This is a genomic window from Pseudomonas sp. SF2 (assembly GCF_036858055.1).
In the GTDB taxonomy this organism is placed as follows: Bacteria; Pseudomonadota; Gammaproteobacteria; order Pseudomonadales; family Pseudomonadaceae; genus Aquipseudomonas.
The window spans coordinates 1-113,657 of record NZ_JAMBDI010000005.1 but is presented as its reverse complement, the minus strand read 5'-3'; the positions used below and the strand labels follow the sequence as shown (position 1 = coordinate 113,657).

General features: G+C 63.3%; 105 protein-coding genes and 1 tRNA gene (1 of these 106 running past the window's edge). 62 read left to right on the top strand and 44 right to left on the bottom strand.

The genetic code is table 11. The annotated features are described in order from the left end of the window. A protein-coding gene (locus M2S36_RS03130; protein WP_207830088.1) for an electron transfer flavoprotein-ubiquinone oxidoreductase crosses the window boundary here: on the bottom strand, positions 1-398 show its 5' end (the start). Its footprint begins 1,285 nt before the window's first position; 398 of the gene's 1,683 nt are visible here — the first part of the coding sequence; it begins with the start codon at positions 396-398; its stop codon lies off the left edge, out of view. Positions 399-937: 539 nt separating this feature from the next. On the opposite strand from M2S36_RS03130, the gene M2S36_RS03125 reads away from it, so the two are divergent. The 9 genes from M2S36_RS03125 to M2S36_RS03085 all read left to right on the top strand — a co-directional run bounded on the left by M2S36_RS03125 (position 938) and on the right by M2S36_RS03085 (position 8,021). Next, positions 938-1,687, top strand: coding sequence for an electron transfer flavoprotein subunit beta/FixA family protein (locus M2S36_RS03125; protein WP_207830090.1), 750 nt, complete (start codon positions 938-940; stop codon positions 1,685-1,687). Next, on the top strand, positions 1,688-2,617 hold the full coding sequence (locus M2S36_RS03120; RefSeq protein WP_013973453.1) for an electron transfer flavoprotein subunit alpha/FixB family protein: 930 nt from the start codon (positions 1,688-1,690) through the stop codon (positions 2,615-2,617). Positions 2,618-2,805: 188 nt separating this feature from the next. Continuing rightward, complete coding sequence (locus M2S36_RS03115; RefSeq protein WP_207830092.1) at positions 2,806-3,627, top strand: substrate-binding periplasmic protein; 822 nt, start codon at positions 2,806-2,808, stop codon at positions 3,625-3,627. Between the two features lie 9 nt (positions 3,628-3,636). After that, on the top strand, positions 3,637-3,990 hold the full coding sequence (locus M2S36_RS03110; RefSeq protein WP_063912724.1) for a DUF4398 domain-containing protein: 354 nt from the start codon (positions 3,637-3,639) through the stop codon (positions 3,988-3,990). After that, positions 3,987-4,799, top strand: coding sequence for an OmpA family protein (locus M2S36_RS03105; protein WP_207830094.1), 813 nt, complete (start codon positions 3,987-3,989; stop codon positions 4,797-4,799). The genes M2S36_RS03110 and M2S36_RS03105 overlap by 4 nt, the downstream gene beginning before the upstream one ends. 200 nt (positions 4,800-4,999) lie before the next feature. Beyond that, positions 5,000-6,442, top strand: coding sequence for an aminotransferase-like domain-containing protein (locus M2S36_RS03100; RefSeq protein ID WP_063912722.1), 1,443 nt, complete (start codon positions 5,000-5,002; stop codon positions 6,440-6,442). Positions 6,443-6,505: 63 nt separating this feature from the next. Next, entirely contained in the window at positions 6,506-6,997 is a 492-nt protein-coding gene (locus tag M2S36_RS03095; RefSeq protein WP_333956685.1) for a hypothetical protein, read from the top strand. 130 nt (positions 6,998-7,127) lie between these two features. Further along, positions 7,128-7,382 (top strand): YkgJ family cysteine cluster protein, encoded by a 255-nt coding sequence (locus M2S36_RS03090; protein ID WP_333956684.1) that lies wholly within the window; start codon positions 7,128-7,130, stop codon positions 7,380-7,382. A gap of 33 nt (positions 7,383-7,415) precedes the next feature. Then, positions 7,416-8,021, top strand: coding sequence for an START domain-containing protein (locus tag M2S36_RS03085; protein ID WP_207830098.1), 606 nt, complete (start codon positions 7,416-7,418; stop codon positions 8,019-8,021). Positions 8,022-8,196: 175 nt separating this feature from the next. Here the strand turns inward: M2S36_RS03085 and gltA are convergent, their stop codons facing one another. Further along, positions 8,197-9,486 carry a citrate synthase gene (gene gltA / locus M2S36_RS03080; RefSeq protein WP_013973445.1) on the bottom strand — a complete coding sequence of 430 codons (1,290 nt, stop codon included), beginning with the start codon at positions 9,484-9,486 and terminating at the stop codon, positions 8,197-8,199. A 352-nt stretch (positions 9,487-9,838) separates the two neighbouring features. Between gltA and sdhC the strand changes: the two genes are divergently transcribed. The 11 genes from sdhC to M2S36_RS03025 all read left to right on the top strand — a co-directional run bounded on the left by sdhC (position 9,839) and on the right by M2S36_RS03025 (position 23,980). Beyond that, positions 9,839-10,225 carry a succinate dehydrogenase, cytochrome b556 subunit gene (gene sdhC, locus M2S36_RS03075; protein ID WP_012315350.1) on the top strand — a complete coding sequence of 129 codons (387 nt, stop codon included), beginning with the start codon at positions 9,839-9,841 and terminating at the stop codon, positions 10,223-10,225. Next, the gene (gene sdhD, locus M2S36_RS03070; protein WP_003254214.1) at positions 10,219-10,587 is read left to right on the top strand and encodes a succinate dehydrogenase, hydrophobic membrane anchor protein; all 369 of its coding nucleotides are present in this window, start codon (positions 10,219-10,221) and stop codon (positions 10,585-10,587) included. Before sdhC ends, sdhD begins: the two co-directional genes overlap by 7 nt. Positions 10,588-10,590: 3 nt before the next feature. Continuing rightward, complete coding sequence (gene sdhA, locus M2S36_RS03065) at positions 10,591-12,363, top strand: succinate dehydrogenase flavoprotein subunit (RefSeq protein ID WP_063912719.1); 1,773 nt, start codon at positions 10,591-10,593, stop codon at positions 12,361-12,363. Positions 12,364-12,374: 11 nt separating this feature from the next. After that, on the top strand, positions 12,375-13,079 hold the full coding sequence (locus tag M2S36_RS03060) for a succinate dehydrogenase iron-sulfur subunit (protein WP_063912718.1): 705 nt from the start codon (positions 12,375-12,377) through the stop codon (positions 13,077-13,079). Between the two features lie 245 nt (positions 13,080-13,324). Then, positions 13,325-16,156, top strand: coding sequence for a 2-oxoglutarate dehydrogenase E1 component (locus tag M2S36_RS03055; RefSeq protein ID WP_063912717.1), 2,832 nt, complete (start codon positions 13,325-13,327; stop codon positions 16,154-16,156). Between the two features lie 42 nt (positions 16,157-16,198). Beyond that, a complete protein-coding gene (gene odhB / locus M2S36_RS03050; RefSeq protein WP_063912716.1) occupies positions 16,199-17,419 on the top strand; it encodes a 2-oxoglutarate dehydrogenase complex dihydrolipoyllysine-residue succinyltransferase in 1,221 nt (406 codons plus the stop codon). 93 nt (positions 17,420-17,512) lie between these two features. Next, positions 17,513-18,949 carry a dihydrolipoyl dehydrogenase gene (lpdA, locus tag M2S36_RS03045; protein ID WP_013973439.1) on the top strand — a complete coding sequence of 479 codons (1,437 nt, stop codon included), beginning with the start codon at positions 17,513-17,515 and terminating at the stop codon, positions 18,947-18,949. A 172-nt stretch (positions 18,950-19,121) separates the two neighbouring features. After that, positions 19,122-20,288: an ADP-forming succinate--CoA ligase subunit beta gene (gene sucC / locus M2S36_RS03040; RefSeq protein WP_003254205.1), complete on the top strand. Its 1,167-nt coding sequence runs from the start codon at positions 19,122-19,124 to the stop codon at positions 20,286-20,288. Continuing rightward, positions 20,288-21,172 carry a succinate--CoA ligase subunit alpha gene (sucD, locus tag M2S36_RS03035; protein ID WP_004376004.1) on the top strand — a complete coding sequence of 295 codons (885 nt, stop codon included), beginning with the start codon at positions 20,288-20,290 and terminating at the stop codon, positions 21,170-21,172. Before sucC ends, sucD begins: the two co-directional genes overlap by 1 nt. 480 nt (positions 21,173-21,652) lie before the next feature. After that, positions 21,653-22,966 (top strand): branched-chain amino acid transport system II carrier protein, encoded by a 1,314-nt coding sequence (brnQ, locus tag M2S36_RS03030; RefSeq protein ID WP_015271095.1) that lies wholly within the window; start codon positions 21,653-21,655, stop codon positions 22,964-22,966. 264 nt (positions 22,967-23,230) lie between these two features. Then, positions 23,231-23,980, top strand: coding sequence for a DUF599 domain-containing protein (locus M2S36_RS03025; protein ID WP_207830100.1), 750 nt, complete (start codon positions 23,231-23,233; stop codon positions 23,978-23,980). 68 nt (positions 23,981-24,048) lie between these two features. On the opposite strand, the gene M2S36_RS03020 is transcribed toward M2S36_RS03025, so the two are convergent. After that, a complete protein-coding gene (locus M2S36_RS03020; RefSeq protein ID WP_063912714.1) occupies positions 24,049-24,360 on the bottom strand; it encodes a hypothetical protein in 312 nt (103 codons plus the stop codon). 153 nt (positions 24,361-24,513) lie between these two features. On the opposite strand from M2S36_RS03020, the gene M2S36_RS03015 reads away from it, so the two are divergent. The 4 genes from M2S36_RS03015 to M2S36_RS03000 all read left to right on the top strand — a co-directional run bounded on the left by M2S36_RS03015 (position 24,514) and on the right by M2S36_RS03000 (position 28,248). After that, positions 24,514-24,990 carry a PaaI family thioesterase gene (locus tag M2S36_RS03015; protein ID WP_333956677.1) on the top strand — a complete coding sequence of 159 codons (477 nt, stop codon included), beginning with the start codon at positions 24,514-24,516 and terminating at the stop codon, positions 24,988-24,990. Further along, positions 24,987-25,469 (top strand): PaaI family thioesterase, encoded by a 483-nt coding sequence (locus M2S36_RS03010; RefSeq protein ID WP_207830103.1) that lies wholly within the window; start codon positions 24,987-24,989, stop codon positions 25,467-25,469. Before M2S36_RS03015 ends, M2S36_RS03010 begins: the two co-directional genes overlap by 4 nt. Before the next feature lie 70 nt (positions 25,470-25,539). After that, positions 25,540-27,444, top strand: coding sequence for a molecular chaperone HtpG (gene htpG / locus M2S36_RS03005; protein WP_207830106.1), 1,905 nt, complete (start codon positions 25,540-25,542; stop codon positions 27,442-27,444). A 78-nt stretch (positions 27,445-27,522) separates the two neighbouring features. Next, on the top strand, positions 27,523-28,248 hold the full coding sequence (locus M2S36_RS03000) for a dienelactone hydrolase family protein (protein WP_207830109.1): 726 nt from the start codon (positions 27,523-27,525) through the stop codon (positions 28,246-28,248). Between the two features lie 31 nt (positions 28,249-28,279). Here M2S36_RS03000 and M2S36_RS02995 read toward each other — a convergent pair whose 3' ends face one another. Next, entirely contained in the window at positions 28,280-29,143 is an 864-nt protein-coding gene (locus M2S36_RS02995) for a pirin family protein (RefSeq protein ID WP_207830111.1), read from the bottom strand. 117 nt (positions 29,144-29,260) lie between these two features. On the opposite strand from M2S36_RS02995, the gene M2S36_RS02990 reads away from it, so the two are divergent. Then, the gene (locus tag M2S36_RS02990) at positions 29,261-30,259 is read left to right on the top strand and encodes an amidohydrolase family protein (protein WP_207830113.1); all 999 of its coding nucleotides are present in this window, start codon (positions 29,261-29,263) and stop codon (positions 30,257-30,259) included. A 176-nt stretch (positions 30,260-30,435) separates the two neighbouring features. Here M2S36_RS02990 and fabB read toward each other — a convergent pair whose 3' ends face one another. The 5 genes from fabB to M2S36_RS02965 form a co-directional block, all read right to left on the bottom strand. Beyond that, positions 30,436-31,656, bottom strand: a complete 1,221-nt coding sequence (gene fabB / locus M2S36_RS02985; RefSeq protein WP_013973429.1) for a beta-ketoacyl-ACP synthase I — start codon at positions 31,654-31,656, stop codon at positions 30,436-30,438. 11 nt (positions 31,657-31,667) lie between these two features. Continuing rightward, on the bottom strand, positions 31,668-32,183 hold the full coding sequence (gene fabA / locus M2S36_RS02980; protein ID WP_003251509.1) for a 3-hydroxyacyl-[acyl-carrier-protein] dehydratase FabA: 516 nt from the start codon (positions 32,181-32,183) through the stop codon (positions 31,668-31,670). A gap of 207 nt (positions 32,184-32,390) precedes the next feature. Further along, positions 32,391-34,322, bottom strand: coding sequence for an ATP-binding protein (locus tag M2S36_RS02975; RefSeq protein WP_207830115.1), 1,932 nt, complete (start codon positions 34,320-34,322; stop codon positions 32,391-32,393). Continuing rightward, the gene (locus M2S36_RS02970) at positions 34,319-35,209 is read right to left on the bottom strand and encodes an ABC transporter substrate-binding protein (protein WP_207830116.1); all 891 of its coding nucleotides are present in this window, start codon (positions 35,207-35,209) and stop codon (positions 34,319-34,321) included. The genes M2S36_RS02975 and M2S36_RS02970 overlap by 4 nt, the downstream gene beginning before the upstream one ends. After that, positions 35,209-37,356: a TonB-dependent receptor plug domain-containing protein gene (locus M2S36_RS02965; protein ID WP_333956675.1), complete on the bottom strand. Its 2,148-nt coding sequence runs from the start codon at positions 37,354-37,356 to the stop codon at positions 35,209-35,211. The genes M2S36_RS02970 and M2S36_RS02965 overlap by 1 nt, the downstream gene beginning before the upstream one ends. A 221-nt stretch (positions 37,357-37,577) precedes the next feature. Here M2S36_RS02965 and M2S36_RS02960 point away from each other — a divergent pair, with 221 nt between their 5' ends. The 13 genes from M2S36_RS02960 (at position 37,578) to M2S36_RS02900 (ending at position 51,406) form a co-directional block, all read left to right on the top strand. Beyond that, the gene (locus M2S36_RS02960) at positions 37,578-38,603 is read left to right on the top strand and encodes an NAD(P)H-dependent glycerol-3-phosphate dehydrogenase (protein WP_063912705.1); all 1,026 of its coding nucleotides are present in this window, start codon (positions 37,578-37,580) and stop codon (positions 38,601-38,603) included. 36 nt (positions 38,604-38,639) lie between these two features. Then, positions 38,640-38,987, top strand: a complete 348-nt coding sequence (locus M2S36_RS02955) for a DUF4389 domain-containing protein (RefSeq protein WP_027592856.1) — start codon at positions 38,640-38,642, stop codon at positions 38,985-38,987. Continuing rightward, positions 38,984-39,442, top strand: coding sequence for a phosphohistidine phosphatase SixA (sixA, locus tag M2S36_RS02950; protein ID WP_063912704.1), 459 nt, complete (start codon positions 38,984-38,986; stop codon positions 39,440-39,442). The genes M2S36_RS02955 and sixA overlap by 4 nt, the downstream gene beginning before the upstream one ends. A gap of 256 nt (positions 39,443-39,698) precedes the next feature. After that, positions 39,699-40,487, top strand: a complete 789-nt coding sequence (locus tag M2S36_RS02945) for an alpha/beta fold hydrolase (RefSeq protein ID WP_207830120.1) — start codon at positions 39,699-39,701, stop codon at positions 40,485-40,487. After that, positions 40,484-41,338 (top strand): alpha/beta hydrolase, encoded by an 855-nt coding sequence (locus tag M2S36_RS02940; RefSeq protein WP_207830122.1) that lies wholly within the window; start codon positions 40,484-40,486, stop codon positions 41,336-41,338. Before M2S36_RS02945 ends, M2S36_RS02940 begins: the two co-directional genes overlap by 4 nt. A gap of 109 nt (positions 41,339-41,447) precedes the next feature. After that, entirely contained in the window at positions 41,448-42,242 is a 795-nt protein-coding gene (locus M2S36_RS02935; protein WP_207830125.1) for a DUF4892 domain-containing protein, read from the top strand. Between the two features lie 12 nt (positions 42,243-42,254). Then, on the top strand, positions 42,255-43,307 hold the full coding sequence (locus M2S36_RS02930) for an AI-2E family transporter (RefSeq protein ID WP_207830128.1): 1,053 nt from the start codon (positions 42,255-42,257) through the stop codon (positions 43,305-43,307). 176 nt (positions 43,308-43,483) lie between these two features. Then, entirely contained in the window at positions 43,484-43,573 is a 90-nt protein-coding gene (gene kdpF, locus M2S36_RS02925; RefSeq protein ID WP_003251485.1) for a K(+)-transporting ATPase subunit F, read from the top strand. 9 nt (positions 43,574-43,582) lie between these two features. Further along, positions 43,583-45,277, top strand: a complete 1,695-nt coding sequence (kdpA, locus tag M2S36_RS02920) for a potassium-transporting ATPase subunit KdpA (protein WP_207830981.1) — start codon at positions 43,583-43,585, stop codon at positions 45,275-45,277. 9 nt (positions 45,278-45,286) lie between these two features. Then, complete coding sequence (gene kdpB / locus M2S36_RS02915; protein ID WP_333956672.1) at positions 45,287-47,341, top strand: potassium-transporting ATPase subunit KdpB; 2,055 nt, start codon at positions 45,287-45,289, stop codon at positions 47,339-47,341. Between the two features lie 10 nt (positions 47,342-47,351). Further along, positions 47,352-47,903, top strand: a complete 552-nt coding sequence (gene kdpC, locus M2S36_RS02910) for a potassium-transporting ATPase subunit KdpC (RefSeq protein WP_233686953.1) — start codon at positions 47,352-47,354, stop codon at positions 47,901-47,903. Positions 47,904-48,059: 156 nt separating this feature from the next. After that, positions 48,060-50,714 carry a sensor histidine kinase gene (locus M2S36_RS02905; protein ID WP_207830988.1) on the top strand — a complete coding sequence of 885 codons (2,655 nt, stop codon included), beginning with the start codon at positions 48,060-48,062 and terminating at the stop codon, positions 50,712-50,714. Beyond that, complete coding sequence (locus M2S36_RS02900) at positions 50,711-51,406, top strand: response regulator (RefSeq protein WP_207830990.1); 696 nt, start codon at positions 50,711-50,713, stop codon at positions 51,404-51,406. Before M2S36_RS02905 ends, M2S36_RS02900 begins: the two co-directional genes overlap by 4 nt. A 143-nt stretch (positions 51,407-51,549) precedes the next feature. Here the strand turns inward: M2S36_RS02900 and M2S36_RS02895 are convergent, their stop codons facing one another. Both M2S36_RS02895 and M2S36_RS02890 read right to left on the bottom strand, forming a co-directional pair. Beyond that, positions 51,550-52,455: a LysR family transcriptional regulator gene (locus tag M2S36_RS02895; RefSeq protein WP_333956671.1), complete on the bottom strand. Its 906-nt coding sequence runs from the start codon at positions 52,453-52,455 to the stop codon at positions 51,550-51,552. Positions 52,456-52,529: 74 nt separating this feature from the next. Next, positions 52,530-55,460 (bottom strand): aminotransferase, encoded by a 2,931-nt coding sequence (locus M2S36_RS02890; RefSeq protein ID WP_333956670.1) that lies wholly within the window; start codon positions 55,458-55,460, stop codon positions 52,530-52,532. A gap of 208 nt (positions 55,461-55,668) precedes the next feature. Between M2S36_RS02890 and M2S36_RS02885 the strand changes: the two genes are divergently transcribed. Beyond that, positions 55,669-56,127 carry a hypothetical protein gene (locus M2S36_RS02885; protein WP_207831272.1) on the top strand — a complete coding sequence of 153 codons (459 nt, stop codon included), beginning with the start codon at positions 55,669-55,671 and terminating at the stop codon, positions 56,125-56,127. On the opposite strand, the gene M2S36_RS02880 is transcribed toward M2S36_RS02885, so the two are convergent. From M2S36_RS02880 to gloB, 9 genes are all read right to left on the bottom strand, one after another. Further along, positions 56,124-56,690, bottom strand: coding sequence for an HD domain-containing protein (locus tag M2S36_RS02880; protein ID WP_233686950.1), 567 nt, complete (start codon positions 56,688-56,690; stop codon positions 56,124-56,126). The genes M2S36_RS02885 and M2S36_RS02880 overlap by 4 nt on opposite strands. Positions 56,691-56,754: 64 nt before the next feature. Further along, complete coding sequence (locus M2S36_RS02875) at positions 56,755-57,324, bottom strand: helix-turn-helix domain-containing protein (RefSeq protein ID WP_063912691.1); 570 nt, start codon at positions 57,322-57,324, stop codon at positions 56,755-56,757. A gap of 225 nt (positions 57,325-57,549) precedes the next feature. Beyond that, positions 57,550-59,160, bottom strand: coding sequence for an ABC transporter ATP-binding protein (locus M2S36_RS02870; protein ID WP_063912690.1), 1,611 nt, complete (start codon positions 59,158-59,160; stop codon positions 57,550-57,552). A gap of 1 nt (position 59,161) precedes the next feature. Beyond that, positions 59,162-60,181 carry an ABC transporter permease gene (locus tag M2S36_RS02865; RefSeq protein ID WP_063912689.1) on the bottom strand — a complete coding sequence of 340 codons (1,020 nt, stop codon included), beginning with the start codon at positions 60,179-60,181 and terminating at the stop codon, positions 59,162-59,164. A gap of 1 nt (position 60,182) precedes the next feature. Then, positions 60,183-61,256, bottom strand: a complete 1,074-nt coding sequence (locus M2S36_RS02860; protein WP_207830996.1) for a microcin C ABC transporter permease YejB — start codon at positions 61,254-61,256, stop codon at positions 60,183-60,185. A 1-nt stretch (position 61,257) separates the two neighbouring features. After that, positions 61,258-63,093, bottom strand: coding sequence for an extracellular solute-binding protein (locus tag M2S36_RS02855; RefSeq protein ID WP_233693680.1), 1,836 nt, complete (start codon positions 63,091-63,093; stop codon positions 61,258-61,260). Beyond that, positions 63,090-64,919 carry an extracellular solute-binding protein gene (locus M2S36_RS02850; protein ID WP_233686949.1) on the bottom strand — a complete coding sequence of 610 codons (1,830 nt, stop codon included), beginning with the start codon at positions 64,917-64,919 and terminating at the stop codon, positions 63,090-63,092. The genes M2S36_RS02855 and M2S36_RS02850 overlap by 4 nt, the downstream gene beginning before the upstream one ends. A gap of 278 nt (positions 64,920-65,197) precedes the next feature. Then, positions 65,198-66,628 carry a lytic transglycosylase domain-containing protein gene (locus tag M2S36_RS02845; protein ID WP_207830999.1) on the bottom strand — a complete coding sequence of 477 codons (1,431 nt, stop codon included), beginning with the start codon at positions 66,626-66,628 and terminating at the stop codon, positions 65,198-65,200. 100 nt (positions 66,629-66,728) lie between these two features. Next, a complete protein-coding gene (gene gloB / locus M2S36_RS02840) occupies positions 66,729-67,508 on the bottom strand; it encodes a hydroxyacylglutathione hydrolase (protein ID WP_233686948.1) in 780 nt (259 codons plus the stop codon). Positions 67,509-67,593: 85 nt separating this feature from the next. Between gloB and M2S36_RS02835 the strand changes: the two genes are divergently transcribed. The 4 genes from M2S36_RS02835 to M2S36_RS02820 all read left to right on the top strand — a co-directional run bounded on the left by M2S36_RS02835 (position 67,594) and on the right by M2S36_RS02820 (position 72,062). After that, positions 67,594-68,367, top strand: a complete 774-nt coding sequence (locus M2S36_RS02835) for a class I SAM-dependent methyltransferase (RefSeq protein WP_207831006.1) — start codon at positions 67,594-67,596, stop codon at positions 68,365-68,367. A gap of 13 nt (positions 68,368-68,380) precedes the next feature. Continuing rightward, positions 68,381-68,827, top strand: coding sequence for a ribonuclease HI (rnhA, locus tag M2S36_RS02830; RefSeq protein ID WP_016711609.1), 447 nt, complete (start codon positions 68,381-68,383; stop codon positions 68,825-68,827). Positions 68,828-68,878: 51 nt separating this feature from the next. Then, positions 68,879-69,637, top strand: coding sequence for a DNA polymerase III subunit epsilon (dnaQ, locus tag M2S36_RS02825; protein WP_063912683.1), 759 nt, complete (start codon positions 68,879-68,881; stop codon positions 69,635-69,637). A gap of 175 nt (positions 69,638-69,812) precedes the next feature. Next, positions 69,813-72,062: an Orn/Lys/Arg decarboxylase N-terminal domain-containing protein gene (locus M2S36_RS02820; RefSeq protein ID WP_207831278.1), complete on the top strand. Its 2,250-nt coding sequence runs from the start codon at positions 69,813-69,815 to the stop codon at positions 72,060-72,062. On the opposite strand, the gene M2S36_RS02815 is transcribed toward M2S36_RS02820, so the two are convergent. Next, positions 72,046-72,264: a hypothetical protein gene (locus tag M2S36_RS02815; RefSeq protein WP_207831012.1), complete on the bottom strand. Its 219-nt coding sequence runs from the start codon at positions 72,262-72,264 to the stop codon at positions 72,046-72,048. The two genes, M2S36_RS02820 and M2S36_RS02815, sit on opposite strands and share 17 nt — an antisense overlap. A gap of 157 nt (positions 72,265-72,421) precedes the next feature. On the opposite strand from M2S36_RS02815, the gene M2S36_RS02810 reads away from it, so the two are divergent. After that, positions 72,422-72,979, top strand: a complete 558-nt coding sequence (locus M2S36_RS02810) for an NADPH-dependent FMN reductase (RefSeq protein WP_207831015.1) — start codon at positions 72,422-72,424, stop codon at positions 72,977-72,979. A 56-nt stretch (positions 72,980-73,035) separates the two neighbouring features. Here the strand turns inward: M2S36_RS02810 and M2S36_RS02805 are convergent, their stop codons facing one another. Then, a complete protein-coding gene (locus tag M2S36_RS02805; RefSeq protein ID WP_333956669.1) occupies positions 73,036-75,099 on the bottom strand; it encodes a TonB-dependent receptor family protein in 2,064 nt (687 codons plus the stop codon). Positions 75,100-75,319: 220 nt separating this feature from the next. On the opposite strand from M2S36_RS02805, the gene M2S36_RS02800 reads away from it, so the two are divergent. The 3 genes from M2S36_RS02800 to M2S36_RS02790 are packed head-to-tail and all read left to right on the top strand — an operon-like array spanning position 75,320 to position 76,280. Continuing rightward, a complete protein-coding gene (locus M2S36_RS02800; protein ID WP_063912679.1) occupies positions 75,320-75,568 on the top strand; it encodes a response regulator transcription factor in 249 nt (82 codons plus the stop codon). 9 nt (positions 75,569-75,577) lie between these two features. Beyond that, positions 75,578-75,925, top strand: coding sequence for a head completion/stabilization protein (locus tag M2S36_RS02795; RefSeq protein ID WP_333956668.1), 348 nt, complete (start codon positions 75,578-75,580; stop codon positions 75,923-75,925). Next, on the top strand, positions 75,918-76,280 hold the full coding sequence (locus M2S36_RS02790; RefSeq protein WP_207831020.1) for a hypothetical protein: 363 nt from the start codon (positions 75,918-75,920) through the stop codon (positions 76,278-76,280). The genes M2S36_RS02795 and M2S36_RS02790 overlap by 8 nt, the downstream gene beginning before the upstream one ends. Here M2S36_RS02790 and M2S36_RS02785 read toward each other — a convergent pair. Beyond that, the gene (locus tag M2S36_RS02785; protein WP_207831022.1) at positions 76,277-76,669 is read right to left on the bottom strand and encodes a helix-turn-helix domain-containing protein; all 393 of its coding nucleotides are present in this window, start codon (positions 76,667-76,669) and stop codon (positions 76,277-76,279) included. The two genes, M2S36_RS02790 and M2S36_RS02785, sit on opposite strands and share 4 nt — an antisense overlap. A gap of 200 nt (positions 76,670-76,869) precedes the next feature. Here M2S36_RS02785 and M2S36_RS02780 point away from each other — a divergent pair, with 200 nt between their 5' ends. Continuing rightward, positions 76,870-77,133, top strand: a complete 264-nt coding sequence (locus M2S36_RS02780) for an ogr/Delta-like zinc finger family protein (protein ID WP_207831280.1) — start codon at positions 76,870-76,872, stop codon at positions 77,131-77,133. 79 nt (positions 77,134-77,212) lie between these two features. Here the strand turns inward: M2S36_RS02780 and nuoN are convergent, their stop codons facing one another. From nuoN to M2S36_RS02710, 14 genes are all read right to left on the bottom strand, one after another. Continuing rightward, positions 77,213-78,682, bottom strand: a complete 1,470-nt coding sequence (gene nuoN, locus M2S36_RS02775) for an NADH-quinone oxidoreductase subunit NuoN (protein ID WP_025339926.1) — start codon at positions 78,680-78,682, stop codon at positions 77,213-77,215. Between the two features lie 7 nt (positions 78,683-78,689). Then, positions 78,690-80,222 carry an NADH-quinone oxidoreductase subunit M gene (nuoM, locus tag M2S36_RS02770; protein WP_207831024.1) on the bottom strand — a complete coding sequence of 511 codons (1,533 nt, stop codon included), beginning with the start codon at positions 80,220-80,222 and terminating at the stop codon, positions 78,690-78,692. A 49-nt stretch (positions 80,223-80,271) separates the two neighbouring features. After that, positions 80,272-82,125 (bottom strand): NADH-quinone oxidoreductase subunit L, encoded by a 1,854-nt coding sequence (gene nuoL, locus M2S36_RS02765; RefSeq protein WP_025339925.1) that lies wholly within the window; start codon positions 82,123-82,125, stop codon positions 80,272-80,274. After that, positions 82,122-82,430 carry an NADH-quinone oxidoreductase subunit NuoK gene (gene nuoK / locus M2S36_RS02760; RefSeq protein ID WP_003251446.1) on the bottom strand — a complete coding sequence of 103 codons (309 nt, stop codon included), beginning with the start codon at positions 82,428-82,430 and terminating at the stop codon, positions 82,122-82,124. The genes nuoL and nuoK overlap by 4 nt, the downstream gene beginning before the upstream one ends. 3 nt (positions 82,431-82,433) lie before the next feature. Next, positions 82,434-82,934, bottom strand: coding sequence for an NADH-quinone oxidoreductase subunit J (nuoJ, locus tag M2S36_RS02755; protein WP_063912672.1), 501 nt, complete (start codon positions 82,932-82,934; stop codon positions 82,434-82,436). Positions 82,935-82,944: 10 nt separating this feature from the next. Continuing rightward, entirely contained in the window at positions 82,945-83,493 is a 549-nt protein-coding gene (gene nuoI / locus M2S36_RS02750) for an NADH-quinone oxidoreductase subunit NuoI (RefSeq protein WP_003251442.1), read from the bottom strand. A gap of 11 nt (positions 83,494-83,504) precedes the next feature. Next, positions 83,505-84,512, bottom strand: coding sequence for an NADH-quinone oxidoreductase subunit NuoH (gene nuoH / locus M2S36_RS02745; protein WP_333956665.1), 1,008 nt, complete (start codon positions 84,510-84,512; stop codon positions 83,505-83,507). Next, a complete protein-coding gene (nuoG, locus tag M2S36_RS02740) occupies positions 84,509-87,223 on the bottom strand; it encodes an NADH-quinone oxidoreductase subunit NuoG (RefSeq protein WP_207831026.1) in 2,715 nt (904 codons plus the stop codon). The genes nuoH and nuoG overlap by 4 nt, the downstream gene beginning before the upstream one ends. Positions 87,224-87,355: 132 nt before the next feature. Beyond that, on the bottom strand, positions 87,356-88,720 hold the full coding sequence (gene nuoF / locus M2S36_RS02735; RefSeq protein ID WP_207831027.1) for an NADH-quinone oxidoreductase subunit NuoF: 1,365 nt from the start codon (positions 88,718-88,720) through the stop codon (positions 87,356-87,358). Further along, entirely contained in the window at positions 88,717-89,214 is a 498-nt protein-coding gene (gene nuoE, locus M2S36_RS02730) for an NADH-quinone oxidoreductase subunit NuoE (RefSeq protein WP_003251433.1), read from the bottom strand. Before nuoE ends, nuoF begins: the two co-directional genes overlap by 4 nt. A gap of 2 nt (positions 89,215-89,216) precedes the next feature. Next, positions 89,217-90,998, bottom strand: a complete 1,782-nt coding sequence (gene nuoC / locus M2S36_RS02725) for an NADH-quinone oxidoreductase subunit C/D (RefSeq protein WP_013973384.1) — start codon at positions 90,996-90,998, stop codon at positions 89,217-89,219. 78 nt (positions 90,999-91,076) lie between these two features. Next, complete coding sequence (locus M2S36_RS02720; RefSeq protein ID WP_003251429.1) at positions 91,077-91,754, bottom strand: NuoB/complex I 20 kDa subunit family protein; 678 nt, start codon at positions 91,752-91,754, stop codon at positions 91,077-91,079. 9 nt (positions 91,755-91,763) lie between these two features. Further along, on the bottom strand, positions 91,764-92,177 hold the full coding sequence (locus M2S36_RS02715; RefSeq protein WP_003251427.1) for an NADH-quinone oxidoreductase subunit A: 414 nt from the start codon (positions 92,175-92,177) through the stop codon (positions 91,764-91,766). A gap of 383 nt (positions 92,178-92,560) precedes the next feature. Next, complete coding sequence (locus M2S36_RS02710; RefSeq protein ID WP_233693676.1) at positions 92,561-93,223, bottom strand: lysoplasmalogenase; 663 nt, start codon at positions 93,221-93,223, stop codon at positions 92,561-92,563. A 494-nt stretch (positions 93,224-93,717) separates the two neighbouring features. On the opposite strand from M2S36_RS02710, the gene M2S36_RS02705 reads away from it, so the two are divergent. Further along, a complete protein-coding gene (locus tag M2S36_RS02705; protein ID WP_207831305.1) occupies positions 93,718-93,864 on the top strand; it encodes a hypothetical protein in 147 nt (48 codons plus the stop codon). Between the two features lie 145 nt (positions 93,865-94,009). Beyond that, a complete protein-coding gene (locus M2S36_RS02700; protein WP_233693675.1) occupies positions 94,010-94,273 on the top strand; it encodes a DUF3077 domain-containing protein in 264 nt (87 codons plus the stop codon). 92 nt (positions 94,274-94,365) lie between these two features. Here the strand turns inward: M2S36_RS02700 and aceA are convergent, their stop codons facing one another. Together aceA and M2S36_RS02690 are read right to left on the bottom strand one after the other, a co-directional pair. Beyond that, positions 94,366-95,691, bottom strand: a complete 1,326-nt coding sequence (gene aceA / locus M2S36_RS02695; RefSeq protein ID WP_013973380.1) for an isocitrate lyase — start codon at positions 95,689-95,691, stop codon at positions 94,366-94,368. Positions 95,692-96,180: 489 nt separating this feature from the next. Beyond that, complete coding sequence (locus tag M2S36_RS02690; RefSeq protein ID WP_207831032.1) at positions 96,181-96,945, bottom strand: secretin N-terminal domain-containing protein; 765 nt, start codon at positions 96,943-96,945, stop codon at positions 96,181-96,183. Between the two features lie 134 nt (positions 96,946-97,079). Between M2S36_RS02690 and M2S36_RS02685 the strand changes: the two genes are divergently transcribed. Next, entirely contained in the window at positions 97,080-98,522 is a 1,443-nt protein-coding gene (locus M2S36_RS02685; RefSeq protein WP_207831033.1) for a SulP family inorganic anion transporter, read from the top strand. Positions 98,523-98,634: 112 nt separating this feature from the next. Here the strand turns inward: M2S36_RS02685 and fusA are convergent, their stop codons facing one another. Further along, positions 98,635-100,746, bottom strand: coding sequence for an elongation factor G (gene fusA / locus M2S36_RS02680; RefSeq protein WP_207831036.1), 2,112 nt, complete (start codon positions 100,744-100,746; stop codon positions 98,635-98,637). Positions 100,747-100,819: 73 nt separating this feature from the next. Next, positions 100,820-101,245 (bottom strand): hypothetical protein, encoded by a 426-nt coding sequence (locus M2S36_RS02675; protein ID WP_333956662.1) that lies wholly within the window; start codon positions 101,243-101,245, stop codon positions 100,820-100,822. A 232-nt stretch (positions 101,246-101,477) separates the two neighbouring features. Between M2S36_RS02675 and M2S36_RS02670 the strand changes: the two genes are divergently transcribed. Next, positions 101,478-101,780: a hypothetical protein gene (locus M2S36_RS02670; RefSeq protein WP_085720495.1), complete on the top strand. Its 303-nt coding sequence runs from the start codon at positions 101,478-101,480 to the stop codon at positions 101,778-101,780. A 3-nt stretch (positions 101,781-101,783) separates the two neighbouring features. On the opposite strand, the gene M2S36_RS02665 is transcribed toward M2S36_RS02670, so the two are convergent. Both M2S36_RS02665 and gcvA read right to left on the bottom strand, forming a co-directional pair. Next, on the bottom strand, positions 101,784-103,034 hold the full coding sequence (locus tag M2S36_RS02665) for a 2-aminoadipate transaminase (protein WP_207831038.1): 1,251 nt from the start codon (positions 103,032-103,034) through the stop codon (positions 101,784-101,786). A 235-nt stretch (positions 103,035-103,269) separates the two neighbouring features. Next, the gene (gene gcvA / locus M2S36_RS02660) at positions 103,270-104,166 is read right to left on the bottom strand and encodes a transcriptional regulator GcvA (protein WP_015271044.1); all 897 of its coding nucleotides are present in this window, start codon (positions 104,164-104,166) and stop codon (positions 103,270-103,272) included. Positions 104,167-104,421: 255 nt separating this feature from the next. Here gcvA and M2S36_RS02655 point away from each other — a divergent pair, with 255 nt between their 5' ends. The 3 genes from M2S36_RS02655 (at position 104,422) to M2S36_RS02645 (ending at position 107,142) form a co-directional block, all read left to right on the top strand. Beyond that, complete coding sequence (locus M2S36_RS02655; RefSeq protein WP_207831041.1) at positions 104,422-105,804, top strand: amino acid permease; 1,383 nt, start codon at positions 104,422-104,424, stop codon at positions 105,802-105,804. A 57-nt stretch (positions 105,805-105,861) separates the two neighbouring features. Continuing rightward, positions 105,862-106,359: a PaaI family thioesterase gene (locus M2S36_RS02650; RefSeq protein ID WP_063912661.1), complete on the top strand. Its 498-nt coding sequence runs from the start codon at positions 105,862-105,864 to the stop codon at positions 106,357-106,359. An 87-nt stretch (positions 106,360-106,446) separates the two neighbouring features. Then, positions 106,447-107,142 carry a glutathione S-transferase N-terminal domain-containing protein gene (locus tag M2S36_RS02645; protein WP_182328452.1) on the top strand — a complete coding sequence of 232 codons (696 nt, stop codon included), beginning with the start codon at positions 106,447-106,449 and terminating at the stop codon, positions 107,140-107,142. Between the two features lie 125 nt (positions 107,143-107,267). Here M2S36_RS02645 and M2S36_RS02640 read toward each other — a convergent pair whose 3' ends face one another. Further along, entirely contained in the window at positions 107,268-108,884 is a 1,617-nt protein-coding gene (locus M2S36_RS02640; protein ID WP_241105854.1) for an inorganic phosphate transporter, read from the bottom strand. A 128-nt stretch (positions 108,885-109,012) separates the two neighbouring features. Between M2S36_RS02640 and M2S36_RS02635 the strand changes: the two genes are divergently transcribed. From M2S36_RS02635 to M2S36_RS02605, 7 genes are all read left to right on the top strand, one after another. Continuing rightward, positions 109,013-109,399: a DUF488 domain-containing protein gene (locus tag M2S36_RS02635; RefSeq protein ID WP_063912658.1), complete on the top strand. Its 387-nt coding sequence runs from the start codon at positions 109,013-109,015 to the stop codon at positions 109,397-109,399. Between the two features lie 54 nt (positions 109,400-109,453). After that, entirely contained in the window at positions 109,454-109,885 is a 432-nt protein-coding gene (locus tag M2S36_RS02630; protein WP_207831047.1) for a GNAT family N-acetyltransferase, read from the top strand. A gap of 117 nt (positions 109,886-110,002) precedes the next feature. Further along, a complete protein-coding gene (locus M2S36_RS02625; RefSeq protein ID WP_333956661.1) occupies positions 110,003-110,392 on the top strand; it encodes a helix-turn-helix domain-containing protein in 390 nt (129 codons plus the stop codon). Positions 110,393-110,455: 63 nt separating this feature from the next. Then, positions 110,456-111,094 (top strand): response regulator transcription factor GacA, encoded by a 639-nt coding sequence (gene gacA, locus M2S36_RS02620; RefSeq protein WP_003251380.1) that lies wholly within the window; start codon positions 110,456-110,458, stop codon positions 111,092-111,094. Positions 111,095-111,100: 6 nt separating this feature from the next. Next, entirely contained in the window at positions 111,101-112,924 is a 1,824-nt protein-coding gene (gene uvrC / locus M2S36_RS02615; RefSeq protein ID WP_333956660.1) for an excinuclease ABC subunit UvrC, read from the top strand. Between the two features lie 32 nt (positions 112,925-112,956). Beyond that, a complete protein-coding gene (pgsA, locus tag M2S36_RS02610) occupies positions 112,957-113,517 on the top strand; it encodes a CDP-diacylglycerol--glycerol-3-phosphate 3-phosphatidyltransferase (RefSeq protein WP_039613116.1) in 561 nt (186 codons plus the stop codon). Positions 113,518-113,581: 64 nt separating this feature from the next. Beyond that, positions 113,582-113,657 (top strand) — tRNA-Gly (locus M2S36_RS02605).

Sequence of the window (113,657 nt, the reverse complement as noted above, 5' to 3'; positions counted from 1 at the left end):
TGCTGGGCCAGCCAGCGGCACAGGTTGCCCAGCGAAATGATGTAGTTGCCCTGGTTGTGCATGGTCTTGGGCACGAACAGGTCAGGCACCTTGGTCGAGCTGCCGGCATCCTTGAGCACGTAGATGTCGTCGCGCTTCACTTCGGTGTTCAGCGGCGCGCCGAGCGCTTTCCAGTCGGGGAACAGCTCGTTCAGGGCACGGGGTTCGAACACCGCGCCGGAGAGGATGTGGGCGCCGACTTCAGAGCCTTTTTCCACCACGCAGACGCTGATTTCGCTACCGGCTTCGGCGGCCTTCTGCTTCAGGCGGCAGGCGGCGGACAGGCCCGCCGGGCCGGCGCCGACGATGACCACGTCGAATTCCATGTATTCGCGTTCCACTGGTTCTCTCCTACTCATCAAGGCTCGTGCTGTTGCTTTGTCTTATGGGTGCGCGGGGGCATTCGCAGCGGTTCTACGCAACGGCGGAACTGTAGCTGGGCAAATGACGGACTACACCGTTTTGTCTTGGCCGCGCATTATATCTACACCACTTGGCGGGTCCAATACAAACGTTTGTTTGAATTTGCCGCAGGCCAGTAAAATCACAGGAGCGCGGCTGGAGGGTGACCGATTTGCCGTATTGACCGGATTGGGTGTTACGGTCAAGATACGAGCGGTTTTACGTTCGCCGTAGGCTTGCAGCCGGGCGCAGGTACACCTCTAAAGACCAGGTGTGGAGCAGGGTTTTGCGGCCTTGGGCCGGTTTGTAGTGGAGTTTACACGCCACGACAGAAAATGACCCGTGAGTATTTGTCGCAAGAGTCCGGACACGACTGGTTCGGTCACTGTGAAGTTACCGCCTCCCGGTACGTTTTTAGAGGTGCCCTTGTACCCACGCGCATCGCAGGGCTCAGCCCCAGGCGACTATCTATTCACCGGAGAGTAACGAGGAATCCATGAAGGTTCTTGTAGCTGTCAAACGAGTGGTCGACTACAACGTCAAGGTTCGTGTCAAAGCGGACAACTCCGGCGTCGACCTTGCTAACGTCAAGATGTCCATGAACCCCTTCTGCGAAATCGCCGTGGAAGAAGCCGTACGCCTGAAGGAAAAGGGCGTTGCGACCGAGATCGTCGTCGTTTCCGTCGGCCCGGCCACTGCTCAGGAGCAGCTGCGTACCGCCCTGGCCCTGGGTGCCGACCGCGCCATCCTGGTCGAGGCCGCTGACGAACTGAACTCCCTGGCCGTGGCCAAGGCGCTGAAAGCCGTTGTCGACAAAGAGCAGCCGCAGCTGGTCATCCTCGGCAAGCAGGCCATCGACAGCGACAACAACCAGACTGGCCAGATGCTGGCTGCGCTGACCGGCTACGCTCAAGGCACCTTCGCCTCCAAGGTGGAAGTGGCGGGCGACAAGCTGAACGTCACCCGTGAAATCGATGGCGGCCTGCAGACCGTTGCGCTGAACCTGCCAGCCATCGTCACCACCGACCTGCGCCTGAACGAGCCGCGCTACGCGTCGCTGCCGAACATCATGAAGGCCAAGAAGAAGCCGCTGGAGACCGTCACTCCAGACGCGCTGGGCGTTTCCCTCGCCTCCACCAACAAGACCGTGAAAGTTGAAGCCCCGGCTGCCCGCAGCGCGGGTATCAAGGTCAAATCGGTGGCCGAACTGGTCGAGAAGCTGAAGAACGAAGCGAAGGTAATCTAAATGACTATCCTGGTTGTCGCTGAATACGAGAACGGTGCCGTAGCCCCGGCCACCCTGAACACTGTTGCCGCTGCCGCCAAGATCGGTGGTGATGTGCACGTGCTGGTCGCTGGCCAGAACGTGGGCGGCGTTGCCGAGTCTGCTGCCAAGATCGCTGGCGTGGCCAAGGTGCTGGTTGCCGATAATGCTGCCTACGCCCATGTCCTGCCGGAAAACGTTGCGCCGCTGATCGTCGAGCTGGCCAAGGGCTACAGCCACGTGCTGGCCCCGGCCACCACCAATGGCAAGAACATCCTGCCGCGCGTTGCTGCGCTGCTGGATGTGGACCAGATTTCCGAGATCATCTCGGTCGAGTCCGCCGACACCTTCAAGCGCCCGATCTATGCCGGTAACGCCATTGCCACCGTGCAATCGAGCGCGGCCATCAAGGTCATCACCGTGCGTACCACCGGCTTCGACGCCGTGGCCGCCGAAGGTGGTTCGGCTGCCATCGAGGCCGTCGGCGCTGCCCACAACGCCGGCATCTCGGCCTTCGTTGGCGAAGAGCTGGCCAAGTCCGACCGCCCAGAACTGACCGCTGCCAAGATCGTCGTTTCCGGCGGCCGTGGCATGGGCAACGGTGACAACTTCAAGCACCTGTACAGCCTGGCCGACAAGCTCGGTGCTGCCGTCGGTGCTTCGCGCGCCGCCGTCGACGCCGGCTTCGTGCCGAACGACATGCAGGTCGGCCAGACCGGCAAGATCGTTGCGCCGCAGCTGTACATCGCCGTCGGCATCTCTGGCGCGATCCAGCACCTGGCCGGCATGAAAGACTCCAAGGTGATCGTGGCGATCAACAAGGACGAAGAAGCACCGATCTTCCAGGTAGCCGACTACGGCCTGGTCGCTGACCTGTTCGAAGCGGTTCCGGAGCTGGAAAAGCTGGTCTGATCCGCCTGCTTCACTTATAAAGAACCCGGCCCTCGCACAGGGGGCCGGGTTTTTTTGTGGTCTGTTCCGGCCCAATCACCGGCAAGCCAGCTCCCACAGGTACAGTACAGTTCTCAAGGGCGGCGCTGTGCCTGTGGGAGCTGGCTTGCCGGCGATTGGGCCAGGCCAAGCAATACAAGGAGTGAGCAATGGTGCTGCGTAAAGCAGGCAGGGTGCTGGCATGCACGGCGTTGTTGGTGTCGCCGCTGGTCATGGCGGCAGGCAAGTGCGAACGCCTGGTGGCAACCGGTAGCCCCGATGCGCCGCCCTATTCATGGCAAGACCCGAGCGACCCGAAACACCTGATCGGCGCCAACGTCGACCTGCTGCGCCAGGTGGCTGGCGAGCTGGGCGTGAAGGTGGAGGTGCTGAACGCCGGCCGTCGTGACCAGGCGCTGGAAGAAGTGCGTAGCGGGCGCATGGACCTGCTGCTCGACACCCCCATGCAGGTGGAGCAACTGACCGCGTTGGACTACCTCCACCCACCCCTGCAGCTCAACGAATACCTGGTGTGGACGCGCCACGACGCCACACTGGTCTTCGAAGGCCCGGCGGACCTGGCCCAGTATCAGGGCAGCTTGTCCGAGCGCGCGCGGCTGACCCCGGCCTTTACCGCTTTCGCCAAGGCCCAGCTGAAGCTGGTGCCGGCACAGAACCTGACCCAGGCGTTCCAGAAACTGGTGCTTGGCCAGGTGGATTATGTGCTCGCTGGCCGCTATTCAGGCATGGCCATGGTCCAGAGCCTGGGCATGAGCAATGACCTGATCGCCCGCGGCCTGCCGGTGGATCGGCCGGGCCTGTACCTGGCCCTGTCGCACAACTCGGCCTGCAATGACAGCTGGTTGCGTGGGCAACTGGCAAAAAAACTGACAGAATTGCCGATCTCCGGTGCGTCCGAGGCCGTGCTGCAACGTAATGTCGAGCGCTGGAAAGCACAGCTGCAGGTGCCGTCGGACGCCCCCAAACACTAGGAAGATTGCGTGAGAACCCAACCACTAATCCTTGCCCTGGCCGTGCTCGGCCTGGCTGGCTGCGCCAACGATCCGGCCCCTAACGAGCAGATGCGCATTTCCGAACAGGCACTGGAGCAGGCCAGGGCCGTCGGTGCCACCGAACAGGTCGAAGCGCTCAAGCTGGCCGAAGACAAGCTGGCCCGGGCCAAGACCAATATGCTCACCGAAGACTACCGCGATGCGCGCATGCGTGCCGAGCAGGCCGAGCTGGATGCGCGCCTGGCCGAGGCCCAGGTGCTGAACCAGAAGAGCGAAGAGCAGCTGCAACTGCTGCAGTCGCGGGTCAAGCGCCTGCGCAAGCAGCTGGAGGTGCAGCCATGATCCGTCGCATGCCATTGGCTGCGCTGGCAGTGCTGGCGCTGTCGGCAGGTCTTCAAGGTTGCGCCAGCCAGCGCAGCAGCGCAGCGCTGGATGAAGCCACCGCAGCCTTCCAGAAGGTCAAGGATGATTCCGATGTGCTGCGCAGCGCACCGCGTGACGTGATTCGCGCAGGCGAGTCGCTGGCTCGCGCCGAGCGCCTGTCCAGCTATATCGGCACCGGTGCCGACGTGCGCCATTACGCTTACCTGAGCCAGCGTTACAGCGAGATTGCCAGCGAGCATGCCAAGCTGGCGCTGAATCAGGAACGCCAGGCCAAGCTCGACCTGGAGCGCCAGCGCCTGCAGCTGGCCCTGCGCGAGGCCAAGCTGGCCAGTGTGCAGCAGCAGGGCAAGTGGATCGAGTCGCAGATTGCCGCGCTGGCCTCGGAGCAGACCGACCGTGGCCTGGTGATGACCCTGGGTGACGTGCTGTTCGACACCGGTCGTGCCGACCTGAAGAACTCGGCCAGCCGTACCGTGCTCAAGCTGGTGCAGTTCCTTCAGCTCAACCCGCGCCGGGTAGTGCGGATCGAGGGTTATACCGACAGCACCGGCCCGGCGGAGGACAACCTGAAGCTGTCCCGTGATCGGGCGCAGGCCGTGGCCGACATGCTGGTGGACCTGGGGATCGACGAAAAGCGCCTGCAGGTCGAGGGGTATGGCGACCAGTACCCGATCGAGGCCAATGCCTCGGAGCGGGGCAGGGCGCAGAACCGCCGCGTGGAGATCGTGTTCTCCGATGACAAGGGCAAGCTGGCGCCAGCGCGCTGAATCATGTGAAAAGGGGGCTGCGAAGCAGCCCCGGCTTTTCGTCGGGCTAGCCGGGCTTGATCGTTTCTATAGCTGTCACGCAACTGTATTGTTGACTATCCTGCGATCTGTCCCAGTACACTTTGCAACTGTTACGGTATTCTCTACTGTCAGTGAGCTACACAAGAATAACGAGCCAGTCCGCGCGTCGAGATAAAGCCATGACCAACCTGTTGCTGTACCAGCGTATCGCCCAGCAACTGGCCGATGACATCCGTCGCGGTGTCTACCAGCCAGGCGAGCGGGTACCCTCCGTGCGCAAGATGAGCGCCCAGCTCAATGTCAGCCATGCCACGGTGCTGCAGGCCTATGCCAATCTCGAGGATCAGGGGCTGATCCGTGCGCGGCCGCAGTCCGGCTACTACGTGCACCAGACCCCGGCCCTGACTGCGCAGACCCCGGACATCGCCCGGGTGGAGCGCCCCGGCCTGGTCACCCGTGCCAGTATCATCCAGCAGGTACTGACCGAAGCTCGCCGTGATGGCGTGTTCCCGTTCGGCGCCGCGGTGCCGCACGTCGACTACTTGCCGGTCCGGGCCCTGCACCAGCAGATCGCCAAGGTGACGCGCTTTCACAGCCCGCGCGCCTTCAGCTACATGTTCAGCCCCGGTTTCGAGCCGCTGCGCCGGCAGATCGCCATTCGCATGCGTGATGCCGGCGTGCTGGTCGACCCGCGTGAAGTGATCGTGACCCATGGCTGCGTCGATGCGCTGCAGATGTCACTGCGCGTGCTGACCCGTCCCGGCGACTTGATTGCCGCCGAATCACCCACCTATTACGGGCTGTTGCAGCTGGCCGACCTGCTGGGCCTGAAGGTGATCGAGATCCCCAGTGACCCGTCCACCGGCATCAGCCTCGAAGCCTTGCAGCTGGCGGCCAATCAGTGGTCGATCAAGGCCCTGGTGCTGACTGCGCGCCTTAGCAACCCGCTGGGCGGCACCGTCCCGGAGGAGCGACAGAAGCAGTTGCTGCGCCTGGCGTCGGACTTCGATATCCAGATCGTCGAGGATGACATCTATGGCGAGCTGATGTTCGAGCAGGGCAAGACCAAGGCGCTGAAGGCATTCGACCGGCTGGACCGGGTGATCTATTGCTCGAGTTTTTCCAAGACCCTGTCCCCCGGTGTACGCGTAGGCTGGATGATTGCCGGGCGCTATCGGGACGAAATCCAGCGCCTGCAAACCTTTACCACCCACTCGGCCTGCAGCGTGACGCAGATGGGTGTGGCGGCCTACCTGGAGAATGGCGGCTACGACCGGCACCTGCGTTACATCCGCCAGGAGTACCGCAAGAACCTCAGTGCCTATCAGCTGGCGGTGCAGCAGCACTTCCCCGAGGGTACCCAGATGACCCGGCCGACGGGCGGTTTCATTCTGTGGGTGAGCCTGCCCGGGCGGGTCAACACCCAGGAGCTGCATGTGCGCGCGCTGGAGCAGGGCATCAGTATTGCGCCCGGGCTGATCTTCAGTAACACCGAGCAATTCAACCACTGCATCCGCCTTAATTGCGGTATACCTTGGAACAAGGAAGCCGAGCGCGCGGTGATCACTCTCGGCCTGCTGGCCCAGCAATTGTGCCGGGAGCCAGCGGCCGCGCTTTTGTAGGCTTGCCACGCGCCTGCGGAACAGGGAGCATACGCACTTTTCCTGCCAGTCTGTCCATTTGCCATGAATGCTTTGCGCCGTTTTGCCCTGATCTTGTGCCTTGTACCGCTCTGCAGTCTGGCTGGTGCTGCCCAGGCTGCGCAGCCGGCAGGCCAGGCGCAAGCGGCCAAACCGGTGCAGAAAGCCAAGCCGGTGCAGAAAGCCGCAGCCAAGCCAGCGCACAAGCAGGCGGCCAGGAAAGCCGGCAACAGCAAGGCCAGGCCGGCACGCAAGCCCGTGAGCAAAGAGGTTGCCCAGCCGTTGCCCAAGGCAAAGCTCGACCTCAGCCTGCCTGCCGATATGGTCAATAGCCTGAAGCCGAATGTGGGCAGCCTTGCGCCGATCCAGCGACGTAAACCTTTGCTGCCGCCCATGTTCACTGAAAAGCCAGAGGCCGATGACAGCCCGTTCCAGCTCAATGGTCGGCTGATCAGCAACGAAATGCAGCTGCAACTGCGCAATGACAGCCGTCGCGACGTGGAAGGGGCGGCCATCGATTTCGAGTACCGCCAGTAGTCAGCGAACTGACTGCCGGGTCATGGCAGATTTCATCGTGCCAGCAATTTCAAACGCCTGTTTGAGCGGTTACTATCCAGGGACGTTCGTCCCGTTTTGTTCCAGGGAGTCCTGATTTTGGTGAATAGCCATGAATTGCCGTGAGGGCTGTGGTGCCTGCTGCATTGCCTCGTCCATCACCTCTGCGATGCCGCGCATGCCCAATGGCAAGCCGGCTGGCGAGCGCTGCCTGCACCTGACCGTAGACAACCTCTGCGACCTGTTCGGCAAGCCCGAGCGGCCGGCGGTGTGTGGCGGTTTCAAGGCGGATGTCGAGGTGTGCGGCAATGACCGTGACGAGGCCATCAGGATTCTCGGCTGGTGGGAGCAGATGACGGCGGCGTGACAGGCTGGATCTTCGACAACAAGGATAAACATGATGAGATCGTTCAAGCGTATTGCTCTGCTGTGTGGCATGGGTGTTCTGCTGTCGCCTGCGGCCTGGGCCGAAAACTGGCAGGTGGCCAAGGACGAGGAGGGGATCAAGGTTTCCCTCAGTGAAGTGGCCGGTTCCAAGTACAAGGCCTATCAAGGCGTCACCGTGATCAAGGCGCCGCTGGCCAAGGTGCAGGCGTTGCAGGAAGACGTGGTAGGTGCCTGCAAATGGATTCATGAGTGCAAGTCGCAGAAGCTGCTCAAGCATGAAGGTGACCAGAGCTGGACCTACACCCAGTTCAATACGCCATGGCCGGTGACGCCGCGGGACTCGGTATTGCATGTGACCACGGTGAAGCAGGCTGATGGCAGCCTGGTACGCAACCTGAAGGAAGAGCCGACCTACATCCCGGAAGAGAAGGGCTTTGTGCGGGTGGCGAAGGTCGAAGGCTTCTGGAAACTGGTGCCCAAGGGCGACAGCACGGAGGTGACCTATCAGGTACACACCGAGCCAGGTGGTAGCGTGCCGGCGATGGTGGCCAACAAGTTCGTGGTGGATGCGCCGTTCAATACCCTGAAAGGGTTGCGGGAGCGGGCTGAGAAAAACTGAGGCTTTGTACTGTCTGTACTGGCCTCTTCGCGGGTAAACCCGCTCCCACAGGGCCTTCACAGACCCGGAGGATTGTGAGAACCCTGTGGGAGCGGGTTTACCCGCGAAGAGGTCGGCACAGGAGGAATAAAAAAGGCTGCCCGAGGGCAGCCTTTTTGCGTTCGGCTATGGAAGCTTACTTGCGGTCCTGCAGCGCAACGATGTCGCGCTTCTGCTCGCCGGTGTACAGCTGGCGCGGGCGGCCGATCTTGTACGGGCTGGAGAGCATTTCTTTCCAGTGCGAGATCCAGCCCACGGTACGTGCCAGGGCGAAGATCACGGTGAACATGCTGGTCGGAATGCCGATTGCCTTGAGGATGATCCCCGAGTAGAAGTCGACGTTCGGGTACAGCGAGCGCTCGATGAAGTACGGATCGGTCAGGGCGATCTCTTCCAGGCGCATGGCCAGTTCCAGCTGCGGGTCGTTCTTGATGCCCAGCTCGCGCAGGACTTCGTCGCAGGTCTGCTTCATCACGGTGGCGCGCGGGTCGCGGTTCTTGTACACGCGGTGACCGAAGCCCATGAGCTTGAACGGGTCGTTCTTGTCCTTGGCCTTGGCGATGAACTTGTCGATGTTCGAGACATCGCCGATTTCATCGAGCATGGTCAGGACCGCTTCGTTCGCACCGCCGTGGGCCGGGCCCCACAGTGCGGCGATACCGGCGGCGATACAGGCGAACGGGTTGGCACCCGACGAGCCGGCCAGACGAACGGTGGAGGTGGAGGCGTTCTGCTCGTGGTCGGCGTGGAGGATGAAGATCCGGTCCATCGCCTTGGCCAGCACCGGGCTGATCGGTTTGATCTCGCACGGGGTGTTGAACATCATGTGCAGGAAGTTTTCCGCGTACGACAGGTCGTTGCGCGGGTACATCATCGGCTGGCCCATGGAGTACTTGTAAACCATCGCGGCCAGGGTCGGCATCTTGGCGACCAGGCGCACCGCGGAAATTTCGCGGTGTTGCGGGTTATTGATGTCCAGGGAGTCGTGATAGAACGCCGACAGGGCGCCGACCACGCCGCACATCACCGCCATCGGGTGAGCGTCGCGGCGGAAGCCGTTGAAGAAGGACTTCAGCTGCTCGTGAACCATGGTGTGGTTCTTTACGGTGCTGACGAACTGGGCCTTCTGCTCGGCATTCGGCAGTTCGCCGTTGAGCAGCAGGTAGCAGGTTTCGAGGTAGTCGGATTTTTCAGCGAGCTGCTCGATCGGGTAGCCGCGGTGCAGCAGGATACCTTTGTCGCCGTCAATGTAGGTGATCTTCGACTCGCACGAGGCAGTCGCCATGAAACCAGGGTCGAAGGTGAAGTGACCAGTGGCCCCCAACCCGCGGACGTCGATTACATCAGGACCAACGGTGCCGGTTAAAATGGGCAGCTCGACGGGGGCAGCGCCCTCGATGACCAACTGCGCTTTTTTGTCAGCCATGTGGCCTCCTATTAATGCTTGAAATCATCAGACAGACCCCCCACGCAGGGCCCGCACCACTATAGAGGGATAAATTCAGATGTCAATTTGCCTAAAGGCTTGTTGAAACAGGCATTGAGGCCTGATTTTTCACGAAATTCTCGCCCATTTACGCCTTTTGTCCGTTAAAGGCAATGCGCTATTTGGGCTACCCCCTCACGTTGTCATAAGCAGCCTAACTGTCTATACTCGCAACCCGACCGCCAGGGGCTTGCAAGCCCGAACTGCTGGGGGTCGCCGTTCCCTGGGTGGTGGGTACCTGACCAGTACACTTACCAACAACTTTGCCCTGATTCGCTAGGGGCTCTTCAGTGTGAAAAAAGCCGTGAAAAGCCAACGACCTGTAAACCTAGACCTAAGGACCATCAAGCTCCCCGTCACTGCGTACACGTCCATCCTGCACCGTATCTCCGGCGTCATCCTGTTCCTCGGCCTTGCCATCATGCTTTATGCACTGGGCAAGTCGCTGGGTTCCGAGGAAGGCTTTGGTGAGGTGAAGGCGTGTCTGACCAGCCCGCTGGCCAAATTCGTGACCTGGGGCCTGCTATCCGCCCTGCTTTATCACCTCGTGGCAGGTGTACGTCACCTGATCATGGACATGGGTATCGGTGAGACGCTGGAAGGCGGCAAGCTGGGCTCGAAAATCGTGATCGTCATCTCCGTGGTGCTGATCGTTCTGGTGGGAGTTTGGGTATGGTAACCAATGTCACGAACCTGTCGCGTTCGGGCCTCTATGACTGGATGGCGCAGCGCGTATCTGCGGTCGTTCTCGCGGCTTACTTCCTCTTCCTGATCGGCTACGTGGTCGCCCACCCAGGCATCGACTACACCCAGTGGCATGGTCTGTTCTCCAACAACGCGATGCGGATCTTCAGTCTGCTGGCCCTCGTTGCCCTGGGCGCTCACGCCTGGGTCGGCATGTGGACCATTGCAACCGACTACCTGACGCCAATGTCGTTCGGCAAGTCGGCAACTGCGATTCGTTTCCTGTTCCAGGCGGTATGCGGCGTTGCGATGTTCGCTTACTTCGTCTGGGGTGTGCAGATTCTCTGGGGTATCTGATCCATGGCTAGCATTCCAACCATTTCCTTCGACGCCATCATCATCGGTGGCGGCGGTGCCGGCATGCGCGCTGCGCTGCAGCTGGCTCAAGGCGGTCACAAGACTGCCGTGGTCACCAAGGTCTTCCCGACCCGTTCGCACACTGTATCCGCCCAGGGCGGCATCACCTGCGCCATCGCTTCGGCCGACCCGAACGACGACTGGCGCTGGCACATGTACGATACCGTCAAAGGCTCCGACTACATCGGTGACCAGGACGCTATCGAATACATGTGTCAGGAAGGCCCGGCTGCGGTCTTCGAGCTGGACCACATGGGCCTGCCGTTCTCGCGTACCGAAACCGGCCGCATCTACCAGCGTCCGTTCGGTGGCCAGTCCAAGGACTTCGGTAAAGGTGGCCAGGCCGCCCGTACCTGTGCTGCTTCCGACCGTACCGGTCACGCGCTGCTGCACACCCTGTACCAGGGCAACCTGAAGGCCGGCACTACCTTCCTCAACGAGTACTACGCTGTTGACCTGGTGAAGAACCAGGACGGCGCGTTCGTCGGTGTGATCGCGATCTGCATCGAAACCGGCGAAACCATGTACATCAAGTCCAAGGCCACCGTTCTGGCCACTGGCGGTGCCGGTCGTATCTACGCCTCCACCACCAACGCCCTGATCAACACCGGTGACGGTATCGGCATGGCGCTGCGTGCAGGCGTGCCGGTGCAGGACATCGAGATGTGGCAGTTCCACCCGACCGGCATCGCCGGCGCCGGTGTACTGGTTACCGAAGGTTGCCGCGGTGAAGGTGGCTACCTGATCAACGCCCACGGCGAGCGCTTCATGGAGCGTTACGCGCCGAACGCGAAAGACCTGGCCGGCCGCGACGTGGTTGCCCGTTCCATGGTCAAGGAAATCATCGCCGGCAACGGCGTGGGCCCGAACAAGGACCACGTACTGCTGAAGCTGGACCACCTGGGCGAGGAAGTGCTGCACAGCCGCCTGCCAGGTATCTGCGAACTGTCCAAGACCTTCGCCCACGTCGACCCGGTGGTCGCGCCGGTTCCGGTCGTACCGACCTGCCACTACATGATGGGCGGCGTTGCCACCAACATTCATGGCCAGGCCATCACCATGGACGCCGAAGGCAAGGACCACATCATCCCGGGTCTGTTCGCCGTGGGTGAAGTGGCGTGCGTATCGGTCCACGGTGCCAACCGTCTGGGTGGCAACTCGCTGCTCGACCTGGTGGTATTCGGTCGTGCCGCTGGCCTGCACCTGGAAAAATCGCTGTCCGACGGCGTGGAATACCGCGACGCCAGCGACACCGATATCGATGTTGCCCTGAACCGCCTGAACAAGCTCAACGAGCGTACCACTGGCGAAGACGTTGCCAGCCTCAAGCGCGAACTGCAGAGCTGCATGCAGAACTACTTCGGTGTATTCCGTACTGGCGAATACATGCAGAAGGGTATCGAGCAGCTGGCCGGCCTGCGTGACCGTATTGCCAACGTCAAGATCAACGACAAGTCCCAGGCCTTCAACACTGCGCGTATCGAAGCGCTGGAGCTGCAGAACCTGCTGGAAGTCGCCGAAGCTACCGCCATCGCGGCCGAAGCCCGTAAAGAGTCCCGCGGCGCTCACGCCCGTGAAGACTTCGAAGACCGTGACGACGAAAACTGGCTGTGCCACACCCTGTACTACCCGGGTGAGAAGCGCGTTGCCAAGCGCGGCGTCAACTTTGCGCCGAAGACTGTTCCAGCCTTCGAACCAAAAGTCCGGACTTACTAAGGGTGGCTGCTATGTTGAAAGTCGAAGTTTATCGTTACAACCCGGACACCGACTCGGCGCCAAAAATGGAGTCGTTCGACGTCGATACCGGCGGCAAGGACCTGATGGTTCTCGATGTGTTGGCGCTGATCAAGGAAAAGGACGAAGGTTTCTCGTACCGTCGCTCCTGCCGTGAAGGCGTTTGCGGTTCCGACGGCATGAACATGAACGGCAAGAACGGCCTGGCCTGCATCACCCCGCTGTCGGCAGTGGTGAAGGGCAACAAGCTGGTTCTGCGCCCGCTGCCGGGCCTGCCGGTCATTCGTGACCTGGTCGTCGACATGAGCATCTTCTACAAGCAGTACGAGAAGGTGAAGCCGTACCTGCAGAACGACACCCCGGCGCCGGCCATCGAGCGCCTGCAGTCGCCAGAAGACCGCGACAAGCTGGACGGCCTGTACGAGTGCATCCTGTGCGCTTGCTGCTCGACTTCCTGCCCATCGTTCTGGTGGAACCCGGACAAGTTCCTGGGCCCCGCCGCACTGCTGCAGGCCTATCGCTTCCTGGCCGACAGCCGTGACACCAAGACCCAGGAGCGCCTGGCGTCCCTGGATGACCCGTTCAGCGTATTCCGCTGCCGCGGGATCATGAACTGCGTCAACGTTTGCCCGAAAGGTCTGAACCCGACCAAGGCAATCGGCCACGTACGTAACATGCTGCTGCAAAGCGGTACCTGATACAAAGTGTTGTACCTGCAGTAAGCCGAGGTGCGGGTGGTGAGCCCGCACTGCGGTAAAACCCGAACAAGGGCCCACAAAGCCTGCGTTCATTACCTATGAAGATATGAGACCAGCAGGGGCTTCCGGGCTGGTACCCGGAAAATCAGCAGGATCCAAGTGGCGTGGTTCAGTCGCTGTATTCGGACTTTTCCAGGTTTGCTGTGGCTCTCGCCGATCAGTCCCCTAACCGAGGGTGACCAAGCATGCAAGAAAGCGTGATGCAGCGCATGTGGGAAAGCGCCCACCTTTCAGGTGGTAACGCTGCATATGTGGAAGAGCTTTATGAGCTCTACCTGCACGACCCTAACGCTGTGCCAGAAGAGTGGCGCACCTACTTCCAGAAGTTGCCCGCCGACGGCAGCACCGCTACCGATGTATCGCACTCGACAATCCGCGACCATTTCGTACTGCTGGCAAAGAACCAGCGCCGCGCCCAACCGGTATCCGCCGGGAGCGTGAGCAGTGAACACGAGAAGAAGCAGGTTGAAGTTCTGCGACTGATCCAGGCCTATCGTATGCGCGGCCATCAGGCTGCCAAGCTCGACCCGTTGGGGTTGTGGCAGCGTCCTGCGCCCGTAGACCTGTCGATCAATCACTACGGCTTGACCAATGCCGATCTTGATACGACCTTCCGTGCCGGCGACCTGTTCATCGGCAAAGAGGAGGCGAGCCTACGCGAGATCTTCGAGGCGCTCCAGAAGACATATTGTCGCACCATTGGCGCCGAGTTCACCCACATCGTCGATTCCGAGCAGCGCAGCTGGTTCCAGCAGCGCCTGGAAAGCGTGCGCGGCCGTCCGGAGTTTTCCGCTGACGTGCAGGCCCATTTGCTCGAGCGCGTAACCGCCGGTGAAGGCCTTGAGAAATACCTGGGCACCAAGTACCCGGGCACCAAGCGTTTCGGCCTCGAGGGCGGCGAAAGCCTGATCCCGATGCTGGACGAGATGATCCAGCGTTCCGGTTCCTACGGCACCAAGGAAGTCGTGATCGGCATGGCCCACCGTGGCCGTCTGAACGTTCTGGTCAACACCTTCGGCAAGAACCCGCGCGAGCTGTTCGACGAGTTCGAAGGCAAGAAGATGAACGAGCTGGGCTCCGGTGACGTGAAGTATCACCAGGGCTTCTCCTCGAACGTGATGACCCCGGGCGGCGAAGTGCACCTGGCCATGGCGTTCAACCCGTCCCACCTGGAAATCGTCTCGCCAGTGGTCGAGGGTTCGGTGCGCGCCCGTCAGGACCGCCGCAACGACACCGTTGGCGACAAGGTGCTGCCGATCTCGATCCACGGCGACGCAGCGTTCGCCGGCCAGGGCGTGGTCATGGAAACCTTCCAGATGTCGCAGACCCGCGGTTTCAAGACCGGCGGCACCGTGCACATCGTGATCAACAACCAGGTTGGTTTCACCATCAGCAACCCGCTGGACGCGCGCTCCACCGAGTACGCCACCGACGTCGCCAAGATGATCCAGGCGCCGATCCTGCACGTGAACGGCGACGACCCGGAAGCCGTGCTGTTCGTGACCCAGCTGGCCATCGACTACCGCATGCAGTTCAAGCGTGACGTGGTCATCGACCTGGTCTGCTACCGCCGCCGCGGCCACAACGAGGCCGACGAGCCGAACGGCACCCAGCCTCTGATGTACCAGCAGATCAGCAAGCAGCGCACGACGCGTGAATTGTACGCCGAGGCACTGATCCAGGCCGGCCGCATCGATGCCGAGCGCGCCCAGGCCAAGATCGACGAATACCGCAGCGCGCTGGACAACGGCCTGCACGTGGTGAAGAGCCTGGTCAAGGAGCCGAACCGCGAGCTGTTCGTCGACTGGCGTCCGTACCTGGGCCATGCCTGGACCGCGCGTCACGACACCCGCTTCGACCTCAAGACCCTGCAGGAACTGTCGGCCAAGCTGCTGGAGATCCCGGAAGGCTTCGTCGTCCAGCGCCAGGTCGCCAAGATCTACGAAGATCGCCAGAAGATGCAGGCCGGTGGCTTGCCGATCAACTGGGGTTATGCAGAGACCATGGCCTACGCCACCCTGCAGTTCGAAGGTCACCCGATCCGCATGACCGGTCAGGACATCGGCCGTGGCACCTTCTCGCACCGTCACGCGGTGCTGCACAACCAGAAGGACGCCAGCACCTACGTACCGCTGAAGAACCTGTTCCCGGGCCAGCCGCAATTCGAACTGTACGACTCCTTCCTGTCGGAAGAAGCGGTACTGGCCTTCGAATACGGCTACTCGACCACCACGCCGAACGCGCTGGTGATCTGGGAAGCCCAGTTCGGTGACTTCGCCAACGGTGCGCAAGTGGTGATCGACCAGTTCATCACCAGCGGCGAGCACAAGTGGGGCCGCCTGTGCGGTCTGACCATGCTGCTGCCACACGGTTATGAAGGGCAGGGCCCGGAGCACTCCTCCGCGCGCCTGGAGCGTTACCTGCAGCTGTGCGCCGAGCACAACATCCAGGTCTGCGTACCGACCACCCCGGCCCAGATCTACCACCTGCTGCGTCGCCAGGTCATCCGTCCGCTGCGCAAGCCGCTGATCGTCCTGACGCCGAAGTCGCTGCTGCGCCACAAGCTGGCCATCTCGACCCTGGAAGACCTGGCAGAAGGTTCGTTCCAGACCGTCATCCCGGAAATCGACAGCCTCGATCCGGCCAAGGTCGAGCGCCTGGTCCTGTGCGGCGGCAAGGTTTACTACGACCTGCTGGAAAAACGCCGTGCCGAAGGCCGCGAAGACATCGCCATCGTGCGTATCGAGCAGCTGTATCCGTTCCCTGAGGACGACCTGGTCGAAATCCTGGCGCCTTACACCAACCTCAAGCATGCGGTCTGGTGTCAGGAAGAGCCGATGAACCAGGGCGCCTGGTACAGCAGCCAGCACCACATGCGCCGTATCCTGGGCCGCCTCAACAAGGCACTGGTCCTGGAGTACGCCGGCCGCGACGCTTCCGCCGCGCCAGCCTGTGGTTACGCATCGAAGCACGCCGAGCAGCAGGAAAAACTGCTGCAAGATGCCTTCACTGTTTAATGCCTTCGCGCACCTGAAACCGAATTTAAGGAAACACAGATAATGGCTATCGAGATCAAAGCCCCAACCTTCCCGGAATCGGTTGCCGATGGCACCGTTGCCACCTGGCACAAACAGCCGGGCGATGCCGTCAAGCGTGACGAGCTGATCGTCGACATCGAGACCGACAAGGTCGTCCTGGAAGTGCTGGCCACCGCCGATGGCGTGCTGGGCGCCATCGTCAAGGGCGAGGGCGACACCGTCCTGTCCGACGAAGTGCTGGGTTCGATCGTTGAAGGCGGTGCTGCCGCCGCTGCACCAGCTGCCGCCCCGGCCGCTGCTGCCCCGGCTGCCGCTGCTGCCGACGCTGGCGAAGACGACCCGGTTGCCGCCCCGGCCGCGCGCAAGCTGGCTGAAGAGAACGGCATCGACCTGGCTACCGTTGCCGGCACTGGCAAAGGTGGTCGCATCACCAAGGAAGACGTCGTCGCTGCCGTCGCCAACAAGAAGTCGGCGCCTGCTGCGGCTGCCAAGCCTGCCGCTGCTGCCGCTGCTGCCCCGGTTGTGGTTGCCGCTGGCGACCGCACCGAGAAGCGTGTGCCGATGACCCGCCTGCGTGCCAAGATCGCCGAGCGTCTGGTCGAAGCCCAGTCGAGCATGGCCATGCTGACCACCTTCAACGAAGTCGACATGACCGAAGTCATGGCCCTGCGTTCGAAGTACAAGGACCTGTTCGAGAAGACCCACAACGGCGTACGCCTGGGCTTCATGTCGTTCTTCGTCAAGGCTGCCACCGAAGCCCTGAAGCGCTTCCCGGCTGTCAACGCCTCGATCGACGGCAACGACATCGTCTACCACGGCTACGCCGACGTCGGCGTTGCCGTGTCCAGCGACCGTGGCCTGGTGGTACCGGTACTGCGTAACGCCGAGTCGATGAGCCTGGCTGAAATCGAGAACGGCATCGCCACCTTCGGCAAGAAGGCCCGTGACGGCAAGCTGGCCATTGAAGAGATGACCGGCGGCACCTTCACCATCACCAACGGTGGTACCTTCGGTTCGATGATGTCGACCCCGATCGTCAACCCGCCGCAGGCCGCTATTCTCGGCATGCACAACATCATCCAGCGCCCGATGGCCATCAATGGCCAGGTAGTGATTCGCCCGATGATGTACCTGGCGCTGTCGTACGATCACCGCCTGATCGACGGCAAGGAAGCGGTAACCTTCCTGGTCACCATCAAGAACCTGCTGGAAGATCCGTCTCGCCTGCTGCTGGACATCTAACCCTCTGGCTGCGTACCGTGCCGGCCCTGGCTTCGCAGGAAGCCATGCCGCGCGGTCCGCGGCTTGTAGCTTGTAGCTGATAAGGAATCTTTTATGACCCAGAAATTCGACGTAGTGGTGATTGGTGCAGGTCCTGGCGGCTATGTGGCTGCCATCAAGGCCGCACAACTTGGTCTGAAGACTGCCTGTATCGAGAAGTACACCGACGCCGAGGGCAAACTGGCCCTGGGCGGCACCTGCCTGAACGTAGGTTGCATTCCTTCCAAGGCGCTGCTGGACAGCTCCTGGAAGTACAAGGAAGCCAAAGAGAGCTTCAACGTCCACGGTATCTCCACTGGCGAAGTGAAGATGGACGTCGCCGCGATGGTTGGCCGCAAGGCTGGCATCGTCAAGAACCTGACCGGTGGCGTTGCCACCCTGTTCAAGGCCAACGGCGTAACTTCGATCCAGGGCCACGGCAAGCTGCTGGCAGGCAAGAAAGTCGAAGTGACCAAGGCTGACGGCACCACCGAAGTCATCGAAGCCGAGAACGTGATTCTGGCTTCCGGCTCGCGTCCGATCGACATTCCGCCGGCTCCGGTCGACCAGAACGTCATCGTCGACTCCACCGGCGCCCTGGAATTCCAGGCCGTGCCGAAGCGCCTGGGTGTTATCGGTGCTGGCGTGATCGGCCTGGAACTGGGCTCGGTATGGGCTCGCCTGGGTGCTGAAGTCACCGTTCTGGAAGCCCTGGACACCTTCCTGATGGCTGCCGACACCGCAGTGTCGAAAGAAGCCCAGAAGACCCTGACCAAGCAAGGCCTGGACATCAAGCTGGGCGCGCGCGTCACCGGCTCGAAAGTCAACGGCAACGAAGTCGAAGTGACCTACACCGACGCCAACGGCGAGCAGAAGATCACCTTCGACAAGCTGATCGTCGCGGTCGGCCGTCGCCCGGTGACCACTGACCTGCTGGCTGCCGACAGCGGCGTGACCATCGACGAGCGTGGCTACATCTTCGTCGACGACTACTGCGCTACCAGCGTGCCGGGCGTCTACGCCATCGGTGACGTGGTGCGCGGCATGATGCTGGCCCACAAGGCTTCGGAAGAGGGCATCATGGTGGTCGAGCGCATCAAGGGCCACAAGGCCCAGATGAACTACGACCTGATCCCGTCGGTCATCTACACCCACCCGGAAATCGCGTGGGTCGGCAAGACCGAACAGGCCTTGAAGGCCGAGGGCGTTGAGGTTAACGTGGGCACCTTCCCGTTCGCGGCCAGCGGCCGTGCGATGGCTGCCAACGACACCGGTGGTTTCGTCAAGGTCATCGCCGATGCCAAGACCGACCGCGTCCTGGGTGTACACGTGATTGGCCCATCGGCTGCCGAACTGGTGCAGCAGGGCGCAATCGCAATGGAATTCGGCACCAGTGCCGAGGATCTGGGCATGATGGTCTTCAGCCATCCGACCCTGTCCGAAGCGTTGCATGAAGCAGCGCTGGCAGTGAATGGCGGCGCCATTCACGTGGCCAACCGTAAGAAGCGTTAATTATAAGAAACCACGGCGGGCTGCCCGTCGTGAGTCTTGCGTGCATGACTCACCGCGGAAAGTCCGCCGGACCGGATCACACGGGAAAACCCGGGGTCAACGGTCACAGGTGGTGCGGCGCCAGTGATGGCGCAGCGCCGAAGCGCAGTACCTAACGAAGACGGTAAAAAGCATGAATCTTCACGAGTATCAGGGTAAGCAGCTGTTCGCTGAGTACGGCCTGCCAGTTTCCAAGGGTTTCGCTGTCGATACCCCTGAGCAAGCTGCAGAAGCCTGCGACAAGATCGGCGGGAACGAGTGGGTGGTAAAAGCCCAGGTTCACGCCGGTGGTCGCGGTAAAGCGGGCGGCGTCAAGCTGGTTCGCAGCAAAGAAGACGCCAAGGCGTTCGCTGCACAGTGGTTGGGCAAGAATCTGGTTACCTACCAGACCGATGCCAACGGTCAACCCGTCTCCAAGATTCTGGTCGAATCCTGCACTGACATCGCCAAAGAGCTGTACCTGGGCGCTGTAGTCGATCGTTCGAGCCGCCGTATCGTGTTCATGGCCTCCACCGAAGGTGGCGTGGACATCGAGAAAGTCGCTCACGAAACGCCTGAGAAGATCCTCAAGGCCACCATCGACCCGCTGGTCGGCGCTCAGCCGTTCCAGGGTCGCGAGCTGGCATTCCAGCTGGGCCTGGAAGGCAAGCAAGTTCAACAGTTCGCCAAGATCTTCGTGGGTCTGGCCAAGCTGTTCAAGGATCACGATCTGGCCCTGCTGGAAGTGAACCCGCTGGTGATCAAGGCCGACGGCGACCTGCACTGCCTCGATGCCAAGATCAACATCGACGCCAACGCCATGTACCGTCAGCCGAAGCTGAAAACCTTCCACGACCCGTCGCAGGACGACGCCCGTGAAGCCCACGCTGCCAAGTTCGAACTGAACTACGTTGCCCTCGAAGGCAACATCGGCTGCATGGTCAACGGTGCCGGCCTGGCCATGGGTACCATGGACATCGTCAACCTGCACGGCGGCAAGCCGGCCAACTTCCTCGACGTTGGCGGTGGTGCTACCAAAGAGCGCGTTACCGAAGCGTTCAAGATCATTCTGTCCGACAGCAATGTCGCGGCCGTACTGGTCAACATCTTCGGCGGCATCGTTCGCTGCGACATGATTGCCGAAGGCATCATCGGTGCAGTGAAAGAAGTCGGCGTCAAAGTTCCGGTCGTCGTTCGCCTTGAAGGCAACAACGCCGAACTGGGCGCTAAAGTACTGGCAGAAAGCGGTTTGAACATCATTGCGGCAACCAGCCTGACCGACGCTGCTCAACAAGTTGTCAAAGCTGCGGAGGGCAAGTAATGAGCGTCCTGATCAATAAAGACACCAAAGTCATCTGCCAGGGCTTCACCGGCTCGCAGGGTACTTTCCACTCCGAACAGGCCATCGCCTACGGCACCAAGATGGTCGGCGGTGTAACCCCAGGCAAGGGTGGCACCACCCACCTGGGCCTGCCAGTGTTCAACACTGTGAAAGAAGCTGTAGAAGCTACCGGCGCTGACGCTTCGGTCATCTACGTTCCGGCTCCTTTCTGCAAGGACTCGATCCTGGAAGCTGCCTTCGGCGGCATCAAGCTGATCGTGTGCATCACCGAAGGCATTCCTACCCTGGACATGCTGGATGCCAAGGTCAAGTGCGACGAGCTGGGCGTGACCCTGATCGGCCCTAACTGCCCAGGTGTCATCACCCCGGGCGAGTGCAAGATCGGCATCATGCCAGGCCACATCCACCTGCCAGGCAAAGTCGGTATCGTTTCGCGTTCCGGCACCCTGACCTACGAAGCTGTGAAGCAGACCACCGACGCCGGTTTCGGCCAGTCGACCTGCGTCGGCATCGGCGGTGACCCGATCCCGGGCTCCAACTTCATCGACATCCTGAAGCTGTTCCAGGAAGACCCGAAGACCGAAGCGATCGTCATGATCGGTGAGATCGGCGGTTCGGCTGAAGAAGAAGCCGCGGCCTACATCAAGGCCAACGTCACCAAGCCTGTCGTTTCCTACATCGCTGGTGTTACTGCACCTGCGGGCAAGCGCATGGGCCACGCTGGCGCCATCATCTCCGGCGGCAAGGGCACTGCGGACGAGAAGTTCGCCGCCCTGCAGGACGCTGGTGTGAAGACCGTGCGTTCCCTGGCTGACATCGGCAAGGCCCTGGCCGAGCTGACTGGCTGGGAAGTCAAGAAGTAATACTGCTACACCCCCCACGCGCACAGAGGCCACCTTCGGGTGGCCTTTGTCGTTTCCGGGGTTTGGGTATTCCTGGGCCGGCCCCTTCGCGGGTAAACCCGCTCCCACCGGAAATCACTAACCTTGAGCATTGTGAAGTACCTATGGGAGCGGGTTTACCCGCGAAGAGGCCAGTACAGTCAGCAAGGATTTTTCGATGGGTTTGATAGGGTTTTTCACGCAGACGAAAGTTTCAATGCGAGGATAATCCCCCTGTCCCGGTTGCACAGACGACAAACAGATACGCACATCGGACAAGCAGCACTGTGCCAGTGCGTTTAAGTGACAAAACAGTTACCCTACGCGCTCACTCTGTGCCCGTCCCCCAAAAGGGAACGACACGCTAAACGGGTCTGGCTTATCAAGCCGGGCAGCATTTCCCCCACCCCATGGGGAAATCCCTTCTCGAATCCCGATTTCAGCAGTGTGGTACTACCTTAAATGAAAGTTTTAAAAGGCCAGGACATTCTGGCACTTGGCTTTATGACGTTTGCGCTTTTCGTAGGCGCGGGCAATATCATCTTCCCGCCTATCGTCGGCCTGCAGTCTGGTCCGCACGTGTGGATGGCCGCCCTGGGCTTCCTGGTTACTGCCGTGGGCCTGCCGGTCATCACCGTGGTTGCCCTGGCCAAGGTCGGCGGCGGCATGGATGCCTTGAGCAGCCCCATCGGCAAGTTCTTCGGTGGCCTGCTGGCGGCCGTGTGCTACCTGTCGGTCGGCCCGCTGTTCGCCACCCCGCGTACCGCGACCGTGTCGTTCGAAGTGGGTGTTGCACCGCTGACCGGCGAAAGCCCGCTGGCGCTGTTCATCTACAGCCTCGTGTACTTCCTGGTGGTACTGGCCGTGTCCATGTACCCGGGCAAGCTGCTCGACACTGTGGGCCGCTTCCTGGCGCCGTTGAAGATCATCGCCCTGGCGGTGCTGGGCATCGCTGCCTTCGCGCTGCCTGCCGGCACCATTGGTGAAGCGCAGCCGGCCTATGCTGCCGCGGCGTTCTCCAAGGGCTTCTCCGATGGTTACCTGACCATGGACACCCTGGGTGCCCTGGTGTTCGGTATCGTCATCGTCAACGCCATCCGCTCGCGCGGTGTCGAGTCGCCGAAGCTGATCACCCGCTATGCCATCATTGCCGGCCTGATCGCCGGTGTCGGCCTGGCCCTGGTGTACATCAGCCTGTTCCGCCTGGGCGCCACCAGCCACGAAATCGCGGCTGACGCCACCAACGGTGCGGCGGTACTGCATGCCTACGTGCAGCACACCTTCGGCTCGTTGGGCAGCGGCTTCCTCGCCGTGCTGATTGCGCTGGCCTGCCTGGTGACCGCGGTTGGCCTGACCTGCGCCTGCGCCGAGTACTTCAGCCAGATCCTGCCGCTGTCGTACCGCGCACTGGTGGTGATCCTGGCGGGCTTCTCGCTGCTGATCTCCAACCTCGGTCTGACCAAGCTGATCATGTTCTCGATCCCGGTGCTCACCGCGATCTACCCGCCGTGCATCGTGGTGGTCGGGCTGAGCTTCGTGAAGGACCTGTGGAACTCGCCAACCCGCATCCTGGCGCCAGTGATGCTGGTGTCGCTGCTGTTCGGCATGGTCGATGCGATCAAGGGCAGCAGCATTGCCCACGTGCTGCCGGACTTCATGGCGCACCTGCCGCTGAGCGACCAGGGCCTGGCCTGGCTGGTGCCTTCGGTGGTGACCCTGGTTGGCGCCGTGGCCTGCGACCGCATGCTCGGCAAGCCGCGCGAGGCGCTGGCCTGATAGTCGAAGCCTGAGGGCGGCACCGGCCACAAGCCGAAGGGTGCTCGCCAAGGGTGGAAACTTCAAAGCCCCGTATCCGAGAGGATACGGGGCTTTTTCTTTGCCTGTACCAGAATTGGCGCTGTACCTGTGGGAGCGGGCGTGGCCGCGAAGAGGCCGGGATGAGCAGTGCAAATATCAGGATGGATGTGTGCCTTTTGCCGCTTGCCAGCGTCGAAATCCGGTCCCTATCCTTCAGGTATCTGGCCCTCTCGGGAATCCTGCATGAACTTCATCCAAAGCAACTTCAACAACCTGTTGGCCATCGCCTGGTTCGCCCTGTGCTGGGGCGGGTACACCCGCTATGCCATCTGGAAGGGCCGCGACACCGCGTGCCTGGCCAGCGTGCTGCACCTGTACCGCGAAGACTGGATGCGCCGCATGCTGCTGCGCGACAACCGCATCGCCGATGCCAGCGTGATCGGCAACCTCGAGCGCAACGCCTCGTTCTTCGCCTCCAGCACCCTGATCATCCTCGCAGGCATCCTCACCGTGCTCGGGGCCTCCGACCGGGCGCTGTCGCTGCTGGCCGACCTGCCGCTGGTGCAGCAGACCTCCCAGGGCATGTCGGAGATCAAGCTGCTGTGCCTGGCCATGGTGTTCGTCTACGCCTTTTTCACCTTCAGCTGGTGCATGCGCCAATACAACTTCGCCGCAGTACTGGTGGGCTCGGCGCCGATGATCGGCGAACGGCTGGTCAATGAACTGGAGCGCAAGGCATTCGCCTCGCGGGCGGCTCGGGTGCTGTCACTTGCCGCCAACCAGTTCAACTTGGGCCTGCGTTCCTATTACTTCGGCATGGCCATGTTGAGCTGGTTCATCAGCCCTTGGTTGTTCATGGTCATGAGTGTCGGGGTAGTGCTGATTCTGTATCGCCGCGAGTTCCATTCGGATGTGCTGGATGTGATGGTGTTCACACCGACTGAAAGTATCTCGATCGAACCTGCCAAGGAAACCACCGCAGCGGGCACCTGAAACGTTTAATCCATAAGTTTCAGGCACAAAAAAACCCGACAATTGTCGGGTTTTCTTGTTTTAGCCGATTACTGCTTGGCAGGTTCGGCCGGTGCAGCTGGGGCAGCTTCTGTTGCCGGGGCGGCTGGCGCGGCTTCTGGAGCCGGAGTAGCCGGAGCGGCTTCTTCGGCGGCCTTCTGCTCGGCTTCGGCCTGATCTTTGGCGGCTTCGGCGTTTTCCTTGGCAGCCTCGTTCATCTTATCCTGAGCTTCGCCCGCTTTTTCCTGGGCTTGTTCGGCGTGTTGCTGTGCGTCCTGGGCTTTGTCTTCGCTCGCTTTATCGCAAGCGGCCAGGCCCATGGCTGCGGCCAGCATCAGAGCAAAAGCAAAAGGTTTACGCATGGGGGTGTTTCTCCTTGGTGGAATAAGTGACTTGTTCCTTCGAGTGCAACTACGCGGAATAAGTTCCGCGAAGATTACACATATATAACGCCCCGTTCTATATGGACTTTTTAACGATTTTATGCGCTGCGGCAGTGCGCGTGGAAACAGCCTATGAGCGAATCGACCTTGATGGCCATGGCCGAGCGTTTTCTCTCGGCCCTGAAACATTGTCAGTTGTTGCAAATGCGCGTGGCGCAAACCAATGCCGATGGCATGACCCTGGTCCTGCCCTGGTCGCTGGCCATCGTCGGCAACCCGCAGACCGGCGCCGTGCATGGCGGCGCGCTGACCACGCTGATGGACACCACCTGCGGCATGGCCACGCTGTGCGTGCTGCCGCGCTTCGAGGTATGCCCGACACTGGACCTGCGCATCGACTACATGCACCCGGCCGAGCCCGGCAAGGACATCTACGGCCACGCCCAGTGCTACCGGGTCACCCGCGATGTCATCTTCACCCGTGGCACGGCCTACCAGGACGACCCCGCCCAGCCGATCTGCCAGGTGGTGGGCACGTTCATGCGCCTGGGCCAGGAGATCAAGGGTGGCATCCGCTTCGGCAACAGCCTGAAGGAGGGCGGGGCATGATTCCACGCGAGGTTCGCCAACAGCTCAACGCCGCCCACGCGGTGGGCGACTATCGGCCTTTGCTGGCGCTGATCCCCTATGCCGGCCTGATCGGCATCGAATGCGAGCGCGAAGGCGATGACCTGCTGTTCCGTCTGCCAGCCAGCCAGGACAACATCGGCAACCCGCTGCTGCCGGCCATCCACGGTGGGGTGATCGCGGGCTTCATGGAGCTGTCGGCAGCGCTGTACCTGCTGATCTTCAGCGAGAGCGCGAGCATTCCGAAGATCATCGACTTCTCCATCGATTACCTGCGTGCCGGGCACTTTCGCGATACCTACGCCCAGTGCCAGCTATGGCGCCAGGGGCGGCGGGTGACCAATGTGGCCATCACCGCCTGGCAGGGTGACAGGCAGTCGCCGATTGCCACGGCTCGCGCACATTTCAAGATCGAACCGGAAAAGCCCTTGAAATCATCCGGGCAGCCCCCATCTGCATGACATCCGCCGCTAACGCAGGCCGAACCGGCCGCCAGGCGTCAACTGCCATCAGATCGGAGTTTTGAAGACCATGAGTGTGGAGACTCAAAAAGAAACGCTGGGCTTCCAGACCGAGGTAAAGCAGCTGCTGCACCTCATGATCCATTCCCTGTATTCGAACAAGGAGATCTTCCTGCGTGAATTGATCTCCAACGCCTCCGACGCCGCCGACAAGCTGCGTTTCGAGGCCCTGGCCAAGCCAGAGCTGTTCGAAGGCGACGCCGACCTGAAGATTCGCCTGAGCTTCGACAAGGACGCCGGTACCGTGACCCTCGAGGACAACGGCATCGGCATGAGCCGCGAAGACGTCATCGCCCACCTGGGCACCATCGCCAAGTCCGGCACTGCCGACTTCATGAAGAACCTCACCGGCGACCAGAAGAAGGACTCGCACCTGATCGGTCAGTTCGGTGTGGGCTTCTACTCCGCGTTCATCGTGGCCGACAAGGTTGATGTGTACAGCCGCCGCGCTGGCCAGCCGGCCGCTGAAGGCGTGCACTGGTCGTCGAAAGGCGAAGGCGAGTTCGAAGTCGCCACCATCGACAAGCCACAGCGCGGTACCCGCATCGTTCTGCACCTGAAGAAGGACGAACAGGAGTTTGCCGATGGCTGGCGCCTGCGCAACGTGGTCAAGAAGTATTCCGACCACATCGCCATGCCGATCCAGCTGCCAAAGGAGCAAGCAGCCGCCGAAGGCGAAGAACAGCCGGCCGAAGAGTGGGAAACCGTCAACCGCGCCAGCGCCCTGTGGACCCGTCCGCGTACCGAGATCAAGGACGAGGAGTACCAGGAGTTCTACAAGCACATCGGCCATGATTTCGAAAACCCGCTGACCTGGAGCCACAACAAGGTCGAAGGCAAGCTCGAATACAACTCGCTGCTGTACGTGCCGGCCCGCGCGCCGTTCGACCTGTACCAGCGCGAAGCGCCACGCGGCCTGAAGCTGTACGTGCAGCGCGTGTTCATCATGGACCAGGCCGAGTCGTTCCTGCCGCTGTACCTGCGCTTCATCAAGGGTGTGGTCGATTCCAACGACCTGTCGCTGAACGTGTCGCGTGAAATCCTGCAGAAAGACCCGATCATCGATTCGATGAAGACCGCGCTGACCAAGCGCGTGCTGGACATGCTGGAGAAACTGGCGAAGAACGAGCCCGAGCAGTACAAGGGCTTCTGGAAGAACTTCGGCCAGGTGCTGAAGGAAGGCCCGGCCGAAGACTTCGCCAACAAGGAAAAGATCGCCGGCCTGCTGCGCTTCGCCTCCACCCAGGACGACAGCGGCGAGCAGAGCGTCGCGCTGGCCGACTACCTGGCCCGCGCCAAGGAAGGTCAGGACAAGATCTACTACCTCACCGGCGAGTCGTACGCGCAGGTCAAGAACAGCCCGCACCTGGAAGTCTTCCGCAAGAAAGGCATCGAAGTGCTGCTGCTGACCGACCGTATCGACGAGTGGCTGATGAGCTACCTCAACGAGTTTGACGGCAAGGCCTTCGTCGACGTCGCCCGTGGCGACCTGGACCTGGGCAAGCTGGATTCGGAAGAAGACAAGAAGGCCCAGGAAGAAGTCGCCAAAGACAAGGAAGGCCTGGTCGAGCGCCTGAAAGGCGCGCTGGGTGACAGCGTGGCCGAAGTGCGCGTGTCGCACCGCCTGACCGACTCGCCGGCGATCCTGGCCATCGGTGAGCAGGACCTCGGCCTGCAGATGCGCCAGATCCTCGAAGCCAGCGGGCAGAAGGTACCGGAGTCCAAGCCGATCTTCGAGTTCAACCCGACCCACCCGCTGATCGAGAAGCTGGACAACGAGCAGAGCGAAGACCGCTTCGCCGAACTGTCGCACATCCTGTTCGATCAGGCGGCCCTGGCGGCCGGTGACAGCCTGAAGGACCCGGCGGCTTACGTTCGTCGCCTGAACAAGCTGCTGGTCGAGCTGTCTGCTTGAGTTGATGCATAGGAAAGCCCGCTTCGGCGGGCTTTTTCATGACTGCCTTTTTCATGACGAGTGCCAAAGGAGTGCTTGATGAGCAAAGTAATCGTCGAATCGCTGGTTTATCACCTGTCCGGCAAGACCTACGAAAGCCGTCTGGTCCATGAGCCAGGGGCGCTGGGCCGCCCAGGCCTGGTGATGGCACCGAACTGGATGGGTATTGGCGAAGGGGCAGAGCGCATTGCCAAGGAAGTGGCCGAGAAGGGTTATGTGGTGCTGATTGCCGACCTGTATGGGCAATCGGTGCGCCCGTCCAATGCCGACGAAGCTGGCGCGGCGATGATGCCGTTGAAGAACGACCGGGGCGAATTGCGCAAGCGCATGCAGGAAGCCCTGGCGCAACTGTTGGGGCAGTCGAAGGCGCTGCTGGAGCCGGGCAAGGTGGGCACGTTTGGCTTCTGCTTTGGTGGCTGCTGCGCCCTGGAGTTGGCCCGTACCGGTGCCGATCTGCGTGCGGCGGTGTCGTTCCATGGCACGCTGGACACGCCGAACCCTGAAGATGCCAAGCGCATCAAGGGCTCGGTGCTGGTGCTGCATGGCGCTTCCGATCCGCTGGTGCCGAAGGAGCAGTTGCCGGCGTTCGAGGCGGAGATGAATGCGGCCAAGGTTGACTGGCAATTGCTGAGCTATGGCGGCGCGGTGCACTCGTTTACCGACCCGAGCGCCAACGTGCCGGGCAAGATGCAGTATGACCGGCGTACCTCGGAGCGGGCGTTCCGCTCAATGCACAACCTGCTGACCGAAGTGTTCCAGCGCTGACATTGCAGGGGGCCGCAGAGCGGCCCCCAAATCAGCGCGGCAGCTCGATCCTCGAAGTTTCCCCCGGCACCACCGGCCAATCCCCCGCAGCCCACCTGGCTCGGGCCTGTTCGATCAGTTCCACATCACTGGCGACAAAATTCCAGTTCATCCGCCGCGGCCCATCCAGTGGCGCGCCACCAATCAGCACCAACTGGCACTCACTTTCCGCGTACAGCGTCACCTCTTCGCCCTCCGGTAGCACCACCAGGCTGCACGGCTCCACGTCCTCATCGTTCATCATCAGCTCACCATCGAGCAGGTACAGCGCCCGCTGCGCATGCTCATTCGGCACCAGCAAGGTGGTTGCCGGCTGCATCCGCACATGCGCGTAAAGGGTAGGGGAGAGTACTGGCACCGGCGATTCCAGGCAGAACCCGCTACCGGCAATCATGCAGATGCGCACCCCGAGGCTGTCACTGACCGGCAGGCTCGCCGCCGGGTGATGGCTGTAGCTGGGCGCGCCTTGCTCATGTTCGCGCGGCGAGGCCAGCCATACCTGCAACCCGTGCAGGCGTGAACCATGGGCCAGGGCATCTTCAGGCGTGCGCTCAACGTGGGCCACGCCGCTGCCAGCCGTCATCCAGCTGACATCACCAGGTAGCACCCGCTGGTCCGAGCCAAGGCTGTCCTTGTGCAGGATTGCCCCTTCGAACAGGTAGGTCAGGGTCGACAGGCCGATATGCGGATGCTGGCGGATGTCCATGCCATGCCCCGGGGCATAGTCGGTTTCGAGCATATGGTCGAAAAACACGAACGGGCCGACGCTGCGGCACTGGGCCGATGGCAGCGGGCGCAGGATCGGCTGGCCCTCGACCGATTCGGCGCGTGGGCGGATGACCAGGGGGCTGCTCATGGGTGCGGCTCCAGACGAGGTGGAAGTGCTTCAAGCATAACGGTTTGCCTGTTGTGGCTGAACCGTCTCGTTGGCCTGCCGGTCTACTCTTTTCGTACTCGAAGAAGGAAGCTGCCGATGTTTGCCAGAGCGCTGGCCTGCCTGCTGTTGTCCGGTTGTATGTGCCAGGCCCAGGCACGCGACTACCGCTACAGTGATGCCCACCTGCACTATGTCGACTTTTTCCAGGAAAGCGAGGGCATGCCGGCGTTGATCAAGGCCATGGATGCTGCGGGCATCGAGCAGTCGATGATCTCCGGCATCCCGGTGGCCAAGAAATGGCACGAGGATGAGCCCAAGCGCCCGCGCTATTACGCCGGGGATGACGCCGAAGCCTACTGGTACAGCGCCACCGACACCTACGTGGCCGCGGCGCTGCAGAAATTGCCCGACGAGCAGCGCCGGCGCTTTCATCCGTTCCTGGCCGGCTTCAACCCGGTGGACAAGAACGCTGCCAGCCATATCGAGCGCATGCTCGAACTGTACCCGGGGCTCTGGCAGGGCATTGGCGAGGTGTTCACCCGCCACGATGACCTGACGGCACTGACCAGCGGTGACACGCCGCGCGCCAACAACGAAGCGATGACACGTATCTACCACCTGGCGGCCGAGCGCGACCTGCCGGTGCTGCTGCATTCCAACATCACCTCCAAGCGTGAGCGCAACCCGCTGTACCTGGCGGAGATCGAAGAGCCGCTGCGCAATCACCCGCACACGCGGTTCATCTGGGCGCATGCCGGCAGCAGCATGGAGATACACCGGCACCAGACGCAGATGGATTTTCTGCTGCCGGTGCTGACGCGGTTGCTGGAGGACTACCCGAACCTGTATGTCGATTTGTCGTGGAGTGTGCTGGAGCCTTATCTGCTGGATGACCAGGGGGAGCCGCGCAAGGAGTGGCTGGCACTGGTCGAGAAGTATCCGGAGCGTTTCATGCTGGGTTCGGATGTGGTGGGGCGGTTTGACAGCCTTGGGGAGCAGATGCACGGGTTCAGGCCGTTTCTGGATGCATTGCCGGAACAAGTTGCCAACAAAGTGGCCAGGGAGAATTTTCTGGCTGTGTTGCCTAAGCAATAGTATTTCGCCTGTGCCGGCCCTTTCGCGGGTAAACCCGCTCCCACAGGTACAGCGCCAGTTTCAAGAGCAGCGCGGTCCCTGTGGGAGCGGGTTTACCCGCGAAAGGGCCGGCACAGGCGATACAAATGAAAACGCCCCGAACCAGTCGGGGCGTTTTCGCTTACTGCAGCAGCGTCTTACTTGCCTTCCCAGCGCTTGAGCACCAGGGTGGCGTTGGTGCCGCCGAAGCCGAAGCTGTTGCTCATGACCGTGTCGATCTTGGCGTTTTCTTCGGTCTTGCGCAGGATCGGCAGGTCGGCGACCTCCGGGTCCAGCTCGTCGATGTTGGCGGAGCCGGCGATGAAGTTGTTTTCCATCATCAGCAGGCAGTAGATCGCCTCGTGTACGCCAGCAGCGCCCAGCGAGTGGCCCGACAGGCTCTTGGTCGAGCTGATCTTCGGTGCCTTGTCGCCGAACACGGCGCGAACGCCCTTGATCTCGGCAACGTCACCGACCGGGGTCGAGGTGCCGTGGGTGTTCAGGTAGTCGATCGGGGTGTCGACGGTCGACAGCGCCTGCTGCATGCAGCGGATGGCACCTTCGCCGCTCGGGGCAACCATGTCGTAGCCGTCGGAAGTGGCGCCGTAACCGACGATTTCCGCGTAGATCTTGGCGCCACGGGCCAGGGCGTGCTCCAGCTCCTCGACCACCACCATGCCGCCGCCACCAGCGATGACGAAGCCATCACGGTCGGCGTCGTAGGCGCGCGAGGCCTGTTCCGGGGTTTCGTTGCGCTTGGTCGACAGGGCGCCCATGGCATCGAACAGGAACGACTGGCTCCAGTGCTCTTCTTCACCGCCACCGGCGAAGACGATGTCCTGCTTGCCCCACTGGATCTGCTCCAGGGCGGTGCCGATGCAGTGTGCCGAAGTGGCGCAGGCCGACGAGATCGAGTAGTTGATGCCCTTGATCTTGAACGGGGTGGCCAGGCACGCCGAAACGGTGCTGCCCATGGTGCGGGTAACGCGGTACGGGCCGACGCGCTTGACACCTTTCTCGCGCAGGGTATCCAGCGCTTCCATCTGGTTCAGGGTCGAAGCGCCGCCGGAGCCAGCCACCAGGCCGGTACGCGGGTTGGAAACCTGCTCTTCGGTCAGGCCGGCGTCCTTGATCGCGTCCTGCATCGCCAGGTAGGCGTAGGCGGCAGCGTGGCCGACGAAGCGGTAGACCTTGCGGTCGATCAGTTCTTCGAGGTTGAGGTCGATGGACCCGGAAACCTGGCTACGCAGCCCCATTTCCTTGTATTCCGGGTTGTAACGGATACCCGGACGGCTGTTGCGCAGGTTTTCGGTGACGGTAGCTTTGTCATTGCCCAGGCACGATACGATGCCCAGACCAGTGATAACGACGCGGCGCATGCGAATAACCCTTAGAAATTGTCAGTGGAGGTGAACACGCCGACCCGCAGGCCTTCGGCAGTGTAGATCTCGCGGCCGTCGACGCTGACCGAGCCATCGGCGATGGCCATGTTCAGCTTGCCCTTCAGGACGCGCTTGATGTGAATGTTGTAAGTGACTTTCTTGGCTTCGGGCAGTACCTGGCCGAAGAACTTCACCTCGCCCGACCCCAGGGCGCGACCGCGGCCTGGCAGGCCCTGCCAGCCGAGGAAGAAGCCTACCAGCTGCCACATGGCGTCGAGGCCCAGGCAGCCCGGCATTACCGGGTCGCCTTCGAAGTGACAGGCGAAGAACCACAGGTCCGGATTGATATCCAGCTCGGCGACCAATTCACCTTTGCCGTACTTACCGCCTTCTTCACTGATATGGGTGATGCGATCGACCATCAGCATGTTCGGCGCGGGCAGTTGCGCATTACCTGGGCCGAACAGCTCACCGCGACTGCAGCGCAGCAGGTCTTCCCGAGTAAAGGCGTGTTGTTTGGTCATGCGAGCTCCTCAATAACCCCCTGCGGCAGGGGATGAATCTTCCCGGCCGGCCCGAAACGCATCGCGTCCGGGGCGGCAGCCTACAGGTAGACTATTGCGTTGTGGTGAAAGTCACAGTGCACCTGGTGAAAGAAGTACAGGTGTGCACTGAAACGTCTATTTTCAGGTCCGATGAAGGTCCTGTCCAGTGTTTAAGACTGCCGCACTTTAGCATTTATCGCCAGTCGCGGTTGTCTGACCGGGAAGCCAGCGCTGCAGTACCCGCTGCAGTTCGGTGCGGCGCAAGGGTTTGCTCAGGTAATCGTCCATGCCGGCTGCCATGCAACGCTCACGGTCGCCCTGCAAGGCATTGGCAGTCAGGGCGATGATCGGTAGTCCGGCACCGTTGGGCAGTTGGCGGATACGCCGGGTGGCTTCATAGCCGTCCAGGTGCGGCAGGCGGCAGTCCATCAGCACGGCGGCAAAACGCTGCCGGCTGACCCGGTCGACCGCCTCCAGGCCGTCCTCGGCGGTGCTTACCGCCAGTCCCAGGCTGCGCAGCATGGCCCCGATGACACTTTGGTTGACCGGATTGTCTTCTACCAGCAGCACCTGATCGTTGTCGGTCATCGCCGGTGGCGCAGCGCTTGGCAGCGTCAGCGAGACCGGGGCTGGGCTGGCCAGGGCCAAAGGCATCTCCAGGGTAAACGTGGAACCAAGCCCCTCACGGCTTTCGCCACGCAGCTTGCCGCCCATGCGTTCGGCCAGGGTGCGGGCGATCGACAGCCCCAGCCCGGTGCCGCCATAGCGGCGGGAAATCGAGCTGTCGGCCTGCTGGAAGGCGACGAACATCATTTCCAGGCGGTCGCTGTCGATGCCGATGCCGGTGTCGCGCACGCTGCAGGTCAGCCAGATCAGTTGCCGATCGAGCACCTGCCAGCGTGCCTCGACCTGTACCTGGCCGCGTTCGGTGAACTTCAGCGCGTTGCCGACCAGGTTCAGCAGGATCTGGCGGATGCGTGTGGGGTCGCCGTTTACCTGCAACTGCTCGATACCGGCCGGCAGTTGCAGGTGCAGGGCAAGGCCGCGCTGCTGGGCGCTGTGCTGGAACGACTGGACGCTGCTGGTGATCAGCTCACCCAGGTTGAAGTCGATGTGTTCCAGTTGCAGTGCGGCGCGCTCGATGCGCGAGAAGTCGAGGATGTCGTTGATGACCTTGAGCAGGTGCCCGGTGGACTCGCTGGCCACTGCGGTGTACTCGGCCTGTTCATTGCTCAGCGGCGTGGTTTCCAGCAACTGCAGCATGCCCAGCACGCCATTCATCGGCGTGCGCAGCTCGTGGCTCATCATCGCCAGGAAGTCCGATTTGGCGCGGTTGGCCTGTTCGGCCTCTTCGCGGGCCTGGATCAGCTCGGCAATGGCCTGCTTCTGTTCATCGCTGGCCTGCTCCAGGGCGTGGGCCAGGTTGTTGATGTGGCGCGCCAGGTGGCCCAGCTCGCTGTCGTCGACCACCGGCAACAGGGTGTTGTACTCGCCCTGCTGGATGGCCTTGACCGCATGGCCCATGTCGCTGATCGGCTTGGCCAGGCTCAGGGCCAGGCGCCGCGCCAGCAGGAAGGTGAACAGCAGGGCGAACAGCGCGAGGATGCCGGCCTTGATCACGATTTCCTGCTGGCGCTGGCTGAAGGCGTCATCGGACATGCCGACGATTACCCGGCCCAGATAGTCGTCGCCGATGGCCGGGGTGGTGGCCTTGCCCTGTTGCAGGAAGTCGCTGTCCAGGCGGATTTGCTGCAGGCGGATGGGCGCCTGGAACACTTCGACGCGCTGCGCGCGGTTGGCGCTTTCGTCGGACTGCTCGACGTAGACCAGGATGTGGTTGCGGCTGTCCTGCACCTCGAGGAAGCGCACGTGGGGGATGCTGAGCGTGGCGCGCATCAGGCCCTCGAGCACTTCGTTGTTGCCCGAGATCACCCCATACTCCGAAGCTGGCGCCAGCTGGTTGGCGATCAGTTGCCCGGTGTGGTTCAGTTCCTGGCGCAGGTCCTGGATGCGTACGAAGGTGAAGAAGCTGATAAGCAGCAGGGTCAGCAGCAGGGCAGGGCCGAGGCTGATGATCTGGGTGCGGGTGTGGATGTCCCAGCTCAGGCGCTTGCTCATGGGGTGGGTTCTCCTTCGGCCAGGGCCTTGGCGGCGGCGTTCGGATCGATCGGTTCAAGGCCCAGGGCGCGCGCAACCTGCTGGTTGCCGCTGACGCCGAAGCGTGCCGGGTAGAGGTTGCGCGGCCAGCGTGCCGGTGGCTGGTCGAGCAACTGGTCGAGCACCGCCAGCCAGTCGTCCTGGTCGCTGAAGGTGCTGGCCAGGGCGCCGGCGCGGACGAACCCGGCGTTCGGGCCGATCAGCGCCATCTGTCGGCCATAGCTGCTCAACAGCACGTTCTTTGCGGTCTTGGAGTTGTACAGGTTGGTGTCGTCCAGGCCCAGCAGCACGTCACTGTTGGCCAGCAAATGTTGCAGAGGACGGCTGTCGCGCGGGTCGGGCCAGTCCTGGGCAATGATCTCCAGGCCCAGCTGGTGGGCGGCATGGCGCAACTCTTCAAGCAAAAAGCTGCTGTGCTCACCGTACAGCACACCAATGCGCTGGGCCTGTGGCAGCAGGTAGCGCGCCAGGCGCAGCTGCCGGCCCAGTGGTGGGTCGCTCCACAACAGGGTGAGGAACGCGGGACGCGACTTTCCCAGGCGCTGTTCAGCCTGTACCCGGCTGACCCGCATGGCCAGGGCCGGCGGGCCGGCGGTTTCCCCAAGGCGCCATTCCAGTGCGGCGTTGTCCAGCAGGATCAGGCGCAGGTCAGTCCTGAGCTTGCCCGGGCGTGGCAGGTCGGCGGTGGTCTGGAAATGCACATGATCCTGGGGCCGGCGGCTTTCCAGCGCAGCGACGAAACTGCGAATGCCGGGCTGGTCTTCCGCGCCTACCAACACGATTTCGCTGGCGGACAGCGGCCCCAATGGCCACAGGCACAGCAGCAACAGGCGCAGCAGCAGGGCCATCAGAACTCCAGCTCCGCGCTGACGCTCAGGCGGTGGCGGCTGTCGAAGCGGTTCTGGATTGCCGTGGTCGGCTCATCGTCCAGGCGCTGTTGCCACAGCGCCGCCAGTTCCAGGTTGCTGCCATGCACCCGGAAACGCTTGGCCAGGCGCAGGTCCAGTCGCTCGTAGCGGTACTGGTTGAGCGCATCGTCGCCGTAATAGAACAGTGCGCTGGACCAGCCGTCGCTCCATTCGCGCATCCACCCGGCCGAGCCGCTGTTGCGGGCGCTGAGGCGGCGGTCGTCGGGGTTGCTGGCCCAGGCATCGACATAGGCGTAGGTCAGGCGCAGGCGGTCGCGCAGGGTCGGGCGCCAGTCCAGTTGCGCCTCGCTGCCGCTGAAGCGGGCCTTGTTGGCGTTGCTGGCGATGTACTGGTTGTTCTTCAGGGGCTCGCTGATCATTCCGGTGATCTCGTCGTAGAACAGCTTCACATCCATGTTCAGGTCGATGTCGCTGAAGTAGCCGTTGTAGCCCAGTTCGCGCGAGCGCATGCGTTCCTGGTCGAGGTCGCCCGGGCCGCGGGTCTTGACGAAGTACTCGCCGTTTTGCAGGCCGAATGCGTTGGGGGTCAGGTTCTTGACCGTGTAGCTCCAGTTGATGTTGTTCTCGAACATGTCGGGCGAGCGTACCGCCTCGGAATACACCGCTCGCAGGCCATGGCGCGGGGTGATCAGGTAGTTGACCGCCACCCGCGGGGTCAGCGAGCTGCCGGACAGGCGCGAGTCCTCGAACATGGCGCCGCCCTGCAGGATCCAGTGCTCGTCGGCGCGCCACTCCAGCTGGCCGAACAGGCGCCAGGTCTGGTCGTCGATGCTGCCGTTGAAGTAGGTCTGCGAGTCGGCTCGATCATAGCGGTAGTTCATGCCGCTGAGCAGGCGCAGGCTGTCGGTCAGGCTCAGGGTGTCCTGGATTTCCAGGTCGTAGCGGGTTTCGCGGGTGCTCTGGTCGACGTCGCCGCAAACTTGCTGCTTGCCACCGTTTGCCCATTGCTGCTGGACCTTCTCCAGAAGCCCGCTCATGACGGGATCGTTGGTTGAAAGGGGGGCGCCGGTAGCAATGCCGCGCGCCACCTTTTCGGCGAAGTCAGGGTTCATTTGCCAGAGCTGGGTCAATTCCGGGCTGAACGACTGCAAGGCGTCACAGGCACGCCACACCTGCTGGCGGTCGAAATGCTGGGCCGAGCCCTGGATATAGAGGCTGTGCTCGGAACTGAAGTCCTTTGTCCAGCGCAACGAGCCGGCGTAGTCCTTGGCATTGACGTCAGCATTGTTACCGGCTTCGTATCTGGCGAACACCGGCTGATAGGTATACGGCCGCTGGTTGCTGCCTTCCTTCGCCGCCAGTTGCCATTCCAGTGTCTGGTCGTGCGTCAGGTTGTGGCTGGCATTGAGGGTGAAGCGCGTCAGCCGGCGGCTGTCACGGTAGTCCTGGCCGAACTGGTTTTCGTCGAAGCCATCGTCCTGCTGGCCGGACAGCGACAGGCGCATGTCGCCGCCCTCCCAGCCGAAGCCGTGGCTGGCGTAGAAGTCGTTGATGCCATCCTGGCCGCGGGTCATCTTCAGCCGCGTGCCATGGCTGTCGGCGGGGTTGCGGGTAAGGATGTTGACCACCGCCATCAGCGCGTTGGCGCCGTAGCTGACAGTGTTGGGGCCGCGGAACACCTCGATGCGCTCGATGTCCTCCATGGCCAGGGGGATGTCGCTCCAGTCCACCGTGGCCAGGCCGGCGCGGTATACCGAGCGGCCATCGATCAGCACCTGCATGCGCCGGGCGTCGTTGACGTTGCTGCCATGGTAGTTGACCGTGGGTTGGTTGCCGGCGTTGTAACCCACCATCATGCCCGGCACCAGGCGCAGCAGCTCGGGGATGTCACGGGCGCCGCTGGCGCGGATCAGCTCGCTGTCGAGCACGGTCATGCTGCCTGGCACTGCGGCCGGGGACTGTTTCAGGCGCGTGGCGGTCAGAACCTGCGGCAGGTCCGTGTTGTCGATGAACAGATCATCGGCCATGGCCGGGCCACCGAGCAGGGCGGTCAGTATGAGCAGGCGCGGGTACGGGGGCGTGCCAGGGAACACAAAGCGGCCTTGTATCAGGATTGAAACAGGCATGGTAACTGACCGTGGCGTATTTGCCAGTGATCTGCATTACCCGTGATGGCCCTTTCGCGGGTAAACCCGCTCCCACAAGGACCGCACCGCTACTGAAGGCTTCGTTGTACCTGTGGGAGCGGGTTTACCCGCGAAGAGGCCAGTACTGACACTGGTTCTGTAGCAGGCGAGCCGTATAATGGCTGGGTCGCCACTTAACTTTTGGCTTTAACGGATTGGATATGACTGAACAGCAACCTGTTGCAGTTCTGGGAGGCGGCAGCTTCGGCACCGCCGTGGCGAACCTGCTGGCGGAAAACGGTGTGCCGGTGCGCCAATGGATGCGCGACCCGGATCAGGCCGAGGCCATGCGCGTCAATCGCGAGAATCCGCGCTACCTCAAGGGCATCCGCCTGCACGACGGCGTCGAGCCGGTCAGCGACCTGCTGGCCACCCTGCAGGCCAGCGACCTGGTTTTCGTCGCCCTGCCATCGAGCGCCTTGCGCAGCGTGCTGGCCCCGCATGCCGAGCTGCTGCGTGGCAAGGGCCTGGTCAGCCTGACCAAGGGCATCGAAGCGCAAAGCTTCAAGCTGATGAGCCAGATCCTCGAGGAAATCGCCCCCGAGGCGCGCATCGGCGTGCTGTCCGGCCCCAACCTGGCCCGTGAAATCGCCGAACATGCGCTGACCGCCACGGTGGTCGCCAGCGAGGACGAAAAACTCTGCCAGCAGGTGCAGGCCGTGCTGCATGGGCGTACCTTCCGCGTCTACGCCAGTGCCGACCGCTTTGGCGTCGAACTGGGCGGGGCGCTGAAGAACGTCTATGCCATCATCGCCGGCATGGCAGTGGCCCTGGGCATGGGCGAGAACACCAAGAGCATGCTGATTACCCGCGCCCTGGCCGAGATGACCCGCTTTGCCGTAAGCCAGGGCGCCAACCCCATGACCTTCCTCGGCCTGGCCGGTGTCGGTGACCTGATCGTCACCTGCTCCTCGCCCAAGAGCCGCAACTACCAGGTCGGCCACGCGCTGGGCCAGGGCCTGAGCCTGGAGCAGGCGGTCAACCGCCTGGGCGAAGTGGCCGAAGGCGTCAACACCCTCAAGGTGCTCAAGGCCAAGGCGCAGGAAGTGCAGGTGTACATGCCGCTGGTGGCGGGCCTGCATGCCATCCTGTTCGAAGGCCGCACGCTGAACCAGGTGATCGAGCACCTGATGCGTGCCGAGCCGAAGACCGATGTCGATTTCATTTCCATCAGCGGTTTCAACTGAGCCTTGAGCGGCTCTGACAACAGCAAGGAGCAACACATGAACGATACGCCCGAGCGCGCCCAGCGCGAGTCGATCATCCTGCGGGTCCTGTGGATGCTGGTGTTCCTGGTGGTCTGGCAGTTGGCCGAGCTGCTGCTCGGTGGCCTGGTACTGGTACAACTGATCTACCGTCTGGTGTACGGCGCCCCAAGCGCCAGCCTGATGAACTTCGGCGACAGCCTCAGCCAGTACCTGGCGCAGATCGGCCGCTTTGGCAGCTTCCACAGCGACCAGAAACCGTGGCCGTTCGCCGACTGGCCGGCACCGCGTGCCCCGGAAGGCGAGGCCCCGCACGCCGTGGCCCCGGCCCCGCACCCGGTGCGTGATGAGGAGCCCAAGCTGTGAAACTATGGGTGCTGCGCCACGGCGAAGCGGAGCCGCGGGCCAACAGCGATGCCGAGCGCCGGCTGACCGCCCACGGCCGCGAGCAGGTGCTGCACAGCGCCGCCCGCCTGCTGGGGCAACCGTTGCAGGCGATCATCGCCAGCCCTTACGTACGTGCCCAGCAAACGGCCGCCCTGGTGCATGACACCCTGGGCTTCGCCGAGCCGGTGCGCACCGTGCCCTGGCTGACGCCCGACACGGATGTGCAGCAGGTCATCGGCGAAATCGAGCGCCTGGGCCTGGAGCATGTGCTGCTGGTCAGCCATCAGCCGCTGGTGGGTACCCTGGTCGGGGTGCTGGAGCATGGCCACCAGCAACACCCGGCGGGCATGAGCACGGCAAGCCTGGCGGAGCTGGACGGGGACTGGCCGTTGGCTGGGCTGATGACCCTTCGGGCGATCAACTCGCCGGCGTGAACCCACGGGGCCGCTGCGCGGACAGGTACCGCCCACGCCCTGAACGGTGGGAGCGGCTTTAGCCGCGGCTAAAGCCGCTCCCACAGGGTTCGCGGATTGCTTGCGAACTCAGTTATCTACGCGACAGCGCAGCCCAAAGGGCTGCGATCTCCCACAAGCCTGACCTGATAGCCCTCGCCGATGACCTTTCCGGACGTTGCCGAACCGCCCCGGGATACCGACAATGGGCCATCATCCCCGATCCGGACCCGGTGCCATGTCGCAGCAGATCTTCTTCGCCCATGCCAACGGTTTCCCCTCGGCCACCTACGGCAAGCTGTTCGCTGCCCTGGCACCGGACTATCAGGTGCAGCACCTGGCCCAGCACGGGCACGATCCGCGCTTTCCGGTGGACGACAACTGGCAGAGCCTGGTCGACGAACTGTTGCACCACCTGGCCCGGCAGGACCAGCCGGTATGGGGTGTCGGCCATTCGCTGGGCGGGGTGTTGCACCTGCACGCCGCCTTGCGCTGCCCCGAGTACTACCGTGGCGTGGTGATGCTCGACTCGCCGGTGCTCACCCGCGCCGACCAGTGGCTGCTGCGCACCGCCAAGCGCTTCGGCTTCATCGACCGCATCACCCCGGCTGGCCGCACCCTGGGGCGCCGCGAAACCTTCAATGACCGCGACAGCGCCCGGGACTATTTTGCCGGCAAGTCACTGTTCCGCCATTTCGACCCCGACTGCCTCGATGCCTACATAGAGCACGGCCTGCAGGCGAAGGAGCAGGGGCTGCAGTTGCGCTTCGACCCGGCCACGGAAATCAGCATCTACCGCAGCATCCCGCATACCAGCCCTGCACCTGCGCGGCAGTTGCAGGTGCCACTGGCCATGGTTCGCGGCGAGCGCAGCAACGTCATTCGCCACCACCACACCTTGGCCGTACGCGGCATGCCCAAGGGCGAATTCCACAGCGTGCCGGGTGGACACATGTTCCCGCTGGAGCGGCCAACCGACACCGCCAGCCTGATCAAGGGCCTGTTCGACCGCTGGAGCCAGGCATGAGCGCGCAGGTCGAGGAAATTCGCCTGAGCCTGGGGCATATCGAACTGGCGGCGCACCTGTTCGGCCCTGAGGACGGGTTGCCGGTGATCGCCCTGCATGGCTGGCTGGACAACGCCAACAGCTTCGCCCGCCTGGCGCCGCAGCTCAAAGGCCTGCGCATCGTCGCCCTGGACCTGGCCGGGCATGGTTACTCGGAGCACCGGCCGCTCGGCGCCGGCTATGCCCTGGCCGACTACGCCCATGACGTGCTGCGGGTGGCCGAGCAGCTGGGTTGGCAACGTTTCGCCCTGCTGGGCCATTCGCTGGGGGCAATCATTTCGGTGCAACTGGCTGGTGCGTTGCCGGAGCGGGTCAGCCATCTGGCCCTGATCGACGGCGTCATCCCGCCGACTGGCGCCGAGCAGGACGCCGGTGAGCGGCTGGGCATGGCCCTGCAGGCCCAGTTGCGCCTGGATGGCAAGCGCAAGTCGGTGTACACGACCCTGGAGCAGGGCGTGCAGGCACGCATGAAAGGCATGGTCGCGGTCAGCCGCGAGGCAGCCGAGCTGCTGGCCCAGCGAGGCCTGATGCCGGTGCCTGGTGGTTACAGTTGGCGCAGCGACAGCCGCCTGACCCTGCCTTCGCCAGTGCGCCTGAGCGAGGCCCAGGCCATGGCCTATGTGCGCCGGGTAAGCTGCCCGGCGCGCCTGGTGGTGGCCGCCGATGGCATGCTGGTGCGCCACACCGGGTTGCTGGAGCAGCTACCCTTTGAGCAGGTGACGCTGCCCGGTGGCCATCACCTGCACCTGAACGATGAGCAGGGCGCGGCCCTTGTCGCAGACTGTTTCAATCGCTTCTTTGGCTTTGCTTGACTTGCACCGGACAAGTGTCGAGGCTTGGCGGGTTGAACAGGGAGACAACCATGCAACTGCCAGACATCCTGGAGCTTCACCTCGGCGCTGAGCGCCGCCTGGGTCGCCAATGAGCGCGCCTGTAGCCATCCGTAATGCCTTCGCTGCCTGTCTGGTGTTCGCCAGCCCCGCGCTGTGGGCCGGTAGCCTGCCGGTACCGGTGGACGCCAAGGTGGTCGACCAGCGCCCGGCCGTGGAGCAGGAGCGTGTCTACCCCATGGGCCCGCTGCGCAAGATCAGCGGCCGCCTGCGGGTCGAGGACAAGGTCGAAAGCCGCGGCCAGGTCAGCTCGGTCACCTATGAACTGCCGGTGGAACGTACCGCCCGCGAAGCCTTCACCAGCGCTCGCGAAGCACTGCAGCGCGACGGCGGCTACCCGCTGTTCTGGTGCCAGGGCCGCGATTGCGGCGAGGCCAGCCTGTGGGCCAATGATGTGTTCGGCAATGCCCGCCTCAACGGCGGCGACGAGCAGCAGGCGTTCATCCTGCTGCGCCGCTCGGCGGAGCAGGCCGACACCCTGGTCGCGCTGTACAGCGTCACCCGCGGCAACCGCCGCGCCTACCTGCACGTGGAAGAGTTCGTCGCCGGCAGCCCGCTGGGCGAACTGCTGCCGACCGCCGCCACGGTGCTGCGGGAAATGCGCGATACCGGCAAGCTCGACTACCCTGACCTGGCCGCGCCGCAAGACACCTGGGCGAACCTGCTGGCCCGCAGCCTGAACCTCGACAGCACCCTGCGTGCCAGCCTCAGTGGCGCCCAGGCCGAAGCCTGGCGCGAAGCGCTGGTCAAGGCGGGGGTACGCAGTGGCCGCCTGGAAGTCGGTAGCGCGCCTACCGACGGCCTGCACCTTGAACTGATCCGTTGAACGAGCACCACCATGGCTAACAATGACCGCTTGCTGGTCCAGATTCTGCTGCTGGCGCTGCTGGGGGCCGGCCTGTGGGTAATGGCACCGTTCATTTCAGCGCTGTTGTGGGGGGCCATCCTGGCCTTTGCCAGCTGGCCCTTGATGCGCTTGCTGACGCGTGTGCTGGGCGGTCGCGAAACCCTGGCGGCAAGCCTGCTGACCAGCGCCTGGATCCTGATCGTGGCGTTGCCGCTGGTGTGGTTGGGGTTCAACCTGGCCGATCACATTCGCGATGCGACGGCATTCGTGCGTGACGTGCAGGTGGACGGCCTGCCCGATGCACCGGCCTGGCTGGGTGGTATCCCGTTGGTTGGCGAGCGCCTGGTCAGCTGGTGGCAATCGCTGGACCAGCAGGGCGCAGCCTTGCTGGCCTCGGTCAAACCGCACCTGGGGCAGGTGGGCAACTGGTTGCTGGCGCGCAGCGCGCAGATCGGCAGCGGCGTGCTGGAGCTGACCCTGAGCCTGGTGTTCGTGTTCTTCTTCTACCGCGACGGCCCACGCCTGTCGGCATTCGTCCTGCGCTTGCTGCACCGCTTGATGGGCGACCGCGCCGAGTACTACCTGGAACTGGTGGCCGGTACGGTGCAGCGAGTGGTCAACGGGGTGATCGGTACGGCCGCCGCGCAGGGCGTGCTGGCGTTGATCGGCTTCCTGATCGCCGGTGTGCCCGGGGCCATCGTGCTGGGCCTGGTCACCTTCATGCTCAGCCTGATCCCCATGGGCCCGCCACTGGCCTGGATCCCGGCCACCGGCTGGCTGGTATGGAAGGGCGAGTACGGCATGGCGGTGTTCCTGGGGGTTTGGGGCACCTTCATCATCAGTGGCGTGGACAACGTGCTCAAACCGTACCTGATCAGCCGTGGCGGCAACCTGCCGTTGGTGATCGTGCTGCTGGGCGTGTTCGGCGGTCTGATTGCCTTTGGCTTCATTGGCCTGTTCATCGGGCCGACCTTGCTGGCTGTCGGTTACAGCCTGCTGTTGGACTGGAGCCGCAACGCGGCGCAGCAGCCGCCCCAGCGGTAACCTGTACTGGCCTCTTCGCGTCGAACCGCCGCGAAGAGGCCGGTACCGACAACCGAAAAGCCTGATCTTTACACCTTCTTTATTCCCATCCCCACCCCCCGATCTCGCCCCTTTACGCCCCTCCCTCGGACAATTTCCCCAAAGCGGCCCAAGCCGCACCACGGGGAGAACCACACATGAACATGCTCGACGGGCTGTCACTGCTGCTGGCAGTGGCATTGGCGTTTTATCTGCTGGTGGCGCTGCTGCGCGCCGATCGCAGCTAGGGAGCGGCCATGCACAGTTACGACTTCGCCTTGCTCCTGGCATTTTTCGCCATCGTGCTGCTACCGGCACCCTGGCTCGGGCGGTTCTACTTCAAGGTCATGGAAGGCCAGCGCACCTGGCTGTCGCCCGTGCTGGGCCCGGTCGAGCAGGCCTGCTACCGGCTGGCAGGCGTGCGCGCCGGCCAGGAACAGAACTGGCAGCAGTACACCCTGGCCCTGCTGGCCTTCAACCTGGCCGGGTTCCTGCTGCTGTTCACGGTGCTGCTGTTACAGGGCTACCTGCCATTCAACCCGCAGCATCTGCCCGGCCAGGAATGGTCGCTGGCGTTCAACACCGCGGTCAGCTTCGTCACCAACACCAACTGGCAGGCCTACAGCGGTGAGGCGTCGGTCAGCTACCTGAGCCAGATGCTCGGCCTGACCGTGCAGAACTTCGTCAGCGCTGCCACCGGCCTGGCCGTGCTGGTCGCGCTGTGCCGTGGCATTGCCCGGCGCAGCGCGACGACACTGGGCAACTTCTGGGTCGACATGACCCGCGCCACCCTCTACGGCCTGCTGCCGCTGTGCCTGCTGCTGGCATTGTTGCTGGTGTGGCAAGGTGTGCCGCAAACCCTGGCCGACTACGCCCATGCGGTCACTCTGCAAGGCACCGAACAGACCATCCCGCTGGGCCCGGCCGCCAGCCAGATCGCCATCAAGCAACTGGGCACCAATGGCGGTGGCTTCTTCGGCGTCAACTCGGCGCACCCGTTCGAAAACCCCACGGCCTGGAGCAACCTGTTCGAGGTGGCTTCGATCATCCTCATTCCGGTGGCGCTGGTGTTCACCTTTGGCCACTACGTGAAGGACCTGCGCCAGAGCCGCGCCATCCTCGCCTGCATGCTTGCCCTGTTCCTGATCGGCGGCAGCACGGCGTTGTGGTCCGAGCACCAGCCCAACCCGGCCCTCGAGAGCGCGCAGGTACAGCAAAGCGCCCCCATGGAGGGCAAGGAAAGCCGCTTCGGCACCACCGGTTCGGTGCTGTGGACGGTGACTACCACTTCCGCTTCCAACGGCTCGGTCAATGCCATGCACGACAGCCTCAACCCGCTGACCGGCATGGTGGCAATGGTCAACATGATGGTCGGTGAGGTGATCTTTGGCGGCGTTGGCGCCGGGCTGTACGGCATGCTGCTGTTCGTGCTCATCGCAGTGTTCCTGGCAGGGCTGATGATCGGCCGCACCCCGGAATACCTCGGCAAGAAACTGCAGGCACGCGAGGTGCAGTTGCTGGTGGCGACCCTGCTGGTGATGCCGGTCGGCGTGTTGGTGCTCGGCGCCATCGCCGCCAGCCTGCCAGGCCCGGCGGGTGCGGTCAGCAACCCGGGTGCGCATGGCTTCAGCCAGCTGCTGTACGCCTACACCTCCGGTACGGCCAACAACGGCTCGGCCTTCGCCGGCTTTGGTGCCAACACGGTGTTCCACAACCTGATGATCGGCCTGGCCATGCTGGTCGGCCGCTTCGGCTACATCCTGCCGGTGCTGGCCTTGGCCGGCAGCCTGGCGGCGAAGAAAAGCGCGCCCCAGGGCCTGAACAGCTTCCCCACCCATGGCCCGCTGTTCACCGGCCTGCTGCTGGTCACCATCCTGCTGGTCGGTGGCCTGACTTTCCTGCCAACCCTGGCCCTTGGGCCGATCGCCGAACACTTGAGTCTGGGTTTTTGAGGACCGACCATGAACATGCCCATTCCTGAAGTACAAGCCCGGCACAGTGCCAAGGACCAGACCCGCTTCGCCGCGTTGTGGCGCCCGGCGCTGGTACAGGCCTTCGTCAAGCTCGACCCGCGGCAACTCAAGCGCTCGCCGGTGATGCTGGTAGTCGCCCTGACTGCTGTGCTGACCACTGTCCTGTGCTTTGCCCCTGACAGCGGTGTGAGCACCGGCGTGGCCGTGCAGATCGCCCTGTGGCTGTGGTTCACCGTGCTGTTCGCCAACTTCGCCGAGGCCCTGGCCGAAGGCCGTGGCAAGGCCCGCGCCGACAGCCTCAAGGCTGGCAGCCAGGGCCTGACTGCCCAGCGTCGCAAGCGCGATGGCAGCTACGAGACCGTCGCCGCCAGCGCGCTGCGCAAGGACGATGTGGTGCGCGTGGTGGCCGGCGAAATGATCCCCGGTGACGGTGAGGTGCTTGAAGGCATCGCTGCGGTCAACGAGGCCGCCATTACCGGCGAGTCCGCGCCGGTGATCCGCGAATCCGGCGGCGACCGCTCGGCGGTGACCGGCAATACCCGGCTGGTCTCCGACTGGCTGTTGATCCGCATCACCAGCAACCCGGGCGAATCGACCCTCGACCGCATGATTGCCCTGGTCGAAGGCGCCAAGCGGCAGAAGACCCCGAACGAGATCGCCCTCGACATCCTGCTGATTGGCCTGACCCTGATCTTCCTGATCGTGGTGGTGACCTTGCAGCCGTTCGCCCACTTCGTGGGTGGCAGCTTGCCGCTGATCTTTCTCGCTGCGCTGCTGGTGACGCTGATCCCCACCACCATCGGCGGCCTGCTGTCGGCCATCGGTATCGCCGGCATGGACCGGCTGGTGCGGTTGAACGTTATCGCCCGCTCGGGCCGCGCGGTGGAAGCGGCCGGTGACGTGCATACACTGATGCTCGACAAGACCGGCACCATCACCTTCGGCAACCGCCGTTGCAGCGCGCTGCACGCCGCACCGGGCATCACCCCCCGCGAGCTGGGGGAGGGCGCCTTGCTGGCCTCGCTGGCGGACGACACCGCCGAGGGCAAGTCGATCGTCGAGTACCTGCGTCAGTTGCACGACTTCGTCGAACCGTCCACCGGGCAGTTCGAGGCCGTGGCCTTCAGCGCCGAGACGCGCCTGTCGGGCATCGACTTGCAGCAGCACCGCTACCGCAAGGGCGCCGTGGATGCCGTGTTGGCGTTTGTCGGCATGCAACGCCTGGAAATGCCTCAGGCACTGGCCCGTGAAGTGGAGCGCATCGCCCAGAGCGGCGGTACACCATTGCTGGTGTGCCTCGACAAGCGCCTGCTCGGCGTGATCCACCTCAAGGACGTGGTCAAGCCCGGCATCCGCGAGCGCTTTGCCGAGCTGCGCAAACTGGGCATCCGCACGGTGATGGTGACCGGCGACAACCCGCTGACCGCCGCCGCCATCGCCGCCGAGGCCGGCGTGGATGACGTGCTGGCCGAGGCCACGCCAGAGAAGAAGCTGGCACGCATCCGCCATGAGCAGAACGACGGCCGCCTGGTGGCCATGTGCGGCGACGGTGCCAACGACGCCCCGGCACTGGCCCAGGCTGACGTGGGCATGGCCATGAACGACGGCACCCAGGCCGCGCGCGAGGCGGCCAACATGGTCGACCTGGACAGCGACCCGACCAAGCTGCTGGACGTGGTGCAGGTCGGCAAGGAGTTGCTGGTGACTCGCGGCGCGCTGACCACCTTCTCCATCGCCAACGATGTGGCCAAGTACTTCGCCATCCTGCCGGCGCTGTTCGCTGCCATCTACCCGCAGTTGGGCGTGCTCAACCTGATGCACCTGGCCAGCCCGCAGAGTGCGATTTTGTCGGCCATCGTGTTCAACGCGCTGATCATCATCGTGCTGATCCCGCTGGCGCTGCGCGGTGTGCGGGTGCAGGCGGCCAGCGCGGCGCACCTGCTGCGGCGCAACCTGTTGATCTACGGGCTGGGCGGCATTGTCGTGCCGTTTGCCGGGATCAAGCTGATCGATCTGCTGCTCAATGCCCTGCACCTGGTCTGAGGAGGCCACCATGAATGCTTATGTACGCCCGGCGCTGAGCCTGGCCTTGTTGATGACCCTGGTGACTGGCGCGCTGTATCCGCTGGCAGTGACCGGCATTGCCCAGGTCGCTTTCCCGAGCCAGGCCAACGGCAGCCTGGTGCGCGACGACCAGGGCCAGGTGCGCGGTTCGGCGCTGATCGCCCAGGACTTCCAGGGTGATGGCTGGTTCCACCCGCGCCCGTCGGCGGGCGCCTACGCCACCGTGGCCAGCAGCGCCAGCAACCTGTCGCCGAGCAACCCGGCGCTGGCCGAGCGGGTCAAGGGCGATGCGGCTGCGTTGTACCAGGCGCAGCAGGGGCCGGTGCCCCAGGCGCTGCTGACCACCTCGGGCAGCGGCCTCGACCCGCACCTGCCGCCGGAGGCCGTGGCCTACCAGATCCCTCGGGTGGCGGCGGCACGGCAATTGCCGGCGGAGCGCTTGCAAGGCTTGCTGGAAGAGGCCACCCTCCACCCATTGATCGGCCCGCCGGTGGTCAATGTGCTGGCCTTGAACCAGGCCTTGGAAAACCTCAGCCATTGATAGATGGCTTGAGGGGCTGGCAGGGACCCTGTGGGAGCGGGTTTACCCGCGAATGCGTCGGTGGCGCTACTACTGCATTCGCGGGTGAACCCGCTCCCACAGGTACGGTGATGGTCCCTGGATTTGCTGCTTGCTGGAAATGGCAAAGGATGAAAGATGAGTGACTCCGCCCGCGCAGATGCGCTGTTGGCTACCCTCCCGCGATCCGGCCGGGGCCGGTTGAAGGTATTCCTTGGCGCCGCCCCCGGCGTCGGCAAGACCTTCGCCATGCTCCAGGCCGCCCACGCCCAGCAACGCCAGGGTGTGCAGGTGCTGGCCGGGGTGGTGGAAACCCATGGCCGCGCCGAAACCGAAGCCCTGCTTGGCGGCCTTCACCAGCAGCCCCTGCTGCGCAGCCAGTACCGCGGCGTCACCCTCGAAGAAATGGACCTCGACGGCCTGCTCAAGGCCGCCCCGGCCTTGGTGCTGGTCGACGAACTGGCCCACACCAATGCCCCTGGCAGCCGCCACGCCAAACGCTGGCAAGACGTACAGGAACTGCTCGCCGCCGGCATCGATGTGTACACCACGGTCAACGTCCAGCACCTGGAAAGCCTCAACGACAAGGTCCGCGACATTACCGGCGTGCAGGTGCGCGAAACCCTGCCGGACTGGGTGCTGCAGGAAGCCTTCGAGCTGGTGCTGATCGACCTGCCACCCCGTGAACTGCTCGAACGCCTGCGCGAAGGCAAGGTGTACGTGCCCGAGCAGGCGCGGGCCGCCATCGATGCGTTCTTCTCGCAAACCAACCTTACCGCCCTGCGCGAGCTGGCCATGCAGACCGCTGCGGCCCAGGTGGATGCCGACCTGGCCCACGGCTATCGCCAACGCGGCCAGGAAGCCCCGGCCCTGCGAGGGCGCTTGCTGGTGGGCGTGGATGGCGACGACCAGGCAGAGCGCCTGGTGCGTCATGCCAGCCGTGTGGCCCAGCGCCGCCACCTGCCTTGGAGCCTGGTGCATGTGGACAACGGCCGCCTGCGCGACGAAGCTGCGCGCCAGCGCCTGCAAGCTGCCCAGCAACTGGCCGAACGCCTGGGCGGGGAGGTGGTGCTGCTGCGCGCCGGCGAAGTGGTACGCACGCTGATCCAGCACGCCGCCGAGCGGCGGGCCAGTCTGGTGCTGGTCGGGCAGTCTCGCGACCGCCTGCGCCGGCGCCTGTTCGGTGCCGGTGTGGCCACGCGGCTGCTGCGCGAAAGCCACGGCCTGGAAATCAACGTGCTGGACCGCGACGTGCAGCCGCAAGCGCCACGTTCGGCCGTGCGGCGGGTGTGGGTCTGGCGCCATTACCTGCTGGCGCTGCTGGCCACGGTCATGGCCGCGGGCCTGGCCTGGGCGGTGTCGAGTGTGCTGGCCTTGCCCAACATCTCGCTGGTGTTCCTGGCCGCGGTGTTGCTGGTGGCGGTGCGCAGCAGCCTGGGGCCTGCGCTGGCCTGTGCGGTGCTGTCGTTCCTGACCTACGATTTTCTGTTCATCCCACCCAACCTTTCGTTCAGGATCCAGCGCGAAGAAGACGTGCTGACCCTGGTGTTCTTCCTGTTGATGGCCGCGCTCACCGGCAACCTGGCCGCCCGCCAGCGCCGCCAGTTGCAGGCACTGCGCGAGACCCAGGCGCAGACCAGCCAGCTGCTCGACCTTTCGCGCCGGCTGACCGTGGCCACCGACCGCCAGGCGGTGTTCAACGCCGCCGGCCAGCATCTGGACGGCTGGCAGGACATGCAGGTGTGCCTGCTGGAGCGCAATGTCGAAGGCCAGTTGCAGGTGGTCAGCGGCGAAGCCCATGCCTTTAGCGATAATGAGCGCGCGGCCGCAGAGTGGGCCTGGCAGCATGTCCAGGCCGCCGGGCATGGCAGCGACACCCTGCCCAATGGCCGCTGGTGGTGGTGGCCGCTGGCGGTGGATGAACAGCCTCTGGCATTGCTCGGTGTGCGCCCACGCTCCGGCCAGCCGCTCAGCGACCCGCGCCGGCGCCTGCTCACCGCCCTCGGTCAGCCACTGGCCCAGGCCCTGGCCCGCGCCCGGCTGGCTGAACAGCTGGAGGCCGCGCGCCTGCATGGCGAAACCGAGCAACTGCGCAGCGCCTTGCTCGCGTCCGTTTCCCACGACTTGCGTACCCCGCTGACCGCCATGCGTGGCAGCATCGACAGCCTGTTGGCGTTGGGCGAGGCGATTCCCGCTGCAGACCGTCGCGAACTGTTGGAGGGCACCCGCAACGAGGCCGAACGCCTCGACCGCTACATCCAGAACCTGCTCGACATGACCCGCCTGGGCCACGGCGGCCTCAAGCTGGCCCGCGACTGGGTGGCCCCGGCCGACATCGTCGGCAGCGCGCTCAACCGCCTGCGCGTGGTGCTGGCACCGCTGCGCGTGCACACCGACGTGCCGGCCGAGCTGCCGTTGCTGTTCGTGCATGCGGCGTTGATCGAGCAGGCACTGGTCAACGTGCTGGAAAATGCCGCGCGTTTCTCGCCAGACAATGGCCGGCTGGAGTTGCAGGTGTCGGTGCAGGACGCCCAGTTGCGCTTCGCCGTCAGCGACCAGGGCCCCGGCATTCCCGTGGCCGACCGCGAGAAGATCTTCGACATGTTCTACACCGCCGCCCGCGGCGACCGCGGTGGGCAGGGCACCGGCCTGGGCCTGGCGATCTGCCAGGGCATGATCGGCGCCCATGGCGGGCAGATCCTGGTGGGCGAAGGCATCGATGGCCAGGGCACCAGCATCACTTTATGCTTGCCGCTGCCCCCTCAACCTGAAGCCGAAAGCGAAACCCCATGAGTCAGTCCGCCACCCTCCTGGTCATCGACGATGAACCGCAGATCCGCAAGTTCCTGCGCATCAGCTTGGCCTCCCAAGGCTACAAGGTGCTCGAGGCCGCCACAGGTGCGCAAGGGCTGGCCCAGGCCGCTTTGGGCAAGCCGGACCTGGTGGTGCTCGACCTTGGCCTGCCGGATATGGACGGCCAGCAGGTGTTGCGTGACCTGCGCGAATGGAGCGCGGTGCCGGTAATGGTGTTGTCGGTGCGTGCCAGTGAGCTGCAGAAGGTCGATGCGCTGGATGGCGGTGCCAACGACTATGTAACCAAGCCGTTTGGCATTCAGGAGTTTCTGGCGCGGGTGCGTGCCTTGCTGCGCCAGGTGCCGCAGGCGGGTGGCTCGGAAGTGGCGGCCAGTTTTGGGCCGCTGACCGTGGACTTTGCCTTTCGCCGGGTGACCCTGGATGGCGTGGAAGTGGCGTTGACGCGCAAGGAGTATGCGCTGCTGGCGCAGCTGGCCGGGCACCCGGGGCGGGTGATTACCCAGCAGCAGCTGCTCAAGGATATCTGGGGGCCTACCCATGTGGATGACACCCATTACCTGCGGATCGTGGTCGGGCACCTGCGACAGAAGCTGGGCGATGACCCGACGGCGCCGCGGTTCATCATCACCGAGGCAGGGGTGGGGTACAGGCTGGTGGCACCTGCTGCATAGTCCGGGTTCACGCCCACCTTGTGGGAGCGGGTTTACCCGCGAAGAATGTGACACGGTGCATGGCACCGGCTNNGAACCCGCTCCCACAGGGAGGGTGCAAACCCAGGAAGCCTGAGCAGTACAGTTACTCCCGCGAGGGGGCATCAGGCCCTCGGTGGTTCCTTCTCGAACAGCTGGCGCATGACTTCCAGGTAACGCCGTGCACCCAGCCCCAGCGGGCGCGGCTTGACCCAGATGATGTCGACCCACAAGCGCAACCGGCTGGCCATGTTGTCGAAGCGCACCTCCGCCAGCGCGCCCGAAGCAATCAAAGGCTCGACCAACGGCTGCGGCAGGTAGGCCCAACCGAGCCCCGATTGCACCAGGTCCAGCGTAGCCAGGTAGCTGTCGGTCAGCCAGATGCGCCGCGACAGCACCATGCGCGGGTCCGACCCGGTGGCCTTGCCCGAAGCCACGATGATTTGCCGCTGTTCGGCGAACGCCTCTTCCGGCAACGGCGTGCCGCTGTTCTGACCGGCCGGATGGCGGGGCGAGGCAACGGCCACCAGCAACTGGCTGCCGGCCTCCAGGAACGACTCGCGCTCGTCGATACCGGGCCGTTCGAAGACCAGCGCCAATTGCACACTGCCGTCATGCAGCAGGCGGATGGCTTCGGCCTGGGTGGCCGAGCGCACCTCGATTTCCAGGCTGGGAAATTCCTGGGCGAGGGTTTCCAGTGGCTGGCTCCAGGGGCCTGTCTGCAGCTCGGGGGCCATGGCGATGGTCAGGCGCTTTTCCAGGCCCTTGTGCAGTTGCAGGGCCTGGGCGTCGAGCAGGTTGAGCTGGCAGATCACCTGCCTGGCCTGGGGCTCCAGCGCCAGGGCGGCACTGGTGGGCAAGGCTTTGCGCGTGGCCCGGTCGAACAGCGGTAGGTCCAGCTCCGCTTCCAGTTGGGCGATGGCCATGCTCACGGCCGAAGGTACACGGCCCAGCTTGCGGGCGGCAGCGGAGAACGAGCCTGCCTCCAGCACCGCGAGGAAGATTGCCAGGGAGTCGCTGGTAAAGGCCATTGTCAGAAAACCTGATGACGAGGAAGCGTTGTGGCCGAAAAGTATGAACACTCCTCGGCCAGCTGCGCAATTCCTTACAGGCCCTCGGAGAGCACCCGGTCGATGCTGTCGACAAAGTAGTCCACGCTCGCCCGGCTGGTGCACATCGGAGGCTTGATCTTGAGGATGTTCAGGTAGTCACCGGTCGGCTGCATGAAGATGCCCAGGTCACGCAGGCGGTTGCACAGGGCCATGGTTTCCTCGGTGGCCGGCTCCAGGGTTGTGCGGTCGCGCACCATTTCCAGCCCCAGGTAAAAGCCCGAACCATGCGCCGCGCCGGCCAGCGGGTGCTTGTCGACCAGTGCCTGCAGGCGTGCCTTGAAATAGCGCCCGGTGTCGCGGGCGTTGTCCCACAGGCCTTCTTCCTGCATTACATCCAGCACCGCCATGCCGATGCGGCAACTGACCGGGCTGCCACCGGCCGAGGAGAAGAAGTAGCCCTCGGCTTCCAGTGCTTCGGCGATCTCGCGGCGGGTGATGACTACGCCCAGCGGTTGGCCGTTGCCCATGCCCTTGGCCATGGTGATGATGTCGGGCACCACACCCTGTTCCTCGAAGCCCCAGAAGTACTCGCCCAGGCGGCCATAACCGACCTGTACCTCGTCGGCGATGCACACGCCGCCCCGCGCACGGACTTTGGCATAGGCTTCGCGCAGGTAACCGGCCGGCAACGAAATACCACCGGCATTGCCGTACACCGGCTCGCAGATGATGCCCGCCAACTGGCGGCCACGGGCGTCAAGGTCGGCCAGCTTGGTGTCGACGTCGCGCAGGTAGTCGGTGGCGCTGTCGGCGCCACGGAAGCGGCCGCGGAAGGTGTTCGGCGCCTCGACCGGGTGCACCCAGTCCGGGCGGGTTTCCAGGGCCTGCGGGTTGTCGGCGATGGAAGTGGAAATGGCATCGGTGGCCACCGACCAGCCGTGGTAGGCCTCCAGCACGCTGAGCAGGTCGCGCCCGCCGCTGTAGGCCCAGGCCAGGCGAATCGCCAGGTCGTTGGCTTCGGTACCGCTGTTGACCATGAACACCCGGTCGAAACCTTCGGGCGCCAACGCCAGCAGGCGTTCGGAGAACTCGCTGATGGCCGCGTAATGGAAGCGCGAGTTGGTGTTCAGCAGCGACCATTGCCGCGCCGACTCGGCGACCATGCGCGGGTGGCCGTGGCCCAGTACCGCGACGTTGTTGAGCATGTCCAGGTACGAGCGGCCCTGCATGTCGATCAGGTAGTTGCGCCAGCCGCGTTCGATGTGTGGTGGTTGGGCGTAGTAGTGCTTCTGTGAGCGAGCGAAGCTGGCGTCGCGGCGGGCCAGCAGGGCCTGCGGGTCAGGGAGCGGCTCGGCGTTGCAGTCGAAGCCCAGCAGCGCATCTGGCGACGGGCACAGGGCCAGCCAGGCGGTCGCCTGGGACGGGGTGGCGAAGAACGGCGGCTGGATGCCGTTATCCAGGCACAGCTGCACACTGAGGAAGCCACAACTGCTGCCCAGCGACTGGCCTTTTTCCACGGTCTGGCCATCTGCCGGCGCGTCTTCCAGGCCCTGTAGCCACAAGGCCCAGTGCGCGCTGCGCAGGCAGCCACGGCCGTCGCCATGGCGCTGCCAGGTGCCGGTATCTGGCGCTTGCACCAGGCTGCCGTTGGGCACGTGCAGCTCGACGCCCAGGGCGCAGGTGGCGGGCTCTTCAGGGCGGTCGATATGGGTTTGCGACAGGCGATACTGCCCATGCAGGCTGCAGGCCGGGGCCGGTTGCGTGGTCAGCAGGTGCTGGTCGAAGCCCGGTTGTTCCCAGTTGCCCGCCTCGCAATGCACGCTGAGTACGCCCAGGTCGACCCGTGTCACTGGCTGCCCTTTCAGTTCAGGGAGCAGGGGGGCGCAGCCGCTCAGGTCCGGCGTGGCGGGGTGCAGGCCCGCAGCTTGCAGGATGGCCGCTTCCATCAACGCGAAAGGTACGGCGGTGGCCGTGTCGAAGATTTCCCATTCATGGGCGATGTTGTCGCGGGTGTACTGGTTGCCGGGGTCGACGGCGAGCTGCTGCTCGCTGCTCAGCACCAGTACGGCGGCGCGGTTGAGCACCAGTGGCCACAGCGCCCGCAGTTCGGCTTCGCTCAGTGGGTTGAGCGCCTGGTAGGCCTGCACTGCAGGCAGGATGCGCAGTGGGTCACCCTCGGCGTGGTGCAGCAGCGCAGCGCAGGTCACCGACAGGTCGGCGATGCGCCAGGTGCGCAGCAGGTCACCGAAATCGATCACCCCTTGCAGTTGCCACTGGCGCTGGGCATCACGGGCCCACACGGTGTTGTCGTCGGTGATGTCCAGATGCACGGCCTGGCTTGGCAGTTGATCAACCAGCGGCATCAGACGCTCGCAGGCCTGGCGGGTGGCGTGTTCGATGCGGGCGCGCTGCCCGCTGTCCTGCAGCACCGGCAGCAGGTGATCGATCAGTGCCTGGGCATGCTGCGGGTCCCATTGCAGGGTGCGCGCCAGGCCTGGGTGATCGAAATCGGCAAGCGCCTTGTCCAGCTTCGCACAGAGCCCGCCCAGTTCAGCCATCAGGCGTGGCTCCATGTGCTTGAGGCGGGTCAACGGTTGGCCTTCGATGTAATCGAGCAGGCGCAGGCGCAGTGGTTGCGCGTCAATGTCCAGGTCCAGCAATCCCGTGCCGTTGTGCGCTGCGCGCACGGCAGGTACCGGCAAACCTTGATCGCGCAGGAAGGCCAGGGCGGCGTGTTGCGCTTCCAGTTCCAGCTGGGCATAGCTGCCGTGGCAGGCCTTCAGCACATAGCCACCCTGCGGTGTGCTCACACGGAAGTTCAGGTCTTGCTGGCTGCCCAGTACCGAAAGGTTACCGGCAAGGCCGTAGTGGGCCTGCAGCACGGTGTGTGCCTGCGCTTCGCTCAGCGTTGGGCTGGGCAGGCCGGAGCGCTGGATCAGAGTGGCCAAGGCAGGGGAGGCGGGCTGGTTCTGTGGGCTGGACATGGGCTCTACCGTTGGTGCTGGGAGTTGACGGTTGAGAATTTATGCCCGATCCGGCTGATGATGGAAGACGATTGTTGTCAAAAAAACTGATAACAAGGCTGAGTTATAGAAAATCCGATACTTGCGTTGATGCTCTTCCTCGGGCTTGACCTTGGAGCGTACTCCAGGCTTTAGGCTGCAGCCTTCGTTGATTGAGAGGGCAGTGGACATGTGGAGTGACACGCAGTATCGCAAGCTGGTGCGGGCCAGTGGTATTTATGATCTGGTGGTTACCATCGGCTTTGCGACACCCTGGAGTTTTGCCCTGTTGCATGGGTGGTTGAGTGGGCTGCATGACACGTTTGGGCTGGCGGGTGAAATTCCGCTGTTTGGAGCGATGCACGTCATGATGGCCAACCTGATGGGGTCGATTGTGTGCGTGTGGGCGTGGTTGCGGATTCGCCACCCTGAGTATCGGTTTGGTCGTTACGATGCGGCGGGGAGGGTGCTGTTTTCGGCGTGGCAGGTGTATGCGTTGGTCAATGGCGCCTCAGCGCTGATCTGGGGTGTCCTGGTGCTGGAAGTGCTGTGGGCTATTGCCCAGTTGGCACCGGTCTCACGAACGCCCGCTATCCCTGTGGGAGGGGCCTTTCGCGACACAAGGCCGCTCCCACAAAGACCGCGCTAGCGGGCCATGCGTTTGCGTGTTTCTTCATCGAGTGTGCGCCTCAAGGAGGCCAGAAACGGTAAGGCATCGGTATAGCGGCGGCCATATTCCAGGTTGAACGCGTAGTCGAAGCCAGGCGGGTTATCGCCTTGGGTGTGCTGCAGGATGGTTTCGATCTTGTCCAGTGCCTTGACCACTTTGGCTTCTGGCGAGTCCGCCGCTTCATACTCGTCGAACAGGGCAACGATGTTGTCCTGCATCGAGGGTTCGAGCATCGAGGTCATGGAGATGAGGTCCTGTCGTTCACTCATGCTCTTGTTTGGCGTTGCCTGCGCTTCAGGCGCAGGAACATCGCCACTCAACGCTTCCCCAAGGTCATGAACCAGGCACAGCTTGAGCACCTTGCAGATATCGACATCACCCAGTTCTTCCTCGAACACCAGCGCCAGCAACGCCAGCCGCCAACTGTGCTCGGCCGTGCTTTCCCGCCGGCCTGTCGACGTGTGGGCACTGCGTGTCACGCTCTTGAGCTTTTCGGCTTGGCGCAGGAATTCGAGTTTTCCATGAAGGTTGTGATTCGGCACGACGGGTGACCTCTTGCTGTTGCAGAGGTAAATCATCGGCTCGCCGTTTGCCGGCGTCCACGCATTAAATATGCGCCAGGGTTTCGACCAGCCTGGCAGTCGACCCATCCGACAGTGTGAATCGGGTCCACCGGCACAGGCTGTGCTGGATGGGCACCACTGCCGAGTCATTTGTGCCGGTGGAGAACTCCAGCGCCGGGGAGGCCAGGTTGTCGCGCCAGCCGATGCCTGCCAAGCGCTGTTCCTGGCTGGCGATTTCCTCTGTTGCGAATGGCCACAGCGAGACACCCAGCAAGTCACTGACGGGCACACTGAACTCAGCCTCGCGGGAAGATGAGCAGGCCAGCAGGCGGTGGGTGAGGTCGCACACCAGGTGCACAGGTTGCGAACTGCCCGACACAAGGCGCGCCAGTGCGTGGTCCGCGGCACTGCTGAGCCTGGCTTTGAGCAAGGCTTCGATACGCGCTCGCTGCTCGGGCTCGGCGTCCTGCACGCCCGACTCCCAGCGAGAAATGGTCGACTGGCACACCCCGAACATCTGCGCGGCATGCAGCTGTTTGACCCGGTTCAGCACGCGCCAGTGTTTTAGCATCGGGCCGATGGGTGTGTTGCGAAGTGAAGGTGAGATGTTCATATCTGTCTTCCATGCTTGCGCCAAAGGTCTACATGCATATAGGCCTTTGGCGCGGTACTTCGAGCGTGTAAGCGGCCATTCTCAGCGCATCATGCCCAGCTCGGCTCATCCATCAGATCCGAAGATTGCTCGCGGGCCTCTTCGCGGGCACGCCCGCTCCCACAGGCGCTGTGCAGGTCTTGAAGTCTGTGGTGACCTTGTGGGAGCTGGCTTGCCGCACAAAAGCTAACTGGCCGCATCCACCTCCAGAAACGCCGCCTCCAGCAACTGCCGGGTATACGGATGCTGCGGTGCATGGAAGATCGCCTGCGCATCCCCTTGTTCCACCACATGCCCGTGCTTGATCACCATCAACTGGTGGCTCAACGCCTTGACCACCGCCAGGTCATGGCTGATGAACAGGTAGGTCAGGTTGTATTTCTGCTGCAGATTGCGCAGCAGCTCCACCACCTGCCGTTGCACCGTGCGGTCCAGCGCTGACGTAGGCTCGTCCAGCAGGATCAGCGCCGGCTTCAACACCAACGCCCGGGCAATCGCAATGCGTTGGCGCTGCCCACCGGAAAACTCATGTGGGTAGCGATGCCGCGTGCGCGGGTCCAGCCCCACTTCCTCCAGGGCCGCAATAATCGCAGCTTCCTGTTCCTGCGCCGTGCCGATGCGGTGAATGCGCAACCCTTCACCGACGATGTCCTCCACGCACATGCGTGGGCTCAGGCTGCCAAACGGGTCCTGAAACACCACCTGCATTTCCCGGCGCAACGGGCGCACGGCCTTCTGGTTCAGCCCTTCCAGGTTCTGCCCATGGAAGCGAATGCCGCCCTGGCTGGAGATCAGCCGCAAGATCGCCAGACCCAAAGTCGACTTGCCCGACCCGGACTCGCCGACAATCCCCAGCGTCTGCCCCTGTGGCAAGCTGAAGTTGACCCCGTCCACCGCCTTCACATGGTCGACCGTGCGCCGCAGCAAGCCCTTCTTGATCGGGAACCACACCTTGAGGTCATCCACCTCCAGCAAGGGCGCGCCCACCGGGTTGTGCGCCGGCAGCCCGCTGGGCTCGGCATTGATCAGCATCTGCGTGTAATGGTGTTGCGGTGCACTGAACAGCCTGGCGCATTCGGCCTGCTCGACAATCTGCCCGCGCTGCATCACGCACACGCGGTGGGCGATGCGCCGCACCAGGTTCAGGTCATGGCTGATCAGCAGCAGGGCCATGCCCAAACGCGCCTGCAGTTCCTTGAGCAGGTCGAGAATCTTCAACTGCACGGTCACATCCAGCGCCGTGGTCGGCTCATCCGCAATCAGCAGCTCCGGCTCGTTGGCCAGGGCCATGGCGATCATCACCCGCTGGCGCTGCCCGCCGGACAGTTCGTGGGGCAGGGCCTTCAGGCGCTTGCGTGGCTCGGGAATGCCGACCATCTCCAGCAGTTCAAGGGTGCGCGCGGTTGCTTCCTTGCCGGTCAGACCTTTGTGCAGCAGGAGGATTTCGTTGATCTGCTTCTCGATGCAGTGCAACGGGTTCAGCGAGGTCATCGGTTCCTGGAAGATCATCGCAATGCGGTTGCCGCGAATGCGCTGCATGGTCTTCTCGTTCTGCTGCAGCAGGTCCTTGCCTTCGTAGCGGATGCTGCCGCTGGGGTGGCGGGCCAGGGGGTAGGGCAGCAGGCGCAGGAGCGAGTGCGCGGTGACCGATTTGCCCGAGCCACTCTCGCCCACCAGTGCCAGCGTCTCACCCTTGCGGATATCGAAGCTGATGCCGTCCACCACGCGGTGGGCCTGGTCACCGGTGACGAACTCCACCGACAGGTCGCGCACTTCGATCAGGTTCTGTTCACTCATGTCACTTCCTCGGGTCGAAGGCATCGCGGGCGGATTCGCCGATGAACACCAGCAGGCTCAGCATCAGCGCCAGCACGGCGAAGGCGCTTATGCCCAGCCATGGGGCCTGCAGGTTGGACTTGCCCTGGGCCACCAGCTCGCCCAGCGACGGTGCGCCCGGCGGCAGGCCGAAGCCGAGGAAGTCCAGGGCGGTGAGGGTGCCGATGGCGCCGGTGAGAATGAACGGCATGAAGGTCATGGTCGAGATCATGGCGTTGGGCAGGATGTGCCGGTACATGATCGCGCCGTTGCGCATCCCTAACGCGCGGGCGGCGCGCACGTATTCCAGGTTGCGCCCGCGCAGGAACTCGGCGCGCACCACGTCCACCAGGCTCATCCACGAGAACAGCAGCATGATGCCCAGCAGCCACCAGAAGTTGGGCTGCACGAAGCTGGCCAGGATGATCAGCAGGTACAGCACCGGCAGGCCTGACCAGACTTCCAGGAAGCGCTGCCCGGCCAGGTCGACCCAGCCGCCATAGAAGCCCTGCAGGGCGCCGGCGATCACGCCGACGATGGAACTGAGCAGGGTCAGCGTCAGGGCGAACAGCACCGATATGCGGAAGCCGTAGATCACCCGTGCCAGCACGTCGCGGCCTTGGTCGTCGGTGCCCAGCCAGTTGTCCGCCGAGGGCGGGGCCGGGGCGGGTACGCGCAGGTCGTAGTTGATGCTCTGGTAGCTGAACGGGATCGGCGCCCAAAGCACGAAGCTGTCTTTCTTCTCAAGCAGTTCGCGGATGTACGGGCTCTTGTAGTTGGCTTCCAGCGGGAATTCGCCGCCGAAGGTGGTTTCCGGGTAGCGCTTGAAGGCCGGGAAGTACCATGCGCCGTCGTAGCGCACGGCAATCGGCTTGTCGTTGGCGATCAGCTCGGCGCCCAGGCTCAGGCCGAACAGGATCAGGAACAGCCACAGCGACCACCAGCCACGGCGGTTGGCCTTGAAACGCTCGAAGCGCCGGCGGTTGAGGGGGGACAAGGCCATGTCAGTGCTCCCGGCTGGCGAAGTCGATGCGTGGATCGACCAGGGTGTAGGTCAGGTCGCCGATCAGTTTCACCACCAGCCCCAGCAGGGTGAAGATGAACAGGGTGCCGAAGACCACCGGGTAGTCGCGGTTGATGGCCGCCTCGAAACTCATCAGGCCGAGGCCGTCGAGGCTGAAGATCACCTCGATCAGCAAGGAGCCGGTGAAGAAGATGCCGATGAACGCCGAAGGGAAACCGGCAATCACCAGCAGCATGGCGTTGCGGAACACATGGCCGTACAGCACCCGTGGCCGGCTCAGGCCCTTGGCCTTGGCGGTGACCACGTACTGCTTGTTGATCTCGTCGAGGAAGCTGTTCTTGGTCAGCAAGGTCATGGTGGCGAAGTTGCCGATGACCAGCGCGGTGATCGGCAGCACCAGGTGCCAGAAGTAGTCCAGCACCTTGCCGGTGGTGCTCAGTTCGTCGAAATTGTTGGAGGTGAGGCCACGCAGCGGGAACCAGTCGAAGTAGCTGCCGCCGGCGAACAGCACGATCAGCAGGATGGCGAACAGGAACGCCGGGATGGCGTAGCCGACGATGATCGCCGAGCTGGTCCACACGTCGAAATGGCTGCCGTGGCGCACGGCCTTGGCGATGCCCAGCGGGATCGACACCAGGTACATGATCAAGGTGCTCCACAGCCCCAGCGAAATCGACACCGGCATCTTCTCGAGGATCAGGTCGATGACCTTGGCATCGCGGAAGAAGCTGTCGCCGAAGTCCAGCCGGGCGTAGTTCTTGATCATGATCCACAGGCGCTCGGGCGGCGACTTGTCGAAGCCGTACATGCGTTCGATCTCGGCGATCAGTGCCGGGTCCAGGCCCTGGGCGCCACGGTAGTTGGAGCCGGCAACGGACACTTCGGCACCGCCGCCGGCAATGCGGCTGGTGGCGCCTTCGAAGCCTTCGAGCTTGGCGATCATCTGCTCGACCGGGCCGCCGGGGGCGGCCTGGACGATGATGAAGTTGATGATCAGGATGCCGAACAGGGTCGGGATGATCAGCAGCAGGCGGCGCAGGATGTAGGCCAGCATCTTAGTTGGCCTCGTCTGCAGGGGCTTCGCTGACGGCCGGGGTTACCCCGGGCTTGATCCACCAGGTGTCGATGCCGATGTCGTACTTGGGCGAGACGTCCGGGTGGCCTATGTGGTTCCAGTAGGCCACGCGCCAGGTCTTGATGTGCCAGTTGGGGATCACGTAATAGCCCCACAGCAGCACCCTGTCGAGGGCGCGGCAGTGGTCGATCAGGCTTTGCCGCGAGTCGGCGTTGATCAGTTGGTCCACCAGCTGGTCGATGGCCGGGTCGCGCAGGCCGATGAAGTTGCGGCTGCCTGGGTTATCGGCAGCGGCACTGGACCAGAATTCGCGTTGCTCGTTGCCTGGCGAGTTGGACTGCGGGTAGCCGCCGACGATCATGTCGTAGTCGCGCGAGCGCAGGCGGGTGATGTATTGCGACACGTCGACCCGGCGGATGTTCAGCTCGATGCCCAGATCGGCGAGGTTGCGCTTGAATGGCAGCAGAATGCGTTCGAATTCGGTCTGCGCGAGCAGGAATTCGATGCTCACCGGCTTGCCCTGGGCGTCGACCATCTTGTCGTCGACGATTTTCCAGCCGGCTTCCTGCAGCAGCTTGTAGGCCTGGCGCTGTTGCTCGCGGATCATGCCGCTGCCGTCGCTGACCGGGTTGTGGAAGGCTTCGCTGAACACCTGGTCGGGGATTTTGCCGCGCAGCGGTTCGAGAATCTTCAGCTCGCCAGGGCCGGGCAGGCCGCGAGCGGCCATTTCCGAGTTGTCGAAGTAGCTGCCGGTACGGGTGTAGGCGCCGTTGAACAGCTGCTTGTTGGTCCATTCGTAGTCCAGCAGCAGGCTAAGTGCCTGACGCACGCGCACATCCTGGAATACCGGGCGGCGGATGTTGAAGATGAAGCCCTGCATGCCGGTGGGGTTGCCGTTGGGCAGCTCTTCCTTGATCAGCCGGCCGTCGCGCACGGCGGGCACGTTGTAGGCGGTGGCCCAGTTTTTTGCGCTGACTTCCAGGCCATAGTCGAAGGCCCCGGCCTTGAGGGCCTCGAGGGCGACGGTGGTGTCACGGTAGGAGTCGAACGTCATGACGTCGAAGTTGTAGAAGCCGCGGTTGATCGGCAGGTCCTTGGCCCAGTAGTCCTTGACCCGTTCGTAGCGCACCGAACGCCCGGCCTTGACTTCGGCGACCTTGTACGGGCCGCTGCCCAGCGGGATTTCCAGGTTGCCGCGGTTGAAATCGCGGTTTTCGTACCAGTGCCTGGGCAGTACCGGCAACTGGCCGAGAATCAGCGGTAGCTCGCGGTTGTTCTTGTGCTTGAACTTGAACAGCACTTTCAGCGGGTCTTCGGCGACCACTTCGGCGACGTCGGCATAATACTGGCGGTACAGCGGCGCACCGTCCTTGATCAGGGCATTGAAGGTGAACACCACGTCGTCGGCACGCATCGGGTGGCCGTCATGGAAGCGGGCTTCCGGGCGCAGGTAGAAGCGTACCCAGCTATTGTCGGGTGCTTTCTCGATCTTGCCGGCAACCAGGCCGTATTCGGTGAATGGCTCGTCCTGGCTCTGACGCATCAGGGTGTCGTAGATGATGCCGATGTTCTCGGCCGGCACGCCCTTGTTGATGAACGGGTTGAGGCTGTCGAAGCCGCCGAAGCTGGACTGGCGGAAGGTGCCGCCCTTGGGCGCATCAGGGTTGACGTAGTCGAAGTGCTTGAAGTCGGCCGGGTACTTGGGCGGCTCGTCGTACAGGGTGAGCGCGTGTTGCGGTGCGGCCAGGGCGGGAAGGCTCAGGCAGGCGAGCAACAGGCTGCCTGCCAGCCGGCGCAGTCGGTGCGTTGGCGTCATTGGGCTTTCTCCGAAGTCTTGATCCACCAGCTGTTCAGCCCGAGGGTGTAGGGCGGCGTGGTGACGAAGGCGAACCGGTTGCGGTAGGCCAGGCGATGATTGTCGAGGTACCAGTTGGGAATCATGTAGTACTGCCATGAGAGCACGCGGTCCAGGGCGCGGGCGGCGGCGACCTGGTCATCGCGGGTGCGGGCGGCGAGCAGGGTGTCGAGCAGATGGTCGACCACCGGGTCCTTCACCCCAGCATAGTTCTTGCTGCCCTTGGTCGCGGCCTGGCTGGAATGGAAATACAGCCACTGTTCGAGGCCCGGGCTCAGGGTCTGGTTCAGGGTCATCAGAATCATGTCGAAATCGAACTGGTCCAGGCGCTGTTTGTACTGGGCGCGGTCCACGGTGCGCAAGCGCGCATCGATGCCGATGCTGGCCAGATTTTCGACATAAGGTTGCAGGATGCGTTCAAGGTTGGGGTTTACCAGCAGCAGCTCCATGTGCAACTGCTGGCCCTTGCTGTCGACCAGGCGCTGGCCGTTCAGCTTCCAGCCGGCCTCGGCGAGCAGGCCTAGGGCCTGGCGCAGGGTCTGACGGCTGATGCCACGGCCATCGGTCTGGCTGACCGTGTAGGGCTCGCTGAACAGCCTGGCTGGCAACTGGTCACGGAACGGCGCCAGCAGCAGCCACTCCTTGCCGGTGGGCAGGCCGGTGGCGGCGAATTCGCTGTTGGGGTAGTAGCTGGTCGAGCGGCGGTAGGCGCCGCTGAACAGCGCGCGGTTGGTCCACTCGAAGTCGAGCATCAGCCCCAGCGCCTGGCGTACCCGTGGGTCGCTGAAGGTGGCCCGGCGGCTGTTCATGAACAGGCCCTGGGTTTGCGTGGGGATGCGGTGCGGGATCTGTACCTTGATTACCTCGCCGCGGCGCACGGCCGGGAAGTTGTAACCGTTGGCCCAGTTCTTCGCCTGGTGCTCTATGTAGATGTCGAACTCGCCGGCCTTGAATGCTTCGAAGGCTACCGTGGCGTCGCGGTAGAACTCGTATTCCACGCGGTTGAAGTTGTACTTGCCACGGTTCACCGCCAGGTCCTTGCCCCAGTAGTTCTTCACCCGCTCGAACACCAGCCGGCGCCCAGGCTGGACCTGGGTGATGCGGTAGGGGCCGCTGCCCAGCGGGGGTTCGAAGGTGGTGGCCTTGAAGTCGCGCTTTTGCCAGTAGTGCTTGGGCAGCACCGGCATTTCGCCCAGGCGCAGGATCAGCAACGGGTTGCCGGCGCGCTTGAACACGAAGCGGATGCGCAGCGGGCCAAGGATGTCCACCCGCTGCACTTCCTGCAGGTTGGTGCGGTAGATCGGGTGGCCATCCTTGAGCAGCGTGCGGTAGGAGAAGGCCACGTCTGCCGAGGTGATCGGCTTGCCGTCATGCCAGTGGGCTTCCGGGCGCAGGTTGAACACCACCCAGCTGCGGTCCTCGCTGTACTCCACCGAGCGGGCGATCAGGCCGTAGCTGGAGGTCGGTTCGTCGCCGGACGGGTCGTACTGGCCGGTGCCGACCATCAGCGGCTCGTTCAGCTCGCTGATGCCGTATTGCTGGAAATTGGGCGTGGTGATCGGGCTCGACCCCTTGAAGGTATAAGGGTTGAGGGTGTCGAAGGTACCGAAAGCCATGGCCCGCAAGGTGCCGCCCTTGGGCGCTTGCGGGTTGACCCAGTCGAAATGGGTGAATGTGGCTGGGTACTTGAGCGTGCCGAACTGCGCGTATCCGTGGCTTTCGCTCACCATCGCGGCTGCGGGAAAGCTCAAGGCCAGGCTGAGAGACAGCAGGAGGGGACGTATCAAGTCGGCATCCGATCCAGAGGCGTTGGGCTTTGATCGGGGTACAGTAACAGCTTGGTGGGGTTGGAAAAAGAGCGGTTTTGAAGGTGGGGCGAGTGGTTCAGCCAGTTGCCGGTCGCTGCGGGTGACGCGGTACCTGTGGGAGCGGCCTTGCATCGCGAAAGGGCTGCAAGCAGCCCTGGCAGTTTACGCGGCGAAGCTGAAATCCTGGGGTCGCTTCGCGCCCCTTTCGCGACACAAGGCCGCTCCCACAGGGCCGCGCAAAGGCCCCGGGCTTCGTATCAATGCGAGAGGTAGACGGTGAGGGTCTGGCCTGGCTTCAGGGCATGGCCGCTGCGTGGGTTCCAGCGCTTGAGGTGCTTCATTTCCACGTTGAAGCGCTTGGCCACCAGGTACAGCGAATCGCCTTTGCGTACCTTGTACTGCGTGGAGCGCTGCCCGGAGGCGGCCACCCGATTGCCAGCAGCGCTCGGGGCGTCGCCACCACGCAGGGCCAGGACCTGGCCTGCGCGCACGCTGTTGCCGGAGAGGCGGTTCCAGCGCTTGATGTCCTTGACCGAAACGCGGTTGGCCTTGGCGATGCTGCCCAGGTTGTCGCCGCGCTTGACCCGGTAGCTGCGCGCCGCCACCGGTGCCTTGGCTTCGGCCACGGCGCGGGCGAACACGGCCTTGTTCGGCTGCAGGCTGACCAGTTGCTCGGGCTTGAGGTTGGACAGGCTGTCGCTCAGCAGCTGCGCCTTGGCGGTCGGTACCAGCAGCTGTTGCGGGCCGTCCACGGTCATGCGCTTCTTGAATGCCGGGTTGAGCTGGATCAGCTCGTCTTCGTCGATGTTGGCGAAGGCCGCTACCCGCGACAGGTCGAGGCGGTCGTTGATGGCCACCGCCTCGAAGTAGGGTTCGTTGGCGATCGGGTTCAGGTTCACGCCATAGGCTTCCGGCGTGAGTACCACTTGCGACAGGGCCAGCAGCTTGGGCACGTAGTCACGGGTTTCCTGCGGTAGCGGCAGGTTCCAGTAATCGGTGGGCAGGCCGAGCCGTTCGTTGCGCTCGATGGCGCGGCTGACGGTGCCTTCGCCGGCATTGTAGGCAGCCAGGGCCAGCAGCCAGTCGCCGTTGAACATGTCGTGCAGGCGGCTGAGGTAGTCCAGTGCGGCGTTGGTCGAGGCGGTCACGTCGCGACGGCCATCGTAGAAGTTGGTCTGGCGCAGGTTGAAGTGGCGGCCGGTGGACGGAATGAACTGCCACATGCCCGCGGCATGCGCGCGCGAGTAGGCCATCGGGTTGTAGGCACTTTCGATGGCTGGCAGCAGCGCCAGCTCCAGCGGCATGTCGCGCTCTTCGAGGCGTTCGACGATGTAGTGCAGGTAGAGGCTGCCACGCTCGCCGGCACTTTCGATGTAGCTTGGGTTGCTGGCGAACCACAGGCGTTGCTGCTCGATGCGCGGGTTGACGTCGATGTTGTCCTGCAGGGCAAAGCCCTGGCGCATGCGTTCCCACACGTCCTGTGGTGCCTGCTCGGCCGGCTTGGCCAGCAGTGGCGAAGGTTTGTGCTTGATCCGCGCCTGGTAGTTGTGCGCGCGAACGCTATCGGATTCGTCGAGCTGACGGGTGCTCTGGCAGCCCACCAGGGTGGCGGCCAGGGCCAGCGCACTGATTTGGGCCAGGCGCGTCAGGGCGACGGAATGAGAGGTTCTGCGGCTACGGGAAGACATCGGCTGACACAGGTTTCCGGGCGAAAAATTTCGGCGATTCTAGAAACCGCTCCGGGCCTGGTCAACCTTTGACCATCGCTTGCGATATATCTTGAGGTTATCAGAAGGTGTCCTTCCAAGACCTCAAGGCAGCAAAAACAGCGACATGCGTGGGGTTTGAATGCCCCTTCCATTCGTCTGCTTTTTGTTTAACTAATGTTTCAGAGGTGCGCAGGAAGGGGTTGGTCAGGCGTTCCAGGCCAATCGTTGATGGTAAGGTGATGCGATTGTCGGCGCGCAAACGGGTAACGTCTTCGAACCGCTGCTGAACATGCGGGTTTCCGGGTTCCACCGCCTTGGCGAAACGCAGGTTGCTCAAGGTGTATTCGTGGGCGCAATACACCTCGGTCTGCTCTGGCAGGGCCGCCAGGCGGGCGAGGGCGGGCTGCATCTGTTCGGGGGTGCCCTCGAACATGCGCCCGCAACCGGCGGCGAACAGGGTATCGCCGCAGAACAGCAGTGGCGTTGCCGGCTGGTCGCTGAACAAGGCGATATGCCCCAGGGTATGGCCGGGCACGGCCAGCACCTGGAAAGTCACGCCCAGCACCGTCACCTGGTCGCCTTCGTCCAGCGCCAGGTCACGGCAGGGGATGCGCTCGTGGGCCGGGCCGCAGACCCGCGCGCCGGTCAGTTGCCGGAGCCGTTCCACCCCGCCGACGTGGTCGTTGTGGTGGTGGGTGACCAGGATGTCGCTCAGTACCCACTCGGGGTTGGCTGACAGCCAGCGTTCCACCGGGCCGGCGTCACCCGGATCGACCACCGCGCAGCGGCGTTTGGCAGTATCCTGTAACAACCAGATGTAGTTGTCGGAGAAAGCGGGGAGAGCATCGATCTGTATCATGGTGCGGATCCGATTCGCCTAGCGTGGCACATGAGGGCATCTTAGCCGCGATGGCGCGGTGCGAGAACCTTCGAGGGAGAGCGCAATGACCGACCAAGCCTTTGCCCAGGCCGACCCGGACTGGGTCGAGCTGATCAGCCTGGCCCGTGAGTGGTTCAATGGCCCACTCGGCCAACTGATGCTCAAGGAGGAGGAAAAACTGCTGGAAGAAGAGCTCGGGCGCTTCTTCGGCGGTTACCTTGTGCACTACGGGCCCTGTGCCGAGCCGCCGCCCAGCGCGCCCCAGGTGCAGCGCAACGTGCGCCTCGGTGCGCCGCTGCCGGGGGTGGAGATTGTCTGCGAGGAGCAGGCCTGGCCGCTGAGCGAGCATGCCGCCGACGTGGTGGTGCTGCAGCATGGCCTGGATTTCTGCCTGTCGCCCCATGGCCTGCTGCGCGAGGCGGCCAGCGCCGTGCGCCCTGGCGGGCACCTGCTGATCGTCGGGATCAACCCGTGGAGCAGTTGGGGCATGCGCCATTTCTTCAGCCACGACGCCCTGCGCAAGGCCCGTTGCATCTCGCCGTCGCGGGTGGGCGACTGGCTCAACCTGCTGGGCTTCGCGCTGGAGAAACGCCGCTTCGGGTGCTATCGTCCGCCGCTTGCCTCCCCGGCCTGGCAGCAACGCCTGGCGGGCTGGGAGCGGTTGGCCGGCGGCTGGCAGAGTTCCGGCGGCGGGGTATACCTGCTGGTGGCGCGCAAGATGGTGGTGGGCCTGCGGCCGTTGCGCCCGGAGCGTCGCGAGCCGATGGGCAAGTTGCTGCCGCTGCCACTGGCCAAGGTCAACCGCACGGCGGTCAACCCGGATACCGAAAAGCACTGAACATGAGTGGTACATGAGCGAAAGCGTCGAGATGTTTACCGATGGTGCCTGCAAGGGCAACCCTGGCCCAGGCGGCTGGGGCGTCCTTATGATCTACAAGGGCGTCGAGAAGGAACTGTGGGGCGGCGAACGCGAAACCACCAACAACCGCATGGAGCTGATGGCGGCGATCCAGGGGCTGATGGCGCTGAAGCGCGAATGCGAGGTGGTGCTGACTACCGACTCGCAGTACGTGATGAAAGGCATCAACGAATGGATGGTCAACTGGAAGAAGCGTGGTTGGAAAACCGCGGCCAAGGAACCGGTGAAGAACGCCGACCTTTGGCAGCAGCTGGACGAGCAGGTCAACCGCCACAAGGTGACCTGGAAGTGGGTGCGTGGCCATATCGGCCACCCCGGCAACGAACGCGCCGACCAGCTGGCCAACCGTGGGGTCGATGAGGTGCGCGCCCAGCGTTGAGCTGGGGTACAATTCCGGCCTTTGTAACTGATGCAAGTTGGAGCGCCCCGCGTGGAGCAGCAGCAAGATAAGCGGTTCGTCATTCTCGATACCGAAACCACGGGTATGCCGGTCAGCGAAGGCCACCGGATCATCGAGATCGGCTGTGTCGAGGTCATCGGCCGGCGCCTGACCGGGCGGCACTTCCACGTATACCTGCAGCCGGACCGCGAGAGTGACGAGGGCGCCATCAACGTCCACGGCATCACCGATGCCTTCCTGGTCGGCAAGCCACGCTTTGGCGATGTCGCCGAGGAGTTCTTCGAGTTCATCCAGGGCGCCACCCTGGTCATCCACAACGCGACGTTCGACGTTGGCTTCATCAACAACGAATTTGCCTTGCTGGGCCAGCAGGACCGCGCGGACATTTCGCAGCACTGCACCATCCTCGACACCCTGCTGCTGGCGCGCTCGCGCCACCCGGGGCAGCGCAACAGCCTGGACGCGCTGTGCAAACGCTACGACATCGACAACTCGGGTCGTGAACTGCACGGCGCATTGCTCGACTCGGAATTGCTGGCTGACGTCTACCTGGCGATGACCGGTGGCCAGACCAGCCTGTCGCTGGCCGGGCATGGGGCCGAAGCCGAGAGTGAAGGGTCGGGTGCTGGTGGCAGCGAGATTCGCCGTATTACCGGGCGGGCGCCCGGGCGGGTGATCATGGCCAGTGCCGAGGAGCTGGAAGCGCATGCCGAGCGTCTGGCGGCCATTGCCAAGTCGGCGGGCGGGCCGTCCATGTGGCAGGCTCTGACCGAGACACCTGCTGGCTGATCTTTCGCCTGTACCGGCTTCTTCGCGGGCGCGCCCGCTCCCACAGGAATTCGACTGGCCTTGAATGCAATGCGGTACCTGTGGGAGCGGGTTCACCCGCGAAGAGGCCAGCACAGGCAATACAAGGCTCAACTACCCTGAAATGGACGACATGTCCTTCGGAGGTAGCCACCTGATGTACAAGGACCTCAAGTTCCCCATCCTCATCGTCCATCGGGCCATCAAGGCCGACAGCGTCGCTGGCGAGCGCGTGCGGGGCATCGCCGAGGAACTGCGCCAGGACGGCTTTGCCATCCTCGCCGCCGCCGACCATGCCGAGGCCTGCCTGGTCGCCGCCACCCACCATGGCCTGGCCTGCATGCTGATTGCCGCCGAGGGCGTCGGCGAGAATACCCACCTGCTGCAGAACATGGCCGAGCTGATCCGCCTGGCTCGCCTGCGCGCCCCCAACCTGCCGATTTTCGCCTTGGGCGAACAGGTGACCCTGGAAAACGCCCCCGCCGAAGCCATGAGCGAGCTCAACCAGCTGCGCGGCATTCTCTACCTGTTCGAAGACACCGTGCCGTTTCTCGCCCGCCAGGTGGCGCGTGCCGCACACGCTTACCTCGACGGCCTGCTGCCACCGTTCTTCAAGGCCCTGGTGCAGCACACCGCGCAGTCCAACTATTCCTGGCACACCCCGGGCCACGGCGGTGGTGTGGCCTACCGTAAAAGCCCGGTGGGCCAGGCCTTTCACCAGTTCTTCGGGGAAAACACCCTGCGCTCGGACCTGTCCGTTTCCGTGCCGGAACTGGGCTCGCTGCTCGATCACACCGGCCCCTTGGCCGAAGCCGAGGCCAGGGCCGCGCGCAACTTCGGTGCCGACCACACCTTCTTCGTCATCAATGGCACCTCCACGGCCAACAAGATCGTCTGGCACGCCATGGTCGGCCGCGACGACCTGGTGCTGGTGGACCGCAACTGCCACAAATCGGTGGTGCACGCGATCATCATGACCGGTGCCATTCCGCTTTACCTGTGCCCCGAGCGCAACGAGCTGGGCATCATCGGCCCTATCCCGCTCAGCGAGTTCAGCCCCGAGGCGATCCAGGCGAAGATCCAGGCCAACCCCCTTGCCCGTGATCGCGGGCAGCGTATCAAGCTGGCAGTGGTGACCAACTCCACCTACGACGGCCTGTGTTACCACGCCGGGCTGATCAAGCAGACCCTGGGCGCGAGTGTCGAGGTGTTGCACTTCGACGAGGCCTGGTTCGCCTATGCGGCGTTCCATGAGTTCTTCACCGGGCGCTATGCCATGGGCACGGCCTGTGCGGCAGACAGCCCGCTGGTGTTCAGCACTCACTCCACCCACAAGCTACTGGCTGCGTTCAGCCAGGCCTCGATGATTCATGTACAGGACGGGGCCAGGCGCCAGCTGGACCGTGACCGCTTCAACGAAGCGTTCATGATGCACATCTCGACATCGCCGCAGTACAGCATCCTCGCCTCGCTGGACGCGGCCTCGGCCATGATGGAAGGGCCGGCCGGGCGTTCGCTGCTGCAAGAAATGTTCGACGAGGCGCTGAGCTTTCGCCGTGCCTTGGCCAACCTGCGCGAGCACATCGCCGCCGACGACTGGTGGTTCAGCATCTGGCAGCCGCCGAACGCCGAGGGCATCCACCGCCTGGCAGCGCAGGACTGGCTGCTGCAGCCGGGGGCGGAGTGGCATGGCTTTGGCGAGGTGGCAGACGACTATGTGTTGCTCGACCCGCTGAAGGTGACCCTGGTAATGCCGGGCCTGAGCGCGGGCGGTGCGCTGGGCGAGCATGGCATCCCGGCGGCGGTGGTCAGCAAGTTCCTCTGGGAGCGGGGGCTGGTGGTGGAGAAAACCGGCCTGTACAGCTTCCTGGTGCTGTTCTCCATGGGTATCACCAAGGGCAAGTGGAGTACCTTGCTTACCGAGTTGCTGGAGTTCAAGCGCCACTATGACGGCAATACCGCCCTGAGCAACTGCCTGCCGAGCGTGGTGGCTGCCGATGCCTCACGCTACCAGGGCATGGGCCTGCGCGACCTGTGCGACCAGTTGCATGGCTGCTACCGCGCCAATGCCACGGCCAAGCAGCTGAAGCGGCTGTTCACGCGCTTGCCGGAGGTGGCCGTGAGCCCGGCACGTGCCTATGACCAGATGGTGCGCGGTGAGGTGGAGGCGGTGCCGATCGAGGCGTTGTCGGGACGGGTGGCTGCGGTGATGCTGGTACCGTACCCGCCGGGTATTCCGTTGATCATGCCGGGGGAGCGGTTCACCGAGGCGACCCGCTCGATACTCGATTACCTGGCATTCGCCCGGGCGTTCAACCAGGGCTTCCCTGGGTTTGTCGCCGACGTGCATGGCCTGCAGAACGAAAGTGGCCGCTACACGGTGGACTGCATCAAGGAATGCGAATGATCTCGACGCCGCTGCGCGCCAGTTCGAAGCGGTTTTCACCCAGGTGGTTGACCTTGTCGCCGATGGCCAGGCGATAGGTGGTGATGGGAACGCCCAGCGTGCTGCCGTCGGATTGCAGGGTCGACTCCTGGAACTCGTGCACGGGGTAGATGCGGCCTTCGGCGTCACGGGCATGGAACTGGCCGACCATTACTGCTGCCATTTGGTTGGAAACCTCTGAATTACGTGGGAAATGTCTGCAGGCATAGACCGTGGAACAGCGTCGGAAGTTTTCGCCCTGCGGAAAAAAAACCAAAGCGACGAGGAACGGTCATCTATAACTACAACGTCCCTTTAGCCAGCAGAGGTTGGAAATTGCCATGAGCCAGGTGTATTCGGTAGCGGTGGTCGTCGGTAGCTTGCGCAAGGACTCCTACAACCGCAAGGTCGCCCGCGCACTATCGGAGCTGGCGCCGTCCAGCCTTGCCCTGAAAATCGTCGAGATAGGTGATTTGCCGTTGTACAACGAGGATGTCGAGGCCGAAGCGCCGGACGCGTGGAAGCGTTTTCGCGAAGAGATCCGCCGCAGTGATGCGGTGCTGTTCGTCACCCCGGAGTACAATCGCTCGGTGCCTGGCGGCCTGAAGAATGCCATTGATGTGGGCTCGCGGCCTTACGGGCAAAGCGCCTGGAGTGGCAAGCCGGCGGCGGTGGTCAGTGTGTCGCCGGGGGCCATTGGTGGCTTTGGCGCCAACCATGCCGTGCGCCAGTCGCTGGTGTTTCTGGACATGCCGTGCATGCAGATGCCAGAGGCCTACATTGGCGGCGCGGCGAGCCTGTTCGAGGATTCGGGCAAGCTCAACGACAAGGCCCGGCCGTTCTTGCAGGCGTTCATTGACAAGTTCGCTTCCTGGGTGAAGTTGAACAGGGCGGTTTGAGGCCTGTTCGTTCAGGCGCCGGTCATCGAAGGGGCTGCGCAGCAGCCCCCAGCGGACTAGCGGAAGCTGTAGGAAACCCCGGCATACACGGCAAAGCCTTCGCCCGGCGTCGAGCGGGCGTTGTCTTTGCCGGCATCGTTGTAGCCAGGTGTCACCGTTGCCGCATAACGCTTGTTGGTCAGGTTGCGCAGGTCCAGCCAGGTCTGCCAGTCCTGCTTCGGTGAATCCCAGCCCAGGCGGGCGCCGAGCAAGGCATATTCATCGGCATGGTAACTGTTGGCGTAGTCAACCTGCACCTTCGACGCCATCTGCGTATTCACCCCCGCGTAGAACCCGTTTGGCCAGTCGTAGCGCAACTCGGCCTGATAGTAGTGCATGGGGATACCGGGCAGGCGATTGTCGCCAAACGTGTCGTCGTCGCGATAGTGGAAGTCACTGAAGGTATAAGCCTGACGCAGGCTCAGCTTGCCAGTGCCGGTGCGCTCCCACAGGGTGCTGTCGAGGCCGGCTTCCACACCCTGGTGCACGGTGGCGCTGGCGTTGAATTCCTTGGCCGGAGCGCCTTGCACGATTTCCACCGCCAGCAATTCATGGCGAACCTGCGAGTAGTACCAAGCCAGGTCCCAATGCCCCAATGCCGATTCGCCGCGTGTGCCCAATTCCAGTGTGGTGGCCGTCTGGTTTTGCATTTCGATCGGTTGGTTGGGTGTTGGCGAACTCCAGATCAGGGACCACGGATGTGGAGGCTCGACCGAGCGACTCAGGTTGCCGTACACCTGCAGGTCCGGGCTGATGTCATAACGCAGCCCAAGGCGTGGCGCGTAGTCCCAGTCATGCATGCTCACCTTGCCGCCCTCGGCAGGGAAAGTGACATCACTTTCACGGCGGGTGTAGATCATCGCCAGGCCTGTGGTCAGCCACAGGTCGGGTACCAGTTCCAGGTCATTGCCCACATGCAGCACCGTGTCCGAGCCCTGGTAGGTGAAGTCACGGGTGCGCTCACCGAACACGTCGCCATTGCGGGTGAACTGCGATGCACCGCTGTTGGGCAGGTGCTTGGTGGTGCGCCAGCCGATGGTGGTCTTGCTCTCGTGGCCGAACAAGGTGTCGCGACGGAAGTAGTTCAAGGTGCCGCTGACATCGGTGTAGGCCACCTTCAGGCGCATCGGGCCTTCGCGCAGGTCCATCGGGTAGTCGTGGTAGACCAGGCCGGCTTCCAGGCGCGCATCGTCGTCGAGGTAGAAGGTGGTCTTGTTGCCTGCCCAGGTACTGCCCGGTTGCGGCCGGCTGTCGTCGCGGGCCAGGTAGGCCGGGTTGGCCGCGCGTGGGTGGTGCTTGATCTGCTCCTTGGTCAGGCGCCCGGCCAGCTGGTTCTCGGTTTCCCGGTAGCGCAGGTAGAAGCGGGTTTCCAGGTTCGGGTTGAAGCGGTAGCCGACATTGGCGGCAACGCCCTTGGCACTACCGCTGCTGTGCGCCTGGTAGCCGTCATATTCCGAATCGGTCAGGGCCACGTAGTAGTCAAGGTTGCCCAGCACCTGCCCCGAGCTGATGTGCCGATGCTGGTAGCCGCGGCTGCCGACTTCGTAGCGCACCTGCAGCGGGGCGGCGTCGTAGCCTGTGTGGGTGACGTAGTTGATCGCACCACCGAGGGCGAGGGCGCCCTGGTCGAAGCCATTGGCGCCGCGCAGCACTTCGGCACGGCTCAGCCACAGCGGCTCGAACAGTTCGTAGGGCGTACCGCCCGGGCCGGTCAGGGGCAGGCCGTCGAACATCGTGTACACCCCGGAACCATGGGCCCCCGGTGCGCGGTTGATGCCCGAACCGCGGATCGACAGCTTGATGCCATCGTTGCCCGCCGACTGGGCGAACACCCCAGGCTGGTAGGCCAGTACGTCCTGGTTGCTGGCCACCCGGCCTTGCCCCACGCGCTGCATGTCCACCAGGTTGCTGGCACCCGGCACTTCGCGCAGGCGTTCGCTGGCTGCACTCAGGTCGTTCTGCTCCTCATCGGTGATCAGCACCTGGCCCAACTCGACCGCAGGTGCCGCCAGGGCGGGCTGGGTGGCCGCAAAAGCAGCCAGCAGGCCGAGGCAGGATGGTAGGGGCAAAACGCAACGCATTGTACGACTCCAGGCGAAAGGCGAATGGACAACGGCGTTGAGACGAGCGAAATGCCGCTTGGAGCACGAAGAAAGTCGGCAAATCTCGTGCAACCTTCGTCAGACGGTTCTGTACGAAAGTTCTTTACAAGCCGCAGCGGTGGAGTAGGGCGGCCCGCGCTTCGTAAGGTGACTGCAGATCGGCAGCGATGCCTCGCTCAATCACCCGTGGAGTTCAAACATGACTGACAACGCACGACACTCGCAGCAACCCCTGGCGGACGCCCCGGTTCGCCTGACGCCACGTGAACGGCAAGTGCTGTTGTGGTGTGCCTACGGCAAGAGCTCGTGGGAGATTGGCCAGATCCTGGCATGCAAGGAATCGACGGTGAATTTCCATGTGTCGAACATCCTGCGCAAGTTTGATGTGCCCACCCGGGTGGCAGCGGTGATCAAGGCCATTCGCTACGGCATGCTAGCCGAGCAGTGAGGGGGGAGCATGGACAACGATCCTCGGTTACCGCGCTTTGCCGATTGCCATGATCCGTTCTGGCCACGGCTGGACCTGGGCAGGCTGCGTGAGCGGCTGAACCTGCGGCGGCCTGTCAGTGAGGCCGCGCTGGAAGTGGCCGCACGCTGCGCCGCCATCGATGCAGCCCGCGAATTCGCGCGCTGGCGCGCGGTGTTGCGAGAACGGGGCTACAAGCGCCTCGAGGATGTGGCCGGGCATGACCAGGGGCGTGCATTGCGGGTGTGCTACATCTGCTTTGTCGAAGCCGCTGTCCTGTATAACCTCGGCTCGACCGCCTACCTGCCCATTGCGCGCCGGAGGGCTGCCCATGGCTGAGGAATCTGTACTCGACAGTTTGACCTCGGCGCTGGTGGTGTTGCTGGGCGTGGATGGCAATGTATTGTTCGCCGCGTTTCTGGGGGCTTTGCTGGTGAGTGCGGCGCGCGATCGGTTGATCACCAACACGGCCAGGCGCCTCACGCTGGGCAAGAAACTGTTGCTGGTGTTCGTGACCGTGGGGGTGGGCCACCTGTTCGAGCCGCTGGTGTCGTCGCTGGCGCCGTTGCTGACCCGTGGCATGGCGGCGTTCGTGGCTGCCGTGGTGGTGATCCCCATCAGCCTCAAGGTGATGGTCTGGCTGGATACGCTCGACCCGCGCGAACTCATCCAGCGCTGGCGCCGCCGGGGCTAGCCGCTGGTGGCGTTGGGCAAGCGACTGGTCAGTGCGCTCAATTGCCGTTCCAGCTGCTGGATGCGTTGTTTGTCCTGAACCAGCAGGAGAACGGCTTGGCGATCGGCAAGCGACAAGGTGCGCAGGCGCGCGAGCATGTCGCATTCCCAGCCTTCTTCGTCCTGGTATGTGCGAGGTCGCTCGGGTTCGCCCAGCAGAAGCCAGTCCAGTGAGCATGCATATTGCCTGGCGACATCTATGCAAAGCGAATACGGAATGCTGTCGCGCACCTTCCAGCTGCTCAACGTTTGCGGGCTGATCGACAGTGCTCTGGACAGCTCGGCATCAGATTCCGTAGCGGTCAGAAGCTTCAGTCTGGCCAAAACCGAAGCAAGTACATTGGTACTCATAACAAATATCCATGACTGGTTTAATGATATTCCATGGGCTTAAACTACTCGTTATGAATACAGCCCTGCGTTTTAAGGAGCATTTCTGCAATGAGAAGCATCAAACTGAAGAATACACCTACATATGCAGCTAATACTGACAAAACTGGACGACCATTCCCACAGAAGGTATGCCTGAACAATGCTTGCAGGTACTTGCCGTGAGTACATACAAGCTGGTTTGCCCGCATTGCCACAGCCGGATGCGTATACGCACCAGTGAAGGGCGTCATATTTTCCTGCGGATCGCTTATTTGCAATGCACCACCGAAGCGTGTGGCTGGTCAGTGCGCGCCGAATTTGAAATGACCCATGAACTCTCGCCCAGCGGCATGCCCAACCCGGAAGTGTACCTGCCTTCGGCCAATGGTGATTTGCGCAAGGCAGCGTTGCCGGGTGCCGGCCAGGACAAGCCCGGTGAATGAGCCTTCATGCTCACGGACAATAAGTGTGCAGATAAAAAAACACCCCGCATGAGCGGGGTGTCTTGTTTTGCCGGGGCAATCAGCCGATCAGTTGCAGGCCCGCTTGCTGGACCATTTCCAGCAGCGGTTGCGGGTACACACCCAGCACGAAGGCGAGAATGGCGATAGCCAGCAGCATGACACCGCCGGTGCGCTGCTCCCACTTCAGCGGGGCGTCGTGGCGACGCAGGTTCGGCTCGACCAGGTACAGGGTGACCATGACGCGCAGGTAGTAGTAAACGCCGATGGCGCTACCGATCACCAGGGCACCGACCAGCCACCACAGGTGCGACTCCACGCCAGTGGCAATGATGTAGAACTTGCCGATGAAGCCGGCGGTCAGCGGGATACCCGCCAGCGACAGCATCATCACGGTCAGTACCGCAGTCAGGTACGGACGGCGCCAGAACAGGCCGCGGTACTCGTACAGCGCATCGGCGTCACGGCCGCCGTAAGGCGAGGACATCAGGGTGATGACGCCGAAGGCGCCCAGGCTGGTGATCACGTAGGTGACCAGGTAAACGCCCATGGCTTCCAGGGCCAGGCCCTTGCTGGCGACCAGGGCGATGACCAGGTAGCCGAAGTGGGCGATGGACGAGTAACCGAGCAGGCGCTTGAGGTTGCTCTGGGTCAGTGCCAGCAGGTTACCGATCAGGATCGAGGCCACGGCAATCACCGCCAGTACGGTGCTCAGCACGCCGCTGCTGGCAGCAGGGGAGAGCATGAACAGGCGCACGACCACGGCGAACACTGCGACCTTGCTGGCAGTGGCCAGGAAGGCGGCGACCGGTGCCGGGGCGCCTTCATACACGTCCGGGGTCCACAGGTGGAACGGTACCAGCGACAGCTTGAAGGCCAGGCCGACCAGCATCATGCCCAGGCCCAGCTGGGCCACCAGGCTTGGCATGCTGGTGGCGGCCAGGGCCTTGCCGATCTGGTCGAAGCTCAGGCTGCCAGCGTCGGCGTACAGCAGGGCCATGCCGAACAACAGGAAGGCCGAGCCTGCGGCCGACAGCACCATGTACTTGATGCCGGCTTCCAGGGAGCGCTTGTTGAAGAAGGCATACGCTACCAGGCCGTAGACCGGTACCGACAGCAGCTCCAGGCCGATGAACAGGCCGGCCAGGTGGTTGGCGCTGACCAGCACCAGGCCACCGAGGGCCGACATCAACAGCAGCAGGTACAGTTCTTCACGGTTGCCCGGGAAGCCCTTGGAGCCTTCGCCGAGGTAGGCGTGGGCGAGGGTGACGCAGGCCAGCGTCGCCACCAGGATGATGGCCATGTACAGGCAGGCGAACTTGTCGATGGTGATCAGCGGGGTGACCGCCAGCGGCGCAACCTTCAGCGCCGGCAGGATCGACAGCAGGGCCAGGTTGAGGCCCACGGTGGACAGCAGGAAGGTCTGCGAGTGGTTGCGCTTCCAGGCGATCGCCAGCATCACCACCACCGTGGTGATGGTGGTGATCAGCATCGGCGCCAATGCGATGAAGTGTTGAGTGGTGAATTCCATAGCGCTCTTACCGGGCCGAAGCGAGTTGAGTGAAAGCGGAACCGAGCCACTGCTGCACACCACTCATGGTGGCGGCAGAGGTGTCGAGGAACGGCTGCGGATACACGCCCAGCAGGATCAGCAGTACCGCCAGACCCAGGACCATGATCAGCTCGCGACCGTCCATGCCGGCCAGCACGGAGTCGGTCTTGGCCGGGCCGAAGTAGGCGCGGTGGATCATGATCAGCGAGTACACCGAACCGAACACCAGGCCAGTGGTGGCGATCACGGTGATCCACGGCACGCTGGCGAAGCTGCCGATTAGGATCAGGAACTCGCCGACGAAGTTGCCGGTACCGGGCAGGCCCAGGGAGGCGGCGGCGAAGAACAGGCTGATGGCCGGCAGGTAGGCGATGCGGTGCCACAGGCCACCCATCTGGCGCATGTCACGGGTGTGCAGGCGCTCGTACAGCTGGCCGGCCAGGATGAACAGCGCGGCAGCCGACAGGCCGTGGGCCAGCATCTGGATCACCGCGCCTTGCAGGGCCTGCTGGCTGCCGGAGTAGATACCGATCAGCACGAAGCCCATGTGCGAGACGCTGGAGAAGGCGACCAGGCGCTTGATGTCGGTTTGCGCGAAGGCCAGGAAGGCACCGTAGAAGATACCGATCAGGCCCAGGGTCATGGCGATTGGTGCAAACTCGGCCGAGGCATTCGGGAACAGCGGCAGGGCAAAGCGCAGCAGGCCATAGGCCGCAGTCTTCAGCAAGATACCGGCCAGGTCCACGGAACCTGCGGTCGGTGCCTGGGCGTGGGCGTCAGGCAGCCAGGAGTGGAACGGCACTACCGGCAGCTTCACCGCGAAGGCGATGAAGAAGCCCAGCATCAGCAGGTACTCGGTACCGGCTGGCAGTTCGGCCTTGAGCAGATCGCTGTAGTTGAAGGTGATCACGCCGGTGTTGGTGTAGTTGACCAGCACCAGGCCGAGGATCGCCACCAGCATGATCAGGCCGCTGGCCTGGGTGAAGATGAAGAACTTGGTAGCGGCGTAGATCCGGGTCTTCTTGCCGTCCGCGGAGCTGTGACCCCAGAGCGCGATGAGGAAATACATCGGCACCAGCATCATTTCCCAGAAGAAGAAGAACAGGAACAGGTCCAGGGCCAGGAACACACCGACCACGCCGCCGAGGATCCACATCAGGTTGAGGTGGAAGAAGCCGACGTGGCGCTGGATCTCTTTCCAGGAGCACAGTACCGACAGCACACCGAGCAGGCCGGTGAGCAGGATCATCAGCAGCGACAGGCCGTCGAGGGCCAGGTGGATGCTGATGCCGAAGCGCTGGATCCACTGGACTTTGTATTCCAGGGCCCAGGCAGGCTCGGCGCCCGGAGCGGGGGCCAGGGTGTAGTCGCCGTTACCCCACAGCCACAGGCCGATGCCGAGCAGCAGGGACATGGTCAGCAGCGCGATCCAGCGCGGCAGGGTGGCGCCGAAGCGCTCACCCAGCCAGCACAGGAAGCCGCCGATGAAGGGGATCAGGATCAGCCAAGGCAAAATCATGACGGGTTCGTTTCCTTTTGCAGGGTCGCAAGGTTCGCAAAGTTCATGGTCATACCGCGGCCACTACCACAGCGCCGAGTACCAGCACTGCGCCAACGGCGATCGAAGCGGTGTACCAGCGCAGCTGGCCGGTCTCGGTCTTGCTCATGGCGACGTGGCCGCCGCGAGCCAGGCGAGGGATCAGGCCGATGCTGCGGTCAACCGGATCCTTGCGCAGGATGTGGCTGATCAGCAGGTAAGGTTTGACGAACAGCTTGTCGTAGATCCAGTCGAAGCCCCAGGCAGCGAACCACCAGGCCGACAGGACACGACCGATACCGCTGTTGGCGACGGCGCTGACGAAACGGCGCTTGCCCAGGAACAGCAGGGCCGACAGCAGGATACCGGCGATGGCGATGGCGCCCGAAGTGAGCTCCAGCGCGTGCTTGGCTTCGCCACCGGCGTGGCCGGCGCTTTCAGGCAGTACACCGGCCAGCGGCGGGGTGATCCAGGCGCCGACGAAGGTCGACAGCACGATCAGCACGCCCAGCGGCAGCCAGTGGCTGATGCCGTGGCCAGCGTGGGCTTCGGTCTTGGCTTCGCCGTGGAAGGCGATGAAGATCAGGCGGAAGGTGTACAGCGAGGTCATGAACGCACCGACCAGGCCGGCGTACAGCAGGCCGGTGTTGCCGCTGGCGAAGGCTTCCCAGAGGATCTCGTCCTTGGAGTAGAAGCCCACGGTCACGATCGGCAGGGCAGCCAGGGCAGCACCACCGACCACGAAGCTGGCGTAGGCCAGCGGCAGTTTCTTCCACAGGCCACCCATCTTGAAGATGTCCTGCTCGTGGTGGCAGGCAACGATTACCGCACCGGAGGCAAGGAACAGCAGGGCCTTGAAGAAGGCGTGGGTCATCAGGTGGAAGATCGCCGCGTCCCAGGCGCCAACGCCCAGGGCCAGGAACATGTAGCCGATCTGGCTCATGGTCGAGTAGGCGAGGATACGCTTGATGTCGGTCTGCACCAGCGCGGCGAAGCCGGCCAGTACCAGGGTCACGCCACCAACCACGCCTACCAGGTGCAGGATGTCCGGTGCCAGCAGGAACAGGCCGTTGGTACGGGCGATCAGGTACACGCCCGCGGTCACCATGGTTGCCGCGTGGATCAGCGCGGAGACCGGAGTCGGGCCGGCCATCGCGTCGGCCAGCCAGGTCTGCAGTGGCAGCTGGGCCGATTTACCGACCGCACCACCCAGCAGCATCAGCGTAGCCAGCACCATCCAGGTGTCGCCAGCCTGGAACTTCTGCGGTGCCAGCACCAGCAGTTCCTGCACGTTCAGGGTACCCAGCTGGACGAACAGGATGAACAGGCCGATGGCCATGAACACGTCGCCGATACGAGTGACGATGAACGCCTTGAGTGCCGCGTTACCGTTGTTGCGGTTGCTGTAGTAGAAACCGATCAACAGGTACGAGCACAGGCCCACGCCTTCCCAGCCGAAGTAGATGAACAGCAGGTTGTCGCCCAGCACCAGGAACAGCATGCTGGCGATGAACAGGTTGGTGTACGCGAAGAAGCGCGAGTAGCCCGCTTCGCCACGCATGTACCAGGACGCGAACAGGTGGATCAGGAAGCCGACACCGGTGACCACGCCGAGCATGGTGACCGACAGGCCGTCCAGGTACAGGGTGAAGTTCGGCGCGAAGCCGTCCACCGACATCCACTGCCACAGCAGCTGGCTGTACGCGCCGCCTTCAGGCGGGGCGACGTTGAATTGCCAGATGACGTAGGCGGCGGTGGCGGCCGAAAGGCCTACCGAGCCGACGCCGATCAGGGCCGACAGGTTCTCCGAGAACCGCCCGCGCGAGAACGACAGCAGCAGGAAGCCGACGAGGGGGAAGACGAAAGTCAGGAAGAGAAGGTTCATCCGCGCATCTCACTGGCAGCATCGATGTCGAGAGTGTGGAAGCGGCGATACAGCTGCAGCAGGATGGCCAGGCCAATACTGGCCTCGGCGGCTGCCAGGCTGATCACCAGAATGAACATCACCTGGCCGTCGGGCTGGACCCAACGGGCACCGGCGACGACGAACGCCAGGGCAGAGGCGTTCATCATGACTTCCAGGCTCATGAGCACGAAGAGGATGTTGCGGCGGACCATCAGGCCAACCAGACCTAAGCAGAACAGGATGCCGGCGACCGCCAGACCATGCTCGAGAGGGATAGCACCCATGATTTACTCCTTCGCCTCGTTGCGGCCCAGGTGGAAGGCGGTGACGGCCGCGGCCAGCAGCAGCATCGACGCCAGTTCGACCACCAGCAGGTACGGGCCGAACAGGCTGATGCCGACTGCTTTCGGGCCCACGGTGGTACCGCTGATGGCGGCGCCGCTCGGGGCGACGAACAGCACGTACAGCAGCTCCAGCAGCAGCAGGGCGGCGAGGATCACAGGCCCGGCCCAGATACCGGGCTTGAGCCAGCCCCGTTCCTGGGCGACCGATGCCGGCCCGAGGTTGAGCATCATCACCACGAACACGAACAGCACCATGATGGCGCCGGCGTAGGCGATCACTTCCAGGGCGCCGGCGAACGGCGCACCCAGGGCGAAGAAGATCATGGCCACGGAAATCAGCGAAATGATCAGGTAAAGCAAGGCGTGCACGGGGTTGGTGCCGGTCACCACCCGAAGGGTGGAGACCACGGCGATCCCGGATGCGAAGTAGAAAGCGAATTCCATCTTTCTGTCCTTATGGGAGCAAGCTCTTCACGTTGATCGGCTCGGCTTCGTTCTGTGCAGAGCCCTTCGGCTTGCCAGCGATCGCCATACCGGCAACACGGTAGAAGTTGTAGTCAGGGTTCTTGCCGGGGCCGGAGATCAGCAGATCTTCTTTCTCGTAAACCAGGTCCTGACGCTTGAACTCGGCCATTTCGAAATCCGGAGTCAGCTGGATCGCGGTGGTCGGGCACGCTTCTTCACACAGGCCGCAGAAGATGCAGCGCGAGAAGTTGATGCGGAAGAACTCCGGGTACCAGCGGCCGTCCTCGGTCTCGGCCTTCTGCAGCGAGATGCAGCCGACCGGGCAGGCCACCGCGCAGAGGTTGCACGCTACGCAGCGCTCCTCGCCATCGGGGTCGCGGGTGAGGACGATGCGGCCGCGGTAGCGCGGCGGCAGGTACACGGGCTCTTCGGGGTACTGCAGGGTGTCGCGCTTGCGGAACCCGTGGGAGAACACCATTGCCAGGCTGCGCAGCTGGGTGCCGGTGCCCTTAACGATGTCGCCGATATACTTGAACATGGGTCAAATCCTCACTGGGCCGCGACGGCTGGCGTGTTGTAGAGCACGATCGCAGCGGTCACCAGCAAATTGATCAGGGTCAGCGGCAGGCAGAACTTCCAGCTGAAGTCCATCACCTGGTCATAGCGTGGGCGCGGGATCGAGGCGCGCAGCAGGATGAACAGCATGATGAAGAACGCGGTCTTCAGTGCGAACCACAGGAACGACAGTTGCGGCAGGATGCCGAACGGGCCGTGCCAGCCGCCGAAGAACAGGGTTACCAGCAGCGCCGAGATGAGGATGATGCCGATGTACTCACCGACGAAGAACATGCCCCATTTCATGCCGGCATACTCGATGTGGTAGCCGTCGGCCAGTTCCTGTTCCGCTTCTGGCTGGTCGAACGGGTGACGGTGAGTCACGGCGACGCCAGCGATGAAGAAGGTGCAGAAGCCGAAGAACTGCGGAATGATGAACCACAGGTTCTGCGCCTGGTATTCAACGATGTCGCGCATGTTGAACGAGCCCACCTGTACCACCACGCCCATCAGCGCCAGGCCCAGGAACACTTCGTACGACACGGTCTGTGCCGAGGCACGCAAGCTGCCCAGCAGGGCGTACTTGTTGTTCGACGACCAGCCGGCGAACAGCACCGCGTAGACCGACAGGCCGGCCATGGCGAAGAAGAACAGCAGGCCGATGTTCAGGTCGGCAACGCCCCAGGTCGGGGTGATCGGGATGACCACGAAGGCGATCAGCAGGGCGCTCATGGCCACTACCGGTGCCAGGGTGAAGATCACACGGTCGACGAAGGGTGGGTTCCAGTCTTCCTTGAAGAACATCTTCAGCATGTCGGCAGCGATCTGGAACATGCCGTAAGGGCCGACGCGGTTCGGACCGTAACGGTCCTGCCACCAGCCCAGCAGGCGACGCTCGACGAAGCTGAGCAGCGCGCCGCAGACCACCACCGCCAGCAGGACCACGATGGCCCGCAGCACGGAGAGGATCACATCGATCACTTCGGGGGTGAACCAGCTCATTGTGCTGCCTCCTGCAGACCTTCGACGGATGCACCGAAGATGGCAGGCGGAATGCCAGCCAGGCCTTTCGGCAACGCGACCAGGCCGGCGCCCAGCTCTTCATTGATACGCAGTGGCAGGCGCAGGGCCACACCGCCCACGTTCAGGCTCAGCAGGGCACCGTCGTTGACGCCCAGGCGGTCGGCTTCGGACTTGGCCAGGGCCACATAGGCTGCCGGGATGCGCTCTTGCACCGGGGCGGCGCGCGAGGAGCTTTCTTCGCTGCCGAACAGGTGGAAGAACGGCACGGCAGTCCAGGTGCCACGGGCCGGGTTGAAGGCGCCCGGAATGGCGTTGAACCAGTGCAGGCGGTCGCCTTGCGATTCGATCAGACGTACGCCTGGGTCACCGGCACGCAGGTGGCCACCGACCTCGTCCTGGAACTTGTTCCAGGCTTGCGGCGAGTTCCAGCCCGGCGACCAGGCGAACGGCACTTGCTGGCGCGGTTCGGCCGAGCCCGAGTAGCCTTCCATGGAGAAGGCGAACGCGGTGTCCTTGTCTTGCGGGGTGCGCGGCTCGTGCACGCTGATGTTGGCGCGCATGGCGGTACGGCCGGAATAGCGCAGCGGCTCACGGGCCAGTTTCAAGCCCTTGATGCGGAACGCGGCGCCTGGCGCAGCGTTGACGATGCCGGCCAGTTGCGGGACGGCTTCGGCGCAGGCGCTGGTGACGTGGTCCAGCTGGGTCCAGTCGACCGGCTTGTTCAGCAGGGTGGCGCGCAGGGCGTGCATCCAGCGCCAGCCTTCGTGGATCTGGATGCTGCTGTCCAGGTACTGCGGGTCGAACACCTGGAAGAAGCGCTGGGCACGGCCTTCCTGGCTGACCAGGGTGCCGTCGCCTTCGGCGAACGAAGCAGCCGGCAGCACCAGGTGGGCGCGGTCGACAGTCGGCGTTTTCGAGTGGTCGGCAACGATCACTACCTTGGCCGCGGCCAGGGCAGCGTCGACCTTGGCGGCCGGTACGCGGGTGTACAGGTCGTTTTCCAGCACGACGATGGCATCGGCCTTGCCGCTGATGACCGCGTCCAGCGCGGCATCGACCGACTCGCCACCGAGCATGGCCATGCCGAGGCTGTTGGCTTCAGGCACCACCAGGCTCAGCGAACCGTTCTTCTCGCGCAGCTTCAGCGCCTTGGCGATGTTGGCGGCGGCTTCGATCAGTGCCGGGTCGGCCAGCGAGGTACCGGCTACGACCAGTGGGCGCTTGGCGGCGACCAGGGCGTCGGCAATGCGCTGGGCCAGGGCTTGCGCTTCGGCGTCCAGGCCTTCGACGGCTGGGGCGCTCGGGTCGATGGCGTGGGCCACGGCGAAACCGATGCGGGCCAGGTCGGCCGGGGCGGCGTGCACGCATTCTTCGGCGACGTCGTCCAGCTTGGTTTCAGCCAGCGAAGCGATGAACAGCGGGTACAGCGCGTGCTGGCCGATGTTCTTCACGGCGGCGTCGAGCCACGGCTGCACTTTCATCGCTTCGGCCATGGCCTCGGCCTTGCCCTTGGTGGCCTGGCGCACGGCCAGGGCGACGCGGGCAGCGGTCTGGGTCAGGTCTTCACCGAGCACGAAGACGGCGTCGTGGTCTTCGATGTCGCGCAGGGTCGGAACCGGCAGCGGGCTGTTGTTCAGCACGTTCAGGGCCAGGCGTACGCGGGCCAGTTCGCCGGCTTCCATACCCGAGTAGAAATACTCGGCACCGACCAGCTCACGCAGGCCGTAGTTGCTTTCCAGGCTGGCGCGTGGCGAACCGATACCAACGATGGTGCGGCCGCGCAGCAGGTCGGCGGCCTTGTCCAGGGCGGCGTCCAGGCCCAGCTTGGTGCCGTCGGCCAGGTGTGGCTGGCGTGGGCGATCCTTGCGATTGACGTAGCCATAGCCGAAGCGGCCGCGGTCGCACAGGAAGTACTGGTTGACCGAACCGTTGAAGCGGTTTTCGACCCGGCGCAGTTCGCCGTAGCGCTCGCCCGGGCTGATGTTGCAGCCGCTGGAGCAGCCGTGGCAGATGCTCGGGGCGAACTGCATGTCCCACTTGCGGTTGTAGCGCTCGGAGTGGGTCTTGTCGGTGAACACGCCGGTCGGGCAGACCTCGGTCAGGTTGCCGGAGAATTCGCTTTCCAGCACGCCGTCTTCGACGCGGCCGAAGTACACGTTGTCGTGGGCGCCGTACACGCCCAGGTCGGTACCACCGGCATAGTCCTTGTAGTAGCGCACGCAGCGGTAGCAGGCGATGCAGCGGTTCATCTCATGGGCGATGAACGGGCCGAGGTCCTGGTTCTGGTGGGTACGCTTGGTGAAACGGTAGCGGCGCTCGTTGTGGCCGGTCATTACCGTCATGTCCTGCAGGTGGCAGTGACCGCCTTCCTCGCACACCGGGCAGTCGTGCGGGTGGTTGGTCATCAGCCATTCGACGACGCTGGCGCGGAACGCCTTGGACTCTTCATCGTCGATGGAGATCCAGGTGCCGTCGGAGGCAGGGGTCATGCAGGACATGACGATACGACCACGGGTGTCGTTCTCGTCGGTGTACTGCTTGACCGCGCACTGCCGGCAGGCACCAACGCTACCAAGCGCCGGGTGCCAGCAGAAATAAGGGATGTCGAGGCCGAGCGACAGACAGGCCTGTAACAGGTTGTCTGCACCGTTGACTTCGAGCGCTTTGCCGTCTACGTGGATAGTGGCCATTGTTCAAAGTTCTTCGTTGGCCCGCGTGAGCGGGCGTGGCTAATGGAAATCGGTGAGCTTGCGACACGCCACGATTTCTCGGGCCTGCCGGCAAGCTGGCGAGTGGCACGGACCACCCGCCTAATCATCTTGTTATGCGCCGACCACGATCGGCTTCGCCAGATTTGGACGCAGTGCATCGCCAGCACTTGCTGGGGCGACACCCGCCTCGAACTCCGAGCGGAAGTATTTGATGGCACTGCCCAGCGGCTCGACGGCACCTGGTGCGTGAGCACAGAAGGTACGGCCAGGGCCGAGGAAGTTGACCAGGCCCAGCAGCGTCTCGATGTCTTCGGCGCGGCCCTGGCCTTTTTCCAGTGCGCGCAGCATCTTCACGCTCCACGGCAGGCCGTCACGGCATGGAGTGCACCAGCCGCACGACTCGCGGGCGAAGAACTCTTCCATGTTGCGCAGCAGCGAAACCATGTTGATGCTGTCGTCCACCGCCATGGCCAGACCAGTACCCATACGGGTGCCGACCTTGGCGATGCCACCGGCGTACATCTGCGCGTCGAGGTGCTCGGGCAGCAGGAAGCCGGTACCGGCGCCGCCTGGCTGCCAGCACTTGAGCTTGAAGCCGTCGCGCATGCCGCCGGCGTAGTCTTCGAACAGTTCACGGGCGGTGACGCCGAATGGCAGTTCCCACAGGCCCGGGTTCTTCACCTTGCCGGAGAAGCCCATCAGCTTGGTGCCGTGGTCTTCACTGCCTTCGCGGGCCAGCGACTTGTACCAGTCGTTGCCGTTGGCGACGATGGCCGGGACGTTGCACAGGGTTTCGACGTTGTTCACGCACGTCGGCTTGCCCCACACACCAACGGCAGCAGGGAAGGGCGGCTTGGAGCGCGGGTTGGCGCGGCGGCCTTCCAGCGAGTTGATCAGTGCGGTTTCTTCACCGCAGATGTAGCGGCCGGCACCGGTGTGCACGAACAGCTCGAAATCGAAACCGCTGCCGAGGATGTTCTTGCCCAGCAGGCCGGCGGCCTTGGCTTCCTCGATGGCGCGGTTGAGGTTCTTCGCTGCGGTGGTGTATTCGCCACGCAGGAAGATGTAGCCACGGTAGGCCTTCAGGGCGCGGGCGCTGATCAGCATGCCCTCGACCAGCAGATGGGGCTGTTGCTCCATCAGCATGCGGTCCTTCCAGGTGTTCGGCTCCATTTCGTCCGCGTTGCACAGCAGGTAGCGGATGTTCATGGATTCGTCTTTGGGCATCAGGCCCCACTTCACGCCAGTGGGGAAGCCTGCGCCACCGCGGCCCTTGAGGCCGGAGTCCTTGACGCTTTGCACGATGTCGTCGGCCGACATCTGCGCCAGTGCCTTGCGCGCGGCAGCGTAGCCGTTCTTCGATTCGTACTCGGCAAGCCATACCGGCTCGCCGTCGTCACGCAGGCGCCAGGTCAGCGGGTGGGTTTCGGCCGTGCGCGCGATGCGGTTGGCCGGGCCGAAGGAAGTAATGGTCATACGTAACCCTCCAGCAGTTTGGAAACGCCAGCCGGCTGCACGTCACCGAAGGTGTCGTCGTCGATCATCAGCGCCGGGGCCTTGTCGCAGTTGCCCAGGCAGCACACCGGCAGCAGGGTGAAACGCCCGTCCGCGGTGGTCTGGCCGAGGCCGATGCCCAGCTCGCTCTGGATCTGGCTGACCACCGACTCATGGCCGCCGATGTAGCAGACCATGCTGTCGCACACACGGATGATGTGGCGGCCGACCGGCTGACGGAAGATCTGGCTGTAGAAAGTGGCAACACCTTCGACGTCGCTGGCCGGGATGCCCAGCACTTCACCGATGGCGTGGATGGCGCCGTCCGGCACCCAGCCACGTTCCTTCTGGACGATCTTCAGGGCTTCGATGGACGCCGCGCGCGGGTCCTCGTAGTGATGCATTTCGTGCTCGATGGCCGAGCGTTCGGTTTCGCTCAGGGCGAAACGGTCTGTCTGGATAAGCGTGCTGTTCATGCTTAGCGGTCCACGTCAGCCATAACGAAGTCGATACTGCCCAGGTACGCAATGAGGTCGGCGACCATGCTGCCTTTGATCACCGAAGGGATCTGCTGCAGGTGCGGGTAGCTCGGGGTACGGATCCGGGTGCGGTAGCTCATGGTGCCGCCATCGCTCGTCAGGTAGTAACTGTTGATGCCCTTGGTCGCCTCGATCATCTGGAACGACTCGTTGGCCGGCATGACCGGGCCCCACGAGACTTGCAGGAAGTGCGTGATCAGGGTCTCGATGTGCTGCAGGGTGCGCTCTTTCGGCGGCGGCGTGGTCAGCGGGTGATCCGCCTTGTACGGGCCTTCCGGCATGTTGCGCAGGCACTGGTCGATGATGCGGATACTCTGGCGCATCTCCTCGACACGGACCATGCAGCGATCGTAGGCATCGCCGTTGTGGGCCAGCGGTACTTCGAACTCGAAGTTCTCGTAGCCGGAGTAGGGGCGGGCTTTACGCAGGTCGAAGTCGCAACCGGTGGCACGCAGGCCGGCACCGGTGGTACCCCAGGCCAGGGCTTCCTTGGTGTTGTACGCGGCAACGCCGATGGTACGGCCCTTGAGGATGCTGTTCTGCAGGGCAGCCTTTTCGTACTCGTCGAGGCGCTTGGGCAGCCATTCGACGAAGTCCTTGACCAGCTTGTCCCAGCCGCGCGGCAGGTCGTGGGCGACGCCACCGATGCGGTACCACGCCGGGTGCAGGCGGAAACCGGTGATCGCTTCGATCACGGTGTAGGCGCGCTGGCGGTCGGTGAAGGTGAAGAACACCGGGGTCATGGCGCCGACGTCCTGGATGTAGGTACCCAGGAACAGCAGGTGGCTGGTGATACGGAAGAACTCGGCCAGCATCACGCGGATGGTGTCGACCTTCTGTGGCACCTTGATGCCGGCCAGCTTCTCGACCGCGAGCACGTACGGCAGGTTGTTCATTACCCCGCCGAGGTAGTCGATACGGTCGGTGTACGGGATGAAGCTGTGCCAGGACTGGCGCTCGGCCATTTTCTCGGCACCACGGTGGTGGTAGCCAATGTCCGGTACGCAGTCGACGATTTCTTCACCGTCCAGCTGCAGGACGATACGGAAGGCACCGTGCGCGGAAGGGTGGTTGGGGCCGAGGTTGAGGAACATGTAGTCCTCGTTGGCGCCCTGACGCTTCATGCCCCAGGCTTCCGGGTTGAAGCGTGCCGACTCCTCTTCAAGCTGCTGCTTGGCCAGGGTCAGGCTGTAGGGATCGAACTCGGTGGCGCGGGCCGGGTAGTCCTTGCGCAGCGGGTGGCCTTCCCAGGTGGGCGGCATCATGATGCGGCTGAGGTGCGGGTGGCCGGCAAAGTCGATGCCGAACATGTCCCAGACTTCGCGCTCGTACCAGTTGGCGTTCGGCCAGATACCGGTCACGGTCGGCAGGTTCAGGTCGCCTTCGCTGAGCGACACCTTGATCATCACATCGCTGTTACGCTCGATCGACAGCAGGTGGTAGAACACGCTGAAGTCGGCGGCGGGCAGGCCGCGGCGCTGGGTGCGCAGGCGTTCGTCGACGCCGTGCAGGTCGTACAGCATGCTGTACGGTTTGGCCACGCCGCGCAGGAAGCTGAGCACTTCCTTGAGTTGCTCGCGCTTGACCCACAGCACGGGCATGCCGGTGCGGGTTTCCTGGGCGACGAATGCTTCGGCGCCAAAACGGTTGTGCAGTTCGACGACCACATCCTGGTCGTCAGCCTTGTAGGGCGGAATGAAAATAGCGTTGTCCGCTGTCATGGTCTCGGTCGCTTTGGGTCAACGTTAAGAATGAAGCCAGGCCGCCGGCTCCAGGGGAGCGGGCGGCAGGTCGCTGGATCAGACTTCGTCGGGGCTGCGCAGGTTGGTTACTGCAATGCGCTGCTCACGACGCAGGTCTTTCTGGGCTGGCATCTCGGCACGGTAAATACCTTGATCACCAACAACCCAGGAAAGCGGGCGTCGTTCTTGGCCGATCGACTCCTGCAGCAGCATCAAGCCTTGCAGGAAAGCCTCAGGGCGTGGCGGGCAGCCAGGCACATAGACGTCCACGGGGAGGAACTTGTCGACCCCCTGAACGACCGAGTAGATGTCGTACATGCCGCCGGAGTTGGCGCACGAACCCATGGAAATGACCCATTTCGGTTCGAGCATCTGCTCGTACAGGCGCTGAATGATCGGCGCCATTTTGACGAAGCAGGTACCGGCGATGACCATGAAGTCGGCCTGACGCGGCGAGGCCCGGATGACTTCGGCGCCGAAGCGGGCGATGTCGTGGGGTGCCGTGAAGGCCGTGGTCATTTCCACGTAGCAGCAGGACAGGCCGAAGTTGTACGGCCAGAGGGAGTTCTTGCGACCCCAGTTGACCGCGCCACGCAGCACATCTTCAAGCTTGCCCATGAAGATGTTCTTGTGGACCTGGTCCTCTAGCAGTTGATCGGTGACGGTTTCCCGTTCACCGACCGGGTACTGCTCGTTGGGCGCATCCGGATCGATTCTGGTGAGATTGTATTGCATGCCAAAGCCTCATTGTTTCAGCTTCGCTTGCCGCTTGCGGCGACCTTCGGGAGCCCAATCAAGTGCCCCGACGCGCCATAGGTAGACAAGACCAGCCAACAGAATTGCTATGAAAACGAGTGCTTCGACGAATCCGGTCCAGCCGCTTTCGCGGACGGACACAGACCATGCAAAGAGGAAGAGGGCTTCGATATCGAAGATCACGAACAGCATCGCGACCAGATAGAATTTGGCGGACAGGCGCAGGCGGGCGCTGCCGACGGGCAGCATGCCGGATTCGAAGGGTTCGTTCTTGGCGCGGCCCCAGGCCTTGCTACCGAGCAGGCTGGACAGGCCGAGCATGAAGGCGCACAGGCCGACGACACCCAGGAGGAAGATGGCAAAGCCCCAGTTGTGGGCGATGAGTCCTGCCGAATCGGACATGCTAGAGATCCTTATACAGAGACCCAGCTCTGCAGTCTGAAATAAGTGTAGAGCGGCGACCTGGTGTCGCACGTGCAGTGACCAAATGTCGCAGCTGAATCAATCGCGCTGATTTTATGGGTAAACCCGGTGCAAGTAAAATTTCTGTCGCAAATTTATTCGTAGGATTAAGTACAAAACCTGCGTGTAACTGGCTGAAAGCCTTGAGATTCGGGCATTGCGTGCGGTTTTGTTAATTATGTTTCTTGCGACGGGTAACGAATTGCAAGTTTCGTAATGATAATTGATATCATTTAACCTGATGCCTGATATTTCCCCTGTTCTGTGCCTTGTAAAGTTCATCTGGCGATTTCCTCTACTTGCAAATGCGAAAAACGCCTGTTCTAGCACCTCCCGACACCGCTCGCACCGCTCTGGGTCAATACTTTATCGATTGAGCGATGACTGGCAGATGAAGTGATCGCCCACTGGCCGAGCCAGTAGGTGAGGATGATCAGGTACGGCGCGGCGGCGAAGGGGCTGACGAAGCGGTCGATGCCGATCAGGCTGTCGGAGAATACGAACAGGCCGGCACCGAGCGCGGCCAGGCTGCCACAGGCCAGTGCGCGCCAGAGCATGGCACTGATGGCCAGGGCGTAAACTGCGACCGGGATCAGCAGCGGGCCGAGACCGTGGCTGGCGAGTACGCCGAACAGGGTGATGCCGGTGAGGGCGCTGAACAGGAGTGCGGGTAGGGCGGGGTGCAATGTTTGGCCGCAATAGGCGCGCAGGTAGGCCAGGTGGGCACAAAGGAATGCGACCAGGCCGAACACGAACAGGTCGGCGGGGATGGCCAGCAGGATGTCGCCGAGTACCGAGAACGCCAGGCCGATCGAGATCCACTTGCGATAGGGCGAGGCTGGGGCGCTGCGCAGCCAGGCGATCAGGGCCAGTACGGGTATCGGTTTGGCCAGCAGGGCGAGCAGGGTGTTGTCGCTGGCCAGTGCATATATATAGAGGGCAGCGGCGGCCAGGGCGATTGTGGTCAGGTGGCTCGGGCGGGGCATGGGCGGTCCTTGCTGCTGGGCTGCCACAAGCATAGACCTGATTGTGGGGTTTGTTGGTGATGCGTCGGGGTTGTGTGAGGGCTGGCATGGGTATGGCGAGAGGAATGTGGCGCTCGATTTGAGCAGCACCGCAAAAACCAAGGCAGGCACCTGGCCGCCCTGACGCAATCGGGCGCAGAACACCTGACATGTCGGATTTAACCCCTTCCATGTAGGCCATTTCCCAAACATACTCTTGCCGCCTTTTTTCCGTTGCGGCTGCTGTGGCAGCGCTCTAGTCTCGGCGAGTCGTTGCACATCAACGACACGGCTTTGACAGGCCGGAATTGAAAGAAGGTGCACTCGCTTTGCCTCAATGGCAGCTGTGCGTGTGGGCACGTTCGCGTGCGCCGGTCTTTCTTTCTTTCCACCGGTCTGTCAACCCGCGCATAGCTGCCACCTAACCGTTTGACAGCGGGCGGATGGCAGCCAAACAGGAAAGAAAGGAGCGAGTCATGCTAAAAGTTGTCCCCGATCCACCCCACAACCCCCATTCCCTCGAAGACACCCTGATCCAGGCCACCGTGGTGCATCAGGCCTTCGGCATTGGTTCAGGCGCAGATGCACACAGGGCCTCGGACTTTGCACTAAGGCTTGATTGATGTGTTGTCTGGGTGTGCCTCTTCGCGGGTAAACCCGCTCCCACAGGTTCATCACAAGCGCCAAGACTTGCACAGCACCTGTGGGAGCGGGTTTACCCGCGAAAGGGCCGGCCCAGGCAGTAGAGAATTTTCAGGGGAATGAACAATGACAACAGAAGACACCCAGTTCACCGTCGGCAAAACCACCTTCTTCCAAGGTGAAAACGGTACTCACCCACTGTTCCGCATCGAGCCCGGCATTCCTTGTCGGGATGCCCGCGAGCAGTCCTCGGAGCTGATGGGCTATGTGCGCGAACTGACCATCACCGGCCTGATGGACGAGAAACCGATGATGATCTGGGCTGCCCATTACCTCAGCGCCATGGCCAAGGCGCTGATGGATGACGCAGAGTTGGGCATGAAGCATTGAGGTTGTTCCAGTCACAGGCTGCTATTTGAACCCATGCAAAAAGGCCCAGGGCTTTCACAAACCCCGGGCCTTTCTTCAACAGCAACCCACTATCAGTGGAACTGCTCTTCCTCGGTCGAACCAGTCAGTGCGGTCACCGACGAAGCCCCGCCCTGAATAACAGTGGTCATGTCGTCGAAGTAGCCAGTGCCCACTTCCTGCTGGTGCGCCACGAAGGTGTAGCCTTTGTTGGCGTCAGCGAATTCCTGCTCCTGCAGCTTCACGTAGGCGGTCATGTCGTTGCGGGCGTAGTCGTGCGCCAGGTTGAACATGCCGTGCCACATGTTGTGGATGCCGGCCAGGGTGATGAACTGGTGCTTGTAGCCCATGGCCGACAGCTCGCGCTGGAACTTGGCGATGGTGGCGTCGTCCAGGTTCTTCTTCCAGTTGAAGGACGGCGAGCAGTTGTACGACAGGATCTGGTCCGGGTACTCCTTCTTGATCGCTTCGGCGAAGCGGCGGGCTTCGTCCAGGTCCGGCTTGGCGGTTTCGCACCAGATCAGGTCGGCGTATGGTGCATAGGCCAGGCCGCGGGCGATGGCCTGGTCGAGGCCGGCGCGTACCTTGTAGAAGCCTTCACGGGTACGCTCGCCGATCACGAACGGCTGGTCGTACGGGTCGCAGTCGCTGGTCAGCAGGTCGGCGGCGTTGGCGTCGGTACGGGCCAGGATGATGGTCGGTACGCCCGAAACGTCAGCGGCCAGGCGCGCGGCCACCAGCTTCTGTACAGCTTCCTGGGTCGGTACCAGTACCTTGCCACCCATGTGGCCGCATTTCTTGACCGAGGCCAGCTGGTCTTCGAAGTGCACGCCGGCGGCGCCTGCTTCGATCATGTTCTTCATCAGCTCGTAGGCGTTCAGTACGCCACCGAAACCGGCTTCGGCGTCGGCCACGATTGGCGCGAAGTAGTCGATGTAGCCGTCGTCGCCCGGGTTCTTGCCGGCTTTCCACTGGATCTGGTCGGCGCGGCGGAAGGCGTTGTTGATACGCTTGACCACGGTCGGTACCGAGTCGACCGGGTACAGCGACTGGTCAGGGTACATGGACTCGGCCGAGTTGTTGTCGGCGGCAACCTGCCAGCCGGACAGGTAGATGGCCTGGATGCCGGCCTTGACCTGCTGCACTGCCTGGCCGCCGGTCAGGGCGCCCATGCAGTTGACGAAATCTTTTTCTGGGCGGAAGGACGGGTGGGCACCTTCGGTGACCAGCTTCCACAGTTTTTCTGCACCCAGGCGCGCCAGGGTGTGCTCCGGCTGCAGGGAGCCACGCAGGCGAACGACATCAGCGGCGGTGTAGGTACGGGTCACGCCTTTCCAGCGCGGGTTCTCGGCCCAGTCTTTCTCGAGGGCTGCAATTTGCTGTTCGCGTGTCAGTGCCATGGAAATAAACCTCGTCGCATCGATCTTGGGGTAATTGTGCTGATGCTCGGAGCAGATCAGGAGCTGGCGGCTGTCCTGTTCGCAGGAGTGCGGCGGCGAACGCGAAGGCTCGAAGGGGAAGGGTGTGCAGGCCAGGCGAAAGGGTGCTCCGGCAGGTTGGCTCGTGGTTGCCTTGCTGCGGTGCTACGCGATTGCCAGTACTGCGGTGATGCGCTTCCGTCCCTCGGGACAACTTCTTCGTTGCAGTCGCAATCCCGTCGAACCGCCTTGTGGGCCGTATAGACACGAGGCGCCTCCAGGGGTGGGAGGAGCACGCCTCGAAGGCCCTTGCCAGGGCCCCTGATTAGCGGGAGCGAGGCCATCATGCCCTTGGGAAAAAGACCCTGTCAAATGTTTTGTAGTGGTTTTTTTCTCTTACTACATCTTTGGTCTAATGCGACTTGGCAGTCAGTTTCAAGGCCTTTGGTCGAGGCCTTGAATTGCCTGGGATCAGTCGAGAAGGTCGACTTTGACACGTAAAGTCATGTTTTCACCGCGCTGGGTGCTGTAACTGAGGCTTGATGTGCTGCGATCGGCTTGGCTCTGCTGATTGTGCCCGGCCAGTGTGATCCATTCGCCGAGCTTGCCGGTGACCGTCGTGTCGGTGCTTTGCACATTCACTACATCTGCACGTTCATGGCTGATGCGGTCATTATTGGTGCTTATTTGCAGACGAACCGTATCGCCACTCAGGCTTGGGGTGACGTAGAAACCCTGGGTCACGTTGCGGTATTCGGTGTTGCTCTGGATGCGCCCGTAGCCGTCGGTGCTGGTGCTGGTGATCGGGATGCTCTGGCCTATCTGGATCAGTGCCGGCTGGCCTTCGCTGGCCTGGATCTGCTGCATGCCGCCGTCACGGTTACTGGTACCGTAGTGGATGACACGCGCATTGCCACGGTTGTCCTGGAAGTTGCTGTCGTTATTGTCGACGCTGATCAGCAGGCGCTTGGGCGCGGTGTCCAGCTGTTGCAGCAAGGCGCGCAGGTCGTCGATGCGCTCGGCACTGGCGTTGACGATCAGCTTGTTCTCGAAGGCGCTGACCGTGCCGTCCTTGCCGATGAACGCCTGGGCGGCGGGCAGCAGTTCGGCGCTGCTGCGGTGTTGTAGCGGTACGACCTCGGTGGCGGCCTGGGCGGTAAGGCTGGCGACCAGCAGCAGGGAGGCGAGAAGGGGGCGTAGCGGCATGTCCATGATCTCCGCAGGTGGAATGTTCATGATGGCAAATTTGCCTGGCTTCTGCTGGTTTCACGTTATAGAACCCCTTGAGCGGTGGCCGCTGTCAGACAAATTCCGTAACATCGCGCCCCTTGTTTTTGTACCGTCCGCCCGGACCGCCTCACAGGATGCTCATGAAACCCGCCCGACTCCGCGCCGACCTGCTCGCCGGCCTGACCACCTCGTTCGCCCTGGTGCCCGAGTGCATCGCCTTTGCCCTGGTGGCTCACCTGAACCCGCTGATGGGTCTGTATGGCGCCTTCATCATCTGCACCCTGACGGCGCTGTTCGGTGGCCGGCCGGGGATGATTTCCGGCGCTGCCGGCTCGATGGCGGTGGTGATCGTCGCGCTGGTGGTGCAGCACGGTGCGCAGTACCTGCTGGCGACGGTGCTGCTGGGGGGCGTGGTGATGATCCTGTTCGGCTTGCTGCGCCTGGGCAAGCTGGTGCGGTTGGTGCCGTACCCGGTAATGCTCGGCTTCGTCAATGGCCTGGCCATTGTCATCGCCCTGGCCCAGCTGGAGCATTTCAAGCAGGGTGAGCACTGGCTCAGCGGTGCGCCGCTGTACCTGATGGTGGGCCTGGTGGCGCTGACCATGCTGGTGGTTTATGTGTTGCCGAAACTGACCCGTGCGGTGCCGCCGGCGTTGGTGGCGATCCTCAGCGTTGGTGTGCTGGTGTACCTGCTGGGCCTGCCCACTCGCACCCTGGGCGATATGGCGAACATCGCCGGTGGCCTGCCGCACCTGGCGCTGCCGGACGTACCGTGGAATCTTGAAACCCTGAAGATCATCGTCCCTTACGCGGTGCTGATGGCCATGGTCGGCCTGCTGGAAACCCTGCTTACGCTCAACCTGACCGATGAAATCACCGAAAGCCGTGGCTACCCGGACCGCGAGTGCGTGGCACTGGGCGCGGCCAATATGGTTTCCGGCCTGTGCGGTGGCATGGGTGGGTGCGCGATGATCGGCCAGACGGTGATCAACCTCAGTTCCAATGGTCGTGGCCGGCTGTCGGGCGTAGTGGCCGGAGTGATGGTCCTGCTGTTCGTGTTGTTCCTTTCGCCGCTGATCGAGCGTATTCCGCTGGCGGCACTGGTCGGGGTGATGTTCGTGGTGGCGCAGCAGACCTTTGCCTGGGCGTCGTTGCGTGTGCTGCACAAGGTGCCGCTGAGCGATGTGCTGGCGATCATTGCCGTGACCGTGGTAACGGTGCTCACCGACTTGGCAGTGGCGGTATTGTTCGGTGTCGTCATCGCGGCGGTGAACTTTGCCTGGCAGCATGCGCGCGAGCTGTATGCCGACAGCCATGAGGACGGGGAAGGGGGCAAGCGTTATCAGGTGCATGGCACGCTGTTCTTTGCCTCGACCACGCCGTTCCTGAACCAGTTCGATCCGGCTAACGACCCGGCCAAGGTGACCCTGGATTGCCAGCATTTGAGCTTTGTCGATTATTCGGCGATTGCCGCGTTGAAGACCTTGCGGGAGCGGTATGCCAGGGCGGGCAAGCAATTGCGGGTGGTGCATCTGTCGGAGCGCTGCAAGAAATTGCTGAAGCGGGCTGGTGAGCAGCACTGAGAGTGGTTGTTGCCTGTACCGGCCTCTTCGCGGCTAAAGCCGCTCCCACAGGGGTTATGCATTCCCTGTGGGAGCGGCTTTAGCCGCGAAGAGGCCGGTACAGGCGAATGAACTATTCCCCGCGGTTCTTCTTGACGATGGCGTCGGCAATACTCGCCGGCGCCTCGGCATAGCGGGTGAACTCCATCGAGAAGCTGGCCCGGCCCTGGGTCATCGAGCGCATCGAGGTGGCGTAGCCGAACATCTCGCCCAGCGGCACCTCGGCACGGATCACCTTGCCGGCCGGCGTTTCGTCACCATCCTGGATCATCCCGCGGCGCCGGCTCAGATCACCGAGGATGTCACCCTGGTACTCCTCCGGGGTCACCACTTCCACCTTCATCACCGGCTCCAGCAACACCGCTCCACCTTTCTGCGACAGCTGCTTGGTGGCCATCGAGGCGGCGATCTTGTAGGCCATTTCGTTGGAGTCGACATCGTGGTACGAGCCGTCGTACACCGCCGCCTTCAGGTTGATCAGTGGGTAGCCGGCGAGCACGCCGTTCTTCATCTGCTCCTCGATGCCCTTCTGGATCGCCGGGATGTACTCGCGCGGTACCACGCCGCCGACGATCTCGTTGATGAACTCCAGGCCTTCCTTGCCCTCGTCGCCGGGGGCAAAGCGGATCCAGCAGTGGCCGTACTGGCCTCGGCCGCCGGACTGGCGGACGAAGCGGCCCTCGATTTCGCAGGTGTTGCGGATTTTCTCGCGGTAGGCCACCTGTGGCTTGCCGATGTTGGCCTCGACGTTGAACTCGCGGCGCATGCGGTCGACGATGATGTCCAGGTGCAACTCGCCCATGCCCGAGATGATGGTCTGGCCAGTCTCTTCATCGGTGCGCACACGGAATGACGGGTCTTCCTGGGCCAGCTTGCCCAGGGCAATGCCCATTTTTTCCTGGTCGGCCTTGGTCTTCGGCTCCACTGCCACGGAAATGACCGGGTCGGGGAAGTCCATGCGTTCGAGGATGATCGGCTTGTCCATGTCGCACAGGGTGTCGCCGGTGGTCACGTCCTTCATGCCGATCAGCGCGGCGATGTCGCCAGCGCACACGTCCTTGATTTCGGCGCGCTGGTTGGCATGCATCTGCACCATGCGGCCGATGCGTTCTTTCTTGCCCTTGACCGAGTTGAGCACCGCGTTGCCGGAGCTGAGCACGCCGGAATAGACCCGGGCGAAGGTCAGGGTGCCGACGAACGGGTCGGTGGCGATCTTGAACGCCAGGGCCGAGAACGGCTCGCTGTCGTCGGCGTGGCGCTCCAGGTGCTTCTCTTCGTCATCCGGGTCGGTGCCCTTGATGGCGGGGATTTCCGAAGGCGCGGGCAGGTAGTCGATGACCGCGTCGAGCATCAGCGGTACGCCCTTGTTCTTGAACGACGAGCCGAGGATGGTCGGCACGATCTCGTTGTTCAGGGTGCGTTTGCGCAGGCCGGCCTTGATCTCTTCGATGCTTAACGCTTCGCCTTCGAGAAACTTGGTGAGCAGTTCGTCATCGGCCTCGGCTGCGGCCTCGACCATGTGCGCGCGCCATTCGTCGGCAAGTGCCTGCAGTTCGGCGGGGATGTCTTCCTCGCGATAGCTGGTGCCCTGATCCGCGTCGTTCCAGTAGATGGCCTTCATCTTCACCAGGTCGATCTGGCCGACAAAGTTTTCTTCGCTGCCGATGGCCAGCTGGATGGGTACCGGGTGGTGGCCCAGGCGTTGGTCGATCTGCCTGACCACGCGCAGGAAGTCAGCGCCCTGGCGGTCCATCTTGTTGATGTAGGCCAGGCGTGGCACGTGGTACTTGTTGGCCTGGCGCCAAACGGTCTCGGACTGTGGTTCGACCCCGTCCGCGCCGCTGAATACCACCACCGCGCCATCGAGCACGCGCAGCGAGCGCTCCACCTCGATGGTGAAGTCGACGTGGCCTGGGGTGTCGATGATGTTGAAGCGATACTTGTGGGCGAACTGCTTGGTCGAGCCCTGCCAGAAGGCGGTGGTCGCCGCCGAGGTAATGGTGATGCCGCGCTCCTGCTCCTGGGCCATCCAGTCCATGGTCGCGGCACCATCGTGCACTTCGCCCATCTTGTGGTTGACCCCGGTGTAGAACAGGATCCGCTCGGTGGTCGTGGTCTTGCCGGCATCCACGTGGGCGACGATGCCGATATTGCGGTACAGCTCGATGGGCGTTGTGCGGGCCATGGCGGACTACCTGTGGATGAGCGGATTCTCCCACGGTAGCAGACCGGGAGAATCCTGCCCTGCCGCCTGACCGTCAGTCGGCCTGGGCTTGCAGCATCCACTGGCCGTCCACTTCGCGGGCCAGGCCGCTGGCGGGCATCAGGGCCAGCAGGCGCGTGTGCAGGGCGGCTTCGGTGAAGGTCTTGAGGGTGGCCAGGTCCAGTGCACCCACCAGGTTGAGATCGGCCTTGGTGTACGACAGCCAGGCTTTTTTCAGGGCCTGGGCGACGTCGCTGCCGGAGGTGCTGGCGAAGCGGCGGTGCCATTGGCGGCCGTCGAAGGTGAAGGTGTGGGCGTGGCTGTAGGTGCTTTGGTCGCCACCTTCGGTGCAGCGGTGGCAACGGCACGGGCCTTCGCCGAAGGCGTTGCGCAGGTAGCTGTTGAAGTCCACCACGGGCTTGAGGGACAGGCGTTTGTCGACTTCGAACAGGTCGGCGATCAGGGGTTCTTCGGCGCTCACTCGGGATCCTCGTGTGGTGTGGCTTGCATCGGCGGGCACCCTAACAGATCGGGCCTTTCAGATCACCTTTTGCAGGCCCGGCCTCTTCGCGGGTAAACCCGCTCCCACAGGTACTGCGCATGCGGTCCCTGTGGGAGCGGGTTTACCCGCGAAGAGGCCAGTAGAGACAATAGAGACCACCTGCCGTACTCTACGCGCCCATACGCCTACACACCCACTGAGGTAACCCCGCTTGAGCACCAAGTACCCGTACATCGCCACCATCACCATCAGCGCCGAAGACCGTGGCGGCGACACCGAGGCCTCGGAAAACCCCAACATGCGCGTTGGCCTGGAAGCGGTGACCGAAACCCTGAAAAAGGTGCATTTCGTCGGTACGCTCGCGGCCCCTGAAAAGAACGCCACGCACATCTGCGTGACCCTGGAAAACGGCCTGACCTACTACGGCCCGATCGTCAACGGCCACGCCGAACTCGAAGGCGGCTGGATTGCCTTCGAGTCCGACATGCTCACTCCCGCAGAACTGGGCTTGTAAGTATCAGTTCAGCTCGGCCAGGCACTGCTCGAGGATATCCAGACCTTCTTCGAGCACCGCGGCCTCGATGGTCAGCGGTGCCAGCAGGCGGATGATGTGCCGTGCCTTGCCGCTAGGCATCAGCAACAGGCCCTTGGCTCGCGCCGCTTCCATCACCTTGGCCAGCTGCGCCGGTGCCGGGCTGCCGTCGGCATTGACGAACTCGATCCCGCGCATGGCGCCGACGCCGGTCAGGCGGCCGATGAACGGGCTCAGCCCAGAAGCCTTCCAGCGCTCGTAGCGGCGCACGATTGCCTGCTCCTGGCGCTCACCCCAGGTAGCGACGTTCTCGTCGGTCATCTGCGCCAGGCTGGCCAGGGCCGCCGCGCAGGCGATCGGGTTGCCCGAATAGGTGCCACCCAGGCCGCCTTTGGGCAGCGCTGCCATCAGTTCCTTGCGCCCGACCACCGCACCCAGTGGCATGCCGCCGGCAATACTCTTGGCCAACAGCAGCAGGTCGGGCTCAAGCCCTAAGCGCGGGAAGGCGAAGCGCTGGCCGGTACGACCGAAACCCGACTGGATCTCGTCGATGATGATCAGGATCCCGCGCTCGTCGCAGAAGCGGCGCAGGGCCTGGGCGAAGCCTGGGTCAAGGGCGAGGAAGCCGCCTTCGCCCTGCACCGGCTCGAAGATGAACGCCGCCACGTCCTCCACGGCCAGCTCGACGCTGAACAGGCGGTCCATGGCCTTGAGGGCCTGTTCGCAGGTTACCCCGGTGTCGGCGCTGGGGTAGGGCAGGTGGTACACCGGCCCTGGCAGTTCACCGACCCGCTGCTTGTACGGGGCGACCTTGCCGTTGAGGTTCAGCGTGGCCAGAGTGCGACCGTGGAAGCCGCCGTCGAAGGCGATGATGGCGCGTTTGCCGGTGGCACCGCGGGCTACTTTCAGAGCGTTTTCCGCAGCTTCCGCGCCGCTGTTGGTGAGCATGCCGGCCAAGGGGTAGCTGACCGGCACGAATTGGCTCAGTTGCTCCATCAGTGCCAGGTATGGCCCGTGGGGGGCTGCGTTGAAGGCGTAGTGGGTCAGGCGAGTGGCCTGGGCCTGGATCGCCTCGACCACGGCCGGGTTGCAGTGGCCCAGGTTGAGCACACCGATACCGCCGACGAAGTCGATGTAACGTTTGCCGTCAGTGTCCCAGACTTCGGCATTACGGCCATGGGAAAGTGTGATCGGGTGAACGATGGCAATGGATTGGCTGATACTTTCCTGGTTCATGGGCACGCGGACCTTTGTTCGAGTTTCTTATTATCCAAGCGTGTTGGCGGGTTATTCCGCAAACGAATTATTCGATTGCGGTCATTCCATGGATTCGTGATCTTGGCTGATTATGTATTGCTAGCACTGGCCTCTTCGCGGGTGAACCCGCTCCCACAGGTACGGCGCCACACTTGAAAGCTGTGCGATCCCTGTGGGAGCGGGTTTACCCGCGAAGAGGCCGGTACAGGTCAAATCAATCCCCCTCGGCCACCCGCTCCCGAATCCACTGCACGAAGGCCCTGACCTTGGGCACTTCGGCCGCATGCTCGGCATGGGCGATGAAGTGCCGGCCATTGCTCGCCACCGGGTGGTCCCAGGCCACCACCAGCTTGCCCTCGCTCAGTTCTTCGGCCACCAGGTAGCGCGGAATCAGGGCGATGCCGCAGCCGGCAATGGCCGCGCGGATGCACAGGTAGAACGTGTCGAAGCGTGGCCCGTGGTAGCTGTTCTGGCTATGCAACCCCAGCCCCAGGAACCATTCGTGCCAGGCCTCCGGGCGCGACACGCACTGCAGCAGGCGGTGTTCGGTCAGCGCCTGGGCGCTGTCGAAACGGTGGTTGGCCAGCAGCTGCGGGCTGCACACCGGCACCACTTCTTCGCTGAACAGCTCGATGCAGGTTGCCCCGGGCCAGGTGCCCTGGCCGAAGAAAAACGCAATGTCGGCCTTGGCCTGCACCAGGTCGAACGGCTCCAGTTCGTTGCGGATATCCAGGTGAATGCGCGGGTAGCGGTCGCCAAAACCCTTCAGCCGGGGCACCAGCCAGCGCGCGCCGAAGGTGGGCTGGGTGGCGATGCGCAGCACTTCGGTCTCGTCGCCGTAGCTGAGGATGTAGCGGCTGGAAATGTCGATCTGGGTGAGGATCTTGTTCACTTCGGTGAGGTACAGCGCGCCGGCGGGGGTCAGGTGCAGGCGCCGGCGAATGCGCTGGAACAGCGAGTGCGACAGCATGTCCTCGAGCTGCGCCACCTGCTTGCTGACGGCGCTCTGGGTCAGGTGCAGTTCCTGGGCCGCGCGGGTGAAGCTGAGGTGGCGGGCGGCCGCTTCGAAGCACTGAAGGGCGGTGGTCGAAGGCATCAGGCGTTTGGACATGACGGGCAAATACCGAGCAAAAAAGGAAGGAGTTCATTCCGTAACGGAATCATGTGTTTCGAAAAGGTCGTTTGTTGACCCCGCCCTATAGATTAATACTGACCTGGATCAACGATTACAACCGGTCGTGCGAAGAGGAGGTCAGTACCCGCTTCCGGCATCTGCAAAACAACAACAACGAACATCAGAAATTTATAAGAATTCTGCTCCAGTCTTCAGCCGCTCCGCCGCGGCCGACCCATTCGAGGGTTCTTCATGGCTTCGCTACACAACAACAAACAGCGCTCCCTGCAGCACGGCCTGACGTCCCGTCAGGTCTCCATGATCTCCATTGCCGGCATCATCGGGGCCGGCCTGTTCATCGGTTCCTCCAACGCCATCGCCACCGCCGGCCCGGCCATCCTCATCTCCTACGCCATGACCGGCCTGCTGGTCTTGCTGGTGATGCGCATGCTGGGCGAAATGGCCATCGCCAACCCCAACAGCGGCTCGTTTTCCACCTATGCCTCCGAAGCCATCGGCCCTTGGGCGGGCTTTACCATCGGCTGGCTGTACTGGTGGTTCTGGGTACTGATCATTCCGGTCGAGGCCATTGCCGGCGCCGATATCCTGCATGCCTACTTCCCCGGTGTGCCGTCGTGGCTGTTCGCCTTCCTGATCATGCTGGTGCTGTCGGGCACCAACCTGATCAGCGTGAAGAACTTCGGGGCCTTCGAGTACTGGTTCGCGCTGGTCAAGGTGGTGGCGATCATTGCCTTCATCGTGGTCTGCAGCCTGGCGGTGTTCGGCGTCTGGCCGCTGGCCGAGGTGTCCGGGGTGAGCCGGCTGTGGGACAACGGTGGCTTCATGCCCAACGGTTTCGGCACCGTGCTCGGTGGCGTGCTGATCACCATCTTCTCGTTCTTCGGCGCCGAAATCGTCACCATTGCCGCTGACGAAACCGCCAACCCGAAAGACAAGATCCGCCGCGCCACCAACCTGGTGGTGTACCGCATCGCCATCTTCTACCTGGCGTCGATCTTCCTGGTGGTGTCGCTGGTGGCCTGGAACGACCCGGGGCTTAAAGCCGTGGGTTCGTTCCAGCGCGTGCTGGAAGTGCTGAACGTGCCGGGTGCCAAGCTGCTGGTGGATATCGTGGTGCTGGTGGCCGTGACCAGCTGCATGAACTCGGGCCTGTACACCGCGTCGCGCATGCTCTATTCGCTGGGCGCCCGTGGCCAGGCGCTGAGCGTTACCAAGCGTATCTCCGGTTCTGGCGTACCGACCGTGGCGGTCATTTTCTCGACCCTGGCCGGCTTTGCCGGGTGCTTCGTCAACTATGTGTTCCCGGGCAAAGTGTTCGGCTTCCTGCTGTCCACCACGGGTGCCATCGCCTTGCTGGTATATCTGGTGATTGCCGTGTCGCAGCTGCGCATGCGTGCCCGTGCCGAGCGTGAAGGGCGGCCGCTGGAGCTGAAGATGTGGCTGTTCCCGTGGCTGACCTGGCTGGTGATCGGCACCATCGTCATGGTGCTGGGCTACATGCTGTTCAGCGATGCCTACCGCTACGAGACGCTGATGACTGCCGGAGTGACTGCATTCATCTTGCTGGTTTCGCTAACCCAGCGGGGCACCAAGGTGGTTGCCCAGACGGCCTGATGATTCTGCTTTAATGGGGGCGTTGCGCGCCCCCATTCGAACAAGCACAGGAAGCGTATGAACGACCACTCACTTTCTCTACAGGCACTCGCTGCACCCGACGGCACTTGCTACGGCTGCGGTTGCTCCCACCCCAGCGGCCTGCACCTGCAAAGCCACTGGGACGCCGACGGCATCCACCTGTTGTGCCGGCACGTGCCCGACAGCACCTTCACCGGCTGGCCCGGCCTGGTTTACGGCGGCCTGCTGGCGATGCTGGTCGACTGCCACTCCAACTGGACGGCGATGGCCTACCACTACCGTAACGAAGGCCGCGAGCCGGGTAGCCTGCCGCGTATCGACTGCGTTACCGGCACGCTCAACCTGACCTACCTGAAACCCACGCCGATGGGCGTCGAGCTGTTGCTCAAGGCGCGTGTGGAAGGCGAAGTAGGGCGTAAGAGCCGGGTGATCTGCGAAGTCTGGGCCGACGATGTGCTGACCGTGACCGCCGACTCGGTGTTCGTCCGTGTCGATACCGAAAAGCTCAAGCTCAAGGCTCACGGCCAAGCCTGACTGCCCGTGCTGACAAGTGGTCGGTGATGGTCAGCGGCCGGGGATGTCTCTAGAGTGAGAGGTTCACTCCCCCAGGCAAGGTTGATCATGACCGATCTCAGTGCGTTCCCTATTACCCGCAAGTGGCCCGCCAGGCACCCCGAGCGCCTGCAGCTGTATTCACTGCCGACGCCCAATGGCGTCAAGGTGTCGATCATGCTCGAAGAGATCGGCCTGGCCTATGAGCCGCACAAGGTCAGCTTCGACAACGATGATCAGCTGAGCCCCGAATTCATCTCGCTCAGCGCCAACAACAAGATCCCCGCCATCCTCGACCCCAATGGTCCGGGCGGCCAGCCGCTGCCGCTGTTCGAGTCCGGGGCCATTCTGCAGTACCTGGCGGAGAAGAGCGGCCAGTTGCTGAGCCAGGATCCGGCCCAGCGTTACCAGACCCTGCAGTGGCTGATGTTCCAGATGGGCGGCATCGGGCCGATGTTCGGCCAGGTGGGCTTCTTCCATTTCTTTGCTGGCAAGGAATACGAGGACAAACGCCCGCGGGACCGTTATGTCAACGAGTCCAAGCGCCTGCTCGGTGTGCTGGACCGGCATCTGAAAGGCCGGGAATGGATGGTCGACGAGTACAGCATTGCCGATATCGCGATCTTCCCGTGGGTGCGTAACCTGGTGGAACGTTACAACGCCCGTGACCTGGTCGGCTTCGATCAGTTCAAGGAAGTGCAGCGGGTGCTGGCGGCGTTCCTCGAGCGGCCGGCGGTGCAGCGTGGTCTGAAAATCCCGGCTTGAACAGTTGGCACTGATCCTGTGGGAGCGGGCGTGTCGAACCGCCGCGAAGCAGGCACCGCGGTGCATGGCACCGGCTTTGCCGGTGTTCGCGGGCATGCCCGCTCCCACAGGGATGGAGTACAGATTCAGAAAATGTGGTGCAGTAGCCAGTACAGGCTGCCGGCCAACAGCATCGCTGCCGGCAAGGTCAGCACCCAGGCCATCAGCAGGTTGACCAGCGTGCGCTTCTGAATCCCCGACCCGTTGGCCACCATGGTCCCGGCCACCCCGGAACTCAGCACATGGGTGGTCGACACCGGCAACCCGAACATGTCCGCCGCACCAATGGTGCACATTGCCACCACCTCGGCCGACGCACCCTGGGCATAGCTGAGATGGGTCTTGCCGATCTTCTCGCCTACCGTCACCACGATGCGCCGCCAGCCGACCATGGTCCCCAGCCCCAGTGCGATGGCCACGGCCACTTTCACCCACAGCGGGATGTAGCGGGTGGCGTCGTCCAGCTGGGTCTTCAGCAGCAGCACATGGCTGCGTGTGTCGGCATCGAAAACCACCAGCTGGTTCTTCTCGATCAGGCGGATGGCTTCGCTGGTCAGGTACATGTCGTTGCGCACGTTGGCCATGGCCTCGGCCGGTACGCGCTTGAGCGAGCCATAACCTTTGACCTCTTCGCCGATCATGCCGGTCAGCGCCGCCAGCGCCGGTACCAGTTGCGGGTTGGCCTTGGGTTCGGCAATGAACGTGGTCAGCACCTGGCGCGGGTCGGCCGGCGCCGCTTGCGGGTCGTTGCGCACCAGTGCTTGGCGGGTTACCTCGGCGACGGCGGAAAACTGCAGGGCCTGCTCATTGGGCATGGTCTTGTTCAGTGCGTAAGCCATCGGCAGGGTGCCGACCAGAATCAGCATGATCAGGCCCATGCCTTTCTGGCCGTCGTTGGAACCGTGGGCAAAGGACACACCGGTGCAGGTCAGGATCAGCACGCCGCGGATCCACCACGGTGGTGGTGTCTGGCCTTCCGGCGCCTGGTACAGCGCCTTGCGCTTGACCAGCGCGCGCAGGGCCAGCAGCAACAGGGCAGCGCAGGCAAAGCCGATCAGTGGCGAGAACAGCAGGGCATAACCGACCTTGCTGGCCTGGGCCCAGTCCACGCCACTGGTACCGTCGCGTCCGTGCATCAGCGCGTTGGCCACGCCCACACCGATGATCGAACCGATCAGGGTGTGCGAGGAGGATGCCGGCAGGCCCAGCCACCAGGTGCCGAGGTTCCAGATGATCGCCGCCAGCAGCAGGGCGAAGACCATGGCGAAGCCGGCCGAGGAGCCGACCTGCAGAATCAGCTCCACCGGCAGCAAAGCGATGATGCCGAACGCTACCGCGCCGCTGGAAAGCAGCACGCCGAGGAAGTTGCACAGCCCGGACCACACCACGGCGACCGGTGCCGGCAAGGAGTGGGTGTAGATCACGGTGGCCACTGCATTGGCAGTGTCATGGAAGCCATTGACGAACTCGAAGCCCAGGGCAATCAGCAACGCCAGGCCCAGCAGCAGGAATGGCGTGACCGTGGTGATTGCCGTGCCGCTGGCCGTCACATCCTGCTTCAGGCTCCAGGCGGAGTAGGCAATGCCGGCCAGCAGCAGGCCGAAGAACAACACCAGGGTGGCACGCCCCGGCTTGTGGGCAAGCTGCGGGCGGGAGTCGCGTTGGGCCAGTTGCGGCTGGCTGGCCAGTGACGGGGTTGCCATGGGGGCTCCGGTTGGCGTGGGGCGAAGGTGCCGAAGGCCTTGAGCATAGAAACAATTCGTAACCCGGCCGTGACCTCGATCAATGATTTATCTAGGCTCAAGACGGACGGTAATGGCAGGAGAAACCGATGATTCGCTGCAAGCGTGTCTACGATGCGGTTGAGCAGGACGACGGCCAGCGTGTGCTGGTCGATCGGCTGTGGCCGCGTAACAAGCGCAAGGAAGACCTGCGCGGACAGTGGTTGCGCGAAGTTGCACCCTCGGATGAATTGCGCAAGGCGTTTCACCAGGGTGAAGTGGATTTCGCCGGTTTCACCCAGCGCTACCAGCAAGAGCTGGCGGCCCACCCAGAGCACTGGTACCCGCTGTTGGACTTGGCGGGGAAGGGCACTTTGACATTGCTTTATGCGGGCAAGGACACTGAACACAACAATGCCCGGGTGCTGGCGCAATGGCTGGAGGACGAACTGGACCGGCGTGGGCCTGGCAGTTCGCCCGTGTGCTACGCCCAATGATTGATATTCGTTTTACCGGCCCTGTCGCCGGCAAACCCAAGAGTTCGATATGTGATGCCCCTGAACCTGACCCCCGCCGACGACACCCACTGCACCTTCGCCCGCGACCTCACGCGCCGCGCCATGCTGCCGTACTACCGTGAATATGACCTGTTGTGGATCGAGCAAGCCTTCGACGAAGCCTGGGGCTGGCGCGAGCAGTGGCTGGTGACTGAAGGTGACACCGTGCTCGGCTTCTGCAGCCTCAGCCAGGACCGTCAGGCGCTGTTCATCCGCGAGTTGCACCTGCTACCCGAGCACCGTGGGCGTGGTGTCGGCAGCTGGGTGCTGGAGCAGTTGGCGCTGTGGGCCCGCCAGCGGCATCTGCCGCTGCTACGGCTGATGGTGTTTCGCAGCAACCCGGCGCGTGTGCTGTACCAGCGCCATGGCTTCGTCGAAATGGGTGAGGACGAATGCTTTGTGCGCATGCAGCGTACGATCGACTAATAGCGCAATGATGGCTTGTCGCGACTGGTGAGCATGGGCATAGTGAACTCAGGCGTTTACGGCTGCCTGCAGGCGGGTAGGCCGTACATGAGTGTGAACAGGGACAAGGAGCCTCCCATGAATGGAATCGGTCCGCGGCTGCGGGAAGAGCGTGAGCGTCTGGGGATGACCCAGCGCGTGTTTGGAGATATCGGCGGTGTCGAACCCAATGCCCAGGGCAAATACGAGAGTGGTGAACGCTCGCCGCGGGTCGATTACCTGGCGGCATTGGCGGCCAGGGGGGTGGATGCGCAATATGTGTTCAGCGGTATCCGCACCCCGCTACCGCTTGAGGGGCTTAACGCCGATGAGTCCGGTTTGCTGAGGGCTTTCCGGCAGTTGTCGTGCGACGATCAGGCGGCACTCTGGCACCTGCTGCGGCGTTTGACCAACAACGACAAATCCCGGCAGACAGTGAGGCCGCTCTCGGTTGAACGTCAGGCGTTTCTTACGGAAGGAATGCGTTAGGCCCGCCGTGAAAAATTTTGTTAAGGTGGCGGGATCCAATCGCCCTGCTGACGAGGTGTGTGCTTGATTAGGGTCTTAGTGGTCGATGATCACGATCTGGTACGAACCGGTATTACCCGCATGCTGGCCGACATCGATGGCCTGCAGGTGGTGGGTGAGGGGGATTCGGGCGAATCGGCACTCAAGCTGGCCCGTGAGCTGAAGCCGGATGTGGTGCTGATGGATGTGAAAATGCCCGGCATCGGTGGCCTGGAGGCCACCCGCAAGCTGCTGCGCAGCCACCCGGACATCAAGGTGGTTGCCGTGACTGTGTGCGAGGAAGACCCATTCCCCACGCGCCTGCTGCAAGCCGGTGCCGCTGGCTACCTGACCAAGGGCGCCGGCCTTGACGAAATGGTCCAGGCCATCCGCCTGGCCTTTGCCGGCCAGCGCTACATCAGCCCGCAGATCGCCCAGCAGCTGGCGCTGAAACCGTTCCAGCCACAGGGCTCGCCGTTCGATGCCTTGTCGGAGCGGGAAATCCAGATTGCCCTGATGATCGTCGGCTGCCAGAAAGTGCAGATCATCTCCGACAAGTTGTGCCTCTCGCCCAAGACCGTCAATACTTACCGTTATCGGATCTTTGAAAAACTCTCGGTCACCAGCGATGTCGAACTGACCTTGCTGGCCGTTCGCCACGGTATGGTCGACGCAAGCCTGTAAAACCTCATGTCCCAAGTTTTCGATGCCAGCGCATTCCTGGCGACCTGCAGTGGTCGCCCGGGCGTCTACCGGATGTTCGACGCCGAAGCCCGGTTGCTTTACGTGGGCAAGGCCAAGAACCTCAAGAAGCGCCTGGCCAGCTATTTCCGCAAGACCGGCCTGGCGCCCAAGACCGCCGCGCTGGTGGCGCGCATCGCCCAGGTCGAAACCACCATCACCGCCAACGAAACCGAGGCGCTGCTGCTGGAGCAGAACCTGATCAAGGAATGGCGGCCGCCGTACAACATCTTGCTGCGCGACGACAAATCCTACCCCTACGTGTTCCTTTCCGATGGCGAGTTCCCGCGGCTGGGTATTCACCGTGGGGCGAAGAAGGCCAAGGGCCGCTACTTTGGCCCGTACCCCAGTGCCGGGGCCATTCGAGAAAGCCTCAGCCTGCTGCAAAAGGCCTTTTCGGTGCGCCAGTGCGAAGACAGCTACTACGCCAACCGCACCCGGCCGTGCCTGCAGTACCAGATCAAGCGCTGCAAAGGGCCCTGCACGGGCCTGGTGACCGCCGAGGAATATGCCGAGGACGTGCGCCACTCGGTGATGTTCCTCGAAGGGCGTAGCCAGCAACTGGGCAACGAGCTCAATGCCGAGATGGAGAAGGCCGCCATGGCCCTCAATTTCGAAAGAGCCGCCGAGTTGCGCGACCAGATCGCCTTGCTGCGGCGGGTCCAGGACCAGCAGTACATCGAAGGCGGCAGCGGCGATGTCGATGTCATCGCCGCCTTCGTCAACCCCGGTGGCGCCTGCGTGCACCTGATCAGCGTGCGCGGCGGGCGGGTGCTGGGCAGCAAGAACTTCTTCCCCCAGGTGGGCATCGAGGAGGAGGTGGCCGAAGTGATGGCCGCGTTCCTCTCCCAGTACTACCTGGGCAATGCCGAGCGCGAACTGCCGGGCGAGCTGATCGTCAACGTGGTGCACGAAGACTTCGAAGCCATCACTGAAGCGCTGCACACGCTGCGCGGCCGCGAGCTGACCATCAGCCACCGGGTACGCGGTACCCGCGCCCGCTGGCAGCAACTGGCGGTAACCAACGCCGAGCAGGCGCTCAATGCCCGCCTGGCCAACCGCCAGCACATGGCCGCACGTTTCGAGGCCCTGGCCGAGGTGCTGAAGCTGGACGAGGTGCCGCAGCGCCTGGAGTGTTACGACATCAGCCATTCCAGCGGCGAGGCCACGGTGGCCAGCTGCGTGGTGTTCGGCCCCGAAGGCCCGCTCAAGTCCGACTACCGCCGCTTCAACATCGAAGGCGTCACTGCCGGCGACGACTACGCCGCCATGCACCAGGCCCTGACCCGCCGCTACGGGCGTATCAAGGACGGCGAGGGCAAGCTGCCAGACGTGCTGCTGGTGGACGGCGGCAAAGGCCAGCTGAACATGGCCCGTGACGTGATGCAGGAGCTGGGCTTCAGCGACCTGACCCTGCTTGGCGTGGCCAAGGGCGTGACGCGCAAGGCCGGTTTCGAAACCCTGTACCTGAACGACGTGCACCACGAGTTCACCCTCAAGGGTGACTCACCGGCCCTGCACCTGATCCAGCAGATCCGCGACGAAGCCCACCGTTTCGCCATCACCGGCCACCGCGCCCGCCGTGGCAAGGCCCGCCGGGTGTCCAGCCTGGAGGATGTGGCCGGGGTAGGGCCCAAGCGCCGGCGCGACCTGCTGAAACATTTCGGCGGCCTGCAGGAGCTCAATCGCGCCAGTATCGATGAAATCGCCAAAGCACCCGGCATCAGTAAAAAGCTTGCCGAGTCGATTTATGCCAGCCTGCATAACGAGTAGAATGCGGGCTCAACTTGCGGCCAGTCGTACCGATGAATATTCCAAACCTGCTCACCGTTCTACGCGTCCTGCTCATCCCGATCTTCATCCTGCTGTTCTATATGCCCTACCACTGGAGCTACATGGCCGCCAGCAGTGTGTTCGCCGTTGCCGCCGCCACCGACTGGCTGGACGGCTACCTGGCGCGTCGCCTGCAGCAGAGCACGCCGTTCGGTGCCTTCCTCGACCCGGTGGCCGACAAGCTGATGGTGGCGGTGGCCCTGGTGCTGCTGGTGCAGACCCACGCCAACTTCTGGCTGACCTTGCCGGCCGCGGTAATCATCGGCCGCGAGATCGTGGTGTCGGCGCTGCGCGAGTGGATGGCCGAGCTGGGCGCCCGGGCGCATGTGGCGGTGTCCAACCTTGGCAAGTGGAAAACCGCGGCGCAGATGCTGGCGCTGGTGATCCTGCTGGGCAACCCGCCAGCGGTGACCTTCTGGGTAATCCTCGGCTACGCGCTGCTGCTGGTGGCGGCGGGGCTGACCCTGTGGTCGATGGTGCACTACCTGCTGGCCGCCTGGCCGCACCTGCGCGAAGGCTCGGAGCAGAAATAAAAGTTTTTTTGAATCAAGGGGTTGACGCTGTTTTAGAAATCGCTAGAATGGCACCCATCACGACGCGGGAATAGCTCAGTTGGTAGAGCACGACCTTGCCAAGGTCGGGGTCGCGAGTTCGAGTCTCGTTTCCCGCTCCA

Bases quoted from the DNA above. Each gene is read 5' to 3' on its own strand.
- M2S36_RS02855 (WP_233693680.1), bottom strand. From the start codon at position 63,093: ATGACGCCAACGCACCGACTGCGCCGGCTGGCAGGCAGCCTGTTGCTC.
- M2S36_RS02990 (WP_207830113.1), top strand. From the start codon at position 29,261: ATGTTTGCCAGAGCGCTGGCCTGCCTGCTGTTGTCCGGTTGTATGTGC.
- M2S36_RS02885 (WP_207831272.1), top strand. From the start codon at position 55,669: ATGTGGAGTGACACGCAGTATCGCAAGCTGGTGCGGGCCAGTGGTATT.
- M2S36_RS02945 (WP_207830120.1), top strand. From the start codon at position 39,699: ATGTCGCAGCAGATCTTCTTCGCCCATGCCAACGGTTTCCCCTCGGCC.
- odhB (WP_063912716.1), top strand. From the start codon at position 16,199: ATGGCTATCGAGATCAAAGCCCCAACCTTCCCGGAATCGGTTGCCGAT.
- htpG (WP_207830106.1), top strand. From the start codon at position 25,540: ATGAGTGTGGAGACTCAAAAAGAAACGCTGGGCTTCCAGACCGAGGTA.
- M2S36_RS03010 (WP_207830103.1), top strand. From the start codon at position 24,987: ATGATTCCACGCGAGGTTCGCCAACAGCTCAACGCCGCCCACGCGGTG.
- nuoF (WP_207831027.1), bottom strand. From the start codon at position 88,720: ATGACCATTACTTCCTTCGGCCCGGCCAACCGCATCGCGCGCACGGCC.
- M2S36_RS03120 (WP_013973453.1), top strand. From the start codon at position 1,688: ATGACTATCCTGGTTGTCGCTGAATACGAGAACGGTGCCGTAGCCCCG.
- kdpA (WP_207830981.1), top strand. From the start codon at position 43,583: ATGCACAGTTACGACTTCGCCTTGCTCCTGGCATTTTTCGCCATCGTG.
- M2S36_RS03085 (WP_207830098.1), top strand. From the start codon at position 7,416: ATGAGATCGTTCAAGCGTATTGCTCTGCTGTGTGGCATGGGTGTTCTG.
- pgsA (WP_039613116.1), top strand. From the start codon at position 112,957: ATGAATATTCCAAACCTGCTCACCGTTCTACGCGTCCTGCTCATCCCG.
- M2S36_RS02970 (WP_207830116.1), bottom strand. From the start codon at position 35,209: ATGGCCCTGCTGCTGCGCCTGTTGCTGCTGTGCCTGTGGCCATTGGGG.
- M2S36_RS03105 (WP_207830094.1), top strand. From the start codon at position 3,987: ATGATCCGTCGCATGCCATTGGCTGCGCTGGCAGTGCTGGCGCTGTCG.
- M2S36_RS03115 (WP_207830092.1), top strand. From the start codon at position 2,806: ATGGTGCTGCGTAAAGCAGGCAGGGTGCTGGCATGCACGGCGTTGTTG.
- nuoJ (WP_063912672.1), bottom strand. From the start codon at position 82,934: ATGGAATTCGCTTTCTACTTCGCATCCGGGATCGCCGTGGTCTCCACC.
- sdhA (WP_063912719.1), top strand. From the start codon at position 10,591: ATGGCTAGCATTCCAACCATTTCCTTCGACGCCATCATCATCGGTGGC.
- rnhA (WP_016711609.1), top strand. From the start codon at position 68,381: ATGAGCGAAAGCGTCGAGATGTTTACCGATGGTGCCTGCAAGGGCAAC.
- M2S36_RS02655 (WP_207831041.1), top strand. From the start codon at position 104,422: ATGGCTTCGCTACACAACAACAAACAGCGCTCCCTGCAGCACGGCCTG.
- M2S36_RS03060 (WP_063912718.1), top strand. From the start codon at position 12,375: ATGTTGAAAGTCGAAGTTTATCGTTACAACCCGGACACCGACTCGGCG.
- M2S36_RS02630 (WP_207831047.1), top strand. From the start codon at position 109,454: ATGCCCCTGAACCTGACCCCCGCCGACGACACCCACTGCACCTTCGCC.
- sucD (WP_004376004.1), top strand. From the start codon at position 20,288: ATGAGCGTCCTGATCAATAAAGACACCAAAGTCATCTGCCAGGGCTTC.
- M2S36_RS03015 (WP_333956677.1), top strand. From the start codon at position 24,514: ATGAGCGAATCGACCTTGATGGCCATGGCCGAGCGTTTTCTCTCGGCC.
- sdhD (WP_003254214.1), top strand. From the start codon at position 10,219: ATGGTAACCAATGTCACGAACCTGTCGCGTTCGGGCCTCTATGACTGG.
- M2S36_RS02805 (WP_333956669.1), bottom strand. From the start codon at position 75,099: ATGCGTTGCGTTTTGCCCCTACCATCCTGCCTCGGCCTGCTGGCTGCT.
- M2S36_RS02650 (WP_063912661.1), top strand. From the start codon at position 105,862: ATGAACGACCACTCACTTTCTCTACAGGCACTCGCTGCACCCGACGGC.
- M2S36_RS02865 (WP_063912689.1), bottom strand. From the start codon at position 60,181: ATGGCCTTGTCCCCCCTCAACCGCCGGCGCTTCGAGCGTTTCAAGGCC.
- M2S36_RS02905 (WP_207830988.1), top strand. From the start codon at position 48,060: ATGAGTGACTCCGCCCGCGCAGATGCGCTGTTGGCTACCCTCCCGCGA.
- gloB (WP_233686948.1), bottom strand. From the start codon at position 67,508: ATGATACAGATCGATGCTCTCCCCGCTTTCTCCGACAACTACATCTGG.
- M2S36_RS03100 (WP_063912722.1), top strand. From the start codon at position 5,000: ATGACCAACCTGTTGCTGTACCAGCGTATCGCCCAGCAACTGGCCGAT.
- kdpF (WP_003251485.1), top strand. From the start codon at position 43,484: ATGAACATGCTCGACGGGCTGTCACTGCTGCTGGCAGTGGCATTGGCG.
- aceA (WP_013973380.1), bottom strand. From the start codon at position 95,691: ATGGCACTGACACGCGAACAGCAAATTGCAGCCCTCGAGAAAGACTGG.
- M2S36_RS02795 (WP_333956668.1), top strand. From the start codon at position 75,578: ATGGACAACGATCCTCGGTTACCGCGCTTTGCCGATTGCCATGATCCG.
- M2S36_RS02700 (WP_233693675.1), top strand. From the start codon at position 94,010: ATGACAACAGAAGACACCCAGTTCACCGTCGGCAAAACCACCTTCTTC.
- nuoN (WP_025339926.1), bottom strand. From the start codon at position 78,682: ATGGAATTCACCACTCAACACTTCATCGCATTGGCGCCGATGCTGATC.
- M2S36_RS02845 (WP_207830999.1), bottom strand. From the start codon at position 66,628: ATGTCTTCCCGTAGCCGCAGAACCTCTCATTCCGTCGCCCTGACGCGC.
- fabA (WP_003251509.1), bottom strand. From the start codon at position 32,183: ATGACCAAACAACACGCCTTTACTCGGGAAGACCTGCTGCGCTGCAGT.
- M2S36_RS02940 (WP_207830122.1), top strand. From the start codon at position 40,484: ATGAGCGCGCAGGTCGAGGAAATTCGCCTGAGCCTGGGGCATATCGAA.
- M2S36_RS03095 (WP_333956685.1), top strand. From the start codon at position 6,506: ATGAATGCTTTGCGCCGTTTTGCCCTGATCTTGTGCCTTGTACCGCTC.
- nuoL (WP_025339925.1), bottom strand. From the start codon at position 82,125: ATGAACCTTCTCTTCCTGACTTTCGTCTTCCCCCTCGTCGGCTTCCTG.
- nuoI (WP_003251442.1), bottom strand. From the start codon at position 83,493: ATGTTCAAGTATATCGGCGACATCGTTAAGGGCACCGGCACCCAGCTG.
- M2S36_RS02640 (WP_241105854.1), bottom strand. From the start codon at position 108,884: ATGGCAACCCCGTCACTGGCCAGCCAGCCGCAACTGGCCCAACGCGAC.
- M2S36_RS02635 (WP_063912658.1), top strand. From the start codon at position 109,013: ATGATTCGCTGCAAGCGTGTCTACGATGCGGTTGAGCAGGACGACGGC.
- M2S36_RS02935 (WP_207830125.1), top strand. From the start codon at position 41,448: ATGAGCGCGCCTGTAGCCATCCGTAATGCCTTCGCTGCCTGTCTGGTG.
- M2S36_RS02875 (WP_063912691.1), bottom strand. From the start codon at position 57,324: ATGAACATCTCACCTTCACTTCGCAACACACCCATCGGCCCGATGCTA.
- M2S36_RS03025 (WP_207830100.1), top strand. From the start codon at position 23,231: ATGAACTTCATCCAAAGCAACTTCAACAACCTGTTGGCCATCGCCTGG.
- nuoC (WP_013973384.1), bottom strand. From the start codon at position 90,998: ATGACAGCGGACAACGCTATTTTCATTCCGCCCTACAAGGCTGACGAC.
- M2S36_RS02895 (WP_333956671.1), bottom strand. From the start codon at position 52,455: ATGGCCTTTACCAGCGACTCCCTGGCAATCTTCCTCGCGGTGCTGGAG.
- M2S36_RS02625 (WP_333956661.1), top strand. From the start codon at position 110,003: ATGAATGGAATCGGTCCGCGGCTGCGGGAAGAGCGTGAGCGTCTGGGG.
- M2S36_RS02720 (WP_003251429.1), bottom strand. From the start codon at position 91,754: ATGCAATACAATCTCACCAGAATCGATCCGGATGCGCCCAACGAGCAG.
- M2S36_RS02860 (WP_207830996.1), bottom strand. From the start codon at position 61,256: ATGCTGGCCTACATCCTGCGCCGCCTGCTGCTGATCATCCCGACCCTG.
- M2S36_RS03090 (WP_333956684.1), top strand. From the start codon at position 7,128: ATGAATTGCCGTGAGGGCTGTGGTGCCTGCTGCATTGCCTCGTCCATC.
- M2S36_RS02960 (WP_063912705.1), top strand. From the start codon at position 37,578: ATGACTGAACAGCAACCTGTTGCAGTTCTGGGAGGCGGCAGCTTCGGC.
- M2S36_RS03055 (WP_063912717.1), top strand. From the start codon at position 13,325: ATGCAAGAAAGCGTGATGCAGCGCATGTGGGAAAGCGCCCACCTTTCA.
- M2S36_RS03000 (WP_207830109.1), top strand. From the start codon at position 27,523: ATGAGCAAAGTAATCGTCGAATCGCTGGTTTATCACCTGTCCGGCAAG.
- M2S36_RS03020 (WP_063912714.1), bottom strand. From the start codon at position 24,360: ATGCGTAAACCTTTTGCTTTTGCTCTGATGCTGGCCGCAGCCATGGGC.
- M2S36_RS02955 (WP_027592856.1), top strand. From the start codon at position 38,640: ATGAACGATACGCCCGAGCGCGCCCAGCGCGAGTCGATCATCCTGCGG.
- M2S36_RS02995 (WP_207830111.1), bottom strand. From the start codon at position 29,143: ATGAGCAGCCCCCTGGTCATCCGCCCACGCGCCGAATCGGTCGAGGGC.
- nuoM (WP_207831024.1), bottom strand. From the start codon at position 80,222: ATGATTTTGCCTTGGCTGATCCTGATCCCCTTCATCGGCGGCTTCCTG.
- M2S36_RS02900 (WP_207830990.1), top strand. From the start codon at position 50,711: ATGAGTCAGTCCGCCACCCTCCTGGTCATCGACGATGAACCGCAGATC.
- fabB (WP_013973429.1), bottom strand. From the start codon at position 31,656: ATGCGCCGCGTCGTTATCACTGGTCTGGGCATCGTATCGTGCCTGGGC.
- M2S36_RS02715 (WP_003251427.1), bottom strand. From the start codon at position 92,177: ATGTCCGATTCGGCAGGACTCATCGCCCACAACTGGGGCTTTGCCATC.
- M2S36_RS02975 (WP_207830115.1), bottom strand. From the start codon at position 34,322: ATGAGCAAGCGCCTGAGCTGGGACATCCACACCCGCACCCAGATCATC.
- lpdA (WP_013973439.1), top strand. From the start codon at position 17,513: ATGACCCAGAAATTCGACGTAGTGGTGATTGGTGCAGGTCCTGGCGGC.
- kdpB (WP_333956672.1), top strand. From the start codon at position 45,287: ATGAACATGCCCATTCCTGAAGTACAAGCCCGGCACAGTGCCAAGGAC.
- M2S36_RS02890 (WP_333956670.1), bottom strand. From the start codon at position 55,460: ATGTCCAGCCCACAGAACCAGCCCGCCTCCCCTGCCTTGGCCACTCTG.
- M2S36_RS03125 (WP_207830090.1), top strand. From the start codon at position 938: ATGAAGGTTCTTGTAGCTGTCAAACGAGTGGTCGACTACAACGTCAAG.
- M2S36_RS02685 (WP_207831033.1), top strand. From the start codon at position 97,080: ATGAAACCCGCCCGACTCCGCGCCGACCTGCTCGCCGGCCTGACCACC.
- sucC (WP_003254205.1), top strand. From the start codon at position 19,122: ATGAATCTTCACGAGTATCAGGGTAAGCAGCTGTTCGCTGAGTACGGC.
- M2S36_RS02800 (WP_063912679.1), top strand. From the start codon at position 75,320: ATGACTGACAACGCACGACACTCGCAGCAACCCCTGGCGGACGCCCCG.
- M2S36_RS02930 (WP_207830128.1), top strand. From the start codon at position 42,255: ATGGCTAACAATGACCGCTTGCTGGTCCAGATTCTGCTGCTGGCGCTG.
- M2S36_RS02815 (WP_207831012.1), bottom strand. From the start codon at position 72,264: ATGGCAGCAGTAATGGTCGGCCAGTTCCATGCCCGTGACGCCGAAGGC.
- M2S36_RS02870 (WP_063912690.1), bottom strand. From the start codon at position 59,160: ATGAGTGAACAGAACCTGATCGAAGTGCGCGACCTGTCGGTGGAGTTC.
- nuoG (WP_207831026.1), bottom strand. From the start codon at position 87,223: ATGGCCACTATCCACGTAGACGGCAAAGCGCTCGAAGTCAACGGTGCA.
- nuoH (WP_333956665.1), bottom strand. From the start codon at position 84,512: ATGAGCTGGTTCACCCCCGAAGTGATCGATGTGATCCTCTCCGTGCTG.
- M2S36_RS02665 (WP_207831038.1), bottom strand. From the start codon at position 103,034: ATGAACCAGGAAAGTATCAGCCAATCCATTGCCATCGTTCACCCGATC.
- M2S36_RS02690 (WP_207831032.1), bottom strand. From the start codon at position 96,945: ATGAACATTCCACCTGCGGAGATCATGGACATGCCGCTACGCCCCCTT.
- M2S36_RS02785 (WP_207831022.1), bottom strand. From the start codon at position 76,669: ATGAGTACCAATGTACTTGCTTCGGTTTTGGCCAGACTGAAGCTTCTG.
- M2S36_RS02810 (WP_207831015.1), top strand. From the start codon at position 72,422: ATGAGCCAGGTGTATTCGGTAGCGGTGGTCGTCGGTAGCTTGCGCAAG.
- nuoE (WP_003251433.1), bottom strand. From the start codon at position 89,214: ATGAACAGCACGCTTATCCAGACAGACCGTTTCGCCCTGAGCGAAACC.
- kdpC (WP_233686953.1), top strand. From the start codon at position 47,352: ATGAATGCTTATGTACGCCCGGCGCTGAGCCTGGCCTTGTTGATGACC.
- M2S36_RS02710 (WP_233693676.1), bottom strand. From the start codon at position 93,223: ATGCCCCGCCCGAGCCACCTGACCACAATCGCCCTGGCCGCCGCTGCC.
- uvrC (WP_333956660.1), top strand. From the start codon at position 111,101: ATGTCCCAAGTTTTCGATGCCAGCGCATTCCTGGCGACCTGCAGTGGT.
- M2S36_RS02835 (WP_207831006.1), top strand. From the start codon at position 67,594: ATGACCGACCAAGCCTTTGCCCAGGCCGACCCGGACTGGGTCGAGCTG.
- M2S36_RS02705 (WP_207831305.1), top strand. From the start codon at position 93,718: ATGCTAAAAGTTGTCCCCGATCCACCCCACAACCCCCATTCCCTCGAA.
- nuoK (WP_003251446.1), bottom strand. From the start codon at position 82,430: ATGGGTGCTATCCCTCTCGAGCATGGTCTGGCGGTCGCCGGCATCCTG.
- M2S36_RS02790 (WP_207831020.1), top strand. From the start codon at position 75,918: ATGGCTGAGGAATCTGTACTCGACAGTTTGACCTCGGCGCTGGTGGTG.
- fusA (WP_207831036.1), bottom strand. From the start codon at position 100,746: ATGGCCCGCACAACGCCCATCGAGCTGTACCGCAATATCGGCATCGTC.
- M2S36_RS02820 (WP_207831278.1), top strand. From the start codon at position 69,813: ATGTACAAGGACCTCAAGTTCCCCATCCTCATCGTCCATCGGGCCATC.
- brnQ (WP_015271095.1), top strand. From the start codon at position 21,653: ATGAAAGTTTTAAAAGGCCAGGACATTCTGGCACTTGGCTTTATGACG.
- M2S36_RS02645 (WP_182328452.1), top strand. From the start codon at position 106,447: ATGACCGATCTCAGTGCGTTCCCTATTACCCGCAAGTGGCCCGCCAGG.
- gltA (WP_013973445.1), bottom strand. From the start codon at position 9,486: ATGGCTGACAAAAAAGCGCAGTTGGTCATCGAGGGCGCTGCCCCCGTC.
- gcvA (WP_015271044.1), bottom strand. From the start codon at position 104,166: ATGTCCAAACGCCTGATGCCTTCGACCACCGCCCTTCAGTGCTTCGAA.
- M2S36_RS02965 (WP_333956675.1), bottom strand. From the start codon at position 37,356: ATGCCTGTTTCAATCCTGATACAAGGCCGCTTTGTGTTCCCTGGCACG.